Origin of the sequence: Actinomadura meridiana, from assembly GCF_039537545.1 — a bacterium.
Lineage (GTDB): Bacteria > Actinomycetota > Actinomycetes > Streptosporangiales > Streptosporangiaceae > Spirillospora > Spirillospora meridiana.
The window spans coordinates 168251-283593 of record NZ_BAABAS010000021.1 but is presented as its reverse complement, the minus strand read 5'-3'; the positions used below and the strand labels follow the sequence as shown (position 1 = coordinate 283593).

The window sequence follows — 115343 nt, the reverse complement described above, 5'->3', positions numbered from 1 at the left end:
TTGTTCACCCGTATCGTCCGAAGGCGCGGTGGAGCGGGGATCCCGCAGGAAAAACGCGCTGGTAAGGACACCGAGAAGCACGATCGCCGCGTTAGCCGCGATCGCGACGCGCAGTCCGCCGAGGACGGCCGAGGCCCCGGTGCCGACCATGGCGGCGGTGGCGACGGAGCTCATGATCGGCGTGCCCATCGTGATGCCGACCTGCTGCGTCATGGTGGCGAGGCCGGTGGCCAGGCCCTGTTCGCGGTCCGCGAGACCCGAGGTGGCGGTGACCATGAACGCCACGATGACCAGCATGTTGCCGACGCCGCCGACGAAGCTGGCGACGAGCATCAGCCACATCCAGGAGCGGTCGGCGCCGAGGCCGAGCAGGGCCGCGGTGGACACGGTCTGGAGGAGTCCGCCGACGATCAGCGTCCGCTTGCTGCCGATCCGTCCGATGACCCGCGGGGCCGTGGTGCCGCCCGTGACCATGAACTGCGACGAGTTCGCCTCACTCTGGGCCCGCCACCCGGTGCGCACCTGCACCTCCGGTGTGAAACACCTGCTCCACCCCATGGTCGGCGCGATGGAACCCAGCTTCGAGAACCTCGTCATCCCCGGCACCTCGGGCCAACGCCTCATCGCCTACACCCCCGAGCCCGACACCCCCTCACAGGAAGCACTGAGCCTCCTGTCCACCGGTGGTTACGGGGTGCGGCGGGTCAGGACCAGGGGGGCGTCTTCGGTGATGGCCACCGTGTGTTCGGAGTGGGCTGTGCGGGAGCCGTCGGCTGAGCGGATGGTCCAGCCGTCGGGGTCGTAGATGATGCGGTCGGTTGTGCGGGCGAGCCAGGGTTCCAGGGCGAGGGTCAGGCCGGGGCGGAGTTTGAGGCCGCGGCCCGCTCTGCCGCGGTTCGAGACGTGGGGTTGTTCGTGCATTGAGCGGCCCAGGCCGTGGCCGCCGAACTCGTCGTTGACCGGGTAGCCGTAGTCGGTGGCCACCGCGAGGATCGCGGCGGAGATGTCGCCCAGGCGGTTGCCCGGGCGGGCCATGTCGATCGCGGCTTCGAGTGCCTCCTCGGTGGCGCGGACTATGCGCAGGTCTTCCTCGGCCGGGGTTCCGACGATGACGGTGCACGCGGAGTCGGCCACCCAGCCGTCGATGCCGAGCGCCAGGTCCGCGCTGAGGACGTCGCCGTCGCGCAGGACGTAGTCGTGGGGCAGCCCGTGCAGGACGGCGTCGTTGACCGACAGGCAGATGACGTTGCGGAACGGGCCGTTGCCGAAGGACGGCGCGTAGTCCCAGTAGCACGACGTCGCGCCGCGTCGCTTGATCATGGCGCGGGCGTGGTGTTCCAGGTCGAGGAGGTTGACGCCCACCGCGGCGAGTTCGCGGACCTCGGAGAGCACGTCGGCGACGAAACGTCCGGCCACGTGCATGCGCTGGATCTCCGCGGGCGTCTTCAGTTCGATCACGGGTACCTCATGTCCACAGGGTGCTGGTATTTCTATACCGGGCACTTTAGCCTTGACGGTATAGAAATACCAGTCCTACCCTGGGGGCATGGTCCGCCAACCGCTCACGCCCGAACAGATCGAGGCCGGTCGGCGTCTCGGTGCCCTGCTGCGGCACGCGCGGGCGGGACGCGACCTCGCGGAGGTCGCGCGGGCGGCCGGGATCTCGCCGGAGACGCTGCGCAAGATCGAGACCGGACGGCTGCCCTCCCCGGGGTTCGGCACGATCGTCCGTCTCGGGGAGGCGCTCGACGTGCCGGTGCAGGAACTGGCGGCCAGCTGGCGCGGTAGCGACCTTCCGCTGGAAGCCGTGACCTAGCCGGGGCTACCAGGTGTGGGCCACGTCGATGACCAGGCGCGTGCCGCCGCCGTCGCGCGGGAGCGTCAGGACGCGGAACGGCAGGCGTGCCCGTACGCCCAGGCCGATCGTCGTCTGGCTCTCGAAGGAAGCCGCACCGGCCACCTGCCGGAACGTGGTGTACCCGCTGACGTTGGCGAGTTCGGGTGAGGTGGCGGGGAAGCCCGTGGCGGCGGCCGCCTGGACGATGACCCGCAGCTTGGCGCCGCCGCGCAGCGGAACCGGCTTGCCCGAGCCCTCCTGGACGACCTCGTCGACATAACCGACGAGGTAACCGAAGCCCGAACCGGCCACTTCGACGACGAGCCGGTCGTAACAGCTCTGGCGGCCGGTGCGGACCCGCTCAAGGGGGCCCTCCGCGTAGTTGTGCAGCGTTCCCTTCTGCTGCGATCCCCAGGCGGTGTCGCACGCGGCCGACGCCGGTGTGCCGACCACCCCGACGAGGGCGGCTGACAGGACGAGTGCCAGCAGTCCCCCAAATAATGCGCGCATCTCGGACCTCCATCGCGGAAAGTGACATCGATTGCTATAAGGGACGTCCCATGTCCGCCGGTGGTTGGCTCAGCGCCGGGTCCGGATGCGGCGCTCCGTGCGGGAAGGGTCTTCTTGCCCGTTTTCTGTTCGGTGGCGGTTCGCCTGCGTTTCGATCCGGGCCGGGGACGGCCAGTGCACGTCGTAGGCCCAGCCCATTCGTTCGAGCAGGCGGATCAGCGTGGCGCTGGGATCGAACTGGCCTTTGAGGACGCCATGGCGAGCGCTGGTCGGTTCGACGTGGTGCCAGTTGTGCCAGCCCTCGCCGAACGTCAGGAACGCCACCCAGCGGACGTTCGTGGAGCGGTCACGGGTGGAGAAGGCCCGGTCGCCGAAACAGTGCGCGATCGAGTTCACCGACCAGGTGGCGTGGTGGACGATCGCGTAGCGAACCAGGCCCGCCCAGAAGAGGGCCGTCCAGAAACCCGCCCACGACCAGGAGAGCAGACCGCCCGCCGCGGCCGGTAACAGGAAGGACGCGGCCGTGATCACCGGATAGGCGGCGTCCACGCGGCGGATGTCGGGGTCGCTCCGCAGGTCAGGCGCCCAGTGCTCGTGGTCGGAGCGGTGCCTGGCGCTGTAGAACCAGCCGACCTGGGCGTGCAGCAGGCCGCGCAGCAGGGCGAAGCCGGAGTCGCCGTAGGCCCAGGGCGAGTGCGGGTCGCCCGGTTTGTCGGAGTACTTGTGGTGTCTGCGGTGTTCGGCGGCCCACAGCGTGGGCGGCCCCTGGAGGGCCATCGCGCCTGCCAGGGCGAACGTCATCCGGACGGGACGCGAACAACGAAACGAGCGGTGCGTCAGCAGGCGGTGATAGCCGACGCTGATGCCGAAGATGTTCACGGCGTACATGACCAGGGCGAGCAGGACGTCGAGCGGCCCGATCGCGCGCCCCCAGGCGACCGCCACGGCGGCGATCAGGACAATGGGAGGCAGGACGACCAGAACGACCAGGTAGGCGTGCCTGCGCGGCTCGGACACCCGGACCGTCTCCCCCATCGTTCCCTCCCCGTAGGTCGGCCCCCATTGAACTGCGCGGATATGGCGGCTGGCAGTGGCCTGACGGTTAGGCAACAATCACCGATTGAATCTACTTAACTACTGAAAGTGGCAAACCTCTGAGCGTCGGTGATCCCTTACTCTCTGGGTCCGGTCGGTCATGAGTTCGGAGTTGATGCCATGCGACCTGATGGGTATCTCGCCGCCTACGACAGGCTCGTCCAGGCCGATCCGGCGGCCGCGCAGGCCCGGCTGGCCGGGTGGTTACGCACCGATTGGCGGGATCTGTTCGCCGAGCTTCGCGCCGACCGCCCCGTCCTCGCCGCCCCGGCCTTCACGCTGGTCACCCGCCATGCCGACGTCGTCGAGGTGCTGTCCAGGCCGGAGTCGTTCACCGTGCGCACGTACCGGCCGTCGATGGAGGCCGCGCTCGGCGCGCCGAACATGCTGACCCGCGACGAGACGCCCCTGAACTGGCGCGAGAAGGGCCTGATGCAGGCCGTGCTCGCGATGGAGGACGTCCCCGCCGTCCGCGCGCTCACGGGAGAACTCGCCGAGCAGGCGCTGGACGAGGCCGATGGAGAGCTGGACGCCGTCCGCCACCTGTTCCGGGGCGTTCCGCTGAAGGTCTGCGCCCGTTACTTCGGTTTCCCCGGGCCGGACGAGGAGACGCTGTCCCGCTGGTCGCGGGCCGTCATGACCGACGTGACCGCCAACCTGGTCGGCGAGCCGAGCGTGCGGGCCGCGTCGGTCGCCGCGGGCGCGGAGATGATGGCCTACCTGCGCGACCTGGTCGCCGAGCGGCGGGCCGCACCCGATGGCACCGACGTGCTCGGTCGGCTGGTGCGTGCCCGGCTGCCGGAAGAACTCGGTTTCGACGACGAGCGCGTCGCGGTCAACGTCGCCGGGACGCTGCTGGGGTTCGTCGAGAACGCGGCCGGGTCGATGACGAACGTGGTGTCCCTGCTGCTGGGGCAGCCAGGTCTGCACGCCGAGGCCGCCGCGGCGGCAAGCGATCCCGAGCGGTTCGACCGTTATGTCTGGGAGACTCTGCGGTTCGATCCCTTCCTGAAGATGATCATTCGCTTCTGCGAGCGCGACCACGCGCTGCCGAGCGGGGCGACCGTCCCGGCGGGACGTCCGGTCCTGGCCGCGGTCGCGTCCGCCATGTTCGACGCGGCGGCCGTCGAGAACCCCGCCGCCTTCCTGACCGATCGTCCCGAACACGCCTGGATGCATTTCGGGCACGGGCCGCACGCCTGCCTCGGCGTCCACCCGGGACGGGTCGTGATCGCCGAGACCGTCCGCCGGGTCATGCTGCGGCCCGGACTGCGCGCCGGTGGGGACGTCCGCCGCGACCGGGACGTCTTCCCCGACTGTTTCACCCTGCGGTTCGACACTCCGGCACGCGAGGGGGCATGACCGTGCGAGAGGCCAGAAAGAGCGCCCGTGGCTTCGCCTCGGACGGGGCCCGCAACCGACTGCGTTACCTCGCGCTCACCAGCGGCGGGCCGTTATGGCGGCTGGTCGAGAGCTCCACCGCGCTGCGCCGCCGAGTCAACGCCACCCTGATCGACCAGGCCGTCCGGGAGATGCCGCCGCGTCCCGAACCGCTGAGCACCATGGCGCCGTACACGTCCTGGTCGTCGCTGACCGACCGCACCTACAGCGGACGCCACCTGCCGCCCGCCCCCAACCAGGAGGTCGGGCGCCCGACGGTGGAGCGTGCCGCCGACCTGTTCGACCGCGACGGCGAGATGATTCTCTGCCCCCGGTCCACCGTTCTTTTCGCTTACTTCGCGCAGTGGTTCACCGACGGGTTCCTGCGCGGGGAGTCGACCGAGCCCCGTGACCCGCGCCGCAGCACGTCCAACCACGAAGTCGACCTCAACCCGGTGTACGGGCTGAACGCCGAGGCGACCGACGCCGTCCGCGCCCACCAGGGTGGCCTACTCAAGAGCCAGCTCATCAACGGTGGCGAGTTCCCGCCCTACCTCTGCGAGAACGGCAAGGTCAAGCCCGAATTCTCGGTGCTGACGGCAGTACGCATGGAGCAGCTCACCGACGCGCAGCGCGACACCCTCTTCGCTACCGGCGGCGACCGTGGCAACGTCCAGGTCGGCTTCACGATGATGACGGTGCTGTTCCTGCGCGAACACAACCGGGTCGCCCGGATCCTCGCGAACGAGAACCCCGACTGGGACGACGAGCGCCTCTTCCAGACCGCCCGCAACATCGTCATCGTCGAGGTCGTCCGGCTGGTCGTCGAGGAGTACATCAACCACATCGCGCCGTACCATTTCCGGTTCCTGCTCGACCCGCGCCTCAGCCGGACCTTGCGGCACGCGCCCTGGCAGCGTCAGAACTGGGCGTCGGTCGAGTTCAACCTGGTGTACCGGTGGCACAGCCTCGTCCCGTCCAGCCTGGTCGTCGGCGACACCGAGCTGCCCCTCGCCCGGACGCTGTTCGGCGCCGCCCTGCTCCCCGGCCCCGGTCTCGGACGGGTTTTCGAGGACGCCTCCGAGCAGCGCGCCGGACGCATCGGCCTGTTCAACACCGATCCGCTTCTGCGCCCGGTCGAACTGTCCTCGATAGCCGACGCCCGCACCCTCGGCCTAGCCTCGTACAACGACTATCGGGCCCACTGCCGTTTCCCCAGGGCGCGCGACTTCGGCCAGGTCTCGGGCGATCCGCGTGTGCTGGACGCGCTGTCCGACCGGTACCGTAGCGTCGACGACCTGGAGCTGTACGTCGGCCTGTTCGCCGAGGAGCCCGGATCGCCCGCCGCCGTCCTGCCGCCGCTGCTCACCAAGATCATCGCGATCGACGCGTTCTCGCAGGCGCTCACCAACCCGTTGCTGGCGCCCCGGGTGCTGACCGCCGCGACCTTCACCCGCACCGGCATGCGGGTGATCGCCGAGACCCGCACGATCGGTGACGTGCTCGCCCGCAACACCCCGGAGGACCCGCGCCCCCGGTCCGTGAGCATGACGTGGCGAGGAGCGCCCCGATGACCGCGCACGACGGACCGTACGACGAACCCGACGGCAGGCTCGACGACGGACCCGTCGAGCCGGGGCTGCCGTCCGCCGCCCGGGAACTCGCCGAGATCGCGCACACGCTCCGCGAGGCGTCCGCCCACGCCACGGCCGCGCTCGCCGATCCGCGGGTCACCGCCGCCGCGTGCCGGGCGCCGGGCGCGGGATGGCGCGCGCAGCGGTCGCTGGCCCGTGCCATCACCAATCCCGCCGGGCTCGGCTGGGCCCCGTCCGGCGGGGTGCTGGGCGTCCTCGGCGCCAAGCTCGGCGGGATCGCCGGGACGGCCAGCCTGCCCGTCGCGGTCATGACCACCTCGCTGCGGCTGCGGATCGCCGCCGTCGCCCGCACCGAGCCCGCCCTCACCGAGGACCCCCTCGTCCACCGGCTGATCGAGGCGGCCAGCGAGGGCCGGGCCGGGGTGATCGGGGCGCTGCGCGACCTGGTCGCCGACCGGGGCGCGGCGGGCGCGATCACCGCCGTGTCGCCCGTCTTCAGCGAGGTCCTCGCGCTGCGCGCGCTGCTCGACCGCAACCCGCTGAACGACCACACCGCCTGGCTCATCGCCACCGGCATGGGCGCCGCGACCGCCGACCCGCTGACCGGGCTGAGCAACCGGGTCATCGCGCGGCTGGACCACGGCCGGGGGGCCGCCGTGCGCGCCGTGCCGTCCGCCGATGAGGCCGCGCGGTTCTGCCGGGACGCGTCCCTGCTCGGCCTGCTCGGCGACCTGGACGCGATCGGGACGGACGGCCGCGCGCTGATCCTCACCGTGCGCGGCCCCGACGACGTCGAGCGGTACGTCCTCCTCGCGCCGGGCATGCGGATGGGCGCGCCGGACGGCACCTCGCCCGCCGATCTGCTCGGCGCGTTCAGCAGCACCGTCCTGAACAGCGGGCCCTACAGCCGTTCACTCGCCAGGGTGATCGCCGACTACCGGATCCCCGCCGGTGCCGACCTCGCCCTCATCGGGCACAGCGCGGGGGGCGCCGCCGTGATGAGCCTGAGCCAGGACGTCGCGCTGAACGCCCGCCACCGGCTCACCCATGTCATCGCGATCGGTTCGCCGATCGAGTTCAAGGAGCCCGCCGACCCCGCGACCTGGGTCGCCAGTGTCACCAACCGGTACGACATCGTCCCGAGTCTGGACGGTCAGGGCGCCGGAAACTGCTTCGCGCGGCGGCCCGACTGGTACGTCGTGGACTACGCCGACCCGACGCACCTGTTCCCCGAGTGCCACAGCCTCGGACGGTACGCCGCCGACATCGAGAACGCCCTCCCCGAGGCCCGCGCCCAAATCGAACGACAACTCGCGCCCTACAACGGAACAGTCGTGCACCGTCGCGTCTACCAGCTTTACGACGACGCGCGTCGTCCGGAAGGCTTTCCCTTCCTGACGGTCGCTTCTCGCTCCGAACCCACGCCAGACGGTCCGGTGGAGTTGCCCGCGCGCACGTCGGACGCGACGACCCTGGCCGCCTGGTTCACGACCGACACCGCGTCGGCGGCCGCCGTGCTCGGTGAGTTCGGGGGCGTCGTTCCGGTACGGGTCGGCCTGCGATCGCTGGTCGTGTTACACGTCTACGACCACCGGGAGAGCACGCTCGGACCGCACCACGAGATCGCGCTCGGTGTTCTGGTGCACGACCCCTGGTGTCCCCGACCGGTCGGCGTCTGGCGGGACCTGCTGCGTCGGTCGCAGTTGCGCGGCGCGGGTCTGCGAACCGTCGCCACGGCGTTGAGCACACCCGAGGCGGGTTCCGCCCACCGAAATTTGTGGAGCGAACACGCTTCCACGGTCCCCACCCACATCCGGTTGGACGGGCGGAACGCCGCCGTCACCGTCGGTGGCAGGGACGACCGAGTTCTGACGTTCACCGGGTCGCTCGGGCCAAGCAGCCCGTGGTCGTCGGGCGATCTCGTCCTCTACTCCATGCGGGCGGACGCCCTGTTGCGCTCGCTCGTCCACACCCACGGACCGAACCGCCTGCATCCGGCGCCGCGAGCCCGGCTGCGCATCGGCGCCGCAGACCACCTGCTCGCCGACATGCTGCGCGCCCTCGGACTCGACGGCGCCCGCCCGTTCCTCTGTCACAGCAGCCCGCACCAGTCGCTCCGCCGCGACGCGGGCGCGCCCGTCGTCCCCGCCTAGGAGGCCGCCTTGCCCGCCCACCGCTCGGTCGCCGACTCCGCGACCCTGCTGCTGTCCGACGTCAAGGCCGTCGAGAACGCCACGGCCCGCCTGCGCGCCCTCGCGCGGCGGCTCCGGGACGACCCGACGACCCCGCCGTGGTTCGTCGAAACCGTCGAAGCCCACATCACGGCCAGCGCGACCGCCGCGTCCGACCTGTCGGAGGCGGCATCACATCTGCTCATCCTGTCCGTCTCCGCTCCACGCTGAAACCAGTCTCACTCGACCGCGCCGCCAGACGAGCCCCACCCGTCTGCCATTCGCCGCGAGGATTCGACCGTTCGTCGCACGCGGCGAGGGGCTCGCCGCACACAGCCGGCCATTCGACGCCGTCCTGAATCTTGGGCTATCGCTCGTTCGTCGCTTCACGGACTCTCAGTCCATAGATCCTTGAATACCCCGGACATTACGGATCTTTCTCTTGTGTCCCATACGCACGCCTCGACCCCCCATCCCCCGTCCCGAGGTAGGTTCCCTTGAGAGAGTCCAGAGCGAGACACGGAACGGCCGTGCTGGCCGTGGGCGTCCTGGTGGCGCTGGCCCTTCCGGGGTCGGCGCCGTCGCACGCGGCCGGTGGTCCGAAGCCGGGCGCGGCGCCCGTGAACTACGTCCCCGACGAACCCCTTCCCACCGAGCCGACGCCTCCGCAGCAGCGGCTGGACGCCCTCGGCATCAGCGGCTACCCCGATCGGCTGAGCGTCGAGCCCGGGGAGTCGGTCAAGATCATGGCGAGCACCAAGGCCAAGACGTTCACGTCCACCATCGTGAGGGTCACCCACGGCGACGCCGACCCCGCGGGGCCCGGCGTCAAGGAGCAGGTGATCAACGACCCGGTCAACCGCACCTACCCCGGCGTTGACCAGCGGCTTCCGCTGGGCTCGTACGTGACGGTGCCCGACGGCCGCCGGCTCAGGCCAGAGGACGGGTTCACCATCACGGCGTGGATCGCCCCGTCCACGATCCCGGGATCGCCCTACAACCGGACCGCGTTGAAGCGGACGCCGGTCGGCACGCCACGGGCGCAGGGCCTGGTCACGAAGTGGTCGGAGGCCGACAAGCGCGGCTACGGCCTGTTCATCGACGAGACCGGCGCGACGGCACTGCGGATCGGCGCGGAGACCGTCTCGACCGGGGTCAAGCTGCGGCCCTGGGCGCCCGCGATGGGCGGCCCGGAGATGTACTTCTCCAAGAACGTCCGTCCGCAGCACGTCAACAACTCCGGCTGGTACTTCGTCGCGGCCTCTTTCGACGCGAAGAGCCACGAGGTCACCGTGACGCAGCGACCGGTCTCGACGCTCCCGGACGACTCGGGCGCGACCGTGACCAAACGGATCGGCGGCGACCTGCGGAACTCGAAGGACCCGCTCCTCATGGCCGCCTACTGGAACCGTTCGGGCGACGACCACCCGGCCGGGTTCTACAACGGCAAGATCGAAGCACCCGCCCTGTACGACAAGGCGTTCGGCAAGCGTGAACTGGACGCCGCCGCCAAGGGCGACCGGTCGGCGCGGCCGTCCGCGGCGTGGGACTTCTCCAGGCACATGTCCGGCGACCGGGTGTCTTCAACGGGTTCGCGGAGCCTGGACGGACGCGCGGTGAACCTCCCGGTCCGCGCGCTGACCAGCCACGACTGGGACCGCAAGACCATGAACTACAACCAGGACCCCAAGCAGTGGGGGGCGATGTACTTCCACGAGGACGACCTGGGCGACGCCGCGTGGAAGCCCTCGTTCACTTGGAAGGTCCCGAAGGACGCCCGCAGCGGTGTCTACGCCGCCAGGCTGAACGCTGACGGCAAGGATTACCACGTCACATTCGTGGTTCGTCCGAAGAAACGGACCGCGAAGATAGCGATGCTGGTGCCCACGCTGACGTATCTGGCCTACGGCCAGACCGGCGGCACCATGAGCCAGTACTCCGACCACGCCGACGGCAGCGGATACGTCTACTCCACCCATCGAAGGCCGATCGAGAACCTGCGTTCGCTCGCGACCGGTCCGAAGGGCGAGGGTCGCCCGTGGGGGTTCGAGGCGGACACCCACATCTTCGACTGGCTGGAGACGAAGAAGTACAACGTCGACTACATCACCGACCATGACGTGGACCGCGAGGGCAGAAAGATCCTCGACGGCTACCAGACGGTCATCACCGGCACCCACCCCGAGTACATCGCCACCACCGAGTTCGAGGCGGTCAAGGGCTGGCTGAACGACGGCGGACGGCTGATGTACCTGGGCGGCAACGGCTTCTACTGGGTCACCGCCATCGACAACACCAGGAACTACACCGAACTGCGCCGCCATGACGGCACCGAGGCGTGGCAGGCGGCGCCCGGCGAGTACTACCAGAACACGGACGGCGAGTACGGCGGGCTGTGGCGGTTCCGTGGCACCCCGCCGCAGGAACTGCTCGGCGTCGGGTTCTCCGCCCAGGGGTTCGGCCACCCGTCCGGCTTCGCCTTCTACAACGAGCCGTTCGACCGCTCCGACGCGAGCTACACCGAGGCCGGGGCCTGGGTGTTCGAAGGCGTGTCGAAGAAGAAGGGCATCGGCGACGGCCTGCCGAGTTTGCAGAGCCCGGGCGGGCCGATGGGCGAGGAGATCGACCGCGTCGACTACGCGCTCGGGACCCCGGCCAACGCGATCGTGCTCGGCACGTCGCAGCGGTTCGGCGAGCAGTACATGCACGTGGTCGAGGAGATCAACACCTCCGCGCTGTTCGAGGGCGGCGACACCAACCCGATGGTGCGCGGCGACATCACGCTCATCCACTACCCGAACGGCGGGGCCGTGTTCTCGGCCGCGTCGATGGTGTGGAGCGGCCAGTTCTTCCACAACAACTACAACAACGACATGACGCGGATCACCGAGAACGTCCTGAACAAGTTCACCTCCGGCGCTCCGCTTCCCGGCACGGGATAGGGGCGGCGACGCGACGGTCCGGGGCGCGGCGGGCGCCCGTCCCGGGCCGTCGCGCTCGGGCGTGACGGAATTCAGGTCTCGTAGAAAGGCCGACCCGTGTACATCACCGTTCGTGGGGTGGCTTCGTCTGGCTCGCGTGACTCGTCCAGGTCCTGGCGTTCGGTCTTCCGGCCGGTGCCCGGCACCGTCCTGGTGCTCGGGTTCGTCAGCCTGCTCACCGACATCTCCACCGAAATGGTCGCGGCGGTGTTGCCGCTGTTCATCACCGTCGGGCTCGGCCTGTCCCCGATGGCGTTCGGCGTGCTCGACAGCGTGTACCAGGCGGGCACCGTGGCCTCCAGAGTCGGGGGCGGCTACGTGGCCGACCGGTTCGCGCGGCCCAAGGCGGTGGCGGTCGCCGGATACGGGCTGGGCGCGCTCGCCAAACTGTTGCTGCTGCCCGCGGCGGGCGTCGCCGCGTTGTCGGCCGCGACGGGTCTCGACCGGATCGGCAAGGGTCTGCGCACCGGTCCACGGGACGCGCTGATCGCCGACGCGGCCCCAGAAGGGACGCTCGGACGGTCGTTCGGCGTCCACCGCGCGCTGGACACCCTGGGCGCGCTGCTCGGCCCGGTCGCGGCGTTCTACCTGATGGTCGCGGCGCCGGGGAACTTCGACGCGGTGTTCGTGGTCGCCATGTGCGTCGCGGGCCTCGGCGTGCTGCTCCTGATCGGCAGGGTCGACGAGAGCCGCGCCGCCGCCGCGTCCGGCACGCCCCGGGTCACGCCGCTGGGCGTGGCGCGGCTCGTCGCCGGACAAGCGCGGGTGCGGCGCGTCCTGCTGACGGCGGCGGTGCTGTCCGCGCTGACGATCAGCGACGCGTTCCTCTACCTGGTGCTGCTGGAGGGCGACGCGATCTCCACCCACTTCTTCCCGCTGATGTTCCTGGGGACGGGCGTCGTCTACCTGGTCGCGGCGGTGCCGTTCGGACGTCTCGCCGACCGGTTCGGCAGGCCGCGCGTCTTCATCGCCGGGCATGTGATGATCCTGGTCGCCTACGTCGTGGCCGGGTCGGCGGCGGGCCCGATGGCCGCCGGGGCGACGCTCGCCCTGCTCGGGCTCTACTACGCGGCGACCGATGGTGTGCTGCCCGCCGCGACGGCCGCGATCGTCCCGGCGAGCTACCGGGCGACCGTCATCTCCGCCGTGCAGACCTGCGTGGCCCTGGGCCGCAGCCTGGCCTCGCTCTCCTTCGGCGCGCTCTGGACGCTGGCGGGCCCGTCGACGGCGCTGTGGGTGTTCGCCGCCGCGCTCGCCGCCGCCCTGGCCGCCGTCTCCCTGATCGGAGGACTTCGATGAACCGCTCCCGGGTGACCCTCCTGCTGGCCGTCCTGCTCGTGTGCGTGGCGGTCGGCACGGTCCTGACGGCGGTGGTCGGACGGGACAGGGCGTCCCTCGCGGGCGAGGCGGGCCCCGGCCTGTTCAGAACAGAGCACATCGTGTTCAGAACGCTCAGGAGCGGCCCCGACCAGGGCAGGATCGCGTACGCGCCGCCGAACGCCGTCCAGAATCGCGTGATCGCCGGGCCCCGGTGCCTGCGCGTGGCGGCCGGGGCGGGACGGGCGCTGTGCCTGCGCGAAGGAGGCGTGCCCGGCCGACCGTACGAGGTGGCGCGGCTCGACAACCGGTTGCGGGAGTCGGACGACGAACCGCTGTCCGGAGTGCCCAGCCGAGCGCGCGTCGCCCCCGACGGACGGCACCTCGCGACCACGGTGTTCGTCACCGGGCACGGCTACATCTCACTCGGGTTCTCCACCGAGACCATGGTCTACGACGGGAAGAACGGGCGTCCGCTGGCGAACCTGGAGCACTTCACGTTCATGCTCAACGGCGCGAAGGACAACAGCCGGGACCGCAATGTCTGGGGCGTCACCTTCGCCAACGACTCGAACACCTTCTTCGCCACCGTCGCCGTGTCCGGCCACACCTACCTCACCCGTGGCGACCTTTCCCGCCGCACGCTGACCGCGCTGCGGGACAACGCGGAATGCCCGTCGCTCTCCCCCGACCAGACCCGGATCGTCTACAAGAAGCGCGTGAACGAGACGTCGGCGGACGCCTGGCGCTTCTTCGCCTTCGACCTGCGCACCGGACGGGAATGGCAGCTCGGCGAGAACCGCAGTGTGGACGACCAGGTGGCCTGGCTCGACAACGAGCACGTGATGTACGCGGTGCCGAAGGCGTCCGGTGGACGCACCACGGCCGACATCTGGGCCGCCCCGGTCGACGGCGGCCAGCCCCGGCTGCTGATCCCCGACGCGGATTCCCCCACCCTCGTCGGCAACGACCTCTAGCCTCCACCCAGAGGGCTGCGGGAGCGTGTAACCCGTCCCCCTACTCCTAGTCGACCGTTGTCGACGAAGGGACGGGAAATGAGGAGAACGCTGGCCGTCGCCGGCCTCGCGATGGGAACCGCGTTCGCGCTGACCGCCGCGTCCGGGGCGCAGGCCGCCGGGACGCCGGGCGCGGGGACGCCGGGCGCGGGGACGCCGGGCGCCGACGGGCCGACCGCGCGGGGACGGGAGGTGGTGATCGGCTGGAACCGGGCGCTGCTGGAGATCGTCCGGACGCCCGGCGCGCAGCCCGCCACCGTCCACCCGACGCGGAGCTTCGCGATCCTGCACACGGCCATCGTCGTCGCGGCGGCTTCTCCCGGAGGGGGACGCGGCCGGTCGAAGGAGGCCGCGGCGGCGCAGGCCGGGCACGACAGCCTGGCCGCCCTGTACCCCGCGCGCCGCGCCGACCTGGACCGCAGGCTCGCCGACGAGCTCGCGAAGGTGCCGGACGGCCACGCCAAGGCCGCCGGAATCCGGGCGGGTCGGCGCGCCGCCGCGGCCGTGCTCGCGGACCGCGCGCACGACGGGTCGGACGCGACGCCGCCGCCGTTCGTGCCGGGCGACCGTCCCGGCGACTACCGGCCCACGCCACCGACGTTCCCCGCCCCCGTGTTCACGCACTGGGCCGCCGTCCGGCCGTTCGCGCTGGGACGCGGCGACCGGTTCCGTTCCGCGCCCGCCCCGGCACTGGCCAGCCGGGCGTACGCCAAGGGGCTGAACGAGGTGAAGTCCCTCGGGCAGGACACGAGCACCACCCGGACGGCCGACCAGACCGTCCAGGCACGCTTCTGGGCCGCGCCGATCCAGAACTACTGGAACGAGATCGCGCAGAACGCCGCGCGCCGCCACGGCATCGGCCTCGTCGCCACCGCCCGCCTGTTCGCCGCGCTCGACCGGACGTTCGCCGACTCGGTCATCGCGTTCTACGACGGCAAGTACCACTATCTGGTGTGGCGTCCCATCACCGCGATCCGCGCCGCCGACACCGACGGCAACCCCGCCACCCACGCCGACCCGAACTGGAACCCGCTGGCCGCGACGCCGCCCGACCCGTCCTACCCGGGCGCGCACAGCGTGGTCGCCGAGGCCGGGGCCGCCGTGCTGTCGACGTTCTTCGGCCCGTCCGACCGGTTCACCGTCACCTCCGAGGCACTGCCGGGCGTCACCCGTTCGTTCACGTCCTACCAGGACGCGGCGGACGAGGCCGGGCTCAGCCGCATCTACGCGGGCGTGCACACCCGCGCCGACCATGTGGCCGGTGAGCTGCTCGGCCTGCGGGTCGCCCGGTTCGTCCTCACCCACGGCGTGACCGGCTGACGGCCGCCGGGCGAAACGGCGGAAGGGACCGTCATGCGCCACTGGAAATCGGCTCGGCGCGGACCCGCCGAACCGGCGGGGGAAGCGTCCGGAGCGCGGGCGCCGCTGCGTCTCGTCCACGGCGAGACGTACGCGAACTGGGACGCGATCTACCTGCACAACGTGGACCGGATCTACCGGCTGATGTTCGCCAAGGTCGGCAACCGTCCCGACGCCGAGGACCTGACGGCCGAGGTGTTCCTGACGGCGCTGCGCCCGTTACGGGTGTCGGCGACCGTCGGCGAGGTCCGCGCCTACCTCCTCGCCACCGCCCGCACCGTGCTGGCCGCGCACTGGCGGCGCACCTTCGGACGGGAGATCACCAGCATCGACCTGGAACGGCTGACCGCCGTCGACGAGGAGCCGCCGTCCGGGGCCGGCGGCTCCCCGGCCGACGGCTCCCCGGCCGACGGCTCCGAGCAGCGGGCGGAACGGCTCCTCGCCGCGCTGCCCGACCGCTACCGGCGCGTCCTGGAACTGCGGTTCCTGCACTCGTACACGATCAAGCAGACGGCGGCGGAGCTCGGGCTCAGCGTGGGCAACGTCAAGGTGCTCCAGCACCGCGCACTGCGACTCGCGGCCGAACTGGACCGCGACGGCCCCCGAAAATGAGCAGGTGACCATGAGAGGACTGCCCCGCTTCGTCGAGAAGCTGCTGCGCGGCGGCCGCCCGCGCCCGTTCCCGGCGGACGACGCCGACGCGGACGCCCTGCGGGTGGCCATCGAGCTGCGCGCGGCGCGTCCCGGCTCCGGCGTGCCGCGCGAGGAGTTCATCGCCGACCTGCACCGCCGCCTCGCCCGCGACCAGGCCGACACCGCGCCCGCCCCGGTCCGCCGCCGCTTCCTCCTCGGCGGCGCGGTCGGGGCGGCGGGGGCGGCCGCCGGGGTGTTCGCGGACCGGGCGCTCGGGGGCGACCCGGCCGCGCCGCCCGGCGACGGGCGCCTCACGCCCGACCTCGGTGTCTGGCATCCGATCGTGAACGCCGCCGACCTGCCCGAAGGCACCGTGCACGGCTTCTCCGCCGGTGGTGTCGACGGCTTCCTGACCCGTGAGGGCGGACGGGTGCGAGCCGTGTCCGGCACGTGCACCCACCAGGGTTGCCGGTTGACCCCGCATGAACGGACCAAACTGCGTTGCCCCTGCCACGGTGCGCTGTTCGCTCTCGACGGCACCGTCCTGTACCACCGCCTCAAGGCCCCGCTGTCCGCGCTTCCACGCCTCGCGGTACGGCAGGCGAACGGGATGGTCGAGGTCTTCGTCCCGCGTGGTTCCGGGTGATCCGGTTCTGGCGGCCCGCGACGTCCGTCCCGGACGACACCAAGGGATCTGGTCCCTTGGGACGGACGCCGCGGGCCGCGTTCAGAAGGTGGAACCGGATCGGCGTTCGATCAGCACGGAGCGGGTGAGGTCACCTCGGACCAGTCCCCGACCCCGACCGTGTTCTCGGCCCGGGTCCGTTCCTGCGCGTCCTGACCGCACGGCCAGAAGTTCGGCCCGTTGAAGTACCGGGTGCTCGCACCGGGCGCGAGCGTCCGGGCGCCGGTGGCGTCCGTCACCCAGGCGCTGGTCGCGGCGTCCCAGTGCTGGAGCGTCACCGTGATGTCGGTCGGCCCGAAGCCACGGTTCAGCGCCTCGATGAACTGCTGCGTGCCGTACTGGGTGGTCGGCGAGGAGAGCGCGTCGCTACAGGTCTTGTAGACGACGGATCCGAGCTCGACCTCCGGACCACAGAGGGTGTCCGTGGTCCGGGCGGAGGCGATGCCCGTACCGGTCATGGCGGTGACGACCACCGCCGCCCCCATGACGGCGGCCAGGCGATGGGACCTCCGTAAATTCATGCTTTTCTCCCTTGTGAAGACGTGACGGCGGGTTCGCCGTCGATAGATTTATCGATCATTTGGAGCGGTATATCAAGGCGCGGCAGATGTCCGCAGTAGGCCACCAAATCAGGTTGACCGACAGGCCCGAGTTGCTTACTCAGGCGCGCCCATATCCGGACTCCGAAAACGTTCGACTGTGTTCAGCATCACCTTTCTGAACTTTCGTTGAATTTTTCACTTAATCGCGAGTCTTTCCAGGTCAAGACACGTATGACGGCCATGCGAACAGTCGGGAGACGTTCACCGGCGCCTGTCGTCCCGCAGGCCATGACATGAAACTGCTACCGTTCTTGCCTGCGCCCCGACCCCGTGGTAGCACCCACTCGGCAGCGACGCAAAACGGCTCGACAATGACGACGCGACTTCACGATCGAGCTTTCTTGAAGAATCGACGCCAACCCAGCGGTACGGCAGGCGGTGACATCATCTCTCCGGAGAGCCGAATCTGTTTTATAACGGGTCGTCAAATGAAATAGAAATGCCAATGGGGCGTCCTGCGGAAGTGGGAGATGGGCGCCGTGGGCGCCGGTTCGGGACGCACGCGCCCGGCTCAGCTAGTGATCTTGAGCGTCGGGGCGGTCAAAGGGATTGCCACGGGGGCTCGGCCCTCGGCGCTCCGGCGTGCGCACGACCGTGGGCGTCAGGTCCGTGATTCAGCGCGTGCTGATCTTGGTTCTCGTCCGTGGAACGTTCTCGGAGTGTGCGGGCCGGGCGCCGGGGGCGCGGAATGGGTGGGAGGGTCTGCGCGAAACGGTTCGACCGGTGCCGTTGGGTGGTCCTCCGTCCGTATCGGCCCGACCAAAACAGTCCGCGGGGGCAGGGAGCGTGGCGGTACCCGTCTTGTGGCTGGACAGTCACCGTGTGTGGTTGTGGGGGGTGGTGGCGGGTAGGGCAGCGTCCGACCGAGGGGGAGAAATGATCAAGATGCTGCACAAGGTGGGCATGCGGTCCACGCTCATGTACACGGCGGGTGTCGCCTCGATCGGGCTGGCGGTCGCGGCGTGGGCCGCGTCGAAACAGCTTGAGGAGGCGGGGCTCGAACGCGCCGACCACTGGGGCATCTTCATCGGCGAATGGGCCCCGACGTTCTTCGCCATGGGCGTCGCGCTGCGCATGGAGGAGATGCGGGATCGGGCCAAGGCGGGCGTCCACGGTCACCGGGGTGAGAGCGACTCGTGGGTGTCCGCGCACGCACCGGCCTCGGCGACGATGTGACCGGGGCTCAGGAGTAGAAGGTGACCAGGTCGCAGTAGGGGATGTCCTCGTCCGCCATCCCGTCGGCGAAGCGGTTGAAGTCCGCGACCTCGTCGGCGGCCGTGAGGATGGTGCGGGTCAGGGCCGCGTGGTCGGGGTCGGTCAGGTGTTCCGCGACCGGACGGCAGGCCGCGAGGAGGTCGGCGACCCGGGCGGCGGGCAGGTGGCCGATGGCCGGGAGTTCGGCCGGGTGGGGCGTGTCGGTGAACGGCGACTGGTACATGAATCCCAGCGGGGTGAGGTCGTCGGGGACGCCGAGGTCGCGCAGTGCCCGGCTCGCCTCGTCCAGGAACTGGGCGCCGCGCCGCATCGGGCCGAAGTCGAACCGTTTCGACTCGACCTGGTCGATCACGATTTCCCAGGCGTGGCCGTAGGCGTCTGCGGCGCCGGGGTCCTTCGGCCGGTGGTGGAGGATGTCGTCCAGCGCCTCGGTGACCGTGCGGGTGGCCTTGACGTATCCCTCGGCGTCCATGGCGGCGGCTCGCGCGCGGCCTTCCTGGACGAGCCACGTGTTCGTCGCCCTGACGAAGAGACCGAGCGTCGAGAGGCTGACGCTGTACAACCTGAGCTGCGTGCTCACTCCTGATACCTCCTATGGCGGACCGCAGCACCATGGTGGCGCCTTTTCGTCGGGAATCGGTGTACGAGAAGGTGCCCGGGCTGGACGCGCTCGGGCACCTGGTCGTACACGTCGTCGATGTCAGGCGATTCGAGCCGTCACCCGCTCGGGGCGGTCGGCGGCGGGTGCCACGACGGTTTCGCCGCGCGCGCTTCGGATGATGCTGATGCTGACGGCCAGCGTCCAGATGCTCCACAGCGCGCCCATGCTGGCGGTGGTCCCCCAGCCCTGTGCGCTGTAGAAGTCGGCCGCGTCGTCACCGAAGAACACCGCGGGCACGAAGGCCAGATTGATCAGCGCGAGGACGAACGAGGAGCGTCCCACCCAGGTCGGCAGCAGCTTGAGCCGGGTGACGGCGATCCCGAAGGCGACCAGGAACAGCGCCATGAGCAGGCGGGAGATCCCGCCCTGCATCAGGTACTGGGCGGCCGCGTACGGGCCCTCGGTGGTGGTGTCGATGTCGTGGCCGACGGTGATCGCGGCGCCGACCTCCATGGACTGCGGGACGAACACCATGGCGACCCAGAGCAGCCCCGCCATCTGGACGACGCTCGCCAGCCAGTCGTGGGCCGGGCTGACCCGGACGATGAGCTGGCGGAGCCCGATGAAGTACACGATGTACACGGTGCAGCCGGTGACTCCGATGAGGCCGCGGGTGAGGATGTCCCAGTCCGGCGGCGCCTCGGAGTACAGAAAGTACAGCGGGACCTGGACGATGATGAAAAGGCTGGCGATAGCACCGAACAGTCCGGCGTATCTGCGGGTTGCTGCCTCGCTCACGGCGAGCCTCCTTCACTGACCTGGACGAGACGTCTCGTCTTGGTTCAGCTCGACCGTAGAAAGCCGCCGCCGCCCTGTCAAGACGCTCCGTTTCGTCTCGGGTAGAGTCTGGACATGAACACGCCCAATGAGCAGCGACGGAGCGAGCGGTCCAGGCAGGCGATCCTGGACGCGGCCCTCGACCTGTGCCGGGAGCGCGGCCTCGCCAGGACGACGGTCGAGGAGATCGCCAAACGGGCCGGGGTCGGCAAGCAGACGATCTACCGGTGGTGGGGGTCCAAGGCCGCCGTGGTCGAGGAGGCGCTCAACGAGCGCGTGATCACGACCACGGACTTTCCCGACACCGGCGACCTGCGCGCCGACCTGCGCACCCAGATGGCGATCATCGCCCAGGCGTTCGACAGCGTCGAGTTCGCGCCGTACGCCAGCCTCATCGCGGCGGCCCAGGACGACCCCGAGGTCGCCGAGTCCGTCCGGAAGAACATGATCGAACCGCGCGTCCACGCCTGCGAGGAGCGGCTACGGCGCGGCCAGGAGCAGGGACAGTTGCGCACCGACGTCGACGTCGCGGAAGTCGTCGAATTCCTGTACGCGCCGTTGTACTACCGGCTTCTGCTGCGAACCCGTCCGGTCACTCTCGAACAGGTGGACCACGTTCTCGACGCCGCCTTCCGTGGCGTCGCACCCGTCAGGGACGACGGATCACCTCGATGACGCTGGACAGACCGTCGGCACCGTGACCGGCGTCCACCCCGCGCCAGAACAGGTTCCTCAGCGCGACCGGCCCGGCCGTGTCGATCCCGGCCTCGCGAGCGGCGGCCACGATGTGGTCGGCGCCGACCGCCTGCATCCTGAGGTTGTGGTCGGCGCCCGGGGAGACACCAGCGTCGATCATCTTGGTGAGGATCTTCAGGAAGCCCATGGGGCCGTCGTCCGTGAGGCTTCGCACCATCGCGGACGCGAACGGACGGTACTGCTCGGCCGACACACCCGCCGTGCCCAGTAGCGCGACCGACTGCATGTAGGCGGCGAGCGTCGACCAGAACACGTACAGCTGCGCCTGGTAGTAGAGCATCGCCAAACCGGGGTCCGTGCCGACGAACCGGGGGTCGCCCAGCTCGGCGAGGGTTTCGCGGTGTCGGACGAGGGGCTCCTCCCGTCCGCTGTAGAAAACGGACGCGCCCGGCTTGCCGATGCCCTGCGGCGGCACCATGACGCCACCGGTCAGCAGGTCCGCGCCATGGCGGGACGCCCATTCGTCCGCGCGGCGTAGCTCGTCTGGGCTGCCCGAGCTGAGGTTGACGACGGTGCGGCCCTTGAGCGCGTGGACGGCGTCGTCGAGGGAGTCGGACGCGGTCGAGCGAGCCCGCGCGCACCTCGCGTCCGACCGGCCGGTGACGTTGACCGGCCCCGGCGGCGTCGGCAAGACGCGGCTCGCTTTGGAGACGGCCGCGCGCTCGACCGCCGACCACCCGGACGGCGTGTGGGTCGTGGAACTGGCCGAAACAACGGCGGACGTCGCCGACACGGTGGCGCGGGTCCTCGGCCTGTGGGACGAGGGCGGCGATCCGGTCGACCGGCTCGCGCGGGCCCTGCGCACGCGGCGGTCACTGCTCGTCCTGGACAACTGCGAGCATGTCGTCCAGCGCGTCACCGAGCTGGCCGGACGGCTGCTGGCCGAGGCCCCCGGCCTGCGGATTCTCGCCACGTCACGCGAGCCGCTCGGCCTGCCGGGAGAGCGGCTCCAGATCGTCCCGCCGCTGGACCTGCCCGGCGCGGTGCGGCTGTTCGTCGCGCGGGCCACGGCGGCGGCGCCGGGGTTCGCGCTGGACGAGACCTCGGCGCCATGGGTGGACGCGATCTGCCGACGCCTCGACGGGTTGCCGCTCGCGCTGGAACTGGCGGCGACACGCGTCCGCGCCCTCGGGGTGCGGGCGCTCGCGACCCGGCTGGACGACCGGTTCCGCATCCTGGCGGACGGCCGCAACGTCGGCCCGGAACGGCAGCGCACGCTCCGCGCGATGATCGACTGGAGCTGGGAGCTGCTGACCGTACCGGAACGGGTGGCGCTGCGACGGCTCGCCGTCCACGCGGGCGGTTGCACGCTCGACGCGGCCGAGACGGTCGGCGACACCGGCGCCGCCGTGCTCGCGCGGCTCGTCGACCGTTCGCTGGTCGTCCGGGCCGACGACGACCGCTACCGCCTCCTCGAATCCGTCGCCGCCTACAGCCTGGAACGACTCCAGCAGGCGGGCGAAGAAGACGAGTTCCGCCACCGCCACGCCCGCTACTACACAGACCTGGCCGAACGCGCGGCGAAACGGCTGCGCGGCCCGGAGCAGGCGGAATGGCTCGACCTGCTCGACCGGGAGGCCGCCAACCTGGCTACCGCGCGGGCGCACGGCGACGCCGTCCGGCTGGCGAACGCGCAGGGCTGGTACTGGTACCTGCGCGGACGGTTCGGCGAGGCCCGCAGCGCGTTCGCCTCGGCCCTGCGCGCGGACACGCCCGCGTCGCCCGCGTCACCCGCCCGCGTCGAAGCCGCCGCATGGCTGGCCGCGTTCACCATGCTGTCCGGGGAGAGCACCGATTCGGAACAGCTCCGCCAAGCCGCACTGAGCCCCCACGGTGCCGACGCTTTCGCCCATGCCAAGGCGGAATGGTTTCTCAGCCACGTCCACTGGGCGTACGGCGACCTGGCCGCGAATGAGAAACGCGTCGACAACGCCCTCGCGGAGTTCCGGGCACGCGGCGACCGCTGGCATACGGCCGCCGCGCTCGCCACCCGCGCCAGGTTCGCCCTCGGCCACGGCGACCTCCCGGCGGCGGCCCGGGACGCCGAGACCGCCATGTCGATCTTCGACGAGCTGGGCGACCCGTGGGGACGGCTGGAGGCGTCCGACGCCCTCGCCCGGCACGCCGAGATCACCGGCGACCTCGCGGCGGCGGCCCGCCACCATCGCGCGGCCCTGCGCGTCGCCGAGGACCTGCGGATGTGGCCGCAGGTATCGTTCCGGCTGTCCGGCCTCGGCCGCGCCGCGCTCCTGAGCGGCGATCTCGACCAGGCCCGCGACCTGCACGAACGAGCCCTTGACCTGGCCGGACGGCACGCCGCGCGGTCCGCGCAGGAGTTCGCCGAGATCGGGCTCGGGCTCGTCGCCCGTGCGAGCGGCGACCTGGACGCCGCCGAGACGCATCTGCGCGCCTGGATCGGCTGGCTGCGCGGCATCGGCGGGACGGCCGGGGTCGTCTTCGCGCACACCCAACTCGGCTTCGTCGCCGAGGAACGCGGCGACGCCGAAACCGCCCTGGCCCTGCACACCGAGGCCCTCACCGGTGCCCGCGCCCTCGGCGACCCGCGTGCCGTCGCCCTCGCCCTGGAGGGTCTCGCCGGAGCCCGCTCCCTCACCGGCCACCACGAGACGGCCGCCGCGCTCCTGACCGAGGCCGCCGCCCTCCGCGAATCCACCGGCGCACCGTTGCCTCCCGCCGAACACCGCGACGTCGACCGCATGACCACCAGACTCCGCACCGCCACACCTGGCGGTATCACGGGAACTTCTGATCGGTGACCGAAGAAAGGGACCGGCGCGTCCTCGAAGAGGAGTTCCTCTTCCCGCCGCTGCACGCGACGGGGCTGGTGGCCCCGATCATGGTCATGCTGCGCGAGCACGGCCAGATCTGGGAGACGATGGACGCGCTGGAGGACGCGCCGGACGCCGACCCCGCCGCCCTGCGCCGGTTGACCGTCCAACGGCTGCACCACGACCTGAAGGAAGAGAAGATCATCTAACCCGAGGTCGACCGGGTGCTGGAGGCACCGGCGGCCGGGCGGCTGCTCGCGTTCCTCGACTCCGGGCGGCTCCCCGAGGGATGGGTGTGCTTCAAGGCGCGGAAAGCGTAACGCCCTCCCGAGGAGCTTCCCGAGATCGTTCGGCGGGTACAGGCTCCGAGGGCACGCGACCCGAGGAGATCGCCGTTGACCGAACAGGCGCAGAACGTACCGTCCCCCAGCCTGCGCGACAATGGTCGTCTCCAGGCCGTGCGGCATCTGTTCCCGGGGTATTTCGCGCTGGTCATGGCCACGGGCATCGTGTCCGCGGCCCTGCTGGACGTCGGGCGGCCCGGGCTCTCCGACGCGCTGCTCGCGGTCGCGGTGGTGTGCCTCGCCGTCCTCGTGGTCCTGTCCGTCCTCCGCCTGGCCCTCTTCCCGCGTGACGTCGGCGCGGACCTCGCGGCGCCCGACCGGACGTACGGGTTCTTCACGCTGGTCGCCGCCTGCGATGTCGTCGGCACCCGCTTCGCCGCCGACGGCCGGACCACGGTCACGCAGGTTCTGTTCTGGGTCGCCCTGCCGGTGTGGACGGTCCTGAGCTACGGCATCCCGATCAGGCTGGTCCTCGGTCCGCGCACGCGACCGGTACTGGCGGGGGTGAACGGCACCTGGTTCATCTGGGTCGTCGGGACGCAGTCGCTGGTCATCACCGCGGCGACGCTCGGGAGCGCGTTCCCGTCCGGGACGCGGAGCGCCGCGCTGGCGGCGGTGTCGCTGTGGTCGGTCGGCGTGGTGCTGTACCTGATCGTCGCCACGCTGGTGCTGACCCGCCTGCTGCTCCTGGAGGTGACGCCGGACGACCTGACGCCGCCCTACTGGGTGACGATGGGCGCGACCGCGATCACCGTGCTGGCCGCCGCCCGGATCCTCGACATGCCAGGGAACGCACCGGCCGTGCAGGCCGCGCACCCGGTGATCGTCGGGCTCGCCGTCGTGCTCTGGGCGTTCGGGACGTGGCTGATCCCGATGCTCGTCGCCTTCGGGGTCTGGCGGCACGTGCTGCGCCGCGCGCGGCTGGAGTACCAGCCGCAGCTGTGGAGCATCGTGTTCCCGCTCGGCATGTACGCGGCCGCCAGCATGGAGTTGGGCCGGGCCGTCCACCTGCCGATCGTCGAGCGGATCGGCCGGACGTGGGTCTGGGTCGCGTTCCCCGCGTGGGCGCTCACCTTCGCCGCGATGCTGGGCCGGTTCGTGCTCGCCCGGGGATGGCAGGGCACGGCCGGTGACCGGCCGTCCGACCCGGCGTCGACCTGACCCGCGGCCTACATGAAGTTCCGGGTGTGGAGGGCGGACAGGTCGGCGGCCTCGTCCGCCGGGAAACCGAGACGGATCAGCCGGTGCTGCCGCCCCTCGTCCATTTCCTTCTGGAGTTTCCGCACTTCTTCGTAGCCGCGTCCGATGGCCTCGGGCGTCCATTCTCCGGCGGCCAGGGTGACCAGTGAGTCGTACACGTCCTGGTTCAGCCCGGCCGTTTCGACGAGCGCGTCGTGGCGGCGTTCGATCGCGGAGCGCAGGCGGGATCGGAGGGACGGGTCGACCGCCGACTGGTGCTGGAGGTGCGCCACCCCGAACGCGACGTGCCGGGCCTCGTCCTGCCGCGCCAGCCGCGTCACCTGGCGGGTGACGGGGTCGGGCGCGTGCCGGTCGAGGAAGGTCAGCAGGTTGAGGAACGTGCCCTCACCCAGCACCGACAGCAGGAACGAGGCGAGCGAGAAGTCCGGTTCGGTGACGAGGGTCGCCAGCGACTCGCGGCCGCTCACCGACGACGTCCCCATCGCGCCGCCGTTCAGCAGCGCGCGCCGGGTGAAGACCTCGACGTGCCGGGCCTCGTCGGCGGCCTGGACGGCGAGCAGCTGGAGCACCTCCCGGAAATGCGGATGGATCCGGCTCAGCAGCCGCGCCGGGACGACCAGCGCGGCCTGCTCGTTCTCCACCAGGAATGTCATGACCTGGACGACGGCCCGCTCGATATCGGCGGGCACGTCGACGTCGGCGTCCCAGTCGACGGCCTTTCCCGGATCCCATTGCGCCGACGCGGCGTGCGCGTACAGCGCGGGCGCGATGTCGGCCCAGACGAGGTCGCGGTCGGCGAGGTCGAAGCCGAACTCCGGCCCGCCCGGCTCCACCAGCGCGCCGCGCGCCGCGAGGCCCCAGTGCGGTTCGGGTCTGCGCTCGACCCCGCCCGGCCGCGGGTCGCCTGCCCGTTTCGCGTCCGACCAGCGATCGAGATCGGCCCGGCCGCGGATGACGTAGGCGCGTACCGGGTCGTCTCGGTCGTCCGGGCACCGCACGCCGTGCCCCTCGGACCGGCACCACGCCTCCAGATGGACGGTGAGCGCCGGGTCGCGGCCGCTCACCGCGAGTTCCGCGCCGGGGGCCAGGCCGCGCAGGGCGCGCTGGACCAGCAGGTGCGCGCCCCGCTCGAAGCCGAGTTCCCCGAGATCGACGGAGGACGCGGCCCAGCCCCCGGTCATGGACGACAGCCTTCGGTCATGGACGGTGATCCTCGGTCATGGACGGTAGCCCTCGGCGGTGACCGCGCCGTCCGGTCCGTAGAAACCGGTCTCGTCGACGGCGCGTTCCAGGGCCGCGTAACCGCTGGTCCGGCCCGGCCGCCAGGCGGTCAGCCCCTCCAGGTCGAACAGCGGCCTGACTTCGGGGTCGGCGTAGGACATCGACAGGAGCAGGTCGCCGAGCCGGTCCACCTCCCCGCGCGACGCGCCGTCGATGACGGTGAGGTTGCAGTGGTCGTACGGCGGCGTCTGCGCGATGATCCGGGTGGCGCCCGCCGGAAGCGTGCCCTCCCGGCCGAACAGCAGATGGTTGGCGTCGATCATGCAGGCGGCGGCGACCTCGCCCGCCATCAGCGCGCGGGCCGCGTCGCGTTCGCCGCCGATGTGGTCGCCGTGCAGCCCGACGCCGACGTCGAACCGCCGTTCGGTGACGTTCTCGCCCGGACGCAGCCCCGCCTCCCGCAGGAACGAACGCGGGATGAGCGTGCCCTGCGGCGAGTCGACGGCGCCCACGCCGATGGTCTCGCCCTTGAGGTCGGCCACGTCCTTGTAGGGCGAGTCGTCGCGGACGACGATGACCGACGTCAGGTCGCAGTCGGTGTCGCGCATGACCAGCGACACGGCCTGCCGGTTCCGGGCGGCGGCCAGGCGCCGCGCGCGGACCCACGCGAGCGGCGAGTTCCAGGCGGTGTCGATGCGCCCTTCGACCAGGTCCTCGACCTGGCGTTCGTAGTTGGAGTACAGGACGAAGTCGAAGTCGAACCCGTGGTCGACGAACCAGGAACGGAACCCGGCCCAGATCGAGACCACCTTCGGGTCGTAGGCGACGGAACCCAGCACGAACGTCATCCGGCTCTCCTCACATCAGCGGCAGGCCGAGGGAGGCCCGTCCGACGAAGTCCCGCAGCGCCTCGGTCGTCGGCGCCATGACCCGTGCGGCAAGGGCGTCCCTGAACGCCCGCTCCACCCCGACCTCCTTGCGGAACGCCGAGCCGCCGCACAGCCGCATGACGCCGTCCGCGACCTCCGGGGCCGCCTCGCCCGCCACGGACTTCACCTGGAGGACGCGCAGCGTGGCGTCTTCGCGACCCGTTTCGAGCGCGGTCAGCGTGTCGTCGAGAAACGCCCTGACCCCGTCGGTGCGGGTGCGCAGGTCCGCGAAGGCGAGGCGCTGCGTCGGCTGCTCGGCCAGCGACTGGTCGAGATGGTCGAGCCGGGTGTTGACGAGATGGGCGGCGGCCTTGGCGACGAGCGTCTCCATGAGTCCGAGCGAGAAGGCGGCGTTCAGAACCAGAAAGTGCGGAAGCGCGGTTTGCAGCGCGATGTCGAGACCGGCGCCGTCCGTGCCGAGCATGGCGCCCTTGGGCACCGGGACGGCCTCGCCCGTCACGGGGTTGGACCCGTTGCCGCGCAGCCCGAGACCGTCGAACGGGCCCGCGACCGTCAGGCCCGGCGCGTCGCTCGGCACCAGCCACAGCGACATCGGGCCCTCCGCCTGGAGCGGACGGCTCGACCAGACGTAACTGTCGGCGTCGCCGGACGAGGTGATCCAGCTCTTGCGGGCGTCCAGCCGCACCTGGCCGTCGCCGTTCGCGGACGCGGTGCCCAGCGGCGCCCAGAAGTGGCTGCGCGACCCCGCCTCGGAGAACGCCAGCGTGCTCAGATGCTCGTCGCGGGCGATCGCGCGCCGCGTCTCCTCGCTCCCGTGGGCCTCGATGATCGCGGTCGCGGCGTAGTGCATGAGCAGCACCATCGCCGTCGACCCGCACGTCGATCCGAGCCGTTCGATGACGTGCGCGGCGGCGCGGAGCCCCGCTCCCCTGCCGCCGACCTCCGGCGCGCTGAGCAGGCCGAGCAGACCGGCCTTCGCCAGGCCGTCGAGATTGGCTCGCGGGAACGTTCCAGTTCGGTCGATCTCGGCCGCGTGCACGGCGACCTGATCATCGATCACCGCGCTCACGGCACTCACGTGGTCAAAGGACATCGAGGCAGCCTCCCAGGGCAGGCTCAGCGGACGACCGGACCGCACGCTGACCTTTCGAAATTCTTACAGTGCGCCGCGCGTCCGGACAAGGTCGTTTCCCCGGCTAACTACATCGACATCCATACACGTGACGTACGGGGTGTGCCAGGATGCGCGGCATGGGTTTCGCTGACCGTTATCTCGCCGACGACGAGTCCCTGGTGCACGCCACGCGCCAGCACTGGACGGAGATGGTCGGCGAGTTCGTGATCCTTTGCCTGGTCTGGATCGTCGCGGGCGTGCTGCTGTTGGTCATCCCGTCCGGCGAGGACTGGGGACGCATCGCCGACTACGTCGTGCTCGGCGTCGCCGTGGTCCTGTCGCTGTGGTTCTGGCTCATCCCGCTACTGCGGTGGCGCGGGACGATCTACATCCTCACCACCAAGCGGATCTACAAGCGCAGCGGGTTCCTGACCAAGACGGGGCACAGCATCCCGCTCATCCGCGTCAACGACGTGTCGTTCCGGGTGACGCTGTGGGAGCGGATCTGGCGGTACGGGACGCTCGACGTCCAGTCCGCGTCCGAGCACGGGACGCTCCGGCTCAGGCGCGTCCCCGACCCCGAGGGCCTCAAGAACAAGATCTACCAGGCCGTGGACGAGGAGCAGAACCGCCACCAGATGGGCCCGGGGGCCTCCGACCACCGCTGACCTCGGCCGTACGACTACGGTTGTAGCGATTGGGTTCGGTCAGAGGGGACCACCAACGAGCGGAGGATCCAATGCCTTTCTGGGACAAGCTGCGCGAGTCAACCCAGTCCATGCAGACGCAGCTGCTCAGCAAGAAGAACGATCTGAAGAGCGGGGCGTTCCGGGACGCGAGCATGGCGATGTGCGCGCTGGTCGCGGCGGCCGACGGCAGCGTCGACCCGGCCGAGCGGCAGCGGACCGCGTCGCTGATCGCGGGCAACGAGGTGTTGCAGAACTTCCCGGCCGACGACCTCCAGCGCCGCTTCAACGACTACGTCTCCAAGCTGACCGCCGACTTCGACTTCGGCAAGGTCTCCGTCCTCCAGGACATCGGCAAGGCCAAGAAGAAGCCCGCCGAGGCCCGCGCGGTCGTCCAGATCGGCATCATCATCGGCGGCGCGGACGGCAACTTCGACGACGGTGAGAAGGCCGTCGTCCGCGAGGCCTGCTTCGCGCTCGGCCTCGACCCGGCCGAATTCGAACTCTGACTCCAAGCCCGCTCGTGCGGACGGCAGCCCTGAACCCAGTGCGCCGCCCGGGTCAGCTGACGCAGCTTCCCTGAGGACCCCGGAATCCGTTGTCCTCACCGACCCGGACGGCTTACTGGGTTCAGGACCGTCGAGCGACCTACCCGCCGATCTGCTTGTTGGCCGCCAGTGTTCGCGTGCGGGTCTTGAGCATGTCGCGGAGCTTCTTGGCCTCGGCCTCGACGCGGGCGGTCTCGGCGCCGGAGTTCCTCTTGTACGCCCCGACGATCGAGTCGAGCAGCCGGGATGTCGTCCCGTTCGCCAGCAGTTTCCGATAAAGGGCGCGGTACTGCTCGAAGTAGAGCTTCTTGAATGCCGGGGCCTTCAGGAACTTGTCCTTCAACGGGTGGCCGATGCGCAGCCCGGCCGGAGGGCCTCCGCCATTACCGGGCGCGCCACCGGGCGGCGCGGGAATCCCTTGCGGCGCGCCACCGGGAGCACCGCCCGGGGCGCCACCGGGAGCGCCGCCCGGGGCGCCGCCGGGAGCGCCGCCCGGGGCGCCGCCGGGAGCGCCGCCCGGGGCGCCGCCGGGAGCGCCGCCCGGGGCGCCGCCGGGGGCGCCGCCGGGGGCGCCGCCGGGTGCTCCCTGGCCGGGGAAGCGGCCGCCGGGGAACATGGAGATGGAGCCGTTCGGGTTCGCTTTCGGGTCGCCGCTGAAGGCGAAGTTCAGGTCCCAGGTGATGACCGTGAATTTCGCGGAATCGCGGTCGTACCACAGGTAGTAGTTGCGGCCGGGCCCCGACATGTCGTCGAAGTTGACCATCAGGTTCTGTAGGGCGGCGTAGCGGGCGAAGGACGCGACGCCCAGCCGCTTCGGAAGGTCGGTGGCGAACACCTTGTCGGACGCGTCGCCGACCCACCTGACCAGGTCGATGACCGGCTGGAGATCCTTCGCTCCGAGCTTGTTGATCTGCTTGAAGTCGGTGGTGTACTTCGTCTGGTCCTTGCCCTTGTAGGTGAAGGAACTCGACGCCAGCGACTTGTACAGGACGCCGTCGCCAAGTGCTTCGGCGTATCCCTCGTCCAGGTACTCGACTATGAGGCGCGGTGGGGATTTCCGGCCGTTGACGCTGAACGAGCCGTAGGTGTACCGCTGCGTCGGTTCACCGGCGGCGCCGACGACCGAGATCGCCAATGCCTCGTTCAGCAGCGTCTCCGATCTCATGGCCGCCGGACGCACGGCGATCTGCGTGCGGCCCTGGTATCGGCGCCCTTCCACGAACTCGTCGAAGCTGATCAGCCAGGGCAGTTTCTCCGGCTCCTCCGCCTTCAGCGCGATACCGAACCCGCCCGGGCCCCGAGGACGTCCATTTCCCGGACGTTGGCCATTACCCGGAGGCTGGCCATTGCCCGGAGGTTGGCCGTTGCCCGGCGGGCGCATGCCCGGGGGCGGTTTGAACTGTCCCGGGGGACGGCCGCCGGGGCCGGAGCGGGGGCGCGCCTTGCCCTTCCAGGTGAAGCCCATCAGCGTGGAATTGCCCTTGAGCCTGATGCCCACGCTGGGAATCGTCGTGCCGTCGATCGTCAGGTCGGCTTCGACGTATTCCTTCTCCCCGCTCTTCCAGTATTCGATGAGCATGTCCTTGTACGCCTGGTCCCTGAAGGACAGCTTCACGTCATGCGGGACGGAGGTGTCGAACAGGTTCTTCTTCCCGTGCAGGTCAACGGTGACGACGTCGTTCGAGGCGGTGCGGGTGCTCGTGACGTACGGGTGGACGGAGCCGCTGCCGAACACGCCCCAGCAGAGGCCGAGGAACGCCAGCGTGAGGGCGACGAGCCGCCAGTTGTGTCGCAGCCGCACCGGAATCCGGTGCCGGAGGCGGCGGGTGGGGGCGCTCATCACGGGCCTACAGGTCGGTCTGGTCGTATCCGGTCAGCACGGTGACGGGCTGCCCGTGGTTCCGCTCGCGGAGCGCGGTGATGACGTCGGACGGCTCGCTGCCCTTCTTGATCCGGACCGTGTACATCAGCTCGACGAGCGCGCCGCCTCTGATCGACTCCATGCTGACCAGTTCGAACTCGTCGGTGTGCTGGATGAGGACGTCCTGGATGACGGGCGTGAAGTCGTCGTCCGGCGGCACCTGCACCTTGACGACCTGGCGCCGCACGCTGAGCGCGAACCAGTTGAACCGATGCATGATCACGATGACCAGGCAGATCGCCACGGCGGCGACTACGGCCAGGGTGTAGAAGCGGGTGCCGACGGCCATTCCGACGCCCATGACGAGGAAGATGAACCCGACGTCCCGGGTCTCCTTGATCGCGTTGCGGAACCGGACGACCGACAGCGCGCCGACCAGCGCGAACGCGCGGGCGATGTTGGAGCCGACCACCAGCATGATCAGCGAGATCAGCATGCCGAGGATGACCAGCGTCTGGACGTAGGACTGGCTGTAGGACACGTTCCGGTGCGTCGCCCGGTACACCCGGCCGATCATGGCGCTGAGCGCGAACGACAGGGCCATCGACAGCGCGATGTCGGCGACGCTGAACGTGCCGGAGAGGTCCTGGAAGGAGAAGTCCATGGGGGGTTTCAGGCTTTCGTCGAAACGGCGTCCGGGGCGGTGACGCCGTGCTGCGGGGCGGGGTGCGCGGTGCTGGAAGGCGGGGTGGTGGAAGGCGGGGTGGTGGGAGGCGGGGTGTCGGGAGCGGTCAGGTCGTGGTCCGGGACGTGGAAGATCGAGCGCGGCGCGAGCCCGTGGGCCTCCACGCTCTGGCAGTACTTGGAGACCCGCGCGACCTGGAGGTTCCGTTCGGCGGTCAGGTCCGTCAGCCAGTAGGGGACCCGGTCGTTCGCCTTCACCTCCAGGATCGCGGTGTGCGGCGGGACGACGAACCGGTTGCCGGTCTCGGCGGCGAGGTGGAAGTCCCGGTCGCGGCCGCGGATCCGCTGGTCCAGGGTGACGCGCAGGCCGACGTCGGCGTCCCGTCCGACGAACGCCTGCCGCTGGTAGCCGGTCATCGTGGTGGCGCACAGGTCGAGGCGGGAGACGAGCCCGAGGACCTCTTCGAGGAAGGCCCGCTGGGACGGGTCGTGCTCCACCAGCTCCCGGCCGTCGCACAGCCGCAGCGCGTCCCGGTACGGCACCTGGACGCGGCGTTTCTGCGTGACCCGGTTGACCCGCTGCTTGATCTCGACGAAGACGGGGGTGTCGGCGTCGACGGCGAAGCGGTCTCCGTAGTGCCGCACGCGCAGTTTCCGGCGGAACCGCAGCCCTTCGATCTTCTCCCAGTAGAACCGCAGCGCGCGGGTGTCGTAGTAGACGCTCCAGACGCCGTAGCCGTGGTCGCCGCTGTGGTCGTCCCGGTCGAGACGCCGGTCCAGCTCGTCCCGGAGGTCGTCGACCTTGGCCGCGTCGACCAGGTATTTGATCTCGTACCGGTTGAAGGCGTGCAGCCGGCTCGGCGCCCGCAGCCGGTGCCCGACCTCGCCGGTCGCCGGGGCCGTGACCAGCGGATTCGCCCCGAACTCGGGAGTGGTCTCGGGGGCGGGCTCGGTGCGTTGACGGAATCTGCGCAGCATGTCTCTCCTCGACAATCCGCGCATATCCGACACCACGAAGCTGGCAGTAATGTGTGAACGGACCGCTAACCCGAGGTGAACGGAAGGACGATGCGGAAGCTCGTCCCCGCCCCGGCCTCGCTGGACACCTCCATCCGCCCGCCGTGCGCCTGGACGAGCGCCGCCGCGATGGCGAGCCCGAGCCCCGCGCCACCCGTCCCGCGCGACCGGTCGGCGTCCGCCCGGTAGAAGCGGTCGAACACGTGCGGCAGATGCTCGGCCGCGATGCCCGACCCCTCGTCACTCACCTCGACCACCACCGTGTCGGCGCCCGGCGCGGGGCCGGACCCCGTGTGCACGCCCGCCGGAACCCCGGCCCAGACGCGGTCGAGACTCACCCGCACGGGCGTGCCGTCCGGCGTGTGGGTCAGCGCGTTGCCGACGACGTTCCCGATGACCTGGTGCAGCCGCCGTTCGTCGCCTTTGACCGTCACCGGATAGTCCGACAGGTCGAGCCGGACGGCACGGCCACAGTCGCGGGCGTGCGCGGCATGCACGACATCACCGGCGAGGACGTGCATGTCCACGACGTCCATCTCCGGGGTGGGAACGCGGTCGAGACGCGCGAGGAGCAGCAGGTCTTCGACGAGCCGTCCCATGCGCTCCGCCTCGCCCTCGATGCGTTCGAGGACGCGTTCCGCCGCCGGATCCTTAACCCCAGGCCCGTGGTGGTACAGCCGGGCGAATCCGCGGATGGACGTGAGCGGCGTGCGCAGTTCGTGCGAGGCGTCGGCGACGAAACGGCGCAGCCTCTCCTCCGAGCGCTCCCGTTCGTGCAGCGCTTGGCCGAGGCGTCCCAGCATCGTGTTGAGGGCGCGGCCGAGACATCCCGCCTCGGTGCGCGGGTCGGTGTCGCCGACGCGGCGGTCGATCTCCCCGTCGGCGATGGCCATGGCGGTGCGTTCCATCCTGGTCAGCGGGCGCAGCCCGAGCCGCACCACGCCCCAGGCCAGCCCGCCGAGCACCCCGAGGACGAGCACGCCGACCGTCGCCTCGATGACGAGCATCTGGTTGACGGCCGACCGGGTCGACTCCAGCGACATGCCCGCCACCGCGCGGTCGCCGTTCGGCAGGCTCACGACCAGGACCCGCCACTGGCCGTGGCCGTTGCGGTCGTCCACGGTGAACGGGCCGTCCGGCGCGCCGACGACCGCCGCCGCCGAGAGCGCCGGGCCCTCCGAGGCGTCGGGCACCTCCCGCAGCAGCGTCCCCGACCCGTCGTGGAACGCGATGTGGAACTCGGTCGGCAGCTTCACCTCGCGCGGACCCGGGGGCCGTCTCGGCTTCGGCGGCGGCTTCTCCCGGAGCGGGACGGTCATGTCGGCGAGCTGGACGTCCACCCGGCGCACGAGAGACCGTTCCAGCAGCAACACCCCCGCGACGGCGAACCCGGTCAGCGCCGTCGCGGACAGCACGAGAATCGCGGCCAGCAGCCGGTGCCGCAGCGGCCAGGACCGGCGCCACCCCGTCATCGCGGGTCCAGCGGCGTCATCGCAGGTCCAGCATCCGGTAGCCCACGCCGCGCAGGGTGTGGATCAGCGGCGGACCGGCGGCGTCGATCTTGCGTCGCAGATAGCTGATGTAGGACTCCACGACGCGGCTGCTGCCGTCGAAGTCGTAGTCCCAGACCCGGTCCAGGATCTGCGCCTTGCTCACCACCCGGCCCGCGTTGATCATCAGATAGCGCAGCAGCGCGAACTCGGTCGGGGACAGATGGATCGGCCGTCCGGCCCGGCGGACGAGATGCGCCTCCTCGTCCAGTTCGAGGTCCGCGTAGCGCAGCACCCCGGCGCCACCGGCCGGGGCTCCGTCCGGGGTCTTGGCCGTCCGGCGGAGGATGGCGCGGACCCGCAGGATCACCTCGTCCAGGCTGAACGGCTTGGCGACGTAGTCGTCCCCGCCCGCGGTCAGCCCGGCGATCCGGTCGGCGACGGCGTCCTTGGCGGTGAGGAAGAGCAGCAGCGGCGCGTCCGCGCGGGCCCGCATCCGGCGCGCCACCTGGTAGCCGTCGACGTCGGGCAGCATCACGTCCAGCACGACGAGGTCGGGCCGGACCCGGTCGACGGCGGCCAGGGCCCGGCCCCCGCTCGCGGCGGTCGTCACCCCGAATCCGTCGAGTCGCAGCGCTTCGGCCAGCAGTTCCCGGATGCCGGGTTCGTCGTCGACGACGAGAACTCGGGCGCGGTACGGCTCGTCCATGCCAGAGTCCTACATGGCGAACCTGAGAACTCTCTATGACATCGCTGCCGATTCCGGCTCCGCCGAACGGTCGGGACGGAGCGTCCCGGTGAGACGCGCCGTCCAGACGATGATTCCGGCCAGGGAGATCGACGCCACCGCCAGCGACATTCCGGCCTGGACGTCGAACCTCACCGTGATCACGCTGGCGAGCAGCGCGCCGAGCGGCACGCCGAGCCCGGACGAAAGCATCCGCCGCGTCGTGTTGACGCGCCCCTGAAGTTCCGGCGGGGTGACCTCCTGGCAGTAGGTCATCGTGTTGACGATGACGACCAGGTACGCCGAGCCCCACGCGGTGAGCGCCACCATCGCGATGCGCCAGTCCGTGGTCAGGACGACGACCAGCCCCAGCGCCGCCCCCACAGGCAGCGCCACGAGCATGATGGTGAACGTGTGGATGCGGCGGCGCAGCCGTGGCAGCAGCAGCGACCCGCCGATTCCTCCGGCGCTCCACGCCGTGTAGAGGAAGCCGATGCGCGGGTTCGAGCCGTGCACGCCCAGCACGCGGTCGGCGAACACGACGAGCTGTCCGATGATCGCACCGCCCGACAGCGACTGGAGGGTGCCGACGGCGGTCATCAGCCGGAGCGTCGGATGGCGCGCGAGGAACCGGAGCCCCTGCCCGATCGACTCGCGGAAGCCCGGACGGGTCGTCCCCGACCCCGCTCGCGCCGTGGCCGTGTAGGCGATGCCGCGCAGCAGGAGCGCGGAGGCGGCGAAGCTCAGCGCGTCCACGGCGAGGGTCTCGGCGGTCCCCACGAAGGCGATCAGGCCGCCCGCGACCGCGTTCCCGGCGATCCTGACCACGGTGTCCACGCCGTAGATGCTGCTGTTCGCCTTGACCAGGTTGTCCCGTCCGACCAGGTCGGGGACGAAGCCGTACAGTCCCGCGTCGAAGAACAGCGCCAGGCTGGACGACAGCAACGCGGCGAGGATGATGTGCGCCCCGGTCAGCGCGCCGAACGCCGCCGCGACGGGCACCGTGGCGATGCAGAGGGTGTTCAGCCAGTCGGCGCCGACCATCAGCGTCCGGCGGTCGACGCGGTCCGCCACCGCGCCCGCCACCAGCCCGAACACGAGATAGGGCAGCGTTCCGGCGGCGGCGACCAGGGAGACCAGGACGGCCGACCGGGTCTCCTGGTACGTCAGCACCGGAAGCGCGACCGTCGTGACGGCCGACCCGAGCCCGGAGACGGCCCTGGACAGCCAGAACAGCCGGAAACCGCTCAGCTTGCGGAGCGCGATCGGCGCGGCGGTCGCTGATTCTTGGGTCATCACTCCCCCAGTCGGGCCGGAGCCAGGTGGGCGAACAGGTCCGGGATCCGGTCGGGGCACACCACGACGAGGCGCCGGCTCGCGCGGGTGAGCGCCACGTAGAGGTCGTTGAGGCCGCGCGGGGAGGCGTCCACCATCGCGCCCGGGTCGGCCAGCACCACCGAGTCGAACTCCAGCCCCTTGGACTGACGCGCGGACAGCGCCACGACGGGCCGTTCCAGATCGACGCCCCGGCCCCAGCTCAGGCCGGGGATCTCCGCCTGGACGGCGGTGGCGAGACGGTCCAGGTCGGCGGCGGGGACGATCAGCCCGACACGGCCGTCCCCGGCGCCGTCCACCTCCTGTTTCACCAGCTCCGCGAGACGGCCGGGCAGGGCGTCGCGGGGAACCGCGTACAGGCGGGGATGGTCGCCGCCGGTCCGGACGGCGCGGGCGATCTCGCCCTCCGGGTCGATCTCCGCGATCACCCGGTCCGACGCCGCCATGATCTCCACGGGGGTGCGGTAGTTGATGGTGAGCGACTCGCGCCGCCAGCGGTCCCCGAAGAACGGCTCCATCGCGGCGGACCACGAGCCGGGGCCCGCCGCCTCGCCGGTCTGGGCGACGTCGCCGACGACCGTGAAGTTCTTGGACGGGCACCGGCGCAGCAGCAGCCGCCAGGCCATCGGCGACACGTCCTGCGCCTCGTCGACGATGACGTGGCCGAAGACCCAGGTCCGGTCGCGGGCCGCGCGTTCGGCGACGGTGCGGTCGTCGGTCTGCCGGTTGGCGGCGGCGAACTCCGCGGCGGTCATCAGGTCGGCGGCGGTCAGTTCGGCGGCGGCCCACGGGTTCTCGTTCTCGCCCGCGCGGGAGCCGCGCGCGATGTCCAGCACGCCCTGCGCGTACTCGATCTCGGCGGCGCGCTCGGACCCCGGACCGTCCCGCCGGGAGACCCGGTCGAAGCCGAGGAGCTCCTCGGCCTCGTCGAGCAGCGGCACGTCGGCCGGTGCCCAGCCGCCGCCGGGCGGACGGCGCAGCGCCGCCCGCTCGTCCGGGGTGAGCTGGGGCGCGGCGGCGGCGAGCCGGTCGGGGTCGGCGAACAGGTCGTCGAGCAACCGGCGCGGGGTGAGCGTCGGCCAGAGGCGCTCCAGAAGCCGCCGCATCGCGGGGTGGTGCGGCAGGGTGTCCAGCCAGTGCTCCTCCGCCGCCTTGATCTCGGAGCCGGGCGGCGTCGGCGGGACGGTGAGCTGGTCGTCCGGGCCGAACAGGCCCGCGAGGTCGTCGTTGACGGCACGGTCCAGCGCGGCGGCGTCGACGCGGTCGGCGATGTCCTCCTCGAACTGGTCCTCAAGCTCGGTGATGACGTTGGCGAGACGGCGGGCCAGTTCCTCGATCAGCACCCGGCAGAAGACCGGCCGGGCGACGTTGTGGGGCGCGCCGGTGGCGTGCGCCTGGGCGACCGCGTCGGCGAGGAGTTCGGGTTCCAGATGGAGGTCCTCGCCACCGATCTCGACGGCCACCGGGCCGTCCAGCGAGCTGTCCACCTGGGCCTGCCGGTGGCGTACCGCCGTGGCCAGAATGTCGGCCATGACCGCGCGGCCCTTGATCTCGCCCGCCCGCTCGCTCTCCACGCGGCTGGCGGCCGCGCCGGGGAACAGCTCGTCCAGCGACGAGAGCAGCACGTTCGTCTCGCCGAGGCTCGGGAGCACCTGGCTGATGTACCCGAGGAACACGGGATTGGGGCCGACCACCAGCACGCCCCGCTCGAACAGCCGCTGGTTGGTGTAGAGCAGGTAGGCGGCGCGGTGCAGCGCGACGACGGTCTTGCCGGTGCCGGGGCCGCCCTGGACGACGAGGACGCCCGCCCCCGGGGAGCGGATGATCCGGTCCTGTTCGGCCTGGAGGGTGGCGACGGCGTCCCGCATCCGGCCGGTGCGGTCGGCCTCCAACGCCGTGAGCAGCGCCGCCTCCCCGGACAGCTGGACGTCCGCGCGCAGCGGCCCGGTGCCGTCCAGCCGCTCGTCGTCGATCCGGACCACCGTGCGGCCCCGGGCGTGCAGGTGCCGCCGCAGCAGCATCCCCTGCGGCGCGGCGGCGGTGGCGGTGTAGAACGGGCGCGCGGCCGGGGCCCGCCAGTCGATGAGCAGCGGGTCCTCGGTGTCGGGGTCGCGGATCCCGATCCTGCCGATGTAGCGGCGCTCGCCGTCCGTCGTCTCCAGCCGGCCGAAGCAGAGCCCCTTCTCGGCGGCGTCGAGCGCGGTGAGCCGCCGCGTCAGCCGGTCGACCTCGACGCCGCGCTCGACCCGCGCCTGGGCGGTGCCGCCCTCCTCGCGCAGCGCACCGCCCAGGCGCCGGGCGACCTCCTCGCGGCTGTCGTCCACCCGGCGGTACAACAGGTCGACATATCGCTGCTCGCGCTGGAGTTCCGAGGGTCCGGACGGCGCGGGTCGCGAATGGGGCAATGTCTCTCCAACGGTGTTCGGCTGCTGATTGATGGCATGTCGGTCGCGTTCGCTCTCAGTTCAGATAGTCCTCCGGGCCTCCCGCGCGGACGGTGTCGAGCGTGATGCAGTGGAATCCGCCGCCGAACAGCCGCCGGTGCCGGTGCCGCACCGGGACGACCGTGAAGCGATGGTCCTCAAGAAGGTCGATGAGTTTACGACAGGCGTCGTTGACCATCACGGTGTTCTCGTCGATGGACAGAACATTCAGGTCGACATAGGGGCTGGCCGGAATCGGGTCGTCGTTCTCGTACTGCGGGAAGTCGTCGACCTCCGGTTTCGGCGAGACGATGACGTCCCACGTGCGCAGCGCGTCGGGCAGAAAGTCCAGGATTCCCTCCGACCTGACCAGCAGAGTGCCCGGACGCAGCGGAATGACGACGCTGTCGATGTGACTTTGCGTCAGCTTGTCCATCCGGTGGACGCGGAACCGTCCGTCCAGATGCCGCGACAGCCAGTCGAAGGCCAGCGAGTGGTTGGCGTTGGCCACGTTCACGATCAGGTCGGTGCCGAGCCGCAGGCAGTTCGCGGCGTCGATCATCGGTTCGAGGCCGACGTCGTAGGGCGACGGACGCACCGTCACCGGGATCTCGACGTTCGGCGCGGCGTTCTCGGCGGTCGCCGGGTCGAACGAGGCGTCGGTCATCATGGGGCGCGGCATCGTCGTCCAGCGCGCCCCCAGCCGGAAGTACTCCACGAACGCGGGCTTGAGGAGCTGGGTCTCGAAGTAGCGGTCGCGCAGCATCGGCGGCGTCTCGATGATCTCGTCGCCCATGATGAGCGTGCCGTCCCGGACGTTCAGCGGCGGCGTGACGGCGGCGGACCAGCCGGGCGCCGCGACCTCCGTGGTGTCGGCGCCGAGCGTCATCGGGCGGAGCACCCGGACGCCCAGCGACTCCAGCGCGGCCGCCACGCCCTCGACGTCTTCGACGAGTTCGTTCAGGAGCCGTTCCTTCAGGGCCAGCCGGCGCGGCTCGTTGCGGTCGGCCCTGGACGCCCCGTCATGCCAGGTGGAGATGCTCGGGTAGTACCCCTTGGTGCCGGAGATGTTGTCGCTGATGAACATGTCGAACGACAGGTCGCGGATCCTGTCGAGATACCCGTCGGCGGACCCGACGATCACTTCGCGGAGGGGGGTGAAGTCGTCGTAGCTGTTCAGGCGCATACGGTCGGGCCTTTCTGGTCGGTTCGGTAGTGCCCTTCAACGCGCGGGTCAGGACGCGGGTCAGCGCGCGGGTTCGTCCGCCGAGAGGGCCTGCACGGGGCAGCGCCCGATCGACTCCCAGACCGCGTCGTGCAGTTCGGCGGGCGGGCTGGCGTCGAGCAGGACGACGCCGCCGCTCGTCTCGTCCTGGTCGAAGACCTCGGGCACGGCGAGCGCGCACTGCCCCGACCCGATACAGCTGTCCGGATCGACCTCGACTTTCATCCGCGTCCTCCGTTTCGCTTGTCGTCACCACTTCACGGGCAGCCGGTGCAGCCCGTACACGCTCATGTCCGCACAGAACGGGAGTTCGTCGGCGGGAACCGCGACCGCGAGCCCCGGAAAGCGCGCGAAGAGCGCCGGTAGGGCGACGCTCAGCTCCATCCGCACCAGGTTCTGGCCAAGGCACTGGTGGATCCCGTGCCCGAACGCCAGATGACCGGACGCCTTCCGTCCGAACTCCAGCCGGTCGGGCCGGTCGGTCATCCAGGCCGGATCCCGGTTGGCGGACGGCAGCGCCACCGTGATCGACTCACCGGCCCGCAGCAGCCGACCACCGAACTCGACGTCCTCCAGCGGGGTCCTGGGCACGCCGAAGTGGAACACCGTCAGGTAGCGCAGCAGTTCTTCAACCGCATTTCCGACCAATGACGGATCTGTCATGATCCGATCTAGTTGGTCCGGATGCGTCATCAGCGTGTAGATGCTGAGCGCGAGCGAATTCGAGGTCGACTCGTGTCCCGCCGTGAGCAGCAGCACGCCGATACCGGTGATCTCCTCGGCATCGAGGGTGCCGTCTTCGGTGAGCGCCTGGAGCAGGCCCTCGCGGAGCCCGGCCTTGCCGTACGTGAGTTCTTCGATCAGCGCGTACAGCCGATCCATGGCCGCGGACGCTTCGTCCCTGGCGGCGGTGAGGCTGAACAGCGTCTCGCTGTTGCGCTGGAACTCGGCTCGTTCGTCATAAGGAACGCCGAGTAATTCGCATATTACCAGTGACGGCACTGGCAGCGCAAAGGACGCCACGAGATCGGCGGGTTGCCCGAGCCGCGCCATCCGCGTGAGCAGGTCGTTGACGATCTGCTCGATTCGGGGACGCAACTCGCGCATGCGGCGGGCCGTGAAACTGCCCGCCAGCCGTTGCCGGATTCGCGTGTGTTCGGGCGGATCCATGTCGACCAGCCAGCCGGGCAGCGCGGGCCTTCCGTAGAACGGGTCGACGCCCGGCCGCGCCACCGGTGCGCGTTTGAATTCCGAACGGGCGCTGAACCTCGGGTCGGAGAGCATGGCGCGGGCCAGCTCGTAACTGGTCACGAGCCAGCCGATGTGACCGTCCGGGTAGCGCATCCGGCGCAGCGGTTCGCGATCGCGCCATTCCGCCAGTTCCAGGGGCGGGTCGAGCGGATCGGGCCTCGTGATCGGGTATGGGGAGACGTCCTCGGCGGTCATGGTCTGATCTCCTCACTCAGGAACTCGGCGAGGCGGCGCACCCCGGTCTCGATCTGCGGTGGATCCAGGTAGCTACAGGAGAGGCGGAGCTGGGAGTCGCCCGCGCCGTCCAGGTAGAACTGGGACATCGGCGTCCACAGGACCCCGTACTTGGCGGCGGACGTCTTCAGCAGGTCGACGTCGGCGGGGACGGGCAGCCGCACCCGGACGAAGAACCCGCCCTCGGGTCTCGTCCACCGGATCCCCGGGTGGAGGTCGTGGGCCGGGAGGTGCCGGTCCAGCGCGTCCAGCAGGCAGGCCAGGTTGCGCTGGTACAGCTCGGCCTTCCGGCGTCCGAGCGCGGCGAGCGACCCGCCGTGGTCCAGCAGCATGCCGCCGATGACCGCCTGGGACAGCGGCGAGGTGTTGACGGTGACCATGCTCTTGATCGCGGCCAGGTCGTGCGCGAGCGGCCTGCCCCCGCGCCGGTCGGCGATCTCCTGGTCGGCGACGACGTAGCCGACCCGCGCGCCCGGGAAGCAGACCTTGGCGAACGTGCCGATGTGGACGACGCGCCCGTCGTTGTCCAGGGTTTTCAGGTAGGGCAGCCCGGTTCCCGGGGACGCGGTGAAGCCGTACACGTTGTCCTCAAGGATCAGCAGGTCCTCGCGGTCGGCGAGCCGGAGCAGGCGGTGTCTGCATTCGAGTGACATCCGGCCGCCGCCGGGGTTCGCGAAATCCGGGGCGACGTAGCAGGCGCGGACGCGGCGTCCCGCCTGGCGGGCCGCGCGGCAGCGTTCTTCGAGCAGGTCGAGGTCGATGCCCGCCGCGCTCTCGTCGACGCCGACGACCGGGATGTCGAGCAGCCGGGCCGCTCCCAGGAAACCCGCGAAACAGGGGTTCGCCACGGCGAGGACGTCGTCGGGCGATCGGAACAGCGCCCGGAGGGTCAGCAGCATCCCCTCCTGCGCCCCGACGGTGACGACGATCGCCTCGTCCGGCGCGTCGATGCCGTGGTCGCGGCGCAGGGCGTCGCCGACGATGCCGTTGATGAGCCCCTGGCTCGGCCCGTACTCGAACAGCAGCTTCCGCGCCCGCGTCCGGTCGAGACCCCGGTCGTTGGTCAGGTGATCCAGGAAACGGGCGATGTATCGCTCGACGTCGAGTTCGTCGAAGAACACGGGGTGCGGGGCGCCGGGTGCGAACGAGATGGCGTCCGGATATTGCGACATCACCTCGTTCAGGAACCCGATCGAACCCAGCACGGGTTCGGCGAGGGAGGCGTGCAGCGTCCCCTCGTTCAGCAGGACCATGACGTCACCTCGCCGCCCGGTCGCGCCGCCGGTGCTCGACCTTGGCCAGGACGTCCGGGGCGTAGACCCGCGACGCCTGGACGGCCGCGAACTCGGCCAGATACTCCCGATACAGGTCGATCGGCTCCTCGGCCAGCGTCAGCATGCGGCGGTTCGCGGACACGGCGGGGGCGGCCAGGTCGTGGACGGCCCGTCCGATCGCGGCGTCCATGTCGTCCGGCGCCACCACCTCGTCGCACAGCAGTGTCGCCTCGGGGTCGGTGGCGTCGACGCGGTGGCCGCCGAGGATGACCCGGCGCGCGGTCCTGGCGCCGCTCCACCGGCCGAGCCGCAGGTTGCCGAGGCCGGGCACGATGCCCTCGTGCGCGGCGGGCAGGCTGAAGTAGGCGCCCGACTCGGCGATCACCCGGTCCAGGACGAGCAGCAACTGCATGCCGCCGCCGATGGCGAAGGCGTCCACGGCGCCGACCCACGGCTTCTGCACGGAGCGGTCGGCCCAGGCGCCTCCGTTCGCGTCGTCGACCAGCACGCCGCGCAGCAGTTTGTGGACGTAGCCGAGTTCGCGGCCGAGCATGAACTCGACGAACGAGATGGCCCCGTCGCACAGGTCGGCCAGGTTGACACCCGCGCTGAACACCCGGCGGCCCGCGTACTTTCGGTGCGCCACCCGTCCGCCCCGCAGCACGCCGACCCGGACCTGGTCGTCCAGGAGCGCGAGGTCGACGGCGGTCTCCAGGTCGGCGATGAGCCGGTTGTCCTCGGAGTTGAGCCGGTCGCCGTTCCTGAACTCCACGTGCGCGGCGGGGCCGTCGCGTTCGATGAGGACGGAGCCCAGTTCCGTTCGTCCGGTGCGGCGGAACTCGTCGAGCAGTTCGGTGGCGCGGGCCGTCGGCGTCAGCATCGTCTCGATGAGGTGGGTTCCGGCCCGCCGGGAGCGCAGGACGGCGGCGCAGAAGATGCCCTGGTCGATCTCGCGGCCCTCTTTGTCGGCCTGGACATGGGCGCGTTCGGCGTCCATCTGCCGCCGCGTCGGCACGAGTCCGGGGAAGCGGTCCGCCGCCGCGAACACCAGGTCGGGGAGCCGGGCCCGGCGCGTCCGGTCGTCGGTGAGCAGGTCGTAGACGGCGTCGGCGTGTCGGGCGAGGAACCTCCGGCGGGTCCTGCGGGACGCGTCGTGGGCGGCGGCGGCCTCGTCCCGCTGGGCGGCGTCCCGCGCGGGCGGGGCGGGGAGCGCGGCCAGCCGGTCCTCGCCGCGCGCCGCGTGGTCGGCGAGCGCGGCCGCGTCCTCCGCGAGGGTCATGAGCCCGCCTCCGTCGCCTCCAGGACGCCGCGCATCCCGTGCAACCTGCGCAACTCCCGGTCGCAGGCCGCGAGATGGGCGCCGAGCGCCTCCTCGTACTCCGCCGACGCGGCCTCCAGGACGAGCTGCCTGCGCACGGTCGTCTCCGGCCCCGAGATCCGGCCCCGGAGCACCGCCGCCGTGTGGATCGCCTCGGCCAGGTCGGTGCTGATCTCGTCGATCAGCCCGAGTTCGACGGCCCGGTCGCCGGACAGGTCGACGCCCCACAGCACGACCTTCCGCGCCCACGCCACCCCGAGATGCTGGACGAGCCTGAACAGCGCCATGCCCGGCCAGAAGTGCCCGTCGTTGATCGGCAGGACGAGCCGCAGGTCGGGTGATCCGATCCGGAAGTCGGACGCCAGCAGCAGGTCGAGCGCCGGGCCGCCGCACGGGCCCTCCGCCACGGCGATGGTCAGCACGGGTAACCGTTCCAATCGGCGGACGGCGCGTTCCCACCGGTTCACGTCCTGGATGCCCACGCTGCCCGGCCATTCCCGTGAACCGTCCGGACCGGGAGCGAGACGGAGCACGACCACCGCGTGCCCTCGGCGGTCCTCCGCCTCGGCGCAGACCGCGTTCACGGCGGCGGTGACCTCCGCGAGCGGTCGCGCCCCGGTCACCGTCGTGACGATGCCGAGGCCGTCGGCGAGCCGATCGGGGTCGAAATTACTGCCCATTGACGTTGTCGTCCCTTCTTTCACCAACCGAGCAATGCCATCTCGATGCTGGAACCCGGGCCCATCGTCATCAGGACGCCGAACTCGCCCGGAACGGTCCTTTCCTCGTCCCGAAGCCGCGCCCAGGAGAACAGGAAGGAGCCGCTGGATAGATTCCCGTGGTCCCGGAGGACGCCGATCGTGTGCCGCAGGTCGTGGCGGGAAAGGCCCAGGTTCACGCGCACGGAGTCGATGACCTTCTTGCCTCCGGAGTGCACCACCCAGTGGCTGATATCGGACCGTTTCAAGCCCGTGCCGCCGAGCAGCCGGTCAAGCGCCGTCTCGGCGTGCGCGCCGACGACGTAGGGAATCTGCGGATCGAGGTAGAAGCTGAACTTTCCGGGGCCGTCGTCCCAGTCGTAGCGCATGGCTTCGATGGCGTCCGGAATGATCAGGCTGGAGAACCGCAGCAGCGCGGGCCCCGGCCGGTCCGCCTCGCCGGACGCGCGGACGGCCACCGCCGCGGCGCCGTCTCCGAACAGGCTGTTCACGACGGACGAGCGCATGGTCCCGTCGAAGACGTACGCCGCCGAGCAGGGTTCGACGCAGACCATCAGCGCCAGTTCACCGGGGTGCGTCCGGGCCCAGCCCGCTACGGCGGAAAGGGCGTTGAGACCGGCGTTGCAGCCCATACCGACGACGTCGAGCCGGGAGCATGACGGGTCGATTCCCAGCTCTTTGATCAGCAACGCGGAGAAGCCCGGGGTCAGGAATCCGGTCGACGTCACGCAGCACAGATGGGCAATGTCGGAAAGCGCCGAGCCGGTCTTCCGGAGGCATTCCTCGATCGCCTCACGGCCCATGCTGAGACCGTTGGCGGCGTGTTTGCGGAGCAGTTCGCCCTGCGACTCCATACGGCGGCTACCGTCCGGCGTCAATGGTGGCAGGACGAGACCGCGCCGCTCGATCGCGCTGTTCAGGAAGACGGATCTGACCCGCGCGTCGGTGATGTCGAACTCGTCCAGGATCTCCCGCTGGCTGTAGGAGGTCGGTGGCACCGCCGTCCCGACGCCGGTGATCCTCGGTAACTCTTCGATCGACTGCATCTCTCCCCCGTGGACTCGCCGTCAACTCAGATAGTCCTCCGCGCCCCCGGCGCGCGCCGTGTCGAGCGTGAAGCAGTGGAACCCGCCCCCGAACAGCCGCCGGTGCCGGTGCCGGACCGGCACCGCCGTGAAACCGTGCCGCTCCAGCGTGCGCATCAGGCCGGGACACGCCTCGTTCACCAGGACCGTGTCCGGGCTCACCGAGAGCACGTTGAGGTCGATGTACGGGCTGGTCAGGATCAGGTCGTCGGCGTCGTAGGACGGGAACGTGTTCTCCGTCGGCGGCGGCGGGACGATCAGGTCCCAGGTGCGCAGCGGGGCGGGCAGCCGGTCGGCCACCGCGGCGTCGCGCACCAGGAGCGTTCCCGGCCGCAGCGCGAGCACCATGCTGTCGATGTGGCTGTCGCTGAGCCGGTGCACGCGGTGCACCCGGAACCGGCCCGCCAGGTGGCGTTCCAGCCAGTCGGCGCCGAGCGCGTGGTGCGCGGTCGAGACGTTCACCACGATGTCGCGGCCGAGGCGCAGGCACTGCGCGGCGTCGAGCATCATCTCGACGCCGACGTCGTAGCGCGACGGTCGCGGGTCCTCGATGGGTTCGGTCGGCCCGCCCGCGTTGGTGGCGCGGACGTAGGACAGGTCGAAGGACGCGTCGGTCATCAGCGGCCTCGGCATGACCGACCATCGCGCGCCGCTCTCGAAGTACCGCTGGAAGACGGGCTTGAGCAGCTGCGTCTCGAAGTACCGCGAGCGGATCATGGGCGCGGTCTCGATGATCTCGTCGCCCGCGATCAGCGTGTTGTCGCGGATGTTCAGCGGCGGCACCACCGCGGCGGGCCAGGCCGGGGTGCGCACCTCGGCGGGCCGTGCTGGCAGGTCCATCGGCCGGTGCACGGTCACGCCCAGGCTCCGCAGCACCGCGGCCATGCCCTCCAGGTCCTCGTTCAGCTCGTCGACGTAGCGCCTTTTGATGGGCGTTCGATCCCCGTTGGCGGACGTCCCCGCGGACCCTTCGGCGGCGTGGCCGAGTCTCGGGTAATACCATTCGGTCCGCTGCGCGTTGTCGCCGACGATGTTCTCGTGAAAGAAAAGGTCAAAAGACAACTCACGCTCGTGTGACACATAGTTCTCGGCGGAGCCGACGATGACTTCCTGAAGTGGCGACCATTCATCGAAGCTGTTCAACCGCATGTTGCCCCCAACCAATTCGCCGGTCGAGAACCCTTCTGGCGCCTCTACTTCCAGTAGTAGACCTCCCGGTTCCGATCACACAAGCTCCCGGCACGTGTGATCTACGCCACATGACCATTTATGTTGACCGTTGATCATGATCAGGATTACACTCTCGTCGAACCCGTCCCACAGCCTGCGGCACGATCGTTTTGCCTGGTCAGCCAGGTGATATTGGAATCCGTCGAACGGAGACGAGACGATATGACCAACGCGGGGGATGATCAGCTGCGGGAGCGCTTCGACCTTCTTGTCAACGCGCCCGCACTGTTCAACGCGATCACTACGGCGGTCGAGGTCGGGCTGTTCCGCCACCTTTCGGCACATCCAAGATCGGCTTTTGCGGAATTGCGGCAGGTCACCGGCGTCCCCGCGCATCAGCTGCGGGTGCTGCTCCAGGCGGTCTGCGCGACCGGGCTTTTGGAAAAAACGGACGGAACGTACCAGAACTCCACCCTGGCCGACGAACTGCTGGCCTCGGACGCCACCGATGGTTGGGCGCACATCCTGGTCGGCTGGAAAGAGATCTACTATCCGGCGTTCGCCCAGATGACGACCGCGCTGAAGGCGGGCACGAACACCGCGCTGGAGATGTTCCCCGGCGACGGGCCGACCCTTTACCAGCGCCTCTCGGGCGATCCCGAGCGGGAGGCGGTCTTCCACCGGGCGATGGCGGCGTTCACGCTCAGGTCGCTGGACGCCCTCGTGGAACGGCCGGAGTTCGCCGCCGTCCGGCATCTGCTCGACATCGGCGGCGGCGACGGGACGACCTCGTCCCGGCTCACCGCGCGCCATCCCGAGCTGCACGCCACGGTCTTCGACATTCCCAGCGTCTCCGCGCTGGGAGAGGACTCCTCCCCGTCGCGGCCGGAGCGGGTGGCGTTCCGCCCCGGGGACATGTTCAACGACCCGTTCCCCACGGGCTGCGACGCGATCCTGTTCAGCCATGTCCTGGAGATCTTCTCCGGTGACCAGATCCTCAGCCTGCTGAAGAAGGCCTACGACACGCTGCCCCGCGGCGGCCGGGTGTTCATCTACGGCTACAACGTCTCCGACGACGAGACGGACGGCATCTACGGCGCGCGTCTCGGTCTCTACCTCAACATCCTCGCCAGCGGGCAGGGGATGGCCTATCCGGCCCGGGAGTACGAGGAATGGCTCCGGTCGTCCGGCTTCGCGGACGTCCACACGGTCTCCGGACTTCCCTACGAGCACGGACTCAGCTCCGGGGCCAAGCCGTAACCGGCCGCACGGCCCGCGGGCGGTGAGATCCGGACCCCGCGTCGTGACAGCGGAAGGAATGGAACGTGCTTGTAGACAACGCGCTCGCACGGTATTTCGACAACGTACGGCTGGCCCTGCGTCAACTGCTCGGTGAGCGGGACGGGGCGGACGGCGACTTCACCCCCGGCATCGACCTTCCCGACCTCACCCCCGCGATGCTGGAGTACCTGTCGGTGTCCGGGATCGAGCACGTCCGGCTGCCGTCCTACCGAGGCAAGAACCTGGCGCTGCTGGACCTCACCAGGAATCCGGCGACGATGACGACGAAGACGTTCGCCTCCCTCGTCATCGTGGCCAGGGCGGTGCGGTTCATCAGGGACACCGGCGAGCGCGTCACCATCGTGACGCCCTCGTCGGGCAACAAGGCCATAGCGCTGCGCGACGCCGTCTTACGCGCGATCAGCTGCGGGCTCGTCAGCGCGGACCAGCTCAACGTGGTCGCGGTCGTCCCGGCGAACTCGGTGCCCAAGCTCCGCGTCTCGGAACTGTTCTCCGACCCGGAGCTGCGCAAGCGCAACCCGATCGCGGTCTACCACGGCGACCCGCCCGGACGGGTGAAGGACATCTCCCGGGGCCTCGTCGACGAGCACCGCACGGAGCTGGAACGAGGCCTGAAGACCAATTTCTGGTACACCCTGCGGTTAGAGAACTATCTCGCGGCGGACATCGTCCGGGCGTTCGCCGAGGCGGAGTTCTTCCCGGCCTCGCCCGACGAGCCCCGGCTCCACGCGCACGCCGTTTCCAGCGCGTACGGATTGTTGGGCCATTCCTATGGACGGAGCATGGCGCCGCCCGAGTCCGGGGGCGGGGCCAGTCCGGATCCGCGTTATTTCCTCGTCCAGCATCTCGGTGCGCCGGACATGGTGCTGAGCCTTTACCACCAGGGGTCGACGGACCCGAGCCATCTTCCCCAGTACACCTATGACCTCGAATCCGGCCTCTACGGTCAGGACGAGAATCCGCGTTTCCCGGCGGTCACGTTCGAACCGAGCGAGGCCCTCGATCCGACCTTCTACACCCGAGGCCCGGCCACCTCGCCGCGGATGGACGAGATCATCCACGAGCAGGGCGGTGGCGGGATCGTCGTCTCCATGGCCGAGTGCCTGAACCGGTACCCGCGGATCCGCGCCCTGCTCGGCGCGGCGAACATCAGGCTTCCGGCCCAGCCGGTCGCGCTCCGGGAATGGTCGCTGGTCATGGCGTTCACCGGGGTGCTCAACGCGATCGACCGCGGGCTCATCGCGGAGAACGACGTGCTCGTGCACGGTTCCGGAAGCTACAGCGTCGCGGACTACGCCCCGCTGACCGACCGGGACCTTCATCCGGTGGAGGACGTCGAGTCCCTCCGGCAGGTGCTCTGCGAAACCCTTGCAAGTTGAGAGGTGACAGCACCGTGGCCACTGCGACCCCACCTCCACGGTCCCATTTCGGCAAGCGGTTGCGCATGCGCGCCGGGTACCGGTGGCGCAACAGCGGCAACGGGCTGCTCGTGTCGGCCCGCAGCCGGTGGGACACCCGGGACCGCGCCGTCTTCCCGACGGTCCGGTCGCACCTCGGGGGAATGTCGGTCGGCTATTCGGGCCTGCGCGAGGGCCTCGCCTACACCCTCGAATTCACCGAATGGCGACGGGAGGACGGCGCCGAGAAGGCCGAGCGGACCAGCGGCGAACGGTCCGGGCGTGAACTCCGGTCCCCGGCGCGGCTGCCGGACGCGGACATCGCCGTCATCGGCACCAGCGCGGCGCGGGCCCGGCGGCTGCCCAGGGAGGCGTCCCTGGTGATCCCGATGCGGGTGCACTTCGTCATCGACTTCGAGGGCGACGCCGAATGGGCGCGCCAGCGGATCTCCAAGCGGGAGCGCTGGCAGTTCGGCCGCAACGAGCGCCGGTACAACTGGACGTGGGAGCTGAACCGCGACCCCGGCTGGTTCGACGAGTTCTACGACCGCTACTACCGGCCCACCATGTTCGAGCGGCACGGCACCCGGGAGCGGACCGAGACCAAGGAGGTCGCCTACGAGTGCCTTTTCCGCGACGGGCGCATGTTCGTGCTGTCGCAGGACGGCGAACGCATCGGCGGCGCGCTGTGCCACTGGGATCGGTCCACCGGCGTGCTGACGCTCCGGCTCCTCGGGGTGTTCGAGGGTTCGCAGGAGCACTACGACAGCGGCGCGTTCAAGGCGATCTACCACTTCCTCATCCGCTGGTGCGCCGAGCACGGGGTGAGCCGGCTCGACTTCCAGGGCACCGAGCCGTTCCTCAGCAAGGGGACCTACCAGTGGAAGCGCCGCTTCGGCACCAGCGTCATCCTGCCGCCCAACCATTTCGGCGCCAAGCGGCTGTGGCTCCAGGTCCGGCACGACACGCCGACCGTCCGCGACTTCCTGGTCGCCAATCCCGTGCTCAGCGAGAACGACGACGGAAGCCTTGAGGCCGTCTACTTCTTCGACGCCGAGCGGCAGCCGCGATCCGACTACGCGGCGAGTTCCCCGGGCGTGGAGCGCGTTCGCAACGTCGATCTCGACGAGTTCCTCGCGGGGCTCAAGGCGCGTACGGACAGGGGGCGGGCCCGTTCATGACCTCGTGGTACGGGAACGATCCCGTTTCGCTGGAGTCGCGGGTGCCGCTGCCGGAGATAGACCGCGAGCTCGAAACAGTGCGCGAGGGCGAACACGCCAATCTCGTCCCGGAGTCGCTCGACGCGATGCGCCCGTTCGTGCTGCCGCCCCGGTCGTACGACGAGATGTACCGCGTGGCGACCGTGCTCCTCGATCTGCTGCGCCGGACCCTTTTCGAGACCGCGCCCACGGCCGCCGGGCGAATTGCGGCACTCGACGCCCCCGAGGACATCTACCCGCTGCTCATGGACGGCCCGTTCGAGGACGACTACGCGACCTGCATGGCCCGTCCCGACATCGTGGTCGACGCGACCGGGCCGAAGTTCGTCGAGTTCAACATCGGCTCGGGCCTCGGCGGAGTCGTCGACACGTTCCTGCACACCAACGCGTGGATCGCGGCCTTCGGCGGGCCCGACGCGGCGCCGTTCACGACGATAGATCCGCTGGCCGTGCGCGACCAGATCTTCGTCCGGGCGGTCCGCCGGTTGTCGGCCGAACCGGCGGTGGCCGTCGTCGGCACCTTCCGCGATTTCGGCGGCAAGCCGAGCCGCTACTTCGAGGTCCAGCTCGAATCCCTCGCGAAGCGCGGGCTCAAAGCGGTGCACCTCGAACCCGAGGAGCTGCCGGACGCCCTCGGGCTCCCCGGGAAGCCGCGCTACCAGGTCGGCATGCGCCATTTCACGATCCTGGAATGGCGCGCGCTCAGGATCGACCTGGCGCCCGTTCACGCCGCGCTCGACTCGGGTTGCCTGCTCATCGCGTCGCAGACCGCCTACATGGTCGCCAACAAGAAGGTGCTGGCGTGGCTGTCCGAAGGTCGCCCATGGATGACCGACGGGCACCGCGCCATCGTCAGGCGCTATCTGCCCTGGACGCGCGTCGTGCAAGACGGGCCGGTCGACTGGAAGCGCGCGAAACGCCCTTTGCCGGAACTGCTCGTCAACAACCGTGAGTGGTTCGTCCTGAAACCCGCGATCGGCATGAGCGGGCAGCAGGTCCTGGTTGGCCGCCATTGCGATGACGACACCTGGAAGACCGCGGTGACGGCCGCCGTCGCGACGCGGGACCACATCGTCCAGGAGTACGTCGAGGCCGCGCCCTACCTCATGGAGTTCGCGGACGCCGACCGGCGCGGCACGTTCGAAGCCGAGGTGTTCCCGGTCGTCAGCCCGTACGTCTTCGACGGACGGCCCGGCGGGTGCATGGTGCGTTACCTCGCCCCGAACCAGCGGGGAGTCGTCGCCGTCCACGGAGGTCACGCCCGCTCCAACGTCGCGCTGCGCGGCCTCCGGAGGGCCGCATGACGGAGTACGCGGAAATCGGCTACGGCCTTCGCCGGAATGACCGGTGAGGAGAGGTTCAGATGTTTCGCACCATGATGAAGTCCAAGATCCATCGGGCCCGGGTCACCCAGGCCGACCTGCACTATGTCGGGTCCCTGACGATCGACGCGGAACTGATGGACGCCGTGGACCTGCTGCCCGGCGAACAGGTCGACATCGTCGACATCGACAACGGCGCGCGGCTGTCCACCTATGTGATCGAGGGCGCGCGCGGCTCCGGGGTGATCGGCGTCAACGGCGCCGCCGCCCGGCTGATCAGCCCCGGCGACCTGGTGATCATCATCGCCTACGCGGCGGTGCCGGACGCCGAGGCCCGCGCGTTGCGGCCCCGGGTCGTGTTCGTCGACGAGAGAAACGAGATCGTCACCACCGGTGACGACCTGGCCGAGGTGCCGGACGGTTTCGGCCTGCGGCGCGGAGACGAGACGAGGCTGGCATGAGCGGCGTGATCACCTGGATCTACGAGGCGGAGACCGTGGATCCCGGCGAGATCGAGGAGTTCGAGCAGAGCATCGTCGAGCGCTATGCCCGTTTGTCGCGGCCACGGAATCTCGATTTCCGGCTCATCCGTGCGTCCGAGCTGATCGCCCTGTGCACCGACCGTCCGGTGTTGCGGTACAGGGGGGACGATCTGCTGGCCGATCCGCAGTGCTTCATCGTCGAGGACATGGGCACCGACCCGCATTCGTCGCACGCCGCGCAGGCCGTCTACCGCACCATTCACGCGAGCGACTCCGTCCTGCTGAACCGGTCGATGTCGGGTCCGGACTATCTGGAGAGGGACAAGCTCGCGTTCGCGCAGGTCGCCTCGACATTGGACGTGCCCGTGCTGCCGACCATCGCCGTCCCGTACGGAAAGTACGCGCGCCGGGCGCTCGACGAGGTGACGAACGAATTCGGAGCGGGCCCCTACATCATCAAGCCGAGGGAGATGACGAGCGGTATCGGTGTGCTCCGCGTCAATTCCCGGCAGGAACTCGGCGCGGCGATCGACATCGCCTCCCAGACGAGCGCGGGGTACATCGTCCAGCCTTATCTGCCCCACGCCGGAGACATGCGGGTGTACGTCGCGGACGGGAAGGTCGTCGCCTCGTTGACGCGCCGTCCGGGCCAGGGCAGCTATCTCGCGAGCATCAGCCAGGGCGGCTCGATCGAGACCAACGAGGACCATTTTCTGGTCGCGGACCACTGCATGCGCATCGCTCAGAACCTCGACGCCGAATGGATGTGCGTCGACTGGCTCATGACCGATGAGGGCCCGGTGCTGAACGAATGGTGCACGGCCAACGGGGGTTTCACGATGGTCCCCGAACCGCAACGCACGATCGTCGCCGACGCCTTCTTCGGCTGGATAAAGACGAAGCTGGACGCCGCGCTCGCGGAACCGTCCCAGAGGCGCTGACATGGCGGAGGAGGAGCGGAGCCGGGTCCGCTACGAGAAGCGGGGACGGGTCGCCCACATCACGCTGGACCGTCCCGAGGTCCTCAATGCCATGGATCTGCGCATGCACGCGGAACTGGCCGAGATCTGGGACGACTTCGACGCCGACGACGACATCTGGGTCGGCGTGCTCACCGGCTCGGGCGAGAAGTCGTTCTCCGTGGGCCAGGATCTGAAGGAACTGGTCCAGCGAATCGAGAATGGTCAGGCCACATCGAGTTTCGGCAGCCGGGGAAAACCGGGCTGGCCACGGCTGACCGAACGGTTCGACATGGCGAAGCCAGTGATCGCCAAGGTGAACGGCCTCGCCCTGGGCGGCGGCTTCGAGCTGGCCCTGGCCTGCGACATCATCATCGCCGCGCGGCACGCCGAGTTCGCGCTCACCGAGGCCAGGCTCGGGCTGATCGCCGGGGCGGGCGGGGTGTTCAGGCTGACCCGGCAACTGCCCTACCGGGTGGCGCTCGGCCATCTGATGACGGGACGGCGCCTGTCGGCCGAACGCGCCTGGGAACTCGGCCTGGTCAACGAGGTCGTCCCGAAGGAACAGTTGGACGTGTGCACGGCGGAGTGGGTGGCGGACATCCTCGCCTGCGCCCCGCTGTCGGTACGCGCCATCAAGGAGGTCGCCGCCGCCTCCGCGTCGCTCCCGCTGGACGAGGCGTTCAACGCCCGCTATGCCTGGGAGGACAGGCGGATGCGAAGCCGCGATTCGGAGGAGGGGCCGCGCGCGTTCGTCGAGAAGCGGCCCCCGCGCTGGACCGGCACCTGAGCCGTCAGCCGGTGGAGGTCGGCGCGTCGTCACCGAGCAGCGTCCAGATCTCGGTGAGGGCGCGCAGTTGGTCGTCGTCCAGGTGGGCGAAGAAGAGTTCGCGCAGGTCGGAGTGGTGTCGGCGGCGGGCCTTGCGGATCAGCGTCCGTCCGGCCGCGGTCAGCGTCGCCTCGAAGCCACGACCGTCGGTCGCGGACCGGCGCCGCTCGATCAGGCCCCGGTTCTGGAGGCGGTCGGCGAGCCGGGTGAACCCGCCGGAGGACATCAGACGGCGGTTGGCGAGGTCCGACATGCGCATCCCGTCCGCGCCCGCCTCGTAGAGCAGCGACAGGGCGCTGTACTCGGCCATGCTCACGTTCAGCGCGGCGAGGCTCGACTCCATCGCACGCCAGAGCCGATCGTGGGTCAACAGGAATCCGCTCCATGCGTCCTGCTCGATGTCCCGTAGCTCGTGGGTCGCCATGGCGGCACGCTATCCGCATCCCACCTCCCCGAACAACCCGGAATATTTGTCTGCGCACGCAGGTTGTTGGGATCGTTCAGGCATCCTCGGGGGCGTTCGGCGCCGCCGACGAGAGGAAGGATCGGACATGGCTTTCGAGATCGGCGTCATGACGTTCGGCGAGATCACGGAGGACCCGCGCACCGGCGCCGCCCCGTCCCCGCGGCAGCGCGCCCGCGACACCATCGAGCAGGCGAAGGTCGCCGACGAGGTGGGCCTCGACGTGTTCGGGGTCGGGGAACACCACCGCAGCGACTTCGTCGGGTCGGCGCCCACCATCATGCTGGCGGCAGCGGCGGAGCAGACGAGGAACATCAAGCTGACCAGCTCCGTCACGGTGCTGAGTTCCGAGGATCCCGTGCGCGTGTGGGAGCAGTTCGCCACCATCGACCTGCTGTCGGCGGGACGAGCCGAGATCATCGCCGGGCGCGGCTCCTACACCGAGTCGTTCCCGCTGTTCGGCTACGACCTGAAGGACTACGGCGACCTCTTCCGGGAGAAGCTCGACCTGCTCCTCAAGATCCGAGAGCGGAACCCGCTGACCTGGAAGGGACGCTTCCGCGCCCCACTGGTCGACGCCGACATCGCGCCCCGCGCCGACGGGGAGACCATCCCGATCTGGGTGGGGGTGGGCGGGTCGACCGCGTCCGCCATCAGCACCGGACGACTCGGCCTGCCGATGGCGCTCGCGCTGCTCCTCGGGCCGCTGACCTTCCACGAGCAGACCGTCGAGCTGTACCGGGAGTCCGCCGCGAAGGCGGGCCACGACGCGGACGCGCTGCCGATCAGCATCAACACGCACGGGTTCGTCGGACGCACCAGCCAGCAGGCCAGAGACGTCATGTACCCCTATTTCGCGAAAGGTATGGCGGAGAACAACCACCAGCGAGGTAAGGGACTGCTGCTCCCCCGGGTCGCGTTCGACGCGCAGTCGTCGCCGAGGTCCGGACTGCTGGTGGGCAGCCCGCAGGAGGTCATCGACAAGCTGCTCGCCTACCACGAGTTGTACGGCCTCAACCGCGCCATCATCCAGATGGGCTTCGGTGGGATGCCGCAGAAGGAGCACCTGGAGGCGATCGAACGGCTCGGCACGGAGGTCGCTCCGGTCGTCCGCCAGGAGGTCGCCGCGAGCAAGAGGAGGGCGGCATGAAAGAGCAGTTCCGGGGGGAGTGGGGGGTCGTCCCCCCACAGGAGAACGAGCCGGTTCTGCGCGTGGTCGTCGTGAATGGGAGCCCTAGTCGGCCGTCCAAGACGATGGGCCTTGTGGACGTCATTTTGGACGAGCTGAAAGCACTACTTCCCGTGGAAACGTCGCGGATCGACGTGTACTCGCTGGGGCCGGAGTTCACCGGGGCGATCGAGCGTGAGGGCGTCGCCCCCGACGTTGAGGCCGTGCTGCGGGAGGCGGAGGAGGCCGACCTGCTGATCGGGGCGGCTCCGGTGTTCCGCGGCTCCTACCCGGGGATGTTCAAGCATTTCTTCGATCTCGTCGACCAGTACGCGCTCGCAAACAAGCCCGTGCTGCTCGCCGCGACGGGCGGCGGCGACCACCACGCACTCGTCCTGGAACACGCCATGCGGCCGCTGTTCGGCTTCTTCCAGGCGCTGACCGTGCCCGTCGCGATCTTCGCGTCCAGCGGGGACTTCGACGGCACGACGCTGCTCAACCCCCGCGTCTACGGACGCGTCCAGACGGGCCTCGGCGACGTGGCGGACCTGCTGCGCGCCCGCGCCACCGGAGCGGCACGGGCGGCGCCGGTCTCGGCCGCGGTGCCGGTCTCAGCCGCGTGAGGGTGCCGGTGCGGCGAAGGTCAGGGCGCGGGCGGGGTTGTCCACCATGATCGCGTGGATGGCCTCGTCCGCGACCCCGAGACGCCGCAGCGCCGGAAGGAAATGGTCGGGAATGTAGGAGTAGCCCTGCCCGCCGTACCGCTTGAGCTGGATCTTCTGGCAGACGTCGTGGCCGAGCACGATCTGTCCCGCGTAGCCCTCTTCGACCAGGTCGGCGATGCCGCGCGCGACCTTGTGGTCGCCGAGCAGCACGAGGTGGCCCCAGGGGCTGCCCGGCGACGCCACGAAGTCGAACTCGATGAAGACGCCGCGCGCGAGGATCCGGCGCGCGAAGGCCAGGTCGACCGCCATCGTCCCGGCGTGGCCCATGACGACGTTGGACGGGTCCACGCCCTCCTCGTCCAGGATGTCGAGGACCGCGAACTTCTCCTCGCCGACGCCCCCGACATGGAAGCTGATCGGCGCGCCGGTGATGCGGCTCGCCCGCCCGCTGGCCCGCACGCTCCTGAGCTCGGCGGAGGTCAGCGGGTCGGTCTCCGCGCCCACCTCGCCGATGATCCCGGCGCGGACACCGGTGCCGTCGGCGCCCTCGACGATGTCCCGGACGATCACGTCGGTGAGGTCGTCGACGGTCCGTTCGTCCATGTCGAGCGGGTGGAACGTCGGCGTGTACCAGCCCGCGCCCATCACGATGTTGAGCCCGCTCTCCCGCGCCATCCGGTGCAGCGACGCGGGGTCGCGGCCGATGCCGAGGTTGGTGACCTCCACGATGGTGCCGCCGCCCGCGCGCCGGAACTCGTCCACCTCGGCGAGCATCATGCCGAAGTCGTCGAACACGTCGTTGTCGGCGTTGACGGCGCCGTGCCGGGTGCGGGCCAGGTTCGCCATCGTGAGCGGTTCCCGCGCCTGCGGTTCGTTCTCGCCGGGACGCAGCGACTGCGGCGGACGGCGCAGGTCGAGGAACAGGTGCTCGTGCATGGTCGTCGCCCCGAGGGTCGACGGGTCGACCGGCCCGGTGACCGTCAGCACCTGGCCGTTGAGGTCGGGAATGGTCTGCGGCGCGGTCATCCGCGGGCCTCCGTGAAGGTCAGCCAGCGGCTCGGGTTCGCCGCGGTAAGGGTGCGGAGCAGGGCGTCGTCCGTGCCCTGGAACTGGAGGAAGGGGACGAACTGCTGGGCGACGAAGCCGTACCCGACGCCGCCGTAGCCCTTCAGGCCGATCTTCTGGGAGACGCGGGGGGACAGCAGGATCCGCTCGGCGTGCCCGCGTCCGGCGAGGGCGAGGACGGCGGCGGCGACGTCCTGGTCGTCCACCTCGCGGTACACGGTCGGCAGGCGGCCCAGCTCGTCGAACTGCACGAACACGCCGCGTCCGGCGAGTTCGGCCAGGGCGTCGACGTCGGCGGCGAGGCCGTCGCAGTGCCCGACGGCGATCCGGCCGGGGTCGGCGCCGCCCTCGGTCAGCAGGTCGATCAGCGTGTGCGTGGCGGCGGCCGTCGCGGCGCGCTCGACGAGCACCGGGGCGCCCGTGCGCCTGGCGGCGTCCGCCACGGCGAGCGCCACAGCGCGGTCGGCGGCCTGGTCGAGGTCGAGCGGCCCGATCTTCCCGATCAGACCCGCGCGGACGCCGTCCACCCCTTCGGTGAGATCGCGGACGAGCTCCTCGGCGGTGCCACTGGCCGAACCCATGACCACGGCGACGCCGGTCTCCCGCGAGAGGCGGGCCAGCTCGGGCGCGCGGCGGCCGAGGTCGGTGCCGGTCACCTCGACGACGGCGCCGCCGCCCCGCTCCGCGAAGTCGGCGAGATCGGCGCGGACATCCTCCGCGGAGAGCCGCAGGTCGGCCTCGTCCGGGGAGTCCAGGGCCAGCGCGCCGAGCCGGTCCATGGTCAGCGGGGCCGGGGCTCCGTTCAGGTCGTTGACCAGGTGCACGGCGTTGACCAGGTGCACGGAGGTGACGGTGTGCCCCAGGGCCTCCGGGTCGGTCGGCCCGGCGACGGTCATGACCCGTCCGGCGCCGTTGGGCAGGCTCGTCACAATCCGAGGTCCTTTCCTGGAGGACGGCCCCCGTACCGCCGGGCGCCGCGCCGATCACCGTATCGGCCGTCTCTCACCCGCCCTTGTGTATCACCGCACGCATGTTGAAGATCCCCGCAAGCCGCCGACCATGGGTCACCGGCCCAGGTCGGACGCCTCGAAGGGGTCAGGGGTGGCGGGCATTGCGGGGGATGGTGACGCGGGCGCGGTAGGGGGCCAGTTGCTGGTTGATCCAGGCGGCGCCTTCGAGGTCGTCGAGATTCTGGCCCGCGTCCGGGTCGGTGACGAGGGTGCCGTCCGGGCAGCGGTCGCGGAACAGGACCAGGGCGGGTCTGCCGCCCTCGCGTTTCGACGGCCAGATCAGGCCCTGCGCGTCCGGGACGTGCTCGCGGATCCAGCTCGCGTAGCGGCGGGTCGCGTGGTATTCGGCGGACTCGGCCTGGACGAGCCAGGTGTCCTGGGCCACCGCCGCCAGTGCCTCGCCCGAGCACAGGTCCACCAGGCGGAGTGCGTCGGTCGTCTCGACGACGCTGGCCCGGCGGCCGTGCACGCGGGCGCGACGGACGGTCCGGAAACCCCTGTCGTTGAACGGGACGTCCCGCAGCAGCGTCTCGGCCAGCGCCGTTCCGGCCTCCAGGCCCGCGTAGTACGCGGGGAACGGGTCGCGGTCAGTGCCGTCGAAGCGCCCGCCGCCGAAGTTGTCGTCGGACGGGTTCGGGTTCACGGACGCGGCGTCGTACTTGCGGTCGTGCACCCGCCACAGCCGTTCACCGGCTTTCAGCAGGCGCATGTGCGGGACGGGACGGAACTGCCGCGGGGGTTCGGCGTACGGCATGTCACGCGCCCCCCGTCTCGGCGCGGGCGGCGGCGATCAGGTCGGCGTCCGGCAGGGTGCCGATCAGCCGGGCGGGGGCGTCGCCGAGGCGTCCGTTGCCGCCCAGCCACCAGTCGGCCGCGCCGAACGGGTCGTCGGACGCCGCCAGGATCCGGTTGACCTCCCGGACCACGTCCGGGGCGCCGCCGTCGGGGGTGAACTGGAAGGCGGGCCAGCGGGCGGGGCCGTCCGCGCGGTCCAACCGGATCAGATCGGGGTCGCCGGGATCGAGGCCGTGGGCGCGCAGTTCGTCGGCGTCCAGGGCGGGGACGTCCAGCAGCCGGGCCTCGGCCTCCCGTTCGACCTCGTCGGCGGTCGGTTCCGGGGGGCCACCGAGGCGCACCCGCAGCGGGCCGGTCAGGCCGAACCAGCGGCCGAGCTCGGCGGCCCGTTGGGCCGGGTCGGGCGCGAGGCGTTCCTCCCGCGCGCGCAGTGCCGCGGGGAACGGGTGGTCGCGGGGCAGCCGGGCGCGCAGCAGATCGGCGATGTCCTCGGCGAGCTCCTCCGACGCCACCCGGTCGCCCTCCCGGGAGAACGCCTCGACCAGCGCCCGCACCTCGTCGAACTCGGCGGGCGACAGGCGGGCGCGGACGTCGTCCCAGTGCTCGGCCAGCGCCGCCAGCGCGTGGCTCAGTCCCATGGTCCTCCTTCAGCCGGTCAGGAGCTGGTCTCGTGCCGCGCGACCGCGGCCTTGGCGTGGTCGACGGCGGCCCTGTCCATGCCGCCGATCTGGAGGTCGAAGCGGACCTCCCGGCCGGACCTACGCTCCACCGCGTGCACCGTGAGCAGCCCGGTCTCGCTCATGTGGAAGGTGATCTCGATCGGGGTGCCGCGCGGCAGGCGGGGCGGGAGGCCGCGCAGCATGCCCCGGCCCACCAGCGTGTTGTCGGCGAGTTCCTCCGTGCCGTCCTTGTGGTTCTGCTCCCACACCTCCACCTCCATCATCGGCTGGTTGTCGACGGCCGTCGCGAACCCGACCGGGCCGGTGTCGGCGGGCAGCGGGGTGTCGGCGGGCAGCAGGTGCGCGACGAAGAACCGGGCGTGCAGGGGGTCGGTCTCGGCGAGCGGGTCGTGCGCGTCCAGGACCTTGACGCCGAAGCCGCGCGGGACGACCGTCGTCACCTTCTGGGAGCCCATCGACTCGGCCTGGGCGGCGCTGATGCCGAGCCGGTCGGCGACGCACTCGTACTGTTCAGCGCCTTCGCGCTGGACCTGTTTGAGCAGGGCGAACAGCGCCGCTCCCTGGGCGACGGCGAGATCGGGTTCGTGCCGTTTCGGCGCCCCGTCCCCGGCCAGCGAGTCCGCCAGGCGAGCCGTGATCACCGGCATTCGGGTCATGCCGCCGACCAGGATCACCTCGTCGAAGGCGGGCACGCCCTTGCGCCGCGCGGTCTCGATCGTCTCCTCAGTGATCGTGATGGTGCGGTGCAGCAGGTCGTCGGTCAGCTCCTCCAGCCGTTCCCTGGTCAGCTCGACCCGGACGGTCGCGCCCGCGAAGCGCAGGTTCCCGCGCCGGGTCCGGGTGCTGCTCAGCTCCTTCTTCAGCCGCTCCGCCATGATCCACAGTTCCTGCGTGAACTGCTCGTCGGCGGTGGGGTCCAGGTCGGGGTGCTGGGCGGTGAACTGCTCCACGAGGAACGTCCTGATCCTGGCGTCCCAGTCGGCGCCGCCCAGATCGCGGTCGCCGCCGGTGCAGACGACGTTGACGTCGTCGCCGTCCACCCGGATCACCGTCGTGTCGAACGTGCCGCCGCCCAGGTCGTAGACCAGCAGGTGGCGCGGGCCGTCGGCGGTGGGCTGCGCCTGGCGGTGCGACAGGGCGGCGGCGACGGGTTCGGCGAGCACGTCCAGGACGTCCAGGCCCGCGATCTCGCCCGCCCGCCGGGTCGCCTCCCGCTCGGCCACCCCGAAGTACGCGGGGACCGTGATCACCACGTCCCGGACGGGGCGGCCCAGCTGCCGCTCGGCGGCGGACGCCAGCTCCTTGAGGATCAGCGCGGACACCGACTCGGGCGTGAACCGGGTGCCGTGGAAGTCGAAGCCGACGTCCTTGCGCCCCATCCGCCGTTTGACGTGCCGGACCGCGAGCTGCGGGGCCAGCAGCGCGGCGTTGGCGGCGGCGTTGCCGATCATGACCGAGTCGCGCCGCTCGAAGTAGACGACGGACGGCGTGGTCTGCTCCCCGACGGAGTTGCGGATCACCACCGGACGGCCCGATTCGTCGATGTGGGCGATGCAGGAGTTGGTCGTTCCGAGGTCAATGCCGAACGCGGTCATCACGGGTCCCCTCATCGGCCTTGGTAGGTGAACGCGGCCCAGGACTCGGGCTCGTCCAGCGGCGTCGTGTCCAGCAGGTCGGCCAGCTCGCCGGACAGGTCCGGGGGGACGCGCCGTCCCGGGTCCAGCATCCACAGCTGGGCCGCGCGGAGCGCGACGGCCGGGTCGTCGTAACCGGCGTTCAGATAGTGATGGAACATCGTCATGAACAGGGTGGTCGGGAGGTCGTCCACGGGCCAGCGGGCGCCGACCACGCCCACCGCCCCGGCGGCGAGGAACGCCGTCGACAGCGTCAGCGCCTCGTCGTGGTCGCGGCTCGTCAGGTCGCTGCCGCAGGCGGCCAGCACGACGAGCCCGCCCGGCTCGCCGGACGGCCGTTCCCGCGCGCGCCGCAGGATGTCGGTCATGCCGAGGGCCTCGCCGTTCGCCAGCCCGAGGTGGGAGTCGACGGGACGTGGCGCCGGGTGGGCGTGGCAGCCGAGGTGGAGGAGCGACGCGCCGCCCGACCGGGGGCCGGGGAGCAGGCGCCGCACATTGTCCGCCGTGGCGTTCGGGGGGCGGGGCCGTCCCGGCCGGCGGCGACCGCCGAGCAGATCTCCGTCCGGGTAGTGCCGCCGGTGGAGCTGCTCGATCTCCTTGTGGGCCCAGTACAGGCCGCTGCCGCCCACCCGGACCAGCGCCGCCGCGCTCGGCCACGGGCGGTGGCCGTGCCGTCCGGCCTCGACGAACTGGCGGGCCGACGCCGCGTAGGAGATCACCGCGTCCTGGCAGGCGTGGCGGCGGGCGCCGTCGCCGACCGTCCGGCGGGCGGCGTGCCAGGGGACGGCGCCCAGCTCGCCGACGGGGACCAGCACCACCCGCGTCCGGTTGCCGGGGACGGACGCGACGGCGTCCAGGACGGGTTCCATGACGGCCGTCCACGCCCAGTCGCACAGGTCGCCGAGCGCGTATCGCCAGCGCCGGTGGATCCGGTTCGCCTCGCCGGTGCCCGGCGCGGCCCGGTCGCGCTGCGCTTCGACGAACGCCTCCACCCGGCTGCGCGGGCCGGTCGCCAGGCGGGGCAGCCGGAGCGGCCTCACCTGCCCGGTGTCGTCGACGATCAGGGCCAGCCCGCCGCGTCCGTCCTCGTGGGGGACGAGATAGACCAGCGCCGCCGCGTCCGCCTCGCGCAGCGCCCCGGCGATCTCGGCGGGGACGGCCGGGTTGAACAGCCGCCGCTCGACCGCGCTGCCCTCGATCGCGTCCATCACCCGTTCCCGCAGGTCGCTGGGCACGCGCAGCTCCGCGAGCGCGGACTCGAACTCGGCGGGGCCGCCCGGCTCGTCCCAGGGCGCGGGGACGCTCTCCACGGTCGTCCGCTCCCACTCGGCGGCGAGGTCGTCGTGGCCGCCTTCGCGCAGGAGCGCGGGAAGGGCCGCGTCCGTCGTCGCCGCGTGCAGGACCATCGCGCGGCCCCACTCCAGGGCCTCCACCGCCAGGTCGGTGAACCCGGTCGCCGCGCACTGCCGGGCCACGGCCGCGCCCTCCCCGGCCGCGGCGAGCGCGGCCGTGAACGCCCGCTCGGTGCTGCTCTGGAGCATCACGGTCCACGCCCTCGCCCGGAGCGCGGCCAGGCCCGTCTCCCCCGCGCGGCGCCGGTCGTGCAGGCTCTCGTCGCCCCGCAGGTGGTACGCGGACGCCAGGACGCCGAGGCTCAGCGCCGACATCCCGCCGAGCGAGCCGGTCTCACCGGTCCGCGCCGCCTCCTCCAGCCGGTCGATGGCGTTGTTCAGGTCCGCGCGGTCATGGCCGACCTGGTACCGCAGCAGGAACGTCCACCCGAACACGCCCAGCAGCCACGGCCGGATGGGGGACAGCGGGTCGGTGGCCTCATGCGCCTCGGCCAGCAGCGCCACGCCCTTGTCGAGCAGGGCGAGATCACGACGAAAGAAGCCACGGTTGGCCATGCGGAACCCGAGAACGCCCAGTTCGGTGGGAAAGATCGGATTGTTCCTGCCGAGGGCCCTGGCCGCCGCCACCTCGGAGTCCTCCACGCCGTCAAGGTCGTCGAGGCTGATCCTGGGATTCGGTCCGAGCGCGTCCAGTTGGCGCCGGGCGGCTTCGAGCGTCCGTCCGCTGCTCTCGATCATGAAGCGGAACGAATGCTCCTCGGGCACGCGCTCGGCCAGGGACCGGTGCGCCCGGATCGTCTCGTCCAACGTGTCGGCGTCCAGCATGCCCTGGCCCCTCGCCATCGGGGCGACGACCCGGACCCACTCCATGAGCGTGCGCACGTCCTCCCGCGTCCCGCCGTCGGGCGGGGCCCCCTCGGTCATCAGGCGGGCGTAGTGGTCGGCGGCGTCCACGTGCTCCAGCGCACCACCCCGCATGTGCCACCCCAACAGGACGGACGCGAGGAACACCGGAATCGTCCGCTGGACCGGATGCTCCTTCGGAAGCAGCGCGGCGACCCGCGTGAGCCTCTCGACCGCGTCGTCCGGCGACTGGACGTGCTGGCCGGTCAGGCTGCGGAGCCTGTCGACGACCGCGAGCAGGAAGTGGTTGAGCGCCTCGTTGACGTCGTCGGCGGCGGGACGCTCGACCGCTTCGAGCAGGATGTCGCGCACCGGGTCCAGCCGTTCGGACGAGTGACCGTGCTCCACGCTGCGGGTCAGGACCAGGGCGAGCCGGTTCAGAATCATGGCGCGGTCGGGATGGTCGTCCGGGAGCTGCGTCAAGACGTGCTCCAGGACCTCCAACGCGGCATCCCGTTCCTCCGGGGTGGCGGACCTGCCGCCGGGCGGCGCGTCAGGACGCAGATCGAGAAGCTGGCCGAGCATGGCCCGCATCACCTGTCCGAACGGGTTCTCGTCGCCGTACTCCTCGGCGATCCCGCTGAGGGTGTCGGCGATCCGCTCGACCTCGTCGAACCCGCTTCGCCGTGCCGTCCGCACGATTTCCATCAGGCTTCGGAGTCGGCCCAGGTCGTCGTCATCGGGGTCGGCGTCGGCGGCTTCGGAGAAGTTCGCCATGGCCTCGGTGAGGCTCTCGTCGGTGGCGTTCCCGCCGTCGACCGCGATGACGACGACCGCCCGCAGTCCCGCGGCCATCGCGACGGCCGCCGGGGTCGAACCGGTCATGCGGTCCAGATGGTCGCGCGCGACCCGCGCGGCGTCCGCGTCGGCGAGGTTCTCGCCGACGAAGATACGGGCCAGGGAGCGCAGGGACGGTTTGCGGCTCCGCAGCCCGGGGGGCACCGCGCCGAACAGGTGCAGAAGGGCGAGGTAGCCGTGGCAGAGATCGGCGATGGCGCCTTCGGACTCGGGGACGTCGAGGACGGCCCGCAACCCGGCCATGGCCTCGTCGCGGTCGGCGGAGTCGCCGCCGAAGTACACGAAGCGGGTCGCGTGCGTCAGGGCCCGCCAGAGCATGACGAAGGTGCGGTACGAGTCGTCGGGCAGCAGGTCCCGCCAGCCCGCGTCCAGGGTCTGGACGGCGGTGGTGACCTGCTCGGCGAACTCCTTCACCTCGCGGGCGGGCTCGTCGCCGAACAGATCGAGCCCCCCGACGCGGTTCTGGACGATCATGCCGAGCACGACGCCGTATCGCGCGGTCACCCCGCCGGGGTCCGGATGCGAGGCGGGCATCAGGTCGATCGAACGGCGGAACGCGGCGGCGGCCTCGGCGAGGTCGTCGTCCATGCCGTCCGGCGCGCACCGTGCCCGCAGCGCGTGCGCGGTGCCGAGGATCTGGAACGCCACGGACATGGCCAGCTCGTCCAGCGTGACATCGGGGTCCGCCAGGACGGCGCGGACGCCGTCGATCGCCTCGCCGAGATCGCCGACGTCCACGGCGCTCTCGCCCCGCGCGGTCAGCAGCTCGGCCAGGGCGAGCCGGAGCCACTCCGGCTCGACGTCCGGCGGGAGCGGCCCGGCCAGGATCGCGCGCAGCTCGGCGATCCGGTCGTCGAGGTCGGCGCGCTCGTCGGTCATCGTCACACCGACATCAGGGACGCCAGGAACGACAGGGCCACGAACACCACGTAGACGGCGGTGACGCAGAGAACCACCACGAAGATGGCGAGCCGCCATGGGCGGTACGGGTCCGGCGGCATGGTCCTCCTTTCGGGGTCAGGTGGAGTGGTGGACGCGGAGGCCCTCGCTGACCAGGAGCCAACCGGTGAGGTCGAGGACGCCGTCGTCGACCTCGCCCCCGTCCAGCCAGGACGACGTCCGGAAGAACCGGACCTCGGCGAACGACCGCCGCATCGCGCGGACCATGCCGTCGAGCCCGGCGCCGTCCTCCAGCCAGCGGCGGATGTCGTCGCTGTCCTCGCCGACGCCCGCCAGCGCCCCGCACCCGCGCACCAGGTCGTCCTTCGTCAGCGCCACCGCCAGCCGGGCCCGGCGCATCTGGATTCCGTGCGCCTCGATGTTCTGCACGACGTGGGCGAAGAAGGAGTCGGGCGCGTCGTCCGACCGGAGCTTTCTGTGTTTGGCGCGGACGCCGGATTCCAGCGATTCCCAGACCACGTCCACCGACAGCAGGTCGAGAGTGAACAGGAAGGTGCGGGCCGACCTGATGTAGCGCAGTTCCCGCATCGACTCCGACTTGGCGACCAGCTCGCCTGGTGCGTCGAAGACGTGGAAGAGGCGGTCGCCGCCGGTGGGCGGGCTGATGTGCAGCGAGTACGCGCGCAGCGGCGCGTCCTTGGCCTTGACGGTCTTCCAGGTGTGCATGCCCGCGCGCAGCTTGCCCGCGAGGTCGCGGTAGGCGGTCTCCGACTGCGTGTCGGCGAACTCCGCCTCCGCGCCATGCCCGCCGGTGCCCTCAAGCAGGCCCATCACCAGGGCCGTCATCAGCCTGGTCTTGCCCGTCGCGGTGGCGCCGAGCACCGGGATCACGATCTCGGGGACGGCCCCGGAGCCCCTGGACATCGGCTCCTTGCAGTGCGGGCAGTGCGCCTGCATACGGCCGTCGCCGCTCCCGGTGAGCACCAGCGTCGGCAGCAGCGACCCGCAGGCGCACCGGCGTTTCAGCACGCCGTACCGTCCCGGGCGGACGTCCCGGTGACGGCGTCCGCACCCCAGGGCGGCGCATTCGTAGGACGGGTAGCTCACGCGCAGATGGCAGGACGGGCAACTGGTCCGGATGCCCTTGACCTTCCGCATCGCCGAGTCGGCGCCGCGCAGCGCCAGCGCCGCCGCGATCAGGCCGAGCACCAGGGTCGCCACCACCGCGAGTTGCAGCAGCCACAGCAACGCCACGGCGACCAGCCCGATGATGACGCCGACGCCCATGCAGCACCGCAGCCCGATGCTGACCGGCACCATCAGCCAGGACGGCTCCCGGTAGTGGAAGGTGGCCCGGATCTTCGCCTCGTACTCCCGGGCCACCTGGATCGGCGCGGGCAGCGCCACCCGGACCGAGTGCCGCAGGTCGATCAGCGCGGGCCCGAACAGGTAGTGGGTGAACGCCGGTTCGACACCGTCGGCGGCCTTGTCCGGGGGCGGCGGGATGGGCGCCGGGGCCGGGGTCTTCCCGAGGCCCATGACCGACGCCAGCTCCATGACGTACCGGTACAGGCTGAGCACCCCGAAGAAGGCCACCGCCACGAACAGGACGGGGATGAAGACGAACCAGCCGAGGCAGAGCGCGATGACGATGACCAGGCATCCGCAGCCGACCGGGAGTTCGCTGCTGATCGGTCCTCGGTACGGGGGTGGCGGCTGGTATCCGCCGCCGTAGGTCGACATCGTGAACGCCCCTCACCGTGCCGGTCGTCCGGGCAGCCAGCGGCGACGGCGGCAGTGCTTGTCCCGCCAGCGCTGGTAGTCCTGGAGGGCGGTCATGCGGCCCGTGCGGCGGCGCACGTCCCGCTCGACCGCGTTGAGGTCGCGGTTGCGCCAGTCGGGCATGCTCCGCAGCAGCACGTCGTGGATGGCGCGGGCGACCTGCGTCGCCTTGTGGTCCTCCGCCGTCCACAGCGTGGCGAACGCGGCCCCGGCGGCGGGCACGGCCGCGCCGCGCTCCCCGTCGATGGTCCGGGCGAGCCAGCCGAGGTAGGCGTCGACGACCTCGGTGGACGCGGCGGCGAGCACCTCGGCGAGCGCGTCGTGTGGCAGGGTCGGCAGCAGGACGCCGAGCCGCAGGAGCAGATAGTCCTCGGCGGGGGCGATGGCGGTCGTGCCGTGCGCCCCGACCAGGGCCCGGCCCGCCTCCAGCCGTTCCTTCTCGTTCCGTTTGCCGCGCAACGGCTTCTCCACCCGGCGGATCCAGGCCACCGCCTCGACGCGGTCGCGCAGCCCGGCGGGCAGCAGGCCCGCGAGCGGCAGCCCGTCGACCAGGTCGCACAGCTCGCCGTAGGACTCCTGGCGGGCGGGGCCGTCCAGGGTCCGGCGCTCCGACAGCAGCGGCTTGACCCAGGGGACGAGCACCGGGTCGCCGCGCGCGCCGTCCGGCAGGCCCGCGAGGAGGGCCCGCGCCTCCTCCGGGGTCCAGCCGCCGGGCCACAGGGCGTCCAGCAGCGCCCGGTCCAGCCGCCCGGCGGGGCCGCGGGCGGACAGCACAGCCAGCGCCGTGTCGACCGGCGGTTCCCGGTTCCTGCGGCCACGGGCGACCAGCGCCGCCTCGTGCAGGGCGGGCAGCTCGGCCAGCTCGTCGGCGGGCACCACCGCGTCGAGACCGGCGTCGAACAGGGCGTGCACCCGCGCCGGATCGGCGGCCGAGACCTGGTCGACGTACAGCAGCGTTCCCGCGCGCAGGTCGGGCCAGCGGCGCACGGCCTCGTGCAACTCCTGCTCGTCGGGACGGCGGAGCAGGTACGGGCCGACGACCTTCGCTCCGCAGGTGCGGAGCGTGTGCGGGTCGGGTTGGACGCCGTGCGCGTTCGCGAGGTCGAGCACGCGCACCACCGTCGCCGTGTCCGCGCCCGCCAGGTGTTGCGCGTAACCGCGTCTGGCCTGCGCGCGTGCCCGCGCCGACCGCAGGCGCGCGGCGTCCGGGGCGGGGCCCCCATGGGTGGACGCCGCCGCGAGATGGCCCGTGACGAGGCGTTCCTCCGCCATGGCCAGCAGGTCGTCGAGCCCGGCGGCCGCCGCCGCGTCGGCAAGCCCGGTCATATGCGCCGGGGACGCCGCGTCGTGGCCGAGCGCCGCCGCGCCGACACCGCTGACCGTGTCGCGGTCGAGACGGCTCGCGTTCTCCCCCAGCCAGGCGCAGGCCGCGTCGAGATCGTCCGGGCCGACGCCGACCGGGCCGTCCAGCAGCGCCGCCGCCGCGACGACGGGATGCCAGTCGGCCAGCCGCAGCTCCCCGCCGGTGGCCAGCGTGGTCGCGCGGCGCCAGAGCGGCTCGGCCGCGACCGGCCCGGCCCCGGCGAGCAGCAGCGCCAGCGGGCCCGCGTCGACGTCCGACGACGCGCCGGTCGTGACGTCGAACAGGAAGAAGCCCGCGAACGCCCGCTCGTCGGCGACGATCTCGGCGCCCGGAACGGTCCCGAGCACATGGTGGCGGCTGTAGGACGGCCTGAACTGGTAGGTGGCGAACGACAGCCGGGCGACCAGCGGCGGCGGCAGCAGGTAGCAGACGGCGGCGATCCAGTACGCGACCTCGTCGTCGGTGGGTGCGAGAATCACGACCGAGCGTTCCTCGTCCAGGACGGCGCGTTCGGCGGCGGCGAGCAGCGGGGGCAGTAACGGCCGTCGCGGGGTGGCGTCCAGGAACCGGTCGACGGCGGCGCGGTTCAGCGGGCCGGTGGGCAGCGGGCCTGGCAGCGGCGGCAGGTCGGGATTGGGCACCGCGTCCCGCGTCCACAGCGGCGCCCGCCACAGCTCGATGGGCAGCGCGCCCCACGCCCTCGGCCAGGTGCGCCCGCCGGACGGGACGAGCGCGTGCGCGAAGTAGTTGCCGAAGCGTCCGGAGTAGTCGGTCCCGGTGAAGACGACGTTCGCGACGATCGGCTCAGGACCCGGCACGAAGCACAGGTTGATCGGGCACGCCTCGATCTGCTCGGCGGTCGGCTCGTGCCCCAGCGTCCCGGGCGGCTCGTAGGACCCGACCGCCTCCACCTCGTGCATGACCTCCGGGGAGACGCCCGGCGTCACCGCGTTGAACTGGTACCCGGCGTAGCCGGACAGGCCCGTCCGGCACGACGTGTAGTAGAGCTGGTGGAAGTCCATGTCACCCCTTCGTGGACGGGAGGGCGTCGAACCTGCTGAGCAGCCACAGGAAGGGGTCGGCGACCCGGTGCGGATGGATGCCGCGCGGGTCGACCCGGTTGTCGGACGTGGGGTTCCCGCCCAGCGACGACAGCCCGAAGTAGCGGTAGTCCGCGAAGTTCTTCCGCATGATCTGGTCGATCTGCGTGCCGTCCCACTCGTGCAGCAGCGCCCTCACGTAGTCGTGCACGGCGAGGCTGTCGGCCTGGTCGAAGACCGGCTTGTCGTCGGGCGGCCCGCCGAGCAGCGGGCTGCCCTCGGGGAACCCGTGCCACAGCGCGTCGATCTTGGAGAAGGCAACCGCGACGGGCACGTCGATCCGCCGGTTGGGGCCGCGCCCGTGCGCCTCGTAGAGCACGTCCGTCACCCGGGTCAGCACGTTGACCGGGTTGTCGGTCTTGGCGTCGGACTGGGGCAGCCGCGTCCCGGGCTTGGCGCTCTCCCGCGCCCCGCGCATCTGCAACGGGTCGAGCAGCAGGATGACGCCGTCCGCGCCGCGCAGGTACCGGACGTTGAGGTCGACGCTCTCCTTGGAGATCAGGTCCTCACCGGCGGTGTCGAAGAACGAGGTGATCGTGTGCCGGTCGCGGGAGCGCAGCAGGCCGCGACCGTCCAGGGTGACCTTGAAGACGAGGGGACGGCGCAGCTCCGCCTGGCCCGGACGGGTCGTCCCCGGCAGCACCTTCTGCCGGTACAGCGTCTCCTCGTACCGTCTGGCGAACTCGTTGCGGGTGTGGTCGTCGGAGCCGACCACGGCGGCGTCGAAACGGCGTCCCACCGAGTGCATCAGCTCGTGCAGCAGCACCGTCATGTAGACGGTCTTGCCGGAGCCCTTCGCGCCGATCAACGCGATCAGCCTGCTGTCGATCTTGTCGAAGTGCACCGGCAGCAGGCTGTGGCAGTGCGGGCAGAGCCGCTGCGTGGACGTGTCGCCGCAGCGGGGGCAGCGTGACCTCGTCTGCCATCCGTTGAGCGCCGCGAGCCGTCCCCCGGCGAACACGGGCGGCAGCGCCTCGTTCATGCCGAAGCGGCGCGACAGCGCCCGGTCGCGCTCGGGCGCGCACTTCTTGCCCTCGGGTCCGAGCAGGCCGGTGCAGCGCCACATCATCTTCCGGGGCTGGAACGACTGGTAGCAGTATGGGCAGACCAAGCTCGGCAGGATCGACAGCAACGGCCTTCACCACCTTCGGGGGTCGCGTTTGAGGGCCACCGCGTCCGCGCCGCCGTCGACGGCGCCGGGCACGGCGAAGCAGGCCAGCCGGAGCGGGTCGGACCCGGCGGGGGCCTTGAACCGGAACGTCAGCGGTGTCCCCGCCTCCAGCTCGCGGGCGGGGATCTCATGGATCACCTCGCCCTGTTCGGGACGCAGCGGCAGCACCCCGCCCGCGCGGTGCACGACGACGAGCGGCGGCATGCGGGTGCGGCGGTCGGCGGTCAGTTCCAGGACGGCCCAGCGCGAGCCCCGCCTCCCCGCCCGGAATCGGTAGCGGACCTCCGGCTCCCGCGCCGGGACGGCCGCCACCACCGGACGAGACCGCACACCGCCCGTGCTGTCGTCGCCCTCGCGTGCCACCGTCCGGACGCCCACCAGCGCCGCGTCCGGCCCGATGTCGAGGCGGCAGCCGTCGTCCTCGTATGCGCGGCGGCGGCACTCGACGACGCGTGCCGCCGTCCAGCCGTCGGGGTCGCCGGGGGCCGTCCCCGCGTGCTCGGCGGGAGCCCAGACCACCTCCGCGAGCCGGGCGCCGTCGGGCCAGATCCAGCTCAGCACGGCGGTGTCGCCGACGCGGCGGACGTCCAGGTCGCGCACCGGCTCGACCAAGACGAGCGCGGTCGAGGGGCCCACCAGCGCTTGGCCCGCGCCGAGGGCCACGGCGACGAAATGGGCGCGGGTGACGCCGCCGACCGGGGTGCGCAGCATCATCCGCCCGGACGCGGTGAGCACGGCCGCGCCCGGCACCTCCCGTCCGTAGCGCTCGACGTCGCCCGCCGCGAGCAGCGTGCCGGGCGGCCACGGCGGCGGACCGTCCGACGTGCGGATCATGACCCGGCCGCCGGACGAGGCCGTCCAGCTGATCAGGGCGACCGGCGGGCCACCGGCGGCGGGCAGGTCGACTGAGAGGTCGGGGACGGCGACCGGCGGCGGCTCCGGCAGGCCAGTGACGGCCACGCCCCGCGAGAGCGCGCGTGTGCCGTCCGAACGTTCGTAGGACGCCTGCACTCTGTATCGGTGCGGGCGGCCCGGCCGGACGTCGGTGTCGACGAAACCTGTTCTATCGACCTTGGAGATGCGCCGGTCGGAGCCTGTTTCGGAGAGGCGGGTGACCGTCGCCGCGTCCGCCCCCTTGGGGAGACGCCACGTCACGCTCACCTCGCCGGGGCCCGCCACGACGGCGAGTTCTTCGACCTCTGGCAGGAGCGTGACCGGACGGCCCGGCGCGGGCGCCGACCAGATGCCCTCGGCACGTCCCGCGAACACCGCGTAGTGCAGCTCGACGGCGGCGGGCGGGTCCGGGTCGAGCAGCTCGTTGGCGTCGGTCTCGCCGATCGTCGTGCCCGCCGCCGCGCCGCTCGCTGGCGCGCCCGCCGACCGCACCACCCGATACCGCACCGGGCCGACCCGCGTCGGGCCGGGCGTCCAGGCGACCGTGACGCGGCCGTGTTCCGCGCCGACGCGGACGTCACCCGGAGGCGGCGGGGGCAGCGCGCGGAGCCGTTCGCCGATCGAGTCGTCGTCCGCCGCGACCCGGGCGGCGCGGTCGAGCAGTTCGGCGGCGGACTCGGTGCGTCCGGCGGCCCGTTCCCTGGCGGCCTCCGTCAGCCAGCCCGCCACCCGCCGGGACGCCGCCGCCACCTCGGCGCGCAGCTCCGGCGGCGCGTCGGCGGGCAGGCTCGGCAGCAGCCGCTCCGCCTCCCGCAGCCGCCCGTCGCCGAGCGCCTCCTCCACCCGGTCCGCCACCCCCGCCGGGCGGACGTCGGCGGACACCATCGCCATCGCCAGCTCCTCGGCCTCGTCCCGCACGAGTCCGAGTTCGGCGGCCTGGCCCGCCAGCACCTTCACCGCCAGGCCCGCCGCCGCACCCGGCCGCAGGACCTCCATGACCTCCCAGAGCAGCAGCTCGTCGAGCCGTCCCGGTTCGCGCGCCGCCTCGGCGAGGGCCGCCAGCACGCCGTCGAGCGCCACCTTGCCCTCGTCCCTGGCCCGGCCCGCCGACCGCTCGATCGCGGTGGCGACCATCGGCGGCGTCAACGGACCGGCGGGCCCGGCGGACGACGCGGTGACCAGCACGAACCCGTCGCGTAACCGGAAGCCTCGGCGGACGGCGTCCGTGCCCACCACCGCCTCCGCCGACAGGCGTAACCGCAGGCGGCGCAGACCGGCGCTCAGCGTCCGGTACGTGGCGGGCGCCTTGTCCGGCAGCTCCCAGGTGTGGTCGACCACGCGGACACCGCGATCCGCCAACGCCTTGCGCACCTGGACGTCGGAGCAGGCGCCGCCCGCCCCGGCCAGCAGGACCTCGAAGGCGGCGCGGCTGATGCCCGTCGTCGTCTCGGCGAGCGCGCCCGCCTGCCGGGTCAGCCACGCCGTGGCCTCTCCCGCGCGGCGGCGCGTCTCGGCCGCCAGGTCGTCCCGGGTGAGCAGGCCGCTCCGCTCCAAGGCCACGTGCTCGATCAGGAGGGCGTCGATGAGTTTCGCGTATGTCTTCTTCTGTTGCCTGACCGTCCGCCAGTACGCGACGACCTCGCCTATGCGCGCGGCGACCTGCGCGTCGTCCCGCACCGACCCGTCCAGCGCGTAGCGGACGAGCAGGTCGGCGGGCGGCGCGTTGCCGCCAGCCCGGGCCGTGTCGAGCACGTCCCGGCGGTAGGCGTCCTTGTCGAGCACGGGCCTTCCTTGTTGTCAGGGTCGGGTCATTCCGAGACCGCGTTCATTTGAGACCGCGCTCATTTCGAGACCGCGTTCATTCCGAGACCGCGTACCGTGCCACCGCTCGTTTCGCGAGGTCTACCTGCGCCTTGTCCAACCCCTGGATGCGGACCTCGATGTGCAGGTCCTTCTTCGTCTGGAGTTCGAGGGCGTAGACCCGCAGCGTGCCGAGTTCGTCCATGGCGAAGCTGATGTCGATGGGCGAGCCCTTGCGCAGCCCCGGCAGGCCGGTGATGATCCCCTCGCCGATCTTGGCGTTGTCGGCCGGGTCGGCGGATTCCACCGCCCCCGCCTGCTCCCAGATCTCCACCTCGATCTCGGTCTGCTCCTCGTAGGCGGTGGCGAACCGCTCCGCGTCCGGCGCGGCGGGCAGCACCGTGTTCGCCTTCAGCACATGGCTCACCGAGAAGATCTCGCTGCCGTCGTCGGTGAACGACACCGTCTTGACGCCGAACGCGCGCGGCACCACCGTGCTGACGCGGCGTCCCGCCAACATGCGGACCTTGTCGGCGTCCAGGCCGAGTTGGTCGGCGGCGTCCTGGACGGCCTGTTCGGCCTCGGCGGGCGACACGTCCTCCGCCCCGTCGCCCTCGCCGGGCAGCCGCACCTTGACCGCCTCGATGAGCGCGAACCTGGCGGCGCCCTTCGCGACGGCGAGGTCCGGGTCGTGCAGTTTCGGCTCGAACCCGAAACGTTCGCGCAGCCCGGCGGCCACGGCGGGCATCCGGGACGAGCCGCCGACCAGCAGCACGTCGTCGAACGCGTGCACGTCCCGTTCGGCGGCGGCGTCGATGGTGCGACGAGTGATCTCGAACGTGCGGCCGAGCAGGTCCTCGGTCATGTCCTCGAACGCCTCGCGGGTCAGCTCGACCCGGGCGGTGCCGCCGTCGAAGCGCATGTTGTACCGGCGCGACACCGCCGAGCTGAGGCCCTTCTTCAGGTCCTCGGCGGCGATCGCCAGCTCCTGGAGGAAATCCTCGCTCTCGGCGGCGGACGAGCCCGGGTTCTCGCCCAGGAACGACTCCAGCAGATGGTCGGCGATCCGGTCGTCCCAGTCGGCGCCGCCCAGCCGGTGGTCGCCGTCGGTGCACACGACCCGCACGTCGTCGCCCTCCAGCCGGATGACCGTGGTGTCGAACGTGCCGCCGCCCAGGTCGTACACCAGGATCGTCGCCGACTCCTGGGCGGACAGCGTCTCGTAGTGCAACGCGGCCGCGACCGGCTCGGGGATCAGGTTGAGGACGTTGAGACCCGCGATCTCACCCGCGTTGCGGGTCGCCTCCCGCTCCGCGACGCCGAAGTAGGCCGGGACGGTGATGACGACGTCGCGGACCTCCTCGTGCGTCTGCTCGGCCGCCGACCGCGCCAGCTCCTTCAGGATCAGCGCGGAGATCGACTCGGGGGTGTGGGACGCGCCGTGGAAGTCCAGCTCGAACTGCTGCCCCATCTGCCGTTTGATCAGCGAGACGACCTGGTCGGGGAACAGCTTGGCCGAGCCCTTGGCGTCCTGCCCGACCACGACGTTGTCGGGCGTCTCGAAGTAGACCGCCGACGGCGTCGTCTCCTGGCCGATGGCGTTCTTGGCTATGACCGGCCGCCCCGTGTCGTCCACATAGGCGATGCACGAGTAGGTGGTACCGAGATCGATACCGTAAGTAGCCATGGACGGTCGTCCCCTCGTCAGGTCGTCGGGCCGGGGTCACGGTCGTGGAGCGGTCAGTCGATGGGTGCGGACGGTTCGGCCGGTTCGTCGTCCGGGTCCGAATCGGCGGGGGTGTTGGTGGGGGCGGGGGGTTGGTATCGGTGGAAGTGGGCCCGGAGGGGGCGGCGGACGCGGCCCGTCTCCCGTTCCACGAAGCCGGTCGCGATGACCTCGGCCACCGTGTTGTCGAGGGCCTCGTCGTCCACCGGAACGACCGACGTCACGGCGTGGCGGCCCGCGTCGAACGGCTCGCCGGGGAGCGCGGTGAACTCGTCGAGGCCGCAGCGCTCCAGCGTCAGCAGCGTGTCGTCGGCGAAGCTCGCCAGCAGCCTGCTCTGCGCCGGGTCGGTCTCCTCGGCGGCCAGTCTGGCGGCCTCGCGCAGCAGCGAGTCGTACAGGCGGAGCAGATCGGCGACGACCGGTTCGAGAATGGCGCGCTGGACACCGTCCCGCAGCCGCTGGTTCTCCTCGTGCAGCCGGTCGATGACCGACTCGCGGTGCGCCGACCTGCGGTTGAACTCCGCGACCGCCGCCTCGATCGCGGCGAGCCGCTCGTCCGGCCCCGGCCCCGGCGCGGCGTCCGGCTCCGGCTCCACCTCCGGAGGCGGCTCGTGCGGGGCCTCCGCCTCGACGGGGTCTAATTCGTCCAGCTCGTCGGCGGCCATGGGTTCCTCCACCCTGAGTCGCTCCCCGAGTCGCATAAACCTGGTCGTGCGCACACGTCGTCGTCGCGTACACCTGGTAACCGCGCCGCGACCGCGCCCGTTACAGGCGGGTCCCGACCGAATTCCATAGTCAACACCAGCTCCGACATTGACTTACCGGGTTTACTATGATCGCCCCTGGATCCGCCCGGATGTCGACCACTTTTCGCCCTCCCTGGACGCCATGCCGACACCGACCCATGATCAGCTCGTCGCCGATCTGAGAACTCTTCGCGAACGGGGACTCACCCGCCTGCGCGACATTCGGCTGGACGCGCTGGAGTCGGCGGTCGCGCTCTACCGGCACGACGGCCGCGCGCCACGGGCCCGTCCCCCGGACGAGGCGTACCGTCCCGCCGCCGTGGAGGAACTGCTGCGGCAGGCGGTCATCGAACTGGGCGGCGGCAAGCTGTCGACGGCCGCCGGGTTCACGTTCGGCCTGGCCGCCGGGGCGCGGGACTGGACGGTCGGCGAACGCCGCCGCGAGGCCGCCTCGATCTACGGGGTCAGCACCGAACGTTTCCGCAAGCACCACGAACAGCTCATCGTGGACCAGACCGCCGAGGCGGTGCTGCGGCTGTGCATGCCGCCGGTGTCGCCCCGCCCGGTGAGCCCGCCGCCTTCCCCGCAGACCGCCGACGTCCCGCCCGGGCCCGCCGTCATCCACCTCGGCCCGATCACGCTCGACTACATGCCGGTCGAGATGATCACTGGCGTGGACGCGATCGTCTCCTCCGAGAACGTCTATCTGGAGGCGTCGAAGATCTTCCGGAACTCGCTGTCGGCGGCGCTGCGCCGGGCCTGCGCCGAGACCACCGGCACGGGCGAGATCGTGGACGACGTCGTCCAGCGCGGCCTCGCCGACTGGATGCGCCGGCACGGCCGTCCCGGGCTTCCGGTGGCGCCCGGCACCGTCGCCACGACCGGCCCCGGCCGCCTGGCCGCGTCGGGCGTCCGCCGGATCTACCACGCGGCGGTGGCCGTCCCCGTGGGCGACGGCAACGAGTACGACCTGTCCCCGGAGGCCGTGGCGCGCGCGGTGCGGGGCGTCGTCCGGCTGGCGGGACGCGAACGTCCTCCGGTCCGCTCCATCGCGCTGCCCCTGTTCGGCGCCGGACGCGGCGGCCTGGACGCGGCGGAGAGCCTCAGTTGGCTGTGGGCGGCGGTCGAACGCGAACTCGACGCGGACCCGTCCTTGGACGTTCACCTCATCGCCCGGTCGCCGACGACCGCGCGGACCATAATCGCCCGCTTCACCTAGCCCCGACGGTGCCTCCGACCTGGGGCGGTGACACATGTGGGCCCGCGAACGTTGGTAAGGCAAGGGTCCGAACCCGACAAGAGGAGCCGTCATGGGCACGTTTGCCGTCCGGCAGGATGCGTTCGCGCGGCTCGTCACGTCGGTCATGGACGACGACGGCGGTCCACCGCGCATGATGGTCGCCGGTGAGCTCGATCTCGCGTCGGTGGTCGTGTTCGGCGTCGATCTGGCTGAGCTGATCCGCGACCGGGGCCCGTCCGTCGTGCTCGACCTCTCCTTCCTGACCTTCTGCGACGCGCGGGGCCTCGCGGCGCTGGTCGCCGCCGACAGGTTGGCCCGGAGCCGCGGCGGCACCATCACGCTGACCGGCGTCCGCCCCCACATGGCGAGGATCCTGCGCGTCACCGGACTCGACCGCCGCTTCACCCCCAGCCCCGCCGCGGCCCGCTGAGCCGGGCGCGCGCGTCCCGCCGGGGTCGGCTCGCCGATCGCGGGGTCATGCCGCTTTCCTAGGGTGGGCGGCATGACCGTACTGCGCTCGATCGCCCTGTTCCTGCTGGCGGCGGTCGCGGAGATCGGCGGGGCCTGGCTGGTCTGGCAGGGCGTCCGCGAACACCGCGGCCTCGCCTGGATCGGCGGCGGCGTGATCGCGCTCGGCCTCTACGGGTTCGTGGCCACCCTGCAACCGGACGCTCACTTCGGCCGCATCCTGGCCGCGTACGGCGGGGTGTTCGTCGCCGGTTCGCTGATCTGGGGCATGGTCGCCGACGGTTTCCGCCCGGACCGGTGGGACGTCGCCGGGGCCCTCGTCTGCCTGGCCGGGGTCGCGCTCATCATGTACGCCCCACGCGGCTGACCCGGCCCCGGCCCAGCCCGGTCCAACCCAGCCCAGCCCGGCGCGGCCCCCAACGGTCAGGGTTTGCGGCCCACGGCGCAGTAGAAGTCCATGTCGCGGTCGGCGTAGAGGGTGCCGGTGTCGGGACGCCATTTGGGCAGCGGCACCAGGCCGGGCTCCAGCAGTTCCAAGTGCTCGAAGAAACGCTTCAGCCCCTCGGCGCTGCGCATGAGGATCGGGGTGGCGCCGCTGTCGTTCCATTTCCGGGCGACCTCGTCCATCGCCGCGGTATTGCTCTCGTTGCTGGGGCAGGCGATCGCGAGGTGACTGCCGGACGGGAACGCGTCCAGGATCTGGTTCACGATCGTGTACGCCTCGTCGGTGACGCTGAACTCCAGGATGCCCAGCAACGTGACCAGGATCGGCTTGGAGAAGTCGAGCGTGCGGGCCGCCTCGGCCAGGATCGTCTTCGGGTCGTGCAGGTTGGCGTCGATGAAGTCGGTGACGCCCTCCGGCGAGCTGGCCAGCAGCGCCCGCGCGTGCGCCAGGACGACGGGGTCGTTGTCGACGTACACGACCCGGCTCTCAGGGGCGATGCGCTGCGCGACCTGGTGCGTGTTGTCCCTGGTCGGGATGCCGGTGCCGATGTCGAGAAACTGCCGCACACCCGCCTCGACGATCACGTGCCGGACCAGCCGTCCGAGGAACTCGCGGTCGGCGCGCGCCCACAGCACCACCTCGGGGATGGTCTCCTCCAGCTGGTCGCCCACCTCGATGTCCGCGGGGTAGTGATCCTTGCCGCCGAGCCAGTAGTCCCACACCCGCGCCGGATGCGCGACGCTGGTGTCGATCGGGATCTCCGGCTCCTGGCCCTGGACGTGCGCGTCGCCGGTCACGGCTTCGCCTCCCGCGAGTATCGAGGGTCCACGTTTCCACATGGAATGAAGGTGTGCAGACCATCAATTCTGGCCGTTTCGTCGAAAAACTGCAATGACGTCAACAGCGACGGAGAAAATTGACGAAGCTGGTTCCGGCCGCTCAGCGGAGCCCGTCGAGCAGCGAGACCAACAGTTCCCCGGTCGCGGCCGGCGGGGCCGCGTTGACCGACATCCGGTCCAGATGCCGTTTGTAGACCGCGAGGTCGGCGTCCTTGTCCAGGTAGAGCGCGCTGGTCAACTGCTCGATGTAGACGACGTCCGGCAGGCTCCGCTCCGCGAACCGCAGCAGCGAGAACGGCCCTGCCATCGCCACCAGCGCGCCCCGGGACGGCGGCACGATCTGGAGGCTGACGGACTCGGTGCCGATCGCGTCGAGCAGGACGTCGTACTGGGCGCGCATGACCTCCACATCGGCGACGGGACGGCGCAGCGCCGCCTCGTCCACCAGCGCCCACAGCCGGGGCGGCGCCTCGCGGCGCAGGATCCCCTGCCGCCGCATCAGCACGTTCACCCGGCGCTCGATCTCGGCGGCGGTCGCCGTGGGATGGCCGAGCCGCAGCACGGCACGCGCGTAGTCCTCGGTCTGGAGCAGGTCGGGGACGAACCGCGTCTCGTGGACGCGCAGCCCGGACGCCGCCTCCTCCAGCCCGATGTAGACCTCGAACCAGGGCGGCAGGATGTCGTTGTAGCGCTGCCACCAGCCGGGTTTGTTGGCGCCCTCGGCCAGGCTCAGCAGCGGCTCGCGCTCCTCGTCCGCGACGACGCCGTACAGGGTGAGCAGGTCGGCGACGTCGCGTTTCTTGAACCCGACGCGGCCGAGCTCCAGGCGGCTGATCTTGGAGGCGGAGGCGCGGATGGCGTCCCCCGCGTCCTTGGGCGGGATGCCCCTCGCCTCGCGCAGCCGCCGCAGCTGGCCGCCGAGCAGGATGCGCAGCACCGTGGGGCCGCTGTCGGCGGGGCCGCGCACACGGCGCCCCGCCTCGGGGACTTCGTCGGGTTGAAGCGCGTCCACGTCGGCTCCCACGCGCCACTGTGCGGCACGAATCGGCTGCATTCTGTGATGTCAACACTAGTGCCGATTCGCCGTGGAAGCAGGGTGTCTTCACCATCGGTGTCCGCGCCGACACGCAAGCGGTCGCCGGGCCGCACGGGGCAACGGCCCGGCCTCTCACGGTCCTATCATCCGGCGCACGGTCCGTCCGCGCGCCGCCCCGTTGGACACCGCTTCTCGGTTATGTGCGACGCGCCACGTCGTAGGCGGCGCAGCCGATCAGTTCGATGGACGCGCGGAGCCGTTCCACGCTGACGTTCTGGACGATCCTGTCCTCGGGCGTGTGGTAGACGGGTTCGAGCTGGCTGGGCGCGTCGTTGCCGCGCCAGCTGTAGTTGCCCGCGGCGATGCCGCGCTCGGAGAAGGACTCGTGGTCGCTGGAGCCGCGGGCCGTCGGCCCCCGCACCTGGTCGAGGTGGCCGAGGCGGCGCGCGGCGTCCTTCACCGCGACGGTGGTGGTGTTGTCGGAGCCGTCCAGGGACAGCAGCCAGTAGGTCTCCGCGGCCGGATGGCTGGTGCCGACCATGTCGTTCTGGAAGACACCGGTGATCTGCTTGACGCCCTCGTCGTCGAGCTGCTTCACGTAGTGCCTGGACCCGACCAGCCCAAGCTCCTCCGAACCCCACAGGCAGATGCGAATCGCCTGCCGGGTCGGCAGGTTGCGGAGGACGCGCGCCAGCTCCAGGCACAGCACGGCGCCGCTGCCGTCGTCGTTGGCGCCGGGCGAGCCCGGGACGGTGTCGTAGTGGGCGCTGACGATGACGGCCTTGTTCGCGTCGCTGTCCCCGTCATTGTTCCCGTCATTGCCCAGCGACGCCTTCCGCTCGGCCAGGACGTTGTAGGACGTCAGCTTCGAGTGCAGAGTGACCTCGACGGACAGGCGCTTGGCACCCGCCCGGATCCGTTCGCCGTGGTATTCGGCGAGGCCCAGCACCGGGATCGCGACCGTCCCGGCGAGGTTCGGGGTGAACGTGGCGGCCTTGCGTTCGGGGTAGGTGTCGGTGCGCACGTTGGCGATGAGCGCCGCCTTGGCGCCCGCGGCCTCGGCGGCCTTGGCCTGGTCGGTCTCCTTCCCGGCGACGCGGTCGAACAGCACGAGCTTGCCGCGCGCACCGCCCGGGACCTCGACGACCTTGCCGACGTCGAGCACGGCGCCGTCCGCGAGGCCGGTGGCGCCCTGCGCGGAGGCGGCGGTCTGCCAGAGCCGTTCGCCCTTGGCGCGGATCTCCGCGAGGGCCTTGTCGGGGACGGGGAAGGGCTGAAGCTCGACGTCGTAGCCGAGGCGGCGCAGCTGCCCGGCGATGTAGCGGGCGGCGCGGTGCTCGGACTCGGTTCCGGCGATGCGAAAGCCGATCTCGTCGCTGAGCACCTTCAGGTGCCGCATCGCCCGGCGGATGTCGATGCGGCCGACGACGGCCCTGTCGCCGGTGGTGAGGGTGGGCGGGCGGACGGCGCCGGGGCGCTGCCGGGTCGCGGCGGCGGCGGTGCCGGGCAGCAGGCCCACGGTCGCGAATCCGGTGAAGGCCGCGACCCCGGCGAGCAGGTCACGGCGGTTGACCTCGGACATTGGCATCTCCTCGGGAGCTGGGGGACGGGGCCCCGTTGCCGGTGAATCTATGAAATCGCGACAAGTCGGACAAGAATGGTCAGAAGGTCCGCAACAGAACCGTGATCAAGGTCGGCCTCGTTGATCAAGGACGGCCGGGTCAATGGCAGATCTTGTCCCCTTCCGGAGCGGACGCGATGATCAAGATCGTCGGCGAAAAGGGCCGCCGCCTTTCCCGCACATGCCCCTCCACCTGGGACGCTAACGGCGAGGACCCGGCACGGCCCCCGGACGGGGCGCCCCGGCCCGCCGTCGCGAAGATCGTCCGAGCCTGGGTCGCTGACCTGCGACGATCATGATTTTGTCGGGGTTTGCCATCCTTTGGCGTTCGGAGTAGCTTGTCGCTCACCGAAGCGCCCGCCAGGCGCCTTCCCCCCCGTGTCCCCCCGTGGACACGCCCGCTCCACCCGGCCCCGTCGGGTGGGGTGACGGCGCGAGCCACGTGTCGTCCGGTCCTGCCGCGCAGGGTCTCCCCGAGGCCCCTCTCAGCCCGCCCATGCGCACGCGATGAGCGTGCGGCGCTGACGGACGCCAGGACCCGAACACACAAGCACGGCCCCCGACGGGGGCGTGCCAAGACCATCCGCGCCGCTCTTTCGCGCACGGGACACAGGGTCCCGTGACGGGCCGTCGTGCCCACAGGATCGCAGCGGCAACGCCGAGTCCGCGCCGCGCGCGGAGCCGGGGACCCACCCGTCGCATCTGGGGTGAATCGGCCTGTTCCAGGCCGTAGGGCGACTTCCACGTCCGAACCCGTCAGCTAACCCGGTAGGCGGCTTGGAAGCTAGGAGTGCCCTTGAAAGGCAAGCACGACAAGCACGACAAGAACCGCTTCCCCTTCGGCCCCCGGACCACCGGCGCCGTGCTCGGCCTCGCCTTCTGCGGCGTGGTCGCGGCCACCGCGCAGGTCACCCTGTCGTCCGACGGGGACTCCGGCGCCCGTTCCGGCGCCCCGGTCACGGCGGCCGAGTTCCTCACCCCCGAGAAGAGCGACGGCCACGCCGACGCCTCCAGCGAGAAGTCGGACGACACGAGCGACCGGAAGGACGGCGAGAGGTCGTCCAACAGCGCGAAGAGCGCGCGTACCAAGGTGATCGAGCGGGCCAGGAGTTGGAACCCGCACACCTCCGACCGCGTGCCCTACAGCCAGACCAGGACCCACGAGGGTTACCGCACCGACTGCTCCGGCTTCGTGGCGATGGCGCTGGGGCTGCCCGGACCTGGCCCGAACACCGTCGGCTTCACCTCGTCGCGGTACACCGAGCGCATCTCGATGGACGAGCTGAAGAAGGGCGACCTCGTCATGGACGCCGAGGGCACCAACACCACCCGGCACGTCGTCATCTTCGAGAAGTGGGCCAACGGCAAGCACACGTCCTACTGGGCGTTCGAGCAGCGCGGCCGCTACGGCACCGACCACCGGACGCGCGACTACGGTCTGTCGTCGGGCAGCGAGTACAAGGCGTACCGGCCGAAGAACCTGTAACGCGGGACGCCACCTGATCACGGCGTCGTCCCGTCCGAAACCGGGCGCACTCCGTGATCAGGTGGCGACAAAAAGAATGGAAACGCGTTCATGGGCGCCCGGACGGCGCCCATGAACGCGAACCCCAAGTCAAACTGGTTCAGGATTCGATTTGTGGCTGGATCTGGCGATCGACTAGCAACGTTTCCAGGTCAGGTGGTAGACCGCGTCCGCGTTTGTCGATTCCATTGCGATGAAACTGGGCTTCTTCGCGTCGGAGTCGCCCTTGTCGATCCGAAGTTGCGTGTTGATGTTCAGGTTGCGTTCCTTGCCGCACGGGGCGTAGACCCGCTTGGCCGGGTCGGTGCGGTCGCGGAACCGCCAGGCGCCGTCGTACGGGCCGTTGATCTCGTGGTTGACCGAGACGTTCTCGGAGCTGCCCTGGAAGTAGTAGTTCGTGCTGCGCAGGGCGGTGGCGCCCTTCTCCACGTGGGCGGCGCCGCGGGACACGACTCCGACGACCGCGTATGTGTAGCCCTCAGGGGCGTTGACCTTGACGTTGATCTGGCAGTTGCGCCGGAACTCGGTGGGCGGGGCCTCGCCGCCGGCCCAGGCCATGTACTTCTGGTAGATGACCGTGAAGGCGGCGTTGTTGTGCGTGGGCACGACCTTCGTGGTACCGGCGGGGCAGCCCGAACCGAGGATGGTCTCCACCTGGATCGTGACGTCCCTGGGCGCCGGCGCGGCGTCGGGCACGGGCTCGAACTCGGGCGCGTCGGGAGCGGGTTCGGCGGCGGCCACGGGGCCCGCCGTCACTGCGTCGGCGCCGTTGGTGCCGACATAGGCAACCGTCGCCACGGCGGGGACGAGCACCGCCGCACCAAGCGCGATTCCCAATCGTTTGGCGTTCATCATGGGGGGGTCTCTCAGGGGGGTAGTTGCCCCGGCGACTTCGTCGTCGCACATGCTCTCGCCGGCCGTTCCGGGCGGTTTCGGGGAGACTTTGTCGGCCGGGGCTGAATGGTGATCCTCTCGGACCGGAGAATCTGCGGAGAGGTTATTCCCGCGCCAAGCGGGCCGTCAACACCCTGGTATTGCCCCTTATTCACAATTAACTGCGCTTTTGAATCTCTCTTTAAGGACGCACGGAGAGTGATTTGGGACATGGGATCCGGGGCGCGGACGGGGGCGTCCGACGGTGAACGGCGGAGATGGCCACACCTGGCCGGGAACCTCCTGACTCCCTGAGTCGTCATAGAGTCAACACCCCGCGCAAGACGGATACGACGCGCGCCCCGCGAACCCCGCAGACGTACCGCGCACACCCCGCGCACGTCCAGGGCCGCCGCCATCGGACCGGCGGTCTCCGGCACAACGGGAGTTCCAGGGGGAATTCAGAGATGCCCGTGACCAGGGTGTACGACGTCGTGGCGCTGCACGTTCCCATCGTCTACGACGCGCACGGGGACCACGACGGCAATGGAATGATCTTCACTCTCGCCGAGCACGAGACGGCGCTGAACACGGTCGCGGAGACCTTTCCCACCCCGTTCCCCGATCCGGTGCGACATCCCGAGCTGCTCCCGGACCCGCATCCGCTGGTCCGCCCGCTCGTGCTGCGCGCCCGCGCCGGGGAGCGGATCATCATCCGGTTCCGCAACCGGCTGCGGCGGCGGGCCGGAATCCACGCCCAGGGCGTCGGCTACCGGGTGAAGACCGGCGACGGCGCCGCGGTCGGCCAGAACCCGGACTCCACCGTCAAGCCAGGTGGCGCCGCCACCTACGAATGGGACGCCGCCGACGAGGGCGTGTTCTTCCTCGGCGACCTCGCCGACCTGCGCGGCGGCGAGGACGGCTCGCAGGCGCACGGCCTGTTCGGCGCGCTGATCGTCGAACCCGCGAACGCCACCTGGACCGACCCGGTGACGGGCGAGCCGCTGCTCGACGGCCTGTACGCCGACGTGCACGTCCCCGGCCAGCCGAGCTTCCGCGAGTACGCGCTGTTCATGCAGGACGAGTCGCCCAACGACAACCCCGTCCTCCCGCCGCACCCGACCTACGAGTGCGACCTGCCCCGGCCGCACACGCACTCCCCGGCGGCGGGCGGGGAGCGGCTGGCGCCCGTCCTGTTCCCCGACCACGACGAGCACGGCGGCGGCGCTGGCAATGGTCCGGGTGGTGGACACAGTGGTGGTCACGGTGGTGGACACGGTGAGGAGCACGGGGGCGCGCGGGACGAGCACGCCGCCTCGATGATGCTGATGAGCTACCGCACCGAGCCGATGGGCTGGCGCTCGGTCGCCTACGAGCGGCTGCTCGCCGAGGGCGCGATCGACCCGGTGCGCGACGCGGTCGTCGGCGAGGAGCAGCACCACAGCTCCTGGCTGTTCGGCGACCCGGCCACGCCGATCTTCCGCGCCTACAGCGGCGACCACGCCAAGATCAGGCTGGTGCACGCGGGGGTGAAGGAGACCCACGTCTTCCACCTGCACCTGCACCAGTGGCGGGCCGTCCCCGGCAACGACGACTCGCCGATCATCGACTCCATCACCCTCGGCCCGCAGCAGGCGTTCACGATCGAACCGATCGCGGGCGCGGGCTCGGTGCAGGAGGCGACCGGCGACGTCATCTTCCACTGCCACCTCTATCCCCACTTCCACTCCGGGATGTGGGGGATGTGGCGGGTCTTCGACGTCCTCCAGGACGGCACGGGCCGCTATCCGGACGGCACGTCCATCGCGCCACTGCGTCCGCTGCCCGGCGGCCCCGTCCCGCCCGCGCCGACGCCGGAGCGGCCCGGGTTCCCGGCGTTCCTGGACGGGACGTACCCGCAGAAGTCCCCCCGCCCGCCGCGCACCCCGCTGATGCCGGAAGGGATGGGACGGGAGCCCACCGAACTGGAGCGGGCCGCGTTCGCCCCCGACCCGCAGCCGGGCGAGGCGTTCACCAAGGTCACGCTCGACCCGGACGCCCCGGTGCGTCGCTACCACCTCGTCGTCATGCAGGGCACGCTGCACTACTTCGAAAGCCGGAGAGAAGGTCGGAGGGAAAGCCACGGCGAAGGCGGGCACAAGGAGACGTGGCATGACCATCGCGGCACGTTCTTCGTCCTCCAGGAGGAGATCGACGACGCGGGCGGGATCGAGAACTTCCGGCGTGAACTGGCCGAGGGCAGGCGGAAGATCGAGCCCATCGCGATCCGTGGGCGCAAGGGCGAGGTCATCGAGTTCACCCTGACCAACGCGCTGCCGCCCGGCTGCCAGGCGGAGACGCCGTTCGACGCCGTGCTGCCGTTCCAGCCGGAGTGCGGGCTGCACGTCCACCTGGTGAAGTTCGACCCGCTGGTGTCCGACGGCGCCAGCGTCGGCTGGAACTACCTGTCCGGAGCGACCACGCCAGACGCGGGCGAGGACCACGAGCGGTACAGGTCGTGGATGTACCGGTGGTACTGCGACGAGGAGTTCGGCGTCGTCTTCTTCCACGACCATCTCCTCGCCAACGAGCGGCAGCGGCACGGCCTGTTCGGCTGCATGATCGCTGAGCCGGAGGGCGCCGTCTGGGTCGATCCGTTCGACCATGGCCGGGAGGTCCGCAACGCCGGGACGGCCGTGGTGCGGCTGCCGGACGGCAGCGCGTTCCGCGAGCGGGTCGTCCCGGTCGCCGACTTCGTCCCGCTGGTCAGGCACGGCGCCGGGGAGGAGAGCGAGCCGATCAACCCGCCGTCCTTCCCGGGGTCGCTGGACGACCAGGGCGCGATGGCCGTCGGCTACCGGTGCGAGCCGCTGCACGAGCGTCCCGGCGACCCCGCCGACTGGTTCTCCAGCGCCGTGCACGGCGACCCGCGCACCCCGATGCTGCGCGGCTACCCGGGCGAACGGCTGCGCGTCCGCCTCTACCAGGGGTCGCATGAGGAACAGCACGGATTCACCATGCACGGCATGCGCTGGCACGCCTGGCGGGACGACCCGCGCTCGCCGCTGCGCACGCAGCAGACCATCGGCATCTCCGAGGCGTTCAGCCTGCACATCGACGGCACGCAGAGCCCCGGCGACCACCTGTGGACCTTCTCGGCCATCGACGACACGTGGCTCGGCTGCTGGGGCTTGTTCCGCCTGCACGACGTGCGGCAGCACGACCTCCCGCCGCTGCCCGGCGCGTTCGCGGAGGTCGGGCCGCCGCCGTTCGACCCGGCGACCGCCCGCCGCTACCACGTGCGGGCCGTCGCCCGGGAGATCCACTACAGCGACCGGCGCAGCGACCCGTTCGGCCTCGTCTACACCGTCGACGGGGCGCCGGAGGACGAGCCGCTCGTGCTGCGCTGCCGCGCGGGCGAATGGGTGGAGGTGACGCTCGCGAACGAGGTGGACGTCCCGCCGGAGCCGACGCCGTACGACCCCCGCCTCCCGGCCCTGGACGAACCGGCCGACCGCGAGGTGTCGGCGCGGGTGTCGCTGCACCCGGTGGGGCCGCTGCTGTTCGACGTCCACGACAGCGACGGCGCGAACGTCGGCCGCAACGTCGACGGGACCGTCAAGCCGGGCGCCGCCGTCACCTACCGCTGGTACGCCGACACCCCGGGCGTCGTCCTCCTGGAGGACCGCGCCGACCTGCGCACCCACCGGCACCGCGGCCTGGTGGGCGCCCTGGTGGTGGAGCCCGCGGACGCGACCCCGAAGGGCGGCGCCTGGACGGGCGCGCAGGCCGTCATCCGGCGGCCCGGCGCCGAGGACGTCCACGAGCTGGTCCTGCTCCTCCAGGACGGCGTCCGCCAGTACCACCACGGCGACACCACCCAGCCGGTGACCGACCTGGAGGACGAGCCGGAGGACTCGGGCCAGAAGGCGTTCAACTACCGCAGCGCCCACCTGTACCCGCACCGCCCGTCGATGGCGGTCACCGACCCGGGGACGCCGATCCTGCACTGCCGTCCGCGCGAACTCGTCCGGATCCACCTGGCGGTGGCGACGGACCGGCCGCGCAACCACACCTTCCAGATCCACGGCCAGACCTGGCCCATGGAGGAGCACATCGAGGGCCCGCGCGTGGGCGCGATCGGCGGCCTCGCCAACGGCGGCCTGCGCACCCTCACGTTCAGGGCCGGACTGGCCGGTGACCACGCCTACCGGACAGGCGTGACGCGCTGGGCCCTGACCGAGGGGCTGTGGGGCCTGATCCGCGTCCGCTGACCCGCGTCCACCGTCCCGTCCGCTCCCCCGTCCACCGAGACCATCCTCCCCTCCCCGGCCGGTCGGCGGCCCTCCCCGGCCGCCGACCGGCCATCCCTTTTGTCCTGTATGACCGTTGAAGGATGAACTCTGGACGGATTGATTAGACTTGTGTCATTCGCTGTGTTAAGTCGTTTGCGTCTACGAGGGTAGGTTCGGCGCCATGACCGCATCCGGGACCCCGACGACCGCCGAGGAACTGCGAGGGGTCGGCCTGCGGGTCACGGCGGCCCGGGTCGCGCTGCTGGAGACCGTCCGGGACGGCGACCACCTCGGGGTCGAGGCGCTCGCCGCCGGGGTGCGCGACCGCGTCGGCCACGTCTCGCTCCAGGCCGTGTACGAGGCGCTGCACGCGCTCACGGCCGTGGGCCTCGTCCGCCGCATCGAACCGGCCGGAAGCCCGGCCCGCTTCGAGGGACGCGTCGGCGACAACCACCACCACCTGGTGTGCCGTGACTGCGGCGCCGTCAAGGACGTCGACTGCGTCGTCGGGCACGCGCCGTGCCTGGAGGCGGTGGACGACGCCGGTTACCTGATCGACGAGGCCGACGTCACCTTCTGGGGTCTGTGCCCGGACTGCCGCCCGAAAACGGACTGACCGGCCGACCCCGAAGGGCCGACCGGCCAGCCGCCGAACGCGCTGATCAGGAACCGATCAGGACAGGTCGAACCTGTCCAGGTTCATCACCTTGTCCCACGCGGCCACGAAGTCGGTCACGAACTTGTCCGCGCCGTCGTCGCTGGCGTAGACCTCGGCGAGCGCCCGCAGCTCCGCGTGCGAACCGAAGACGAGGTCGACGCGGCTGCCCGTCCACCTGACCTTGCCCGAGGCGTCGACTCCCTCGAACGCCTCCGCGTCCTCGGACGTCGGCCGCCAGGTCGTGTCCAGGTCGAGGAGGTTCACGAAGAAGTCGTTGGTGAGCGTCCCGGGCGCGTCGGTGAACACGCCGTGCCGCGACCCCTTGTGGTTCGCGCCGAGGACCCGCAGGCCGCCGACGAGCGCCGTCATCTCGGGCGCGCTGAGCGTGAGCAGGTTCGCCCGGTCGAGCAGCAGGTACTCGGCGGGCAGCTGCGCGCTCTTCCCGAGGTAGTTGCGGAACCCGTCGGAACGGGGCTCCATCGCGTCGAAGGACTCGACGTCGGTCTGCTCCTGCGTCGCGTCCGTGCGTCCCGGGGTGAACGGCACCTCGACGGTGCGACCCGCCGCCTGGGCGGCCCGCTCGACGGCGGCGACACCGGCGAGCACGATCACGTCGGCGAGGGAGACCCGCGTGTTCCCGCTCTGCTCGGCGTTGAACGCCACCTGCACGCCCTCCAGGACGCGCAGCACCGACGCCAGCTCGTCGGGGTCGTTGACCTCCCAGCCGCTCTGCGGCTGGAGCCGGACGCGCGCGCCGTTGGCGCCGCCCCGCTTGTCACCGCCGCGGAACGTCGAGGCCGACGCCCACGCCGTGGCGACCAGCTGGGACACCGACAGCCCGGACGCGAGGATCCGCGCCTTCAGCGCGGCGACGTCCGCGGGCCCGACCAGCTCGTGGTCGACGGCCGGAACCGGGTCCTGCCAGACCATCGTCTCCGCCGGGACCTCGGAGCCGAGGTAGCGCTCGACCGGGCCCATGTCACGGTGCGTCAGCTTGAACCACGCGCGGGCGAAGGCGTCCGCGAACACGTCGGGGTTCTCCAGGAACCGGCGCGAGATCGGCTCGTAGATCGGGTCGAGCCGCAGCGACAGGTCCGTCGTCAGCATGGTCGGGTGGGTGCGCTTGGACGGGTCGTGCGCGTCCGGCACCGCGTCCGCGCCGGCGCCGTCCTTCGGCCGCCACTGGAACGCGCCGGCGGGGCTCTTGAACAGCTCCCACTCGTAGCCGAACAGCGTCTCGAAGAAGCTGTTGTCCCAGGTCGTGGGGGTGGGCGTCCAGATGCCCTCCAGCCCGCTGGTGATCGCGTCGGCGCCCACGCCGGTGCCGTGCGTGCTCTTCCAGCCGAGGCCCTGCTGCTCCAGCGGGGCGGACTCCGGCTCGGGACCGACATGGTCGGCGGTGCCCGCGCCGTGCGTCTTGCCGAACGTGTGGCCGCCCGCGATCAGCGCGACGGTCTCCTCGTCGTTCATCGCCATGCGGCGGAACGTCTCGCGGATGTCCCGGGCGGCGGCGATCGGGTCCGGGGTGCCGTTCGGGCCCTCCGGGTTGACGTAGATCAGGCCCATCTGGACGGCGCCGAGCGGGCTTTCGAGGTCGCGGTCGCCGGTGTAGCGCTCGTCGCCGAGCCAGGTGGTCTCCGGGCCCCAGTAGACGTCCTCGTCGGCCTGCCAGGCGTCCTCGCGTCCACCCGCGTAGCCGAAGGTCGTGAAGCCCATCGTCTCCAGCGCGACGTTGCCGGTGAGGACCAGCAGGTCGGCCCAGGAGATGGCCTTGCCGTACTTCTTCTTGACCGGCCAGAGCAGGCGGCGGGCCTTGTCGAGGCTCGCGTTGTCGGGCCAGCTGTTCAGCGGCGCGAAACGCTGCTGGCCGGACCCGGCGCCGCCGCGGCCGTCATGGATGCGGTACGTCCCGGCGCTGTGCCACGCCATCCGGATCATGAACGGGCCGTAGTTGCCGAAGTCGGCGGGCCAGAAGTCGCGCGAGGTCGTCAGGACCTCGGCGATGTCGGCCTTGACGGCGGCGAGGTCGAGCCCGCCGAACGCCGCCGCGTAGTCGAAGTCCTCGCCGAGGGGGTTCGCCACGGCGGGGTTCTTGGAGAGGATCTTCAGGTCGAGCCGGTTCGGCCACCAGCCGCGGTTGCCGCCGCCCTGCGTGGGATGGGGGGCGCGCGTGTGAACGACCGGGCACCCGCCCTCGCCGACCGACCCGGTGTCGGGGGCCGCTATGTCCTTGTTCTCGGTCATCTGGTTCCTCCCATGGCTGTGCGTGGTGGATCAGGCGCTCTCGGGCGCGGAGCAGGCGGGGCACAGGCCCCAGTAGACGACCTCGGCCTCGTCGATCGTGAAGCCCCGGTCGTCGGAGGCGGTCAGGCAGGGGGCCTCGCCCACCGCGCAGTCGGCGTCGGCGATGGACCCGCACGCCCGGCAGACGACGTGGTGATGGTTGTCCCCGACCCGCGACTCGTAGCGCGCCACGAACCCGGCGGGCTGGATCCGCCGTACCAGGCCCGCGTCGGTCAGCGCGCGCAACGAGTTGTAGACGGCCTGGTGGGAGACCTTCGGCAGCTCCCCGCGCACCGCGCCGATGATGGTGTCGGTGTCGGCGTGCGGATGCGCGTGCACCGCCTCCAGCACCGCGACCCGTGGCCGGGTCACGCGCAGGGCGGCTCCGCGCAACCGCTGCCGGAAGTCCGAGGCCGTCGCCATGGCCCCAGGCTCGTGCATTTTCTGGAATCAGTCAAGATAAGGAATGATTCCTCTCCCTGAGGGCGACAGGTCAGGTGCAGCCCTCGAACGCCGGGACGGTGATCGCGACGGCGAAGTCGACCGCCCCGAACCAGTCGGTGAGCATGGTCTTGGCGATGCCGCGCTGGTACATCTCCGTCAGCGCCCGGTTGACCGCCAGGCAGCCCTCCACGTCGCCCTTGCGGATCCCGACCCCGTACTTCTCGTTGGTGAACGGCGCGTTGACCATCGTGGTGCCGGGGCCGCCGTCGATGGCGTAGCCCGCGAGGATCAGGTCGTCGGTGGAGACCGCGTCCAACTGGTGCCCCGGCCCCCGCAGCTTGGCGACGCAGTCCCCGTAGGATTCCGCCGGCACCAGCTCCGCCGCGACCTCGCGCTCCACGGTCACCCGCTTCCAGGAGTTGGACCCGGTCACCCGGCAGAGCTTCTTTCCCGCCAGATCGCTCACGTTCTTGATCGAGCTGTCGCCCGTGCGGACGAGGATGTCCTGGTGGGCCACGTAGTACGGGCCGCCGAAGGTGACGTCCTGCTTGCGCTGCGGGGTGATCGAGTAGCTGGCCACCACCAGGTCGACGTCGCCGTTCCGCAGCGCCTTCTCCCGGTTCTCCGAGGTGACCGGGACGAACCTGACGTGCTCGGCGTCGACGCCGAGCCGTCCCGCGATGTAGGTGGCGACGTCGACGTCGAAGCCCTCGAACCTGCCGTTCGGCTTGAGCAGGCCCACGTGCGGCTGGTCGGTCTTGACCCCGATCGTCAGGCGGTCCGCGCCGACGATCGTGGTCGTGGCCGCGTCGCCGCCGGTGGCCCGGTACACGGCCAGGGCCGCGCCGACGACCACGACGGCGACGATCACGATGACGGCGTTACGGAGTCCACGCACGGGCGGCTCCTCCCTTCACGTTCAGCGGTACTCGCACGTCAGCGGTACTCGGCCAGCCGGGGCCACACGCCGCCCACGACCAGCGCGGCGATGGCGACGCCCGCGATCGGCAGCAGCCACGGCCACGGCCGCACCGCCCGCTCCCCGCCCCGCACCATGCGGGTCACCACGACCTGGCGGCGGCCGACGAGGGCGTCCAGGCCCGCGTCGTTCTCCCGGAAACTCGGATGGGACAGGTACTGCCACTGGGGGTCCATGTGGGCCTGGGCGGCGGCCTGCCCCTGGTTCGCCCTGGCGAGGATGCGGACGAGACGGTCCCGCTCCTGGTAGGCGCGGAAGCGGTCCAGCAGCGTGTCGGCGACGTTCCGCTGCCCGCGCGCGGCGCCCTCGGACGCCGCGACGCCGTACAGGCCCCCGAAGTCCGTCTCGTGCGGGGCCCTCTCGTAGCGCCTGATCTTGTCGTTCAGCATCGCGTAGTAGGTCCGCAGGTTGTTCGCCTTCGCGATGAACAGCATCGCCTGCGACTTCTCGAAGTAGGTCTGGTCGTAGCGGTCGGCGGCCTCCGGGTCGAGCAGGGAGCGGGTGCGGTCCGAGTCCAGGCTCTTGCCGATCGCCCGCGCCCGCGACAGCCGCAGGACGGGGTCGAACCCGTCGTCCTTCGCCATCCGCAGGTAGTCGGCCTCGGTGGCCAGCAGCGACGCCGCCGCCGCGGTCACCGCGACCGTGCCGAGCGCGGCGGCGACCAGGCACAGGCTGATCACCCGCCGGAACCGGCGGGCCAGATAGACCTGGAGGCCCACCAGCGCGGCGAGCGCGACCAGGCCGAGGCCCAGCACCCAGGCCCGCCCGGCCCGGACGTGCGACAGCGGCTCACCGTAGGAGTGCTCCACGGCGGCGGCACCGGCGAGCGTGAGGTTGTTGGCCTTGGGCAGCAGATCCTCGTTCATGATCTTGGTCGCCGCGCGGTACTCCTGCACCGCGTCGTCCGGGAGGGCCCCGAACGGGTGCGCGACCTCGCCGCCGCGCTCCATCGCCGCCTGCACGCGCTGGTCGTACTGGGACAGCCCGTCCAGCACGGACCGGACGGTCTGGAGCTGCAACGGGTCGTCCTGGGCGAGCCGCGCGGCCTGGAGCACGGCGCGCTGCGCGTCCTCACGGCGGATGTCGTAGAAGTAGCGCGGCAGGCTCCGGTTGCAGGACGAGCCCGCCACCTGCTCGGAGCGTTCGACGTCGCACAGCCACTGCTTCTCGCCGCCGGTCAGCAGCACGTTGGTGACCTGGGCGTCCATGTCGCTGAGCGCGAGGTAGACGTCGTTGGTGGCGACCACCATCGGGCCCTCGTCATGGCCGATGGCGCGCAGCGCGGACCGCGCGTCGCGCACCATGGCGCCGGTGACGGTGAACAGCACGATGACCGCCACCAGCGCGACGGCCGTCAGGGCCTGGACGCGGCGCGGCACGGTGCGCAGCCGGAACGGCCGGTGGAACGGCCGGTGGAAACGTCGACGGAGGACGCTCACTCGCCGTCCTCGCCCTCGCCGGTCACGGGCGGCCGCCGGGCCGACTCGCTGGAGTCGGTGTCCAGGGCGATGATGTCGGCGTCGTCGACGTCCTCGCGGGGCCGGATCTCACCGGTCTCCTGGACGACGACCCGGTCGAGCCGTCGGGACGTCCCCGTCGCGCCGGACCGTTCCGCCAGGTCGAGCGCCCGCCTCAGCTCGCGGCCCGCCGCCGCGTCGTCGCCGCTCCGGTACGCGGCGAGGCCCTGGCTGACGGAGTCGGCCAGCTCCTCCCGCCGGGAGTAGTGCTCGACCGACGGGTGGCGGCCGGTCGGCCGCGCCTTGTCGTCGGTCCACTCGACGAGGACCATGCCCTCGGCCAGCGGCTCGTCCGGCGCGCCGCCCGAACCCGGCAGCACCATCGACACCCGCGCCGCCTGCATCCGCTGGTGCGGCCTGCCGACGGGCACCGTGACGCACAGGTGGTAGTCGCGCTTCTCCGTGCCCCAGATGCCCGTGGCGTAGTCGCCCGTCGCGGGCCCGCCCCCGCCGTCCCCACCGTCGTCCACCTTTGGGTCCTTCTCCATTCGTTTGTCGGTCAGGTCGCGCCGTACTGGATACACCTGTTTCAGGAACCGCAGCGACGCCCGGTCGGGCGTCCACACCCGCAGCGACACGTCGGCGACCGCCTTGCCCATGGCCCGTCCGATCATCTCGGTGAAGTCGGCCACGAGGTCGCGCGGATCGGCCACCAGCCCGAAGCCGCCGAGCAGCCGGGACGCGACCGCCCGCAACTCGGCGGGCTCCCAGTCGGCGCCGACGCCCCGGCAGTCGCAGACGAAGCGTCCGGCGCAGCCCGCCAGCGCGGCGTCCAACTCGGCCCGGCTCTCGTGCTCGTTGCGGCCGTCGGTGAGCAGCACGGCGTGCCGGATCCCGTGCCCGGAGTCGGCGAGCAGCTCCCCGGCCAGCGCCAGCCACCGGCCGATCCGGGTGCCGCCCGCCGCCGACAGCCCGGAGATCGCCTCCTTCGCGGCGGCCTTCCCCCGGTCGGTGGCGCGGGCGAGGAGCACGTCCCGCGGGTACACCATCGCTGCGTCACGCGACCCTGCCACGATGGCGAAGTCGACGTCCTCGCGCAGCGCGTCCACCGCCGCCTTGGCGGCCTGCCGGGCGGCCTCCAGCCGTTCGCCCGCCATGGACGCCGAGGTGTCGACGATGATGACCTCCGCCGCCGACGCCGACCGCTCCGCCCTCGGCGGCCCGGTGCCCACCGGATCGCCGCGCGCCTCGACCCGGACGATGGCATGGACCTGCGTACCGTTCGCGGGGAGGTAGGGGTTCTGGTGGATCTGGACGGCGAAGTCGGGGCGGTCGCTCATAGGTCACCTTCCTGGGGGCCGGAGACAGGGAGCCGGGGGCGGGGGCCCTGGGGGTGGGGGCGGGCCGGTCAGGGGCCGAGCAGCGTCCTCGGGCGCACGGCGTTGGCCCTGTTCACCAGCGCGTGCCTGGCGTCCTTGTCCTCGGCGACCTTGGCCAGCGCACGGTAGGTCCGTTCCAGCTCGCGGCGCAGCCCGGTCCGGGTCAGGGGCGCGTTGATCAGCAGCGTGTCGGGATGCTCCTCCCTCCTGGCCTCCACCCAGGTCAGCGCGGCCTCCAGCAGTTCGGCGACGAGCCGGCGGCGGCGCTCGCCGTCGACCCGCGCGTGGTCGAGCCGTTTCGCGGCGTCCAGCAGGTCGGCCAGGCACAGCCGTTCGGGTGGCCGCCCCCGCAGCGTCGCCGCCATCGCCGCCATCTGCGCGGCACCATAGTGCCTGGACAGCGACGGCACGTCGTCGAGCGCGTCGACCGCGCCGCCCCGATCCGACAGCGCGAGGCGGGCGCGGGCCAGCCCGAACGCCGCGCTGAGGTAGCCGCGGTCGGTTCGCCAGACGCTCTCGTACCGGCGGGCGGCGCCGGTCATGTCGCCAGCGCCCTCGCAGCAGAACGCCAGCGCCAGCTTGGGCGCCGCCTCGCCGGGCATCCGGTCGTAGAGGCCGTCGAACAGGCCCTCCGCCGCGCCGTACTCGCCCGCGACCAGGGCGCTGACCCCCTCGTACCAGCGGATCCGCCAGTCGGGCTCGTGGTCGGCGGGCGTCGCTCGGGCGAGGTCGCCGAGCAGCGCGTCGGCCTCGTCGCGACGGCCGCCGTCCAGCTCCGCCTGGATCTCGACGAGCCGCTCGGCGGGCTCGTCGGGCTCGGTCGCGCGGCCGTCCGCCACGGGGACGGGCAGCGCCGCCGCGGCCGTGCGCGGGGCGAGCGAGCCGAGCGGCGGGCCCGCCCGGTGGGACGCGGTGATCTCGGTGCCCGCGGCGATCCGCTCCCGGCCGAACAGGGTGGACGGCACCGGCCACGGGTCGGCGTTGCGGGGCGCGGACATGACCTCCCGCAGCACGCCGAACAGCTGCTCGGCCATCTCCGCCGCACCGCTGAACCGCCGCGCCGGATCGCGGTGGGTGGCGCGGCGCAGCAACCGGTCGTAGGAGTCGAACCGCTTCAGCACCGGCACCTCGTCGCGCGTGGGCAGGCACGACTCGAACTCGCCCGTGTAGTCGAAGTCGAAGCTGAGCACCGCCATCGTGCGGCCCACGGTGTACAGGTCGGAGCTGATCGACGGGTTCTGGGCGGGCAGTTCGGGCGCTCCGAAGCCGCGCGTGCCGTAGATCGGCGCGTCGGGGCGTTCGCCGTCCATCCGCCAGGCGGCGCCGAGGTCGATGAGCGTGATCCGCTGCTCGCACTGCATGACGTTGGCGGGCTTGAGGTCGCAGTAGAGGATGCGGCGCGCGTGCAGGTAGTCCAGCGCCCAGAGCATCTCGATGCCGTAGGCGATGACGTGGTCGACGGGGAGCACGGCGTCGGGGCCCTCGTCGCCGCGCTGGGCCTCCAGTAACTCCTGGAGGGACCGGCCGCCGACGTACTCCATCACGATGTACCGCTGCGCGGCGGGCGACCCGGTCGGGTGCCGGACGAAATTGTGGATCTTGACGACGTTGGGGTGGCTCACGGCGGCGAGCGCGGCCCGTTCGGACTCGGGCACGTCGGCGATGTCGGCACCGGCGTCCAGCAGGCCCTTCAGCACCACCCAGTGGCCGACGTTGTTGTCGTGCGCGAGGTAGATCCGGCCCTGGCCGCCGTGCGCCAGGCAGCCCTGCACCTCGTACTGGCCGCCGACCATCTCGCCGGGGCGGAGCGGCGGGATCGACTCGTCGCCCGGCGGCACCGGCAGCACTGCCCGCTCGGGGTCGTGGTACGGGACGGGCGGCACACCCGCCATGTCGAGCAACCCGTAGGGCGCGAGACGCCTGGACGTGGGCCGCCCGTCGGGCCGAGGCCCCGGGGCCCTCGGGCCGGGCCACGGGCTGGTGGGCGGGATCGGCGCCGCCGGGGCGGGCTGCGGAGCCATCCCGCAGTAGTCGCAGAACCCGTCCCGGACGGTCCCCTTGCGGCACAGGACGCAGTCGTCCTCGCCGCTAGCCATCCTGAAGCTCCCGCATGTAGCGCATCACGGCCGACTCGGCGTCGTCGAGATCGCACGGAGCAGTCCACAGCACGTCGTGCGCGGCCTGGTACAGGCCGTCCAGGCGAGGGTCTTCGGCGCGGCCCAGGTTGCGCGCCATGACCTGCAACGACGCCAGGCCGCCGCGAAGCTCCTCCCGCATGTCGAGCGGCTCCTGGACGAGGGTGAGAGCGGCGTCCGCCCGTTCCAGCGCGGACGCGGCGGCCCGTTCCAGCTCCGACGCCCCGGCGAGGAGCCGGGCCCAACGGTGGCGCTCGCGGGGTTCGTCCAGGTCGGCGAGGCGTTCGAGCAGCCCGGCGGCGTCCGGCACCTCCGGGACCGGGGAGGAGATCTTCCGGACCGTCGCGTCCCTGACCTCCCGCGCCTTGCGCAGCGTCGCCTCGACGGACCCGAGCACCGTCCGGACCCGGCTGAGCGCGTCGCTGTACTCGCGGCCCGCCCTGACCTGGTCGGCGAACGCGCACAGCCACGCCTCGACCTCGGACTCCTTGACCGCGATCAGCACCTTGCGGTCGGCGGACGGGTCGAACACGCGGCGCGACCGGATGACGTCCTGGTGGAACTGGGCCGACGCGATGAACGCCAGGTCGCCGGGCGCGTCCTGCAACGCCTGCCGCAGGTCAGGGGCGTCGAGCAGGCGGAACGCCTCGTTCAGCGCCGTCCCGACGACGCCCTTCGGATCGTGGTGGACGTAGCCCGCGTGCAGCGCGACGCGGAGCCTGATGCGGGTCTCGGCGCCGACGGACTGGTTGTGCCGTTCGAGCTCGGCGGACAGATGGAAGGGCAGCGGCTCGACCAGCCGCGACTGCGGGCCCTCGGTCTGGACGAGGAAGAACGCCCCGTCGCCCCGGTCCTCGTGGTAGCGGTCGTCCGGCGGGATCCCGGCGCGGGCGAAGGACCGCTCCAGCGCGTCGTAGAGGCCCCCGCGCATGTCGGCGCGTTGCGAGTCGTTCAGGCCGGGGCGGCAGAAGCTCTCGATGTCGACGCAGATGATCGCCCGGTGAACCCTCCTGTGCGAATGGGAGACAGAGGTCAACGGAAACTCCACGACGCGGGCGTGGGGGGCGTGGGCGCCCCGCCCCGTCACGGTGCGCCCCTGACAAAGTCACCGTTCATGATATACGTCGAACGGCTGCGTAGAGTGAGCGATTTGCCTTGTACCGTGCAGGTATGCTCGCGGAACCAGCTCCCGCGCTGAGCGATCTCCTGCTGGGCCTGATCGTGATGGCCCTGGCAGTCCGGCTGGGGCACGCCTCGAAGGCCAGCCGCCACTGGCGCACGTCCTTCTGGTGGGCGGGCGTGGCGGCGCTGGCCGGATTCGTCCACCACGGGTTCGTGAAGTACTCCGACCGGTGGGACGGGCCGAGCTGGGCGATCATCAGCGCCATGGTCGTGATCGCGGTGTCCTACCTGCTGGCGGCCACCGTCGCCGACGTGCTCGGCCCCCGCCACCACCGGACGTTCTGGCTGCTCCGCTCGATCGGGCTCGGCGCCTACGCCGTCCTCGCCGTCACCGGGCACGCGGGCGTCGCCGCGCTGCTGGCGTGCGAGAGCCTCACGATGGTCAGCATCCTGGTACTGTGGGGGTGGGCGGCCCATCGCCGCCATCCGATGGCGGGCCCGATGATCGTCGCGTTGGCGGCCAGCGGCGCCGCCGCCGCGACCAAGGCGATCGACCCGAGCGTGACCGGCCGCGTGGGGCTCGACCCGACGTCCGTCTACCACCTGGCGCAGATCGCGGGCATGGTGCTGCTGTATCTGGCCGTCAGCGCGCCGCGCCGTCACGGTCCCGAGCCGCATCCGGCCCCCGGCTGACCCCGCGCGACCGCGCCGCCCGATTCGAGGTTTCCGGGCGCGGGCCCCAAGGTCGGCGCAATGGGCGTCCCAAGGCTTGGCAAGCCCCCGCGCCGAGCGGCGGAGACGCGGCCCGGCGGTCGTAGGGTCCCGCGCGGAAGGGGTGCTCATGATCATGAGGAGACGGTGGAAGGTCGCCCTGGTGGCGGCGGGGGCGAGCGCGACGGCGATCGCCGTGACGGGCGGTGCGGGCGCCGCGTCCGGAACGGTGGGGCGCGGCGGCTGGGTGCTGGTGGACCACGAGGGCTTCGATCGTCCGCTGAAGGTCGACGGCGCGCCGTGGCGGCTGGACCCGCAGGGGCCGCACAGCCCGTGGAACGTCGGGCCGTTCGACGACGACGGCGAGGCCTGGACGAAGATCAGCGGCCCGCTGTTCGCGGAACAGCTCGCCACCCTGAACGTCTTCCGCAAGCGCGTCGCGTTCGGCCGTGACGGTTGGCTGACCGCCGAGGTCGCCGCCGTCGACAAGGACCACGACGGGCGTCCCGACTCGCGGCCCGGACTGTCGACCGCGTCCCTGCCGGGCGGCCAGCGCGCCGCGCGGATCTCCGAGCCGAGCTGGGACGCCGGGGTCCTCATCCGGCCGACGCGCCCGCTGCCGCCGCACTACCGCGTGGAGATGACCCTGCGCGGCATCGACTTCGGCGGCAAGCGGAACGGCACCTTCAACTACAACGGCAAGCACAACGGCTATGCCCCGGGGGCGTGCAAGACCCGGTACCCGTGGACGTTCGAGGGCGCGATCCCCGGCAGGACGCGCTGCGAGTATCCGGATGTGACCCGTGAGAACGGGTTCTATTACATGACGATCCTCGACTACGCGAACCCGGCGCCGCACGGCAATCCGGGCATTCACTACCGGCGCAAGGTCATCATGGACGGCTACTACGCCGACGACGACCGGTGGAAGAACGCCGGGACCTGCAACCCGAAGACCCACAAGATCTACCGGACGTTCGACGGCACCTTCAACGGGGTCAACGCGCTGTTCGTGCGCGGTGACAAGTTCCGCGAGAAGTCGAACAACAACATCAGCCAGGAGTACTACATCAAGACGGCCTGCGGGAACGTGTCGATGGACAAGCCGTACGGGCCGAACGGCCAGTTCAAGCAGCACCTCACCAGCGCCGAGATCAGGCCGGAGCTGCTGCCTGAGAAGGAGTACCGGTTCGCGATCGAGCGCGACGCGACGGGCTACACGCTCGAAATGAGCGGCCCGTTCCTGCACACCGGGCAGACGACGCTGCGCGTCCACCACGACTTCGTGGAGGACGGCCGTCCGATCTGGCACTACAACCAGACGCCGGGCGAGTACGACGGCCGTTTCGACCGCAGCCTGAAGCACGTGGGCCCGGCCGGGACGTACTGGACCCGGCACACATGGCCGAAGGGGTCGGCCTACCCCGACTCGTTCATCATCGGCGACCCGCACCTGAACTACTACGAGGGTTCGGCGTACGTCGACGACATCCGCCTGTACGTCCCCCGCGACGAGAAATAGGAACGCGATCGGCCCGCACGCGGTGATTGCCGGGGTGCGGGCCGATCGCGTCCGATCGGCTCGGTCACGCCCTTCTGGTAGAGGGCGTCAGCAGGTCAGATTGTCGCCGGTGGGGACGCCGAGGATCTGGGTGAACTTCTTGTAGTTGTTCACCCTGCTCTGAACCTGGCCCGGATTTCCTCCGTTGCATTCCAGGGAGCCGTTGATGCTGCGGATGGTCTCACCGAACCCCCGGCTGTTGACCATCGCGTCGTGCGCGGTCATCGTGCCCGGGCCGTTCTGGGTCATCCAGTACCACAGCGCGGTCTTCCAGGACACGGCCGCGTCCCGCTCCACAAGGTACGGGTTGTTCAGCAGGTCGATGCCGAGGGCGTCACCCGCCGCCTTGTAGTTGAAGTTCCAGCTCAGCTGGATGGGTCCGCGTCCGTAGTAGGCGGCCTGCCCGGCGGGACATCCGTAGGGCTGGCTCTTGTCGCAGTAGTGCGGGTAGTTGCTCTGGTTCTGCTCGACGATGTAGACGAGCCCGCCGGTCTCATGGCTGACGTTCGCCAGGAAGGCGGCCGCCTCCTGCTTCATGATGGTGTCGCCGCCGGTGTTGGCGAACGCCGGGTAGGCCGCCATGGCGGCGGTCAGGCCACTGTAGGTGTAGAAGGAATTGCGGCTCGGGAACATCTGCTCGAACTGCGCTTCCGACACCACGAAGGCACTGCTGCCGGGCGGGTCCGTGGGGCTGCCGGGATCACCGCAGCCTCCCTTGTCGACCCAGACGACGGCGCTTCCCGGAGACTCGTTCTGCGTCCACCATTTCGCCGACCAGTTGTGCCCGTCGTGGGACACTACCGCGCCACCGGTATAGACGCCGGAGGCGTTCCATTCCGTGGCGCATTCGGCGGCGTTGGCCGACGCCGTCGGCAGAATGGCCGACAGGGCTCCCGCCGCGAGCAGCGCGGCGCCGAACAGCGTCAGTTCGCGTCGCATGCCGTTACCGGACGTCACTTCACGTTCACGTCGATGCAGGCGTAGAACGCGTTGCCGGTGTCGGCGATGTTCCAGATGGCGAGCACCTTCTGGTGGCCGCTGAGACCGCCGAAGTTGACCTGGTGGGAGATGGTCTGCGGCGGCTGCTGGTTGTTGCCGCTGATGTCCGCGATCTTCCGTCCGCCGACGTAGTACTCGTAGTTCGTCGTGCGGTGCCGGGCGGTGAACGTCCAGGTGACGGTCATCGTCTGGCCGACGTCGGTGACCTTCCAGCCCTTGCTGTCGTCGTTCAGCTCGGTGAAGCGCGATCCGCCGCTACAGGTGCGCTGGCCCTTCGGACCCTCGACGCTCTGCGGCTCGTACTTCACGCCGCCGCACTGGACGACTCCGGCGGCGCACTGCGCCTGGCGGCTCATCGGCGCCGACACGTACCCGTGCGCCCAAGCCGAGGTCGCCGGAATGATGGCGACGAGAGGGGCGGCCACGGTACCCGCCGCGATCGCGGCGAGCTTGCGCTTTGACTTCTTCATGCGGGGGGTCCTTGCCTTTGGGGTGGTCGTTTCTCATGCCCGACGGATTCCAGGAGGGCCGGGGAGGTCGCCGCGCGTTTCGGGCGGCTCGGCCCATTCGTCGGTGATGGAGGAGAGCGGGGCATGCGTACTCCATCTGATAGGAAACTTTCCTATCGAGTAGCTGCACGTTAACGCTCCGTCCGATTGCGGGCAAGGGTTAGGCCACAATCGTCGTTTCACGTATGCACGACCAGCGCAGGCCGAGAACTGAACCACCTTGAACGCTCCAATGAAATCGTCACCATCCCCCGACGCCGGTACGGGCGATTGGGCGAAACATGCCAAGCGGGTCGTTCGACCTGCCCTGTGACCTGCCAGGCTCGCGGGGCGGACGGCGGTCGGAGGGGGTCCCCGCGCACGGCGGACCGTCCGAAATGTATGGTTTGCAGTGAACTGTTCGGAACGGGAGGGTGGTCCATGGGGCGGCAACCGCTGAGCTGTCCGTTCTTCTTCGCGGTGGGGCTGCGGCCCGGTCCGGACGAGCCCGAGGCCGAACTGCGCGCACTGGCCGACTACTACGACACGATCCACCTCGCGGAGGTCGTCCGCCTCAACGAGGGTTTCGTCAGCGCCTCGCGCTACGAGCTGACCGACCCGCTCGACGACGAGACGGTCCCCTCCTGGCTGGCCGTCTACGGCATCGAGAGCGAGGACGCGGCTCACCGTTTCCTCGACCGTCAGGGTGACAAACGCCCCGTGTACGCCAACGGCCCGTCGTTGTTCTACAACGCCCCCGTGGTGTGGCGAATGGTCTGGCGGAGCGCGGGCTCGACCGGGGTGTCCGACCTCCTACCCGGCAAGATGGCCATGATCGGGATGGATCCCGCGGCCGACGCCACCGAGGCCGAGATCGCGGAGTTCGACGAGTTCTACACGGGCACGCACCTCCCCGAGATCGTCTCGGGACTCGGCTACGACCGGGGCACCCGCTTCCTGCTCTGGCACGAGTTCAAGCACCCCGACCCCGGCTGCCCGCGCTACAACGCGGTCTACGAGGCGGAGGACCCGAACCCCAGGCCACCGCACGTGCCCCCGCTCACCCCCGGGCCGCGGGCGTTCGAGGAGCGCCAGGTCAGGTGGCGGGTGAAGTACCGGCGAGTCACCTGAACCAACTTCCCGGGAGGGGACGCATGACCTCGGCGACGACCAAGACGGGCCGCACACAGGTGTCGCACGTCAGCGACGGGATCGCGCACGGCCCGCGACGCTACTGGTTCACCGGCGCGGAACCCGCGGAATGGATGCCCGCCGTGGGCGTCACCGAGCCCGACGCCCACTTCACCGTGACGTTCGGCGGCTTCCTCGTCACGGGCGACGGACACGTCACCGTGGTCGACGCGGGCTACGGCCACCGCGCCCATGAGATGCCCAGTCTGGACGGCGGGGGCGGCCTGCCCGCCGCGCTGTCCGCGCTCGGAGTCGAACCGGCCGACGTGGACCAGGTCGTCGTGACCCACCTGCACAACGACCACTGCGGCTGGCTGACCAAGGACGACGCGGGCACCCTCACGTTCCCGAACGCGACGGTCTTCGTCGACGAACGCGAGGTCGCCTACTGGACGAGCGACGAGGTCGACGCCATCGAGTTCAACCGCGGCGTTTCCGGCGACGTCCGTACGCGGGTCCGCGCCGTCAAGGACGGCGAGCGCCTGCACACCTTCACGGGCGAGCTGCGCCTGTCCGACGCGATGACCGTCCTGCCGACGCCCGGCCACACCCCCGGCCACGTCTCGGTACTGGTCGCGGACGGCGACGAGGCCACGATCCTTGCGGGCGACGCCTTCCACCACCCCGCGCATGTGGACAACCCGTGCTGGCTGCCGTCCGTCGACTACGAACCCGACGAATCGGTACGCAGCCGCAGACTGATCGCCGCGCTCGCCGCCGACCGCCACGCGAAGATCCTCGCCCCGCACTTCCCGCTGCCCACCGTCGTCACCGTGGACCGGACCTCGGACGGCCGCGTGCGGAGCACCGCCAGCCACGACGTGGAGGACGCGAAATGACCGAAACGGACCCTCGCATCGACCCCGTCGACGTGGACGCCTACCACCGACTCGAACGCGAGCTGTTCGGCGAGGACGCCCTGACGGGCACCGCCCACGTGTCCCGCACCTGGGCGAACAGCCCCGGCCTGATGAAGGCGCAGCGACCGCTCCAGAAGTACCTGCTCGGCCAGTCGCCGCTCCCCGCCCGCGACCGCGAGCTGGCCATCCTCCGCGTCGCCTGGCTGGGCCGCTGCGAGTACGCCTTCGGCCAGCACGTCCGGATGGGCGGCGCCGCCGGGCTGACGCCCGAGGAGATCGAGCGCGTTCCGCAGGGCCCGACCGCCGACGGCTGGACGGAGTTCCAGTCGATCCTCCTGCGCGCGGTCGACGAGCTGCACGCCAACGGCCGCCTGACCGACCCGACCTGGACGGCCCTGGCCGAGACCTACGACGAGGCCCAACTCCTGGACCTCGTCGCCGTCATCGGTCGCTACTGGACGGTCGCCGCGATGCTCAACACCGTCAACGTCCAACCGGAACCCGGCCTCCCGACCTTCCCGACGACCGCGTAACCGCCACCGCGTAGCCGCCGCACGGGCGCCGTCACGGGCGCCGCCACCGGATAGGACCGGAGGCGGCGTCCGTTCAAGCATATTCTCCGCACCCCTATTAAGTTGGCGATGCAATTGGTAGCCTAAAGGCCCGTAGAAAGGATCATCATGGCCTTTTCCACGCCTTCAGGCGCCGACTTCCTCGCCTCCTGGATCGACGGGTCGTGGCGTGCGAGCGACACGCATTACCCCGCGATCAACCCCACCGCCGGTCGACCATTCGGCAATCTCGCGGCGGCGTCCACGGACGATGTGGACGCCGCCGTCGCCAGCGCCGGGGCGGCCTTCCGTAAGACCCGTGGCGCACGTCCCACCACGCGCGCCGAATGGTGTCGTTCAGCCGCCGCCGCGCTGCTCGCCAAGCACGAAGAACTCGCCGACGTCCTGTCCACCGAACATGGCAAACCGGTCGCCGAGGCCCGGGGCGAGATCCTCTTCGCCGTCCGCGGGCTGGAGATGGCGGCGGAGTCCGTCCTCGCGCTGGGCGGTGAGACTCCGCAGGTCGGGGACGAGAACAAGCGCGCGATCGTCCGCCGGGAGGGCCTCGGCGTGTGGGCGGTCATCACCCCGTGGAACTTCCCGGTGAACATTCCGGTCGAGTACATCGGACCGGCCCTCGCGTCCGGCAACGCCGTCGTGTGGAAGCCCGCACCGACCACCGCCGTCGTCGCGGCGAAATTCCGCGAGATCCTCCTCGCGGCGGATTTCCCGCAGGAATTGCTGCAATTGGTGATCACCAACGAGGTGGCGGTCGCCAGCCATCTCGTGACGCACCCCGGAATTGTCGCCGTCGGCTTTACCGGCGGCAGTGGAACCGGTCAGTCGATCGCCAAATCCGCCTGGGACAAGAAGCTCCTTCTCGAACTCGGCGGCAACTCTCCGATCGTCGTCCTCGGCGACGCCGACCTCGACATCGCGGCGGCCGCTATTTCCAATGCCGCGTTCTGGAACGCCGGTCAGGTGTGCAGTGCCGCGGGCAAGGTTCTGGTGGCCGCGTCATGCGCGGACGAGCTGGCCGGGCTGCTCGCGAAACGGGCCGAGGACACGGTCGTCGGGTCCCCGCTGGATCCCGAGGTCACGATGGGCCCGGTCCATCTGGAGTCCGGCATCGCCCGGTACGACCGGTTGATCGCGGACGCCCGGGAGCACGGCGCGAACGTCGTGACCGGTGGTGAGCGGCTCCAGGACCGGGACGGCTTCTTCTTCCCTCCCACCGTCATCACCTCCGTCGGCCGCGGCGCCGCCCTCTTCTCCGAGGAGACGTTCGGCCCGATCGCCTCGCTGTCGGTCTTCGATGACGAGGACGACCTGGTCACGGCCGCGAACGAGGGCGACTTCGGGCTCGTCGGCTCGCTGTTCACGGCCAGTGTCTCCAAGGCGTTCCAGATCGGCGAGCGCATCGACTGCGGGCTCGTGGTGGTCAACGACACCTCCAACTACTGGGAGTACAGCCTGCCGTTCGGTGGGGCGGCGGGCCGCCGGTCCGGCCGGGGCCGGCTCGGCGGCCGCTGGGTCATCGACGAGTTCAGCCAGGTCAAGACCCTCGCGATCGACATCCGGTGACGTGTTCGACGGGCAGGACCGCGAGCACCGCCTCCTGGTCCTGCCCGAGGGCGGGCGCCGGAGTCGGTTCCGGTGGGGCGTAGCCACGCATGGTGAACGGGAACCCCTTCCGGCGGGACTCCCCCTCACCCAGGTAGACCCGACGCTCACGGAACCGTGGTTCGTGCTTGCGTTCGGCCGCCGTCAGCACCGGCGCGACGGCCACACCCACCTCGGTCAGGGCGTCGACGCACTCCGTCCGCGAACGAGCGCGGGTCCATGCCCCGATCAGCTCGTCCACCAGTTCTTCGTGCTCCCACCACCACGCCTCGGGTTTCCCCGCCAGTTCCGCTGGCGCGACGAGGCGGGCAAGCGCATCCCGTTCGTCCTGACGGCGGCACGCGATGGCGACCCACTGGCCTTTCCCCGAGCAGGGGTAGACGTCGTGCGGGGTGGCGCCGGGACGCCGGTTGCCGGTGGGCGCGGGAACCACACCCGTCGCCCTGTGCTCGGCGATGCGGTCGGCGAGGGTCCAGCTGATGAGTTCGCGCTGCGAGACGTCCAGGTGGACGCCCCGAACGCCTCGGTCCAGACAGTAGGCGACCAGGGCGGCACCGAAGAGGGAGGCCGCCTGGTCGGGATAGTTGACCTCACCGGACGACCACATCGGCCCGCCGTCCCGGTATCCCGTCACGGAGGCCAGCCCCGACAGCAGGTCGAGCGTCGACCCGTACGACCTGCGTCCGGCCTCGGGACCGTCCTGCCCCTGGCTGGACAGGGACAGGTAGAGGAGCCGCGGGTTCACCGCGCGCAGCGTCTCGAAGTCGGCCCCGAGCCGCCTGGTCACGCCCACGGTGAAGTTCTCGATCACCACGTCCGCCTGGGCGGCCAGCCGGTGCAGGGTCTCGCGACCGGCCTCGGTCTTGAGGTCGAGCACCACGCCCTGCTTGCCCGCGTTGTTGGACTCGAACATGGGCGAGAGGCCGTCCCTGGCCGGGGGCCGCCCCGCCACCGGCCACTGCCGGAACGGGTCCGGATGGCTCGCCGACTCGACCTTGATCACCGTGGCGCCGTAGTCGGCGAGCAGCCGTCCGGTGGCCGCGCCCGCCGTGATCGTGCCGAGGTCGAGCACGGTCACGCCCGCGAGCGGCGCCCCCTCGCGGGACGGCGTCGACTCCTCCCGTCCAATAGGCGACCACGACCGCGCGACGACCGAGTCGCCGCCGAGGGTCGGCGGCGGCCCCGAACGCCACGGCAGACCCGCGCCGTGGGCCGGAGGCCCGACGGGCGCGATCGTTCGCCCGTTCCGCCGAGGCCCGCGGAAGAAGCCGCGCGCCTCGTACTGCCGGTCGCCGAGCAGGTCGCCGAGGTCGGCGCTGAAACCGACGGCGAGTCCGAGCGCCTGCGCGCGCTCGTAGACCGTCCGCTTGGGCAGACGTGCCGCCCACCTCTCGATGAGCTTCCAGCACTGCTCCGGATCGGAGCGCGGCGCCGGTGCCGGTGCCGGTTCGCTGACGAGCCGGACCAGCACGTCCCACTGCTCGGGGGCGAAGATGACGCCGACCCAGCCGTCCGCCGCGCGGACGATCCGCCACTGCCCGGCCGTCGCCCCCGTGCGCGTCGGCGCCGTCCCGGCGAAGGCGGTCTCGATGTCGCTCTTCCAGTCGATGTACGCCGCGACATCGCACAAAGCGATATCGACGACGTCACCCCGCGCGCCCCGCGTGCGACGGCGCAGCGCGAGCATGGCGCCGAAGAGGCCCGCGAAGGCGGCGGCGTGCGCCGTCTGCTCCCCGCCGAGGCTCAGCGGGGAACGGTCCGGCTCACCGATCATCGAGGCGAGGCCGCCCTGGCACTCGGCGAGCAGGCTGTCGCCGGGATGGTCCGAGCGCGGGTCGTCGAGGCCCGCCGCCGTCATGCTCACGGCGACGAGGTCCGGCCAGGCGGCGCGGATCTCCGGCGCGGTCAGGCCGAGGGCCCGCGCCCGGGTGGGGCCGAGGTCGGTGAGCAGCAGATCGGCACGGTCCAACAATTCGCCCAGGACGGACCGGCCGTCCGCCGTGTCCAGGTCGACGACCACGCCGCGCTTGTCCGCGTCGAGGCTGGAGAAGGCGAGGCCGACGCCGTGCTCGTCCAGGGGTTCCCGCGTTCGCAGCGCGTCCCCGCCGGGTGGTTCGCACAGGACGACGTCGTGTCCCAGCCCCGCCAGGAGCCTGCCGCAGATCTTCACGGCCACGCCGCCGGACAGTTCCACCACCCGCAGCGCCGTATCAGGGGCGGGCCGCCGGTCGCCGTCCCGCCCCTCGTCCGCTGTGGTCATCGACCGTCCCGTTCCCACTCCCAGCCGCCTTCGGGACGGGGCCACTTCAGCACCGTGGCCGCCGTCCGGCCGAGCATCCAGACCTTGTCCTCCTCGCTGAGGAAGTCGAGCGTGTACCGCACGTGGTCGAGGTTCTCCCGCCACGTCGCGCCGCGCACCCGCGTGGTGTCCGAGGCCCACATGAGCCGCTGCGGGCCGTACGCGTCATAAACACGGCGCAGCGTCGGGGTCAGCGACGGATAGGGATACGGCTCGGACGTGTAGTCGGGGATCGCCGAGTACTTCATGTACACGTTCGGGTACTTCACAAGCGGAAAGATGTCGTCGATGTGCGCCCAGAGGTCCTGGGTGTCCGGGTCACCGATGATCAGGCCCATATGGTCGACGATCAGCTTGAGGTCGGGGTGCCGCTCCGCGATCGCCGCGACCTTCCGCACCTCGGGGCCGTAGATCAGCAGCATCAGCGGGATGCCGAGCCGTTCCGCGGCCTCCCAGAACCACGGGAACGTGTCGACGTCGATCCACTCGCGGCCGCGGTAGTCCGGGTAGCTCATCCGGATGCCGCGCATCCACGGGTTGTCGAACCAGCGCTCGATGCGCTCCCGGTCCGGGTCCCACAGGTTGAACCGGCCCATCACACCGAACCGGCCCGGGTGCTCCGCCGCCCAGCCGAGCGCTGGCGTGTTGTCGTCGCCCGCCCAGATCGCCGGGACGATCGCCACGGCGTCGATGCCCAGCTCGTCCATCCTCGGCACGATCTGCTCCGGCGTGGACTCCGGTTTCCCGTTGTAGGACTCGCCGATGTCCGGCCAGGGCCGCTCCGGGGTGTTGGGGAGGAACATATGGATCTGGGTGTCAAGGATGAACATGCCTGCCCCTCAATCACGCTTGCGTGGGATGAACGAGACGTTCCGGTACCAGAGCCGCCACGGCGTCGTCTTCCTCGGCCAGGCGGCGGGGCCCGGGGTCCAGCCGTTCGACGCGATCAACGTGCGCATCGTCGCGCTGATCTGCTCGTCGGAGCCGTCCGCCTGCTCGTAGACGGCGAGGAAGCGCGGGCAGCCGGGTGGTTCCGGATACTCGAGCGTGCGCCGCAACACGTACCTGGTCCCTCGGCTGTAGTCGCCGATGGTCGTCGCCTCGGGCAGGTGGAAGTCGGTGTAGAACTGTTCGAACTCGGCAAGCTCGTCGTCGCCGATGTCGGCGGGCGGCTCGATCCCGATGATGTAGATCGCGCCCGGGACCTGCGTCGACGGCGCGGTCTCCGCGACCTTCTCGTAAACGACGCGCCACCGGTGGGTGAGCAGGTCCGGCCAGAGCGGCGGGTCGTTGGAGTAGGGGGGAAGGGTGCCGCCGGGGGCGGTCGTCCCGGCGATGTACTGGGCGAGGCCCTCTTCGTCCTCCACCTCGTAGGCCGCCAGGTTCCCGCCGCCGAAGTCGCCCCGCTCGTCGGGCAGCGCGAGTGTGTAGCGGTGCGCGGCCGCGAAACCCGGATACCTGTCGAGGACCTCGGGAAGGTGGACCTCGTCGTAGAACCGGTTGAACCGCGCGAGGTCGGCCGGGTCCGAACTGCCGAAGTCGAGAGAGATCCAGTACAGGAACCTGCTGGAGAACGGCAAGTGCGCGCTCATGCCGCCGGGTCCGGGTGCTCGACGGCGAACTTGAGGATCGGACGTTCGCTGAAGCCGGGCTGGAACACGGCCCGGACGGGCACGTCGAAGGCGAGTTCGTCCGGCTCGTCCACGAGCGTGCTGATGACGGGCGGGCCCTCGTCGAGCTTGACGTAGGCCACCAGATACGGGCTGACCTCGTCGAAGGCGCTGAGGTACCGCTGGTGCATCCTGATCCAGGACCACAGCCGACCCTTCCCGCTGACCGCACGCCAGCTGAAGGAAGCGGAAAGGCAGCGCGGGCACACTTCGCTTTCGGGAAAGCGGTACTCTCCGCATTCGTCGCAGCACTGCAAACGCAACTCGTTCTGGGCCAGACCGTCCCAGTACGGCTTGTTCTCCGGGGTGATCTCCGGCAGCAACCGTTCGTACCGCTCGGCCGTGCTCTCGGTGCTCTCGATGCTCATCGCGTGGCCACCTCGTCATTGGTGAGGATGTGCGAGGTGACGATCGGCGACGCGCACATGTACTGCACCGTCGCGCATCCGGGCACCTGCCTGGCGCCCGCCTCGCCGCGCAACTGGCGCACCGACTCGACGTGGTGCGCCCAACCCTGCATGTAGCTCTCGCTGGTGTGCCCGCCCGCCGTGTTCAGCGGACGCGAGCCGTCGTAATGGATCTTCTTCTCGTCCACCCAGCTCCACGCCTCGCCGCGCGGCGCGTGGTCGAAGCCTTCGAGGGTGAACAGGATGGTGGGCGTGAAGTTGTCGTAGATCTGCAAGCAGTCGACCTCCTCCGGCGCGATGCCGGCCTGCCGGTAGAGCCGGCCCGCCACGTCCTGGCAGGCGGAGTAGAAGAAGTCCTCCGCCGTGTAGTGGTTGGTGAGGTGCGCCATGCCCGCCGTCGCGGCGACGCGCACCGGCGGCTTGCGGAGCGATCTGGCCCGCTCCATCGAGGTGACGATGAAGGCGACGGCACCGTCGTTGATGAGGCAGTAGTCGAGCAGCCGCAGCGGCTCGGCGATGTAGCGGGAGTTCAGGTAGTCGTCGCGGGTGAACTCGTCCTGGAAGACGGCGACCGGGTTGAGTGCGGCGTGCCGACGGTTGTTGATCGCAAGTGGTGCCAGCGCGTCGTCACCCGCCCCGTACATGCCCCGATAGCGCTGGTACATCAGTCCGACGTAGGCGCCCGGCGAGGTCATGCCGTACATCTCGTCGTAGGCGACGGTGGGCCCGCCGCCCTCGCCGCCGTACCGCACCTTCGCCGACCGTCCGTTGTTGCCGTAGACGCACGCGACCACGTCGGCCGTGCCGCTCGCGATCAGCGCGACGGCCTCCTGGAGGGCGAGGCCGCTCATCCGTCCCGTCCCCTCCAGGTCGTGGACGAAGCGCGGGTGTTTCAGGCCGACCACGGTGCCCAGCCGGTCGTACTTCACGCGGCAGCAGAGAAGTCCGTCGATCTCGTCCTTGTCGATCCCGCAGTCTTCGATCGCGTCCCGCAGGGCACCGGCCGCGAGGGCGTAGGCGTCCCGCGGCCGGTCCGTCTTGGCGTAGAGCGCGCGGAAGTCCGACTGCCCCACCCCGACGATCGCGATCTCGGCTGGCTCATGCTGCATGCGTCTCTCCGATCGGTTGGCCATCGCTTGCCTGTCCGAGTCGGGCACGACCTCCCGGGGCACGCCGCGGCCCAGGCCAGGCCTGGAACGCGGCGTACCGACACCCGCCGGGGGCGGTCATGCTCCCGAGGTTTGTTCTTCTTCCAGCTTCGCGACGGCGGTCAGCGCCGCCTCCTTGGCGGTCTCCACGTGGTGCCGGGCGAGTTGGGCGGCGCGGGGGGCGTCCCGGTCGGTGATGGCCGCGACGAGGTCGCGGTACTCCTCCGCGGACTTCATCCGGCGTCCGGGAATGCTGAGGGACAGCCGGCGCAGGGCGTGGATGCGGGCGTGCAGCGGTGCGAGGGTGGACCGCAGCAGGGCGTTGCGCGCCCCCGCCAGCAACAGTTCGTCGATCTGGTAGACCGCGGAGAGCTGCTCCTCGTCGCTCTTTCCCGGTCGGGTGAGCTTGACCAGTTCCAGGACCTCGGCGTCGGTGGCCCGCTGGACGAAGAGCGACGCGGCCTCGGACTCCAGCGCGGCGCGCACCTCGTACAGCTGCCGGACGTCGTCGCTGCTGAGCACCGCCACCCGCACGCCCTTGCGGCCCGACGTCTCGACGAGCCCCAGCGCCTGGAGGTGCAGGACCGCCTCCCGGATCGAGGTCCGGCTCACGCCGGTGAGCTCCATGAGCTCGCGCTCGGTGAGCCGGCGGCCCGGTGCCAGCGTGCCTTCGAGGATGGCCTGCCGAACCCTGCGCACCACAAGCTGCGGAACGGTCTCCGCGGGGCGGTCGATCCGCAGGTCCGGGGGCTCTGACATGCCGTCTCCTCCAAGTTTGTATGACGTAAGATAGTCATACGCCAACACCAAGGTCAACCGTCCATCGGAGCGTACCGACCCGGTAGCTGTGCGCATTATTTGCAGGTCAGAAGCGGCGACGGCACTCTTTTCGCAGACCTGATGTGGTTCCGATATTGACGCGGCATAGTACGTCTGCTTTCGTACGTCATACAAACCAGCCGAACTTGGTCGGACAGGACGACCTTCTGTCCGCACGTCATCTGTTCGCATCTCACCCGTTGCACCTCATCTGTTCACTTCATCTGTTCGCACGTCACGGAGCACGGCATCACAGGGCACGCACCACAGGGCACGCACCCGCCTCGTTCCAGCAAGAGCTCCCATCGCAACCAGCGTCTTTCTAAGGAGGAAGGATGTTGAGTCGATCAGTCGGCACGCGACAGCGGAGACGTCCTCGGATGCTCGCGCCCGTGGTGGTCTCCGCCATGGCACTCAGCCTCGCGGCCGCATGCTCATCGAACTCTTCGGACGGAGGCTCGTCCGGCAGCATGCTTCGCGTCGGCGTGGTGGCCAGCACCATCTCCACCCTCGACGCCTACTCGAACCTGAGATCGCAGGACTTCTACGTCCGCAACGCCACGATGTTCGAGCCGCTCGCCCACAGGACGAAGGACGGCGGCTTCCAGTGGGCACTCGCCACCGGCATCACGCACAACAAGGACAACACCGAGTGGACGGTCAAGCTCCGTCCGAACGTCAAGTTCCACGACGGGAGCGCGTTCGGCGCGGACGACGTCATCGCCGTCTTCCAGCGGGTCCTGGACAAGAAGAACGCGCTCATCGAGCGCAACTACATCGACTTCATGGACCCGAAGGGCATCGAGAAGGTCGATGACCTGACGGTGAAGTTCAAGCTGCCCAAGCCGTACGGGCCGTTCGAGTTCGCCGTCACCAACAGCAACATCATCTTCTACAAGAAGGGCTCCACGCCCGAGCAGGCGATGGGGACGGGCCCGTTCAGCCTCGTCTCCTTCACCGCTGGACGGGAGACGGTCGTCAAGAGGTTCGACAACTACTGGGGACCGAAGCCCAAGGTCGACAAGGTCAGGATCATCAGCTTCAAGACCGCGGAGGCGTCCACCAACGCGCTGATCGGCGGCCAGATCGACGCGAGCTCCAACATCCTCCAGACCTCGCTGCCGACGATCGAGAAGACGCCGGGCCTGAAGGTCATGAAGAGCGATGTGAACCTGAAGGTCTCCATCGGCATGCGCGCCGACGTCGCGCCGTTCACCGACGTGCGCGTCCGCCAGGCGATGCGGCTGATCGTCAACCGCAAGCTCGCGCTCACCAACGCCTTCGACGGCCTGGGCGAGGTGGCCAACGACCACTCGGGCTTCGACCAGTGCCTTCCGGCCGTCCCCCAGCGGGAGCAGAACCTCCCCGAGGCCAAGAAGCTGCTCGCGGCGGCCGGGAAGTCGAACCTCAACATCGACCTGGAGACCGCCGCGAACAAGCCCGGCATGCTCCAGCTCGTCCAGATCCTGTCCGAGGACGCCAAGAAGATCGGCGTGACCATCAACGTCAAGAAGATG

General features: G+C 70.9%; 99 protein-coding genes and 1 riboswitch (2 of these 100 running past the window's edge). Of the genes, 41 read left to right on the top strand and 58 right to left on the bottom strand.

What is annotated here, in order from left to right; all coding sequences use genetic code 11:
• On the bottom strand, positions 1 to 597 hold the 5' portion of the coding sequence (locus ABD808_RS31105) for an MFS transporter (RefSeq protein ID WP_344904326.1). It extends 45 nt beyond the left edge of the window; 597 of the gene's 642 nt are visible here — the first part of the coding sequence; the start codon lies at positions 595 to 597; the stop codon falls past the left edge of the window.
• Between ABD808_RS31105 and ABD808_RS38690 the strand changes: the two genes are divergently transcribed.
• Positions 515 to 805 carry an MmyB family transcriptional regulator gene (locus ABD808_RS38690; RefSeq protein WP_425548998.1) on the top strand — a complete coding sequence of 97 codons (291 nt, stop codon included), beginning with the start codon at positions 515 to 517 and terminating at the stop codon, positions 803 to 805. The genes ABD808_RS31105 and ABD808_RS38690 overlap by 83 nt on opposite strands.
• Here the strand turns inward: ABD808_RS38690 and map are convergent.
• Entirely contained in the window at positions 688 to 1458 is a 771-nt protein-coding gene (gene map / locus ABD808_RS31100; RefSeq protein ID WP_344904324.1) for a type I methionyl aminopeptidase, read from the bottom strand. The two genes, ABD808_RS38690 and map, sit on opposite strands and share 118 nt — an antisense overlap.
• Positions 1459 to 1546: 88 nt before the next feature.
• Here map and ABD808_RS31095 point away from each other — a divergent pair, with 88 nt between their 5' ends.
• Positions 1547 to 1816 (top strand): helix-turn-helix domain-containing protein, encoded by a 270-nt coding sequence (locus tag ABD808_RS31095; RefSeq protein ID WP_344904321.1) that lies wholly within the window; start codon positions 1547 to 1549, stop codon positions 1814 to 1816.
• Positions 1817 to 1822: 6 nt separating this feature from the next.
• On the opposite strand, the gene ABD808_RS31090 is transcribed toward ABD808_RS31095, so the two are convergent.
• Positions 1823 to 2347 (bottom strand): AMIN-like domain-containing (lipo)protein, encoded by a 525-nt coding sequence (locus ABD808_RS31090; protein WP_344904319.1) that lies wholly within the window; start codon positions 2345 to 2347, stop codon positions 1823 to 1825.
• 69 nt (positions 2348 to 2416) lie between these two features.
• Positions 2417 to 3382 (bottom strand): acyl-CoA desaturase, encoded by a 966-nt coding sequence (locus ABD808_RS31085; RefSeq protein ID WP_344904316.1) that lies wholly within the window; start codon positions 3380 to 3382, stop codon positions 2417 to 2419.
• A gap of 180 nt (positions 3383 to 3562) precedes the next feature.
• Here ABD808_RS31085 and ABD808_RS31080 point away from each other — a divergent pair, with 180 nt between their 5' ends.
• The 10 genes from ABD808_RS31080 to ABD808_RS31035 all read left to right on the top strand — a co-directional run bounded on the left by ABD808_RS31080 (position 3563) and on the right by ABD808_RS31035 (position 16540).
• The gene (locus ABD808_RS31080; RefSeq protein ID WP_344904314.1) at positions 3563 to 4804 is read left to right on the top strand and encodes a cytochrome P450; all 1242 of its coding nucleotides are present in this window, start codon (positions 3563 to 3565) and stop codon (positions 4802 to 4804) included.
• Positions 4801 to 6396, top strand: coding sequence for a peroxidase family protein (locus tag ABD808_RS31075; RefSeq protein WP_344904311.1), 1596 nt, complete (start codon positions 4801 to 4803; stop codon positions 6394 to 6396). Before ABD808_RS31080 ends, ABD808_RS31075 begins: the two co-directional genes overlap by 4 nt.
• The gene (locus ABD808_RS31070) at positions 6393 to 8570 is read left to right on the top strand and encodes an alpha/beta hydrolase family protein (protein WP_344904308.1); all 2178 of its coding nucleotides are present in this window, start codon (positions 6393 to 6395) and stop codon (positions 8568 to 8570) included. The genes ABD808_RS31075 and ABD808_RS31070 overlap by 4 nt, the downstream gene beginning before the upstream one ends.
• Positions 8571 to 8579: 9 nt before the next feature.
• Positions 8580 to 8819, top strand: a complete 240-nt coding sequence (locus tag ABD808_RS31065) for a hypothetical protein (protein ID WP_344904305.1) — start codon at positions 8580 to 8582, stop codon at positions 8817 to 8819.
• Between the two features lie 266 nt (positions 8820 to 9085).
• Positions 9086 to 11530, top strand: coding sequence for a N,N-dimethylformamidase beta subunit family domain-containing protein (locus ABD808_RS31060; protein WP_344904302.1), 2445 nt, complete (start codon positions 9086 to 9088; stop codon positions 11528 to 11530).
• A gap of 117 nt (positions 11531 to 11647) precedes the next feature.
• Positions 11648 to 12868: an MFS transporter gene (locus ABD808_RS31055; RefSeq protein WP_344904299.1), complete on the top strand. Its 1221-nt coding sequence runs from the start codon at positions 11648 to 11650 to the stop codon at positions 12866 to 12868.
• The gene (locus ABD808_RS31050; protein WP_344904296.1) at positions 12865 to 13863 is read left to right on the top strand and encodes a TolB-like translocation protein; all 999 of its coding nucleotides are present in this window, start codon (positions 12865 to 12867) and stop codon (positions 13861 to 13863) included. Before ABD808_RS31055 ends, ABD808_RS31050 begins: the two co-directional genes overlap by 4 nt.
• Before the next feature lie 78 nt (positions 13864 to 13941).
• On the top strand, positions 13942 to 15222 hold the full coding sequence (locus tag ABD808_RS31045) for a vanadium-dependent haloperoxidase (RefSeq protein ID WP_344904293.1): 1281 nt from the start codon (positions 13942 to 13944) through the stop codon (positions 15220 to 15222).
• A 33-nt stretch (positions 15223 to 15255) separates the two neighbouring features.
• A complete protein-coding gene (locus tag ABD808_RS31040) occupies positions 15256 to 15873 on the top strand; it encodes an RNA polymerase sigma factor (protein WP_344904290.1) in 618 nt (205 codons plus the stop codon).
• A gap of 10 nt (positions 15874 to 15883) precedes the next feature.
• Positions 15884 to 16540, top strand: coding sequence for a Rieske (2Fe-2S) protein (locus ABD808_RS31035; RefSeq protein ID WP_344904571.1), 657 nt, complete (start codon positions 15884 to 15886; stop codon positions 16538 to 16540).
• A 110-nt stretch (positions 16541 to 16650) separates the two neighbouring features.
• On the opposite strand, the gene ABD808_RS31030 is transcribed toward ABD808_RS31035, so the two are convergent.
• Positions 16651 to 17100, bottom strand: a complete 450-nt coding sequence (locus ABD808_RS31030) for a hypothetical protein (RefSeq protein ID WP_344904288.1) — start codon at positions 17098 to 17100, stop codon at positions 16651 to 16653.
• 957 nt (positions 17101 to 18057) lie between these two features.
• On the opposite strand from ABD808_RS31030, the gene ABD808_RS31025 reads away from it, so the two are divergent.
• A complete protein-coding gene (locus ABD808_RS31025; RefSeq protein WP_344904286.1) occupies positions 18058 to 18357 on the top strand; it encodes a hypothetical protein in 300 nt (99 codons plus the stop codon).
• A gap of 7 nt (positions 18358 to 18364) precedes the next feature.
• On the opposite strand, the gene ABD808_RS31020 is transcribed toward ABD808_RS31025, so the two are convergent.
• Complete coding sequence (locus ABD808_RS31020) at positions 18365 to 18976, bottom strand: DUF7691 family protein (protein WP_344904284.1); 612 nt, start codon at positions 18974 to 18976, stop codon at positions 18365 to 18367.
• Between the two features lie 120 nt (positions 18977 to 19096).
• Positions 19097 to 19795, bottom strand: a complete 699-nt coding sequence (locus ABD808_RS31015) for a hypothetical protein (RefSeq protein ID WP_344904282.1) — start codon at positions 19793 to 19795, stop codon at positions 19097 to 19099.
• A gap of 114 nt (positions 19796 to 19909) precedes the next feature.
• Between ABD808_RS31015 and ABD808_RS31010 the strand changes: the two genes are divergently transcribed.
• Complete coding sequence (locus tag ABD808_RS31010) at positions 19910 to 20509, top strand: TetR/AcrR family transcriptional regulator (RefSeq protein WP_344904280.1); 600 nt, start codon at positions 19910 to 19912, stop codon at positions 20507 to 20509.
• On the opposite strand, the gene ABD808_RS31005 is transcribed toward ABD808_RS31010, so the two are convergent.
• A complete protein-coding gene (locus ABD808_RS31005) occupies positions 20484 to 21221 on the bottom strand; it encodes an imine reductase family protein (protein WP_344904278.1) in 738 nt (245 codons plus the stop codon). The genes ABD808_RS31010 and ABD808_RS31005 overlap by 26 nt on opposite strands.
• On the opposite strand from ABD808_RS31005, the gene ABD808_RS31000 reads away from it, so the two are divergent.
• From ABD808_RS31000 to ABD808_RS30990, 3 genes are all read left to right on the top strand, one after another.
• On the top strand, positions 21190 to 23367 hold the full coding sequence (locus ABD808_RS31000; protein WP_344904276.1) for an ATP-binding protein: 2178 nt from the start codon (positions 21190 to 21192) through the stop codon (positions 23365 to 23367). The two genes, ABD808_RS31005 and ABD808_RS31000, sit on opposite strands and share 32 nt — an antisense overlap.
• A complete protein-coding gene (locus tag ABD808_RS30995; protein WP_344904274.1) occupies positions 23364 to 23588 on the top strand; it encodes a hemerythrin domain-containing protein in 225 nt (74 codons plus the stop codon). The genes ABD808_RS31000 and ABD808_RS30995 overlap by 4 nt, the downstream gene beginning before the upstream one ends.
• 186 nt (positions 23589 to 23774) lie before the next feature.
• Positions 23775 to 24884: a tellurite resistance/C4-dicarboxylate transporter family protein gene (locus tag ABD808_RS30990; protein ID WP_344904272.1), complete on the top strand. Its 1110-nt coding sequence runs from the start codon at positions 23775 to 23777 to the stop codon at positions 24882 to 24884.
• Between the two features lie 8 nt (positions 24885 to 24892).
• Here ABD808_RS30990 and ABD808_RS30985 read toward each other — a convergent pair whose 3' ends face one another.
• From ABD808_RS30985 to ABD808_RS30975, 3 genes are read right to left on the bottom strand one after another with little or no spacing between them, the layout of a single operon-like run.
• A complete protein-coding gene (locus ABD808_RS30985) occupies positions 24893 to 26104 on the bottom strand; it encodes a hypothetical protein (protein ID WP_344904270.1) in 1212 nt (403 codons plus the stop codon).
• Positions 26105 to 26140: 36 nt separating this feature from the next.
• Positions 26141 to 26992: a phosphate/phosphite/phosphonate ABC transporter substrate-binding protein gene (locus ABD808_RS30980; protein ID WP_344904268.1), complete on the bottom strand. Its 852-nt coding sequence runs from the start codon at positions 26990 to 26992 to the stop codon at positions 26141 to 26143.
• Between the two features lie 10 nt (positions 26993 to 27002).
• A complete protein-coding gene (locus ABD808_RS30975; RefSeq protein ID WP_344904266.1) occupies positions 27003 to 28127 on the bottom strand; it encodes an acyl-CoA dehydrogenase family protein in 1125 nt (374 codons plus the stop codon).
• Between the two features lie 158 nt (positions 28128 to 28285).
• On the opposite strand from ABD808_RS30975, the gene ABD808_RS30970 reads away from it, so the two are divergent.
• Positions 28286 to 28816, top strand: a complete 531-nt coding sequence (locus ABD808_RS30970; protein ID WP_344904264.1) for a PH domain-containing protein — start codon at positions 28286 to 28288, stop codon at positions 28814 to 28816.
• A 71-nt stretch (positions 28817 to 28887) separates the two neighbouring features.
• Entirely contained in the window at positions 28888 to 29343 is a 456-nt protein-coding gene (locus ABD808_RS30965; protein WP_344904262.1) for a tellurite resistance TerB family protein, read from the top strand.
• Positions 29344 to 29482: 139 nt separating this feature from the next.
• On the opposite strand, the gene ABD808_RS30960 is transcribed toward ABD808_RS30965, so the two are convergent.
• The 15 genes from ABD808_RS30960 to ABD808_RS30890 form a co-directional block, all read right to left on the bottom strand.
• Positions 29483 to 31222, bottom strand: a complete 1740-nt coding sequence (locus ABD808_RS30960; RefSeq protein ID WP_344904260.1) for a CotH kinase family protein — start codon at positions 31220 to 31222, stop codon at positions 29483 to 29485.
• A gap of 7 nt (positions 31223 to 31229) precedes the next feature.
• Positions 31230 to 31907 carry a DUF4956 domain-containing protein gene (locus ABD808_RS30955; protein ID WP_344904258.1) on the bottom strand — a complete coding sequence of 226 codons (678 nt, stop codon included), beginning with the start codon at positions 31905 to 31907 and terminating at the stop codon, positions 31230 to 31232.
• Positions 31908 to 31915: 8 nt separating this feature from the next.
• Positions 31916 to 32905, bottom strand: coding sequence for a polyphosphate polymerase domain-containing protein (locus ABD808_RS30950; protein WP_344904255.1), 990 nt, complete (start codon positions 32903 to 32905; stop codon positions 31916 to 31918).
• Positions 32906 to 32970: 65 nt separating this feature from the next.
• Positions 32971 to 34416, bottom strand: a complete 1446-nt coding sequence (locus tag ABD808_RS30945) for a HAMP domain-containing sensor histidine kinase (RefSeq protein WP_344904252.1) — start codon at positions 34414 to 34416, stop codon at positions 32971 to 32973.
• Positions 34417 to 34432: 16 nt separating this feature from the next.
• Positions 34433 to 35143, bottom strand: coding sequence for a response regulator transcription factor (locus ABD808_RS30940; RefSeq protein WP_344904249.1), 711 nt, complete (start codon positions 35141 to 35143; stop codon positions 34433 to 34435).
• 33 nt (positions 35144 to 35176) lie between these two features.
• Positions 35177 to 36457, bottom strand: a complete 1281-nt coding sequence (locus ABD808_RS30935) for an MFS transporter (RefSeq protein ID WP_344904246.1) — start codon at positions 36455 to 36457, stop codon at positions 35177 to 35179.
• Positions 36457 to 38901, bottom strand: coding sequence for a HelD family protein (locus ABD808_RS30930; RefSeq protein WP_344904243.1), 2445 nt, complete (start codon positions 38899 to 38901; stop codon positions 36457 to 36459). The genes ABD808_RS30935 and ABD808_RS30930 overlap by 1 nt, the downstream gene beginning before the upstream one ends.
• A gap of 55 nt (positions 38902 to 38956) precedes the next feature.
• Entirely contained in the window at positions 38957 to 40105 is a 1149-nt protein-coding gene (locus tag ABD808_RS30925) for a glycine amidinotransferase (RefSeq protein WP_344904241.1), read from the bottom strand.
• Between the two features lie 60 nt (positions 40106 to 40165).
• Positions 40166 to 40369, bottom strand: a complete 204-nt coding sequence (locus tag ABD808_RS30920) for a ferredoxin (protein WP_344904238.1) — start codon at positions 40367 to 40369, stop codon at positions 40166 to 40168.
• Positions 40370 to 40393: 24 nt separating this feature from the next.
• Positions 40394 to 41590, bottom strand: a complete 1197-nt coding sequence (locus ABD808_RS30915; protein ID WP_344904235.1) for a cytochrome P450 — start codon at positions 41588 to 41590, stop codon at positions 40394 to 40396.
• Complete coding sequence (locus ABD808_RS30910; protein ID WP_344904233.1) at positions 41587 to 42882, bottom strand: aminotransferase-like domain-containing protein; 1296 nt, start codon at positions 42880 to 42882, stop codon at positions 41587 to 41589. The genes ABD808_RS30915 and ABD808_RS30910 overlap by 4 nt, the downstream gene beginning before the upstream one ends.
• Before the next feature lie 4 nt (positions 42883 to 42886).
• A complete protein-coding gene (gene dpgC, locus ABD808_RS30905) occupies positions 42887 to 44182 on the bottom strand; it encodes a (3,5-dihydroxyphenyl)acetyl-CoA 1,2-dioxygenase DpgC (RefSeq protein WP_344904230.1) in 1296 nt (431 codons plus the stop codon).
• The gene (gene dpgB / locus ABD808_RS30900) at positions 44179 to 44901 is read right to left on the bottom strand and encodes an enoyl-CoA-hydratase DpgB (protein WP_344904227.1); all 723 of its coding nucleotides are present in this window, start codon (positions 44899 to 44901) and stop codon (positions 44179 to 44181) included. Before dpgB ends, dpgC begins: the two co-directional genes overlap by 4 nt.
• Positions 44902 to 44921: 20 nt before the next feature.
• The gene (gene dpgA / locus ABD808_RS30895; RefSeq protein ID WP_344904224.1) at positions 44922 to 45986 is read right to left on the bottom strand and encodes a 3,5-dihydroxyphenylacetyl-CoA synthase DpgA; all 1065 of its coding nucleotides are present in this window, start codon (positions 45984 to 45986) and stop codon (positions 44922 to 44924) included.
• Positions 45987 to 46007: 21 nt separating this feature from the next.
• The gene (locus ABD808_RS30890; RefSeq protein ID WP_344904221.1) at positions 46008 to 47174 is read right to left on the bottom strand and encodes a glycine amidinotransferase; all 1167 of its coding nucleotides are present in this window, start codon (positions 47172 to 47174) and stop codon (positions 46008 to 46010) included.
• A gap of 243 nt (positions 47175 to 47417) precedes the next feature.
• On the opposite strand from ABD808_RS30890, the gene ABD808_RS30885 reads away from it, so the two are divergent.
• The 7 genes from ABD808_RS30885 to dpgD all read left to right on the top strand — a co-directional run bounded on the left by ABD808_RS30885 (position 47418) and on the right by dpgD (position 54667).
• Complete coding sequence (locus ABD808_RS30885) at positions 47418 to 48455, top strand: methyltransferase (protein ID WP_344904218.1); 1038 nt, start codon at positions 47418 to 47420, stop codon at positions 48453 to 48455.
• 65 nt (positions 48456 to 48520) lie between these two features.
• Positions 48521 to 49876 (top strand): DUF6002 family protein, encoded by a 1356-nt coding sequence (locus ABD808_RS30880; protein ID WP_344904215.1) that lies wholly within the window; start codon positions 48521 to 48523, stop codon positions 49874 to 49876.
• Positions 49877 to 49890: 14 nt separating this feature from the next.
• Complete coding sequence (locus ABD808_RS30875) at positions 49891 to 51075, top strand: GNAT family N-acetyltransferase (RefSeq protein ID WP_344904212.1); 1185 nt, start codon at positions 49891 to 49893, stop codon at positions 51073 to 51075.
• On the top strand, positions 51072 to 52418 hold the full coding sequence (locus ABD808_RS30870) for a hypothetical protein (RefSeq protein WP_344904209.1): 1347 nt from the start codon (positions 51072 to 51074) through the stop codon (positions 52416 to 52418). Before ABD808_RS30875 ends, ABD808_RS30870 begins: the two co-directional genes overlap by 4 nt.
• Before the next feature lie 59 nt (positions 52419 to 52477).
• On the top strand, positions 52478 to 52897 hold the full coding sequence (gene panD / locus ABD808_RS30865) for an aspartate 1-decarboxylase (protein ID WP_344904206.1): 420 nt from the start codon (positions 52478 to 52480) through the stop codon (positions 52895 to 52897).
• A complete protein-coding gene (locus ABD808_RS30860) occupies positions 52894 to 53859 on the top strand; it encodes an ATP-grasp domain-containing protein (protein ID WP_344904203.1) in 966 nt (321 codons plus the stop codon). The genes panD and ABD808_RS30860 overlap by 4 nt, the downstream gene beginning before the upstream one ends.
• 1 nt (position 53860) lies before the next feature.
• Positions 53861 to 54667: an enoyl-CoA-hydratase DpgD gene (gene dpgD, locus ABD808_RS30855; protein WP_344904201.1), complete on the top strand. Its 807-nt coding sequence runs from the start codon at positions 53861 to 53863 to the stop codon at positions 54665 to 54667.
• A gap of 4 nt (positions 54668 to 54671) precedes the next feature.
• On the opposite strand, the gene ABD808_RS30850 is transcribed toward dpgD, so the two are convergent.
• Positions 54672 to 55130 (bottom strand): MarR family winged helix-turn-helix transcriptional regulator, encoded by a 459-nt coding sequence (locus ABD808_RS30850; protein WP_344904198.1) that lies wholly within the window; start codon positions 55128 to 55130, stop codon positions 54672 to 54674.
• Positions 55131 to 55257: 127 nt separating this feature from the next.
• On the opposite strand from ABD808_RS30850, the gene ABD808_RS30845 reads away from it, so the two are divergent.
• Together ABD808_RS30845 and ABD808_RS30840 are read left to right on the top strand one after the other, a co-directional pair.
• On the top strand, positions 55258 to 56319 hold the full coding sequence (locus ABD808_RS30845; RefSeq protein ID WP_344904195.1) for an LLM class flavin-dependent oxidoreductase: 1062 nt from the start codon (positions 55258 to 55260) through the stop codon (positions 56317 to 56319).
• Positions 56316 to 56960 (top strand): NAD(P)H-dependent oxidoreductase, encoded by a 645-nt coding sequence (locus ABD808_RS30840; RefSeq protein ID WP_344904192.1) that lies wholly within the window; start codon positions 56316 to 56318, stop codon positions 56958 to 56960. Before ABD808_RS30845 ends, ABD808_RS30840 begins: the two co-directional genes overlap by 4 nt.
• Here ABD808_RS30840 and ABD808_RS30835 read toward each other — a convergent pair.
• The 12 genes from ABD808_RS30835 to ABD808_RS30780 form a co-directional block, all read right to left on the bottom strand.
• A complete protein-coding gene (locus ABD808_RS30835; RefSeq protein ID WP_344904189.1) occupies positions 56949 to 58028 on the bottom strand; it encodes a phosphotriesterase family protein in 1080 nt (359 codons plus the stop codon). The two genes, ABD808_RS30840 and ABD808_RS30835, sit on opposite strands and share 12 nt — an antisense overlap.
• On the bottom strand, positions 58025 to 58996 hold the full coding sequence (locus tag ABD808_RS30830; protein ID WP_344904186.1) for a phosphotriesterase family protein: 972 nt from the start codon (positions 58994 to 58996) through the stop codon (positions 58025 to 58027). The genes ABD808_RS30835 and ABD808_RS30830 overlap by 4 nt, the downstream gene beginning before the upstream one ends.
• A 166-nt stretch (positions 58997 to 59162) precedes the next feature.
• Complete coding sequence (locus ABD808_RS30825) at positions 59163 to 59831, bottom strand: RES family NAD+ phosphorylase (RefSeq protein ID WP_344904183.1); 669 nt, start codon at positions 59829 to 59831, stop codon at positions 59163 to 59165.
• Between the two features lies 1 nt (position 59832).
• A complete protein-coding gene (locus ABD808_RS30820; protein WP_344904180.1) occupies positions 59833 to 60510 on the bottom strand; it encodes a hypothetical protein in 678 nt (225 codons plus the stop codon).
• Between the two features lie 17 nt (positions 60511 to 60527).
• Positions 60528 to 62147 carry an Hsp70 family protein gene (locus ABD808_RS30815; RefSeq protein WP_344904177.1) on the bottom strand — a complete coding sequence of 540 codons (1620 nt, stop codon included), beginning with the start codon at positions 62145 to 62147 and terminating at the stop codon, positions 60528 to 60530.
• An 11-nt stretch (positions 62148 to 62158) separates the two neighbouring features.
• Positions 62159 to 66118 carry a CHAT domain-containing protein gene (locus ABD808_RS30810; protein ID WP_344904174.1) on the bottom strand — a complete coding sequence of 1320 codons (3960 nt, stop codon included), beginning with the start codon at positions 66116 to 66118 and terminating at the stop codon, positions 62159 to 62161.
• 138 nt (positions 66119 to 66256) lie between these two features.
• Entirely contained in the window at positions 66257 to 67882 is a 1626-nt protein-coding gene (locus ABD808_RS30805) for a TRAFAC clade GTPase domain-containing protein (protein ID WP_344904171.1), read from the bottom strand.
• A 12-nt stretch (positions 67883 to 67894) separates the two neighbouring features.
• Entirely contained in the window at positions 67895 to 70306 is a 2412-nt protein-coding gene (locus ABD808_RS30800; RefSeq protein WP_344904168.1) for a GTPase-associated protein 1-related protein, read from the bottom strand.
• A gap of 1 nt (position 70307) precedes the next feature.
• Positions 70308 to 71516, bottom strand: coding sequence for a TRAFAC clade GTPase domain-containing protein (locus tag ABD808_RS30795; RefSeq protein ID WP_344904165.1), 1209 nt, complete (start codon positions 71514 to 71516; stop codon positions 70308 to 70310).
• Between the two features lie 6 nt (positions 71517 to 71522).
• Complete coding sequence (locus tag ABD808_RS30790) at positions 71523 to 74231, bottom strand: SaeA-related protein (RefSeq protein WP_344904162.1); 2709 nt, start codon at positions 74229 to 74231, stop codon at positions 71523 to 71525.
• A 76-nt stretch (positions 74232 to 74307) separates the two neighbouring features.
• On the bottom strand, positions 74308 to 75936 hold the full coding sequence (locus ABD808_RS30785; RefSeq protein WP_344904160.1) for an Hsp70 family protein: 1629 nt from the start codon (positions 75934 to 75936) through the stop codon (positions 74308 to 74310).
• Between the two features lie 53 nt (positions 75937 to 75989).
• Positions 75990 to 76652 (bottom strand): nucleotide exchange factor GrpE, encoded by a 663-nt coding sequence (locus ABD808_RS30780; RefSeq protein ID WP_344904157.1) that lies wholly within the window; start codon positions 76650 to 76652, stop codon positions 75990 to 75992.
• 211 nt (positions 76653 to 76863) lie between these two features.
• On the opposite strand from ABD808_RS30780, the gene ABD808_RS30775 reads away from it, so the two are divergent.
• The 3 genes from ABD808_RS30775 to ABD808_RS30765 all read left to right on the top strand — a co-directional run bounded on the left by ABD808_RS30775 (position 76864) and on the right by ABD808_RS30765 (position 78796).
• Positions 76864 to 77940, top strand: a complete 1077-nt coding sequence (locus ABD808_RS30775) for a macro domain-containing protein (RefSeq protein WP_344904154.1) — start codon at positions 76864 to 76866, stop codon at positions 77938 to 77940.
• A gap of 91 nt (positions 77941 to 78031) precedes the next feature.
• Entirely contained in the window at positions 78032 to 78391 is a 360-nt protein-coding gene (locus ABD808_RS30770) for an STAS domain-containing protein (RefSeq protein ID WP_344904151.1), read from the top strand.
• A gap of 72 nt (positions 78392 to 78463) precedes the next feature.
• Complete coding sequence (locus ABD808_RS30765; RefSeq protein ID WP_344904148.1) at positions 78464 to 78796, top strand: YnfA family protein; 333 nt, start codon at positions 78464 to 78466, stop codon at positions 78794 to 78796.
• 56 nt (positions 78797 to 78852) lie between these two features.
• On the opposite strand, the gene ABD808_RS30760 is transcribed toward ABD808_RS30765, so the two are convergent.
• From ABD808_RS30760 to ABD808_RS30750, 3 genes are all read right to left on the bottom strand, one after another.
• Positions 78853 to 79671 carry an SAM-dependent methyltransferase gene (locus tag ABD808_RS30760; protein ID WP_344904145.1) on the bottom strand — a complete coding sequence of 273 codons (819 nt, stop codon included), beginning with the start codon at positions 79669 to 79671 and terminating at the stop codon, positions 78853 to 78855.
• Positions 79672 to 79813: 142 nt separating this feature from the next.
• Positions 79814 to 80725 (bottom strand): helix-turn-helix domain-containing protein, encoded by a 912-nt coding sequence (locus ABD808_RS30755; RefSeq protein WP_344904143.1) that lies wholly within the window; start codon positions 80723 to 80725, stop codon positions 79814 to 79816.
• 220 nt (positions 80726 to 80945) lie between these two features.
• Positions 80946 to 82331, bottom strand: a complete 1386-nt coding sequence (locus tag ABD808_RS30750; protein ID WP_344904140.1) for a M28 family peptidase — start codon at positions 82329 to 82331, stop codon at positions 80946 to 80948.
• A 685-nt stretch (positions 82332 to 83016) separates the two neighbouring features.
• Positions 83017 to 83160, top strand: a riboswitch (cyclic di-AMP (ydaO/yuaA leader).
• Between the two features lie 6 nt (positions 83161 to 83166).
• Between ABD808_RS30750 and ABD808_RS30745 the strand changes: the two genes are divergently transcribed.
• Complete coding sequence (locus ABD808_RS30745; protein ID WP_344904137.1) at positions 83167 to 83856, top strand: NlpC/P60 family protein; 690 nt, start codon at positions 83167 to 83169, stop codon at positions 83854 to 83856.
• A 174-nt stretch (positions 83857 to 84030) separates the two neighbouring features.
• Here ABD808_RS30745 and ABD808_RS30740 read toward each other — a convergent pair whose 3' ends face one another.
• On the bottom strand, positions 84031 to 84750 hold the full coding sequence (locus ABD808_RS30740; RefSeq protein WP_344904134.1) for a DUF4360 domain-containing protein: 720 nt from the start codon (positions 84748 to 84750) through the stop codon (positions 84031 to 84033).
• A gap of 485 nt (positions 84751 to 85235) precedes the next feature.
• On the opposite strand from ABD808_RS30740, the gene ABD808_RS30735 reads away from it, so the two are divergent.
• Together ABD808_RS30735 and ABD808_RS30730 are read left to right on the top strand one after the other, a co-directional pair.
• On the top strand, positions 85236 to 89021 hold the full coding sequence (locus tag ABD808_RS30735; protein ID WP_344904131.1) for a multicopper oxidase domain-containing protein: 3786 nt from the start codon (positions 85236 to 85238) through the stop codon (positions 89019 to 89021).
• 202 nt (positions 89022 to 89223) lie between these two features.
• Positions 89224 to 89658, top strand: coding sequence for a Fur family transcriptional regulator (locus ABD808_RS30730; protein WP_344904128.1), 435 nt, complete (start codon positions 89224 to 89226; stop codon positions 89656 to 89658).
• Between the two features lie 57 nt (positions 89659 to 89715).
• On the opposite strand, the gene katG is transcribed toward ABD808_RS30730, so the two are convergent.
• The 7 genes from katG to ABD808_RS30695 form a co-directional block, all read right to left on the bottom strand.
• A complete protein-coding gene (gene katG, locus ABD808_RS30725; protein WP_344904125.1) occupies positions 89716 to 91944 on the bottom strand; it encodes a catalase/peroxidase HPI in 2229 nt (742 codons plus the stop codon).
• Between the two features lie 30 nt (positions 91945 to 91974).
• Positions 91975 to 92406, bottom strand: a complete 432-nt coding sequence (locus ABD808_RS30720; RefSeq protein WP_344904122.1) for a Fur family transcriptional regulator — start codon at positions 92404 to 92406, stop codon at positions 91975 to 91977.
• A 70-nt stretch (positions 92407 to 92476) separates the two neighbouring features.
• Positions 92477 to 93325 (bottom strand): glutamate ABC transporter substrate-binding protein, encoded by an 849-nt coding sequence (locus ABD808_RS30715; protein ID WP_344904120.1) that lies wholly within the window; start codon positions 93323 to 93325, stop codon positions 92477 to 92479.
• A 38-nt stretch (positions 93326 to 93363) separates the two neighbouring features.
• Positions 93364 to 94845 carry a hypothetical protein gene (locus ABD808_RS30710; RefSeq protein WP_344904118.1) on the bottom strand — a complete coding sequence of 494 codons (1482 nt, stop codon included), beginning with the start codon at positions 94843 to 94845 and terminating at the stop codon, positions 93364 to 93366.
• Positions 94842 to 96203, bottom strand: coding sequence for a vWA domain-containing protein (locus ABD808_RS30705; RefSeq protein ID WP_344904115.1), 1362 nt, complete (start codon positions 96201 to 96203; stop codon positions 94842 to 94844). Before ABD808_RS30705 ends, ABD808_RS30710 begins: the two co-directional genes overlap by 4 nt.
• 68 nt (positions 96204 to 96271) lie before the next feature.
• The gene (locus tag ABD808_RS30700) at positions 96272 to 98338 is read right to left on the bottom strand and encodes a serine/threonine protein kinase (RefSeq protein ID WP_344904112.1); all 2067 of its coding nucleotides are present in this window, start codon (positions 98336 to 98338) and stop codon (positions 96272 to 96274) included.
• Positions 98331 to 99413 carry a hypothetical protein gene (locus tag ABD808_RS30695; RefSeq protein ID WP_344904109.1) on the bottom strand — a complete coding sequence of 361 codons (1083 nt, stop codon included), beginning with the start codon at positions 99411 to 99413 and terminating at the stop codon, positions 98331 to 98333. The genes ABD808_RS30700 and ABD808_RS30695 overlap by 8 nt, the downstream gene beginning before the upstream one ends.
• Before the next feature lie 134 nt (positions 99414 to 99547).
• Here ABD808_RS30695 and ABD808_RS30690 point away from each other — a divergent pair, with 134 nt between their 5' ends.
• Both ABD808_RS30690 and ABD808_RS30685 read left to right on the top strand, forming a co-directional pair.
• Positions 99548 to 100192 (top strand): DUF6962 family protein, encoded by a 645-nt coding sequence (locus tag ABD808_RS30690; protein ID WP_344904106.1) that lies wholly within the window; start codon positions 99548 to 99550, stop codon positions 100190 to 100192.
• A 148-nt stretch (positions 100193 to 100340) separates the two neighbouring features.
• Positions 100341 to 101732, top strand: a complete 1392-nt coding sequence (locus ABD808_RS30685; protein WP_344904103.1) for a hypothetical protein — start codon at positions 100341 to 100343, stop codon at positions 101730 to 101732.
• An 87-nt stretch (positions 101733 to 101819) separates the two neighbouring features.
• Here ABD808_RS30685 and ABD808_RS30680 read toward each other — a convergent pair whose 3' ends face one another.
• Both ABD808_RS30680 and ABD808_RS30675 read right to left on the bottom strand, forming a co-directional pair.
• The gene (locus ABD808_RS30680) at positions 101820 to 102710 is read right to left on the bottom strand and encodes a glycoside hydrolase family 19 protein (protein WP_344904100.1); all 891 of its coding nucleotides are present in this window, start codon (positions 102708 to 102710) and stop codon (positions 101820 to 101822) included.
• A 14-nt stretch (positions 102711 to 102724) separates the two neighbouring features.
• Positions 102725 to 103240 carry a lytic polysaccharide monooxygenase auxiliary activity family 9 protein gene (locus tag ABD808_RS30675; protein ID WP_344904097.1) on the bottom strand — a complete coding sequence of 172 codons (516 nt, stop codon included), beginning with the start codon at positions 103238 to 103240 and terminating at the stop codon, positions 102725 to 102727.
• Positions 103241 to 103699: 459 nt separating this feature from the next.
• Between ABD808_RS30675 and ABD808_RS30670 the strand changes: the two genes are divergently transcribed.
• From ABD808_RS30670 to ABD808_RS30655, 4 genes are all read left to right on the top strand, one after another.
• Positions 103700 to 104389 carry a hypothetical protein gene (locus ABD808_RS30670; RefSeq protein ID WP_344904094.1) on the top strand — a complete coding sequence of 230 codons (690 nt, stop codon included), beginning with the start codon at positions 103700 to 103702 and terminating at the stop codon, positions 104387 to 104389.
• Between the two features lie 23 nt (positions 104390 to 104412).
• Complete coding sequence (locus tag ABD808_RS30665) at positions 104413 to 105288, top strand: MBL fold metallo-hydrolase (protein WP_344904091.1); 876 nt, start codon at positions 104413 to 104415, stop codon at positions 105286 to 105288.
• Positions 105285 to 105842 (top strand): carboxymuconolactone decarboxylase family protein, encoded by a 558-nt coding sequence (locus ABD808_RS30660; protein ID WP_344904088.1) that lies wholly within the window; start codon positions 105285 to 105287, stop codon positions 105840 to 105842. Before ABD808_RS30665 ends, ABD808_RS30660 begins: the two co-directional genes overlap by 4 nt.
• A 147-nt stretch (positions 105843 to 105989) precedes the next feature.
• Positions 105990 to 107444 carry an aldehyde dehydrogenase family protein gene (locus ABD808_RS30655; RefSeq protein ID WP_344904085.1) on the top strand — a complete coding sequence of 485 codons (1455 nt, stop codon included), beginning with the start codon at positions 105990 to 105992 and terminating at the stop codon, positions 107442 to 107444.
• Here the strand turns inward: ABD808_RS30655 and ABD808_RS30650 are convergent.
• From ABD808_RS30650 to ABD808_RS30625, 6 genes are all read right to left on the bottom strand, one after another.
• A complete protein-coding gene (locus tag ABD808_RS30650; protein WP_344904082.1) occupies positions 107416 to 109743 on the bottom strand; it encodes a CoA transferase in 2328 nt (775 codons plus the stop codon). The genes ABD808_RS30655 and ABD808_RS30650 overlap by 29 nt on opposite strands.
• The gene (locus ABD808_RS30645) at positions 109740 to 110612 is read right to left on the bottom strand and encodes an amidohydrolase family protein (protein WP_344904079.1); all 873 of its coding nucleotides are present in this window, start codon (positions 110610 to 110612) and stop codon (positions 109740 to 109742) included. Before ABD808_RS30645 ends, ABD808_RS30650 begins: the two co-directional genes overlap by 4 nt.
• Before the next feature lie 9 nt (positions 110613 to 110621).
• Entirely contained in the window at positions 110622 to 111374 is a 753-nt protein-coding gene (locus ABD808_RS30640; RefSeq protein ID WP_344904077.1) for a hypothetical protein, read from the bottom strand.
• Positions 111371 to 111820 carry a Zn-ribbon domain-containing OB-fold protein gene (locus ABD808_RS30635; RefSeq protein ID WP_344904074.1) on the bottom strand — a complete coding sequence of 150 codons (450 nt, stop codon included), beginning with the start codon at positions 111818 to 111820 and terminating at the stop codon, positions 111371 to 111373. The genes ABD808_RS30640 and ABD808_RS30635 overlap by 4 nt, the downstream gene beginning before the upstream one ends.
• Entirely contained in the window at positions 111817 to 112968 is a 1152-nt protein-coding gene (locus ABD808_RS30630; RefSeq protein ID WP_344904071.1) for a thiolase family protein, read from the bottom strand. Before ABD808_RS30630 ends, ABD808_RS30635 begins: the two co-directional genes overlap by 4 nt.
• A 117-nt stretch (positions 112969 to 113085) precedes the next feature.
• Complete coding sequence (locus ABD808_RS30625) at positions 113086 to 113766, bottom strand: GntR family transcriptional regulator (protein ID WP_344904068.1); 681 nt, start codon at positions 113764 to 113766, stop codon at positions 113086 to 113088.
• A gap of 530 nt (positions 113767 to 114296) precedes the next feature.
• Here ABD808_RS30625 and ABD808_RS30620 point away from each other — a divergent pair.
• On the top strand, positions 114297 to 115343 hold the 5' portion of the coding sequence (locus ABD808_RS30620; protein ID WP_344904065.1) for an ABC transporter substrate-binding protein. It continues 354 nt past the right edge of the window; the window shows 1047 of its 1401 coding nt (coding positions 1–1047); it begins with the start codon at positions 114297 to 114299; its stop codon lies off the right edge, out of view.

Coding starts and splice junctions, on each gene's coding strand:
- ABD808_RS31095 (WP_344904321.1), top strand. CDS start 1,547: ATGGTCCGCCAACCGCTCACGCCCGAACAGATCGAGGCCGGTCGGCGT.
- ABD808_RS31090 (WP_344904319.1), bottom strand. CDS start 2,347: ATGCGCGCATTATTTGGGGGACTGCTGGCACTCGTCCTGTCAGCCGCC.
- ABD808_RS31085 (WP_344904316.1), bottom strand. CDS start 3,382: ATGGGGGAGACGGTCCGGGTGTCCGAGCCGCGCAGGCACGCCTACCTG.
- ABD808_RS31080 (WP_344904314.1), top strand. CDS start 3,563: ATGCGACCTGATGGGTATCTCGCCGCCTACGACAGGCTCGTCCAGGCC.
- ABD808_RS31075 (WP_344904311.1), top strand. CDS start 4,801: ATGACCGTGCGAGAGGCCAGAAAGAGCGCCCGTGGCTTCGCCTCGGAC.
- ABD808_RS31070 (WP_344904308.1), top strand. CDS start 6,393: ATGACCGCGCACGACGGACCGTACGACGAACCCGACGGCAGGCTCGAC.
- ABD808_RS31050 (WP_344904296.1), top strand. CDS start 12,865: ATGAACCGCTCCCGGGTGACCCTCCTGCTGGCCGTCCTGCTCGTGTGC.
- ABD808_RS31045 (WP_344904293.1), top strand. CDS start 13,942: ATGAGGAGAACGCTGGCCGTCGCCGGCCTCGCGATGGGAACCGCGTTC.
- ABD808_RS31040 (WP_344904290.1), top strand. CDS start 15,256: ATGCGCCACTGGAAATCGGCTCGGCGCGGACCCGCCGAACCGGCGGGG.
- ABD808_RS31035 (WP_344904571.1), top strand. CDS start 15,884: ATGAGAGGACTGCCCCGCTTCGTCGAGAAGCTGCTGCGCGGCGGCCGC.
- ABD808_RS31030 (WP_344904288.1), bottom strand. CDS start 17,100: ATGAATTTACGGAGGTCCCATCGCCTGGCCGCCGTCATGGGGGCGGCG.
- ABD808_RS31025 (WP_344904286.1), top strand. CDS start 18,058: ATGATCAAGATGCTGCACAAGGTGGGCATGCGGTCCACGCTCATGTAC.
- ABD808_RS31010 (WP_344904280.1), top strand. CDS start 19,910: ATGAACACGCCCAATGAGCAGCGACGGAGCGAGCGGTCCAGGCAGGCG.
- ABD808_RS30985 (WP_344904270.1), bottom strand. CDS start 26,104: ATGACCGGGGGCTGGGCCGCGTCCTCCGTCGATCTCGGGGAACTCGGC.
- ABD808_RS30980 (WP_344904268.1), bottom strand. CDS start 26,992: ATGACGTTCGTGCTGGGTTCCGTCGCCTACGACCCGAAGGTGGTCTCG.
- ABD808_RS30975 (WP_344904266.1), bottom strand. CDS start 28,127: ATGTCCTTTGACCACGTGAGTGCCGTGAGCGCGGTGATCGATGATCAG.
- ABD808_RS30970 (WP_344904264.1), top strand. CDS start 28,286: ATGGGTTTCGCTGACCGTTATCTCGCCGACGACGAGTCCCTGGTGCAC.
- ABD808_RS30965 (WP_344904262.1), top strand. CDS start 28,888: ATGCCTTTCTGGGACAAGCTGCGCGAGTCAACCCAGTCCATGCAGACG.
- ABD808_RS30960 (WP_344904260.1), bottom strand. CDS start 31,222: ATGAGCGCCCCCACCCGCCGCCTCCGGCACCGGATTCCGGTGCGGCTG.
- ABD808_RS30955 (WP_344904258.1), bottom strand. CDS start 31,907: ATGGACTTCTCCTTCCAGGACCTCTCCGGCACGTTCAGCGTCGCCGAC.
- ABD808_RS30950 (WP_344904255.1), bottom strand. CDS start 32,905: ATGCTGCGCAGATTCCGTCAACGCACCGAGCCCGCCCCCGAGACCACT.
- ABD808_RS30945 (WP_344904252.1), bottom strand. CDS start 34,416: ATGACGGGGTGGCGCCGGTCCTGGCCGCTGCGGCACCGGCTGCTGGCC.
- ABD808_RS30940 (WP_344904249.1), bottom strand. CDS start 35,143: ATGGACGAGCCGTACCGCGCCCGAGTTCTCGTCGTCGACGACGAACCC.
- ABD808_RS30935 (WP_344904246.1), bottom strand. CDS start 36,457: ATGACCCAAGAATCAGCGACCGCCGCGCCGATCGCGCTCCGCAAGCTG.
- ABD808_RS30925 (WP_344904241.1), bottom strand. CDS start 40,105: ATGCGCCTGAACAGCTACGACGACTTCACCCCCCTCCGCGAAGTGATC.
- ABD808_RS30920 (WP_344904238.1), bottom strand. CDS start 40,369: ATGAAAGTCGAGGTCGATCCGGACAGCTGTATCGGGTCGGGGCAGTGC.
- ABD808_RS30915 (WP_344904235.1), bottom strand. CDS start 41,590: ATGACCGCCGAGGACGTCTCCCCATACCCGATCACGAGGCCCGATCCG.
- ABD808_RS30910 (WP_344904233.1), bottom strand. CDS start 42,882: ATGGTCCTGCTGAACGAGGGGACGCTGCACGCCTCCCTCGCCGAACCC.
- dpgC (WP_344904230.1), bottom strand. CDS start 44,182: ATGACCCTCGCGGAGGACGCGGCCGCGCTCGCCGACCACGCGGCGCGC.
- dpgB (WP_344904227.1), bottom strand. CDS start 44,901: ATGGGCAGTAATTTCGACCCCGATCGGCTCGCCGACGGCCTCGGCATC.
- dpgA (WP_344904224.1), bottom strand. CDS start 45,986: ATGCAGTCGATCGAAGAGTTACCGAGGATCACCGGCGTCGGGACGGCG.
- ABD808_RS30890 (WP_344904221.1), bottom strand. CDS start 47,174: ATGCGGTTGAACAGCTTCGATGAATGGTCGCCACTTCAGGAAGTCATC.
- ABD808_RS30885 (WP_344904218.1), top strand. CDS start 47,418: ATGACCAACGCGGGGGATGATCAGCTGCGGGAGCGCTTCGACCTTCTT.
- ABD808_RS30870 (WP_344904209.1), top strand. CDS start 51,072: ATGACCTCGTGGTACGGGAACGATCCCGTTTCGCTGGAGTCGCGGGTG.
- panD (WP_344904206.1), top strand. CDS start 52,478: ATGTTTCGCACCATGATGAAGTCCAAGATCCATCGGGCCCGGGTCACC.
- ABD808_RS30860 (WP_344904203.1), top strand. CDS start 52,894: ATGAGCGGCGTGATCACCTGGATCTACGAGGCGGAGACCGTGGATCCC.
- dpgD (WP_344904201.1), top strand. CDS start 53,861: ATGGCGGAGGAGGAGCGGAGCCGGGTCCGCTACGAGAAGCGGGGACGG.
- ABD808_RS30850 (WP_344904198.1), bottom strand. CDS start 55,130: ATGGCGACCCACGAGCTACGGGACATCGAGCAGGACGCATGGAGCGGA.
- ABD808_RS30845 (WP_344904195.1), top strand. CDS start 55,258: ATGGCTTTCGAGATCGGCGTCATGACGTTCGGCGAGATCACGGAGGAC.
- ABD808_RS30840 (WP_344904192.1), top strand. CDS start 56,316: ATGAAAGAGCAGTTCCGGGGGGAGTGGGGGGTCGTCCCCCCACAGGAG.
- ABD808_RS30835 (WP_344904189.1), bottom strand. CDS start 58,028: ATGACCGCGCCGCAGACCATTCCCGACCTCAACGGCCAGGTGCTGACG.
- ABD808_RS30825 (WP_344904183.1), bottom strand. CDS start 59,831: ATGCCGTACGCCGAACCCCCGCGGCAGTTCCGTCCCGTCCCGCACATG.
- ABD808_RS30820 (WP_344904180.1), bottom strand. CDS start 60,510: ATGGGACTGAGCCACGCGCTGGCGGCGCTGGCCGAGCACTGGGACGAC.
- ABD808_RS30815 (WP_344904177.1), bottom strand. CDS start 62,147: ATGACCGCGTTCGGCATTGACCTCGGAACGACCAACTCCTGCATCGCC.
- ABD808_RS30810 (WP_344904174.1), bottom strand. CDS start 66,118: ATGACCGACGAGCGCGCCGACCTCGACGACCGGATCGCCGAGCTGCGC.
- ABD808_RS30805 (WP_344904171.1), bottom strand. CDS start 67,882: ATGTCGACCTACGGCGGCGGATACCAGCCGCCACCCCCGTACCGAGGA.
- ABD808_RS30800 (WP_344904168.1), bottom strand. CDS start 70,306: ATGGACTTCCACCAGCTCTACTACACGTCGTGCCGGACGGGCCTGTCC.
- ABD808_RS30785 (WP_344904160.1), bottom strand. CDS start 75,936: ATGGCTACTTACGGTATCGATCTCGGTACCACCTACTCGTGCATCGCC.
- ABD808_RS30775 (WP_344904154.1), top strand. CDS start 76,864: ATGCCGACACCGACCCATGATCAGCTCGTCGCCGATCTGAGAACTCTT.
- ABD808_RS30770 (WP_344904151.1), top strand. CDS start 78,032: ATGGGCACGTTTGCCGTCCGGCAGGATGCGTTCGCGCGGCTCGTCACG.
- ABD808_RS30765 (WP_344904148.1), top strand. CDS start 78,464: ATGACCGTACTGCGCTCGATCGCCCTGTTCCTGCTGGCGGCGGTCGCG.
- ABD808_RS30750 (WP_344904140.1), bottom strand. CDS start 82,331: ATGTCCGAGGTCAACCGCCGTGACCTGCTCGCCGGGGTCGCGGCCTTC.
- ABD808_RS30740 (WP_344904134.1), bottom strand. CDS start 84,750: ATGATGAACGCCAAACGATTGGGAATCGCGCTTGGTGCGGCGGTGCTC.
- ABD808_RS30735 (WP_344904131.1), top strand. CDS start 85,236: ATGCCCGTGACCAGGGTGTACGACGTCGTGGCGCTGCACGTTCCCATC.
- ABD808_RS30730 (WP_344904128.1), top strand. CDS start 89,224: ATGACCGCATCCGGGACCCCGACGACCGCCGAGGAACTGCGAGGGGTC.
- katG (WP_344904125.1), bottom strand. CDS start 91,944: ATGACCGAGAACAAGGACATAGCGGCCCCCGACACCGGGTCGGTCGGC.
- ABD808_RS30720 (WP_344904122.1), bottom strand. CDS start 92,406: ATGGCGACGGCCTCGGACTTCCGGCAGCGGTTGCGCGGAGCCGCCCTG.
- ABD808_RS30705 (WP_344904115.1), bottom strand. CDS start 96,203: ATGAGCGACCGCCCCGACTTCGCCGTCCAGATCCACCAGAACCCCTAC.
- ABD808_RS30700 (WP_344904112.1), bottom strand. CDS start 98,338: ATGGCTAGCGGCGAGGACGACTGCGTCCTGTGCCGCAAGGGGACCGTC.
- ABD808_RS30690 (WP_344904106.1), top strand. CDS start 99,548: ATGCTCGCGGAACCAGCTCCCGCGCTGAGCGATCTCCTGCTGGGCCTG.
- ABD808_RS30685 (WP_344904103.1), top strand. CDS start 100,341: ATGATCATGAGGAGACGGTGGAAGGTCGCCCTGGTGGCGGCGGGGGCG.
- ABD808_RS30680 (WP_344904100.1), bottom strand. CDS start 102,710: ATGCGACGCGAACTGACGCTGTTCGGCGCCGCGCTGCTCGCGGCGGGA.
- ABD808_RS30675 (WP_344904097.1), bottom strand. CDS start 103,240: ATGAAGAAGTCAAAGCGCAAGCTCGCCGCGATCGCGGCGGGTACCGTG.
- ABD808_RS30670 (WP_344904094.1), top strand. CDS start 103,700: ATGGGGCGGCAACCGCTGAGCTGTCCGTTCTTCTTCGCGGTGGGGCTG.
- ABD808_RS30665 (WP_344904091.1), top strand. CDS start 104,413: ATGACCTCGGCGACGACCAAGACGGGCCGCACACAGGTGTCGCACGTC.
- ABD808_RS30660 (WP_344904088.1), top strand. CDS start 105,285: ATGACCGAAACGGACCCTCGCATCGACCCCGTCGACGTGGACGCCTAC.
- ABD808_RS30655 (WP_344904085.1), top strand. CDS start 105,990: ATGGCCTTTTCCACGCCTTCAGGCGCCGACTTCCTCGCCTCCTGGATC.
- ABD808_RS30650 (WP_344904082.1), bottom strand. CDS start 109,743: ATGACCACAGCGGACGAGGGGCGGGACGGCGACCGGCGGCCCGCCCCT.
- ABD808_RS30645 (WP_344904079.1), bottom strand. CDS start 110,612: ATGTTCATCCTTGACACCCAGATCCATATGTTCCTCCCCAACACCCCG.
- ABD808_RS30640 (WP_344904077.1), bottom strand. CDS start 111,374: ATGAGCGCGCACTTGCCGTTCTCCAGCAGGTTCCTGTACTGGATCTCT.
- ABD808_RS30635 (WP_344904074.1), bottom strand. CDS start 111,820: ATGAGCATCGAGAGCACCGAGAGCACGGCCGAGCGGTACGAACGGTTG.
- ABD808_RS30630 (WP_344904071.1), bottom strand. CDS start 112,968: ATGCAGCATGAGCCAGCCGAGATCGCGATCGTCGGGGTGGGGCAGTCG.
- ABD808_RS30625 (WP_344904068.1), bottom strand. CDS start 113,766: ATGTCAGAGCCCCCGGACCTGCGGATCGACCGCCCCGCGGAGACCGTT.